The sequence below is a fragment of the Mesorhizobium sp. M0139 genome (assembly GCF_040322455.1).
Classification (GTDB): Bacteria; Pseudomonadota; Alphaproteobacteria; order Rhizobiales; family Rhizobiaceae; genus Mesorhizobium.
This window is the reverse complement of the sequence record NZ_JAMYTN010000011.1, coordinates 1-111499: the sequence shown is the minus strand read 5'-3', so window position 1 is coordinate 111499 and position 111499 is coordinate 1. Positions and strand designations below refer to the sequence as shown.

The window sequence follows — 111499 nt, the reverse complement described above, 5'->3', positions numbered from 1 at the left end:
CAAGGAGCTCGAAGTCGGTTTCGCCAAGGACCGCCCGGCGCTCGCCGGCAGCCGCGCCCGTCTGCCCGAACTGCCGAAGAAAGCGTCCAAGACAGACATCGCGATTACTCGTGGCCTGGGCGATTCCATGGCGCTGAAGCGCGCCTGCCACGATCAGCGCATCCACACCAAACTGGCGCCGGAAGGCAAGCTGGCGCGCTCGATCTATGACGCCGTGGAACAGGCCCGCGTCGAGGCGATCGGCAGCCGCGCCATGCAGGGCGTCGCCGACAATATCGGCTCGATGCTGGAGGACAAATACGCCAAGGCCAACCTTGTCGACGTCAAGGACAAGGCCGACGCGCCGATCGAGGAGGCGCTGGCGCTTATGGTGCGCGAAAAGCTGACCGGACGGCCGATCCCGAAGAGCGGCGAACGGCTGGTCGAACTCTGGCGGCCCTGGGTCGAGGAGAAGGCCAAGGCCGATCTCGACGGACTGTCGGCCAAGCTCGGCGACCAGCAGGCCTTCGCCCGCATCGTGCGTGAGATGCTGGCGTCCATGGAGATGGCCGAGGAACTCGGCGACGATCAGGAGACCGAAGACTCCGAGGACAATGACGAGGACCAGCCGCAAGGCGAGGAGCAGAGCGAGGAGGGCGGCGAAGAGGATTCCGGCTCCGAGCAGTCGCAATCCGAGGACGCCGAGGCCTCGGCCGACGACGAACAGTCGTCCGAGACTGAGGCCTCCGACGCCACTGCCGACGATCTTTCCGACGATGACGATGCGGACGCCGAAACGCCGGGCGAGGCGCGCCGTAACGACAACCCGTTCGCCAACCTGCCGAAAGAGATCGACTACAAGGTTTTCACCACCGCCTTCGACGAGACCGTCGGTGCGGAAGAGCTGTGCGAGGAAGAAGAACTCGACCGGCTGCGCGCCTTCCTCGACAAGCAACTGGCCAATCTCTCCGGCGTCGTCGGACGGCTCGCCAACCGGCTGCAGCGCCGCCTGATGGCGCAGCAGAACCGTTCCTGGGATTTCGACCTCGAAGAGGGTTATCTCGATCCGGCACGCCTGGTTCGTGTCGTCATCGACCCGATGCAGCCCTTGTCGTTCAAGCAGGAGCGCGACACCAAATTCCGCGACACGGTGGTGACGCTGGTGCTCGACAATTCGGGCTCGATGCGCGGTCGGCCGATCACGGTTGCCGCCACCTGTGCCGACATTCTGGCGCGCACGCTGGAGCGCTGCGGCGTCTCGGTCGAGATCCTCGGCTTCACCACGCGGGCGTGGAAGGGCGGACAGGCTCGCGAGAAGTGGCTGAAGGACGGCAAGCCGCCGAACCCCGGCCGGCTCAACGATCTGCGCCACATCATCTACAAATCCGCCGATCATCCGTGGCGTCGCGCCCGGCGCAATCTCGGCCTGATGATGCGCGAGGGCCTGCTCAAGGAAAACATCGACGGCGAGGCGTTGTTATGGGCGCACAACCGGCTGATCGCCCGGCCCGAACAGCGCAAGATCCTGATGATGATCTCGGACGGCGCGCCGGTGGACGATTCGACGCTGTCGGTCAATCCTGGCAACTATCTCGAGCGGCATCTGCGCGCCGTCATCGAGCTGATCGAGACGCGCTCGCCGGTCGAGCTGCTGGCCATCGGCATCGGCCACGACGTTACCCGCTATTACAGGCGCGCCGTCACCATCGTCGATGCCGAGGAACTGGCCGGCGCCATGACCGAGCAGCTGGCCTCGCTGTTTGCCGAGGAAAACGTGCGCGATACACGCCGCGGCGGCTACCGGCGCGCTGGATGATTTTTTTGCGCGGCGGGTTTCGGCAGATGCTCTTCGCGGTCACTGCCTTGTTCGGCATGGCGTTTGCGCCGGCCATCGCCGCCGGCCCAAGCGCGGTCGAGCCGGTCGAAGTCTCGGCGCGGCCGATCACCACCTTCAATATCGGCAGCGCCGACAAGCAGTTTGGGCTGCTGGAATTCGTCGGCGGTCTTGAGATGAACTCGACGACGCGCGATTTCGGCGCGCTGTCGGCATTTCGGTTCGTCAAACCTGGCAGCGATTTCATCGGCGTCGCCGATACGGGCTTCTGGTTCTTCGGCTCGATCACCCATGATGCCGACAAGCGGCCGTCCGGCATCCAGAATTTCCGCATGCAGCAGATGGTCGATGAAAAGGGCCGGCCGATCGACAGGAAATGGGAAGTCGATGCCGAGGGCCTTGCAGTCAAGGACGGCATCGCCACCGTCGGCTTCGAGCGCGATCACCGCGTCGCCCAGTTCAAGATCGACCCCAGCAACATGACGGCGCCGTTCAAGCAACTGAACTTTCTGGTTCCAGCCCGCGAACTGCGACAGAACCGCGGTTTCGAGACCGTCACCCACGCCAATCCCAACGGCCAGCACGAGGGCGGCCTCGTCGTGGTCTCGGAAAAGAGCTTGGACAAGGCTGGCAACATCTATGCCGCCATCATCGAAGGGCCGCACAAGGGCGTCTTCACGGTCAAGCGCAACGGCGATTTCGACATCACCGACGGCGCTTTCCTGCCGGATGGCGATCTCTTGCTGCTGGAGCGCAGTTTCTCGATGGCCGGCGGTGTCAGGATGCGGCTGCGACGCATCTATGGCGAAAGCGTCGAGAAGGGCGCGGTTGCCGACGGGCCGGTGCTGATGGAAGCCGACATGGGCTACCAGATCGACAATATGGAAGGGCTCGACGTCTGGACCCGCGATGACGGAGCGCTGATGGTGTCGCTGATCTCGGACGACAACCATTCGATCCTGCAGCGCAACCTCTATCTGGAATTCATCCTGCACCAGGATTGAGAGCCCTAAGGCTTGGTGGCGATCCAGATGACGTGGCGCGCGCCGCGCTTGCCATTGGCGCGCGTCTTCACCTCGTCCACGACAAAGCCCGCCTGCTTGAGCCTAAGTGTGAAGCCGGCATCGGGGCCTTGCGACCAAACAGCCAGCACGCCCCCGGGCCTGAGCGCTGCACGCGCCGCGCCGAGGCCGGCAGCGCCATAGAGGGCGTCGTTGCCCCTGTAGACGATGCCTTCGGGGCCATTGTCGACATCGAGCAGGATGGCGTCCCAGGCTGCCTTGTCGGATCTTATGATGTGCCCGACGTCGGCTTCGCGAACCGTCACACGGGGATCGTCGAGACAGCCGGCGAAGACCGCCTCCATGGGGCCGCGCGCCCAGGCGATGACGGCGGGGACAAGCTCGGCAACGGTGATGCCTGCATCGGCGCCCATTTGGGCAAGCGCAGCGCGCAGCGTAAAACCCATGCCGAGGCCGCCGATCAGGATTTTCGGTTGGGCGCGGCCGCCGATCTTTTCACAGGAGAGCTTGGCCAGCGCTTCCTCGGAGCCGCTGAGGCGGCTGTTCATCAGCTCATTGGTGCCGAGCATGATCGAGAATTCGCTGCCGCGCTGCTTGAGGCGCAGTTCCTGTCCGCCGTCAGGCGTTTTGGCCGAGCCGAGCTGGACCCAGGGAATCACGGCCTAGACAGCCACGGCCGGCTGGCTCCAGTGGGCGGCGAGCAGCCGGTAGGGGATCAGGGCCACAACAGCGATGATCAGCTTCACCGAGAGGTCGCCCAGCGCCCAGGAGACCCAGCGCATGGTCTCGAACGGCAGCACGCCCATCAGCGGCGCCGTCTCCAGCGCAAAGCTGTCGTTCGGGCCGGCAAAAGCGAAGGCGGCCGACAAGGCGATGCTGAAGAACACCAGGGTGTCGAACACCGAGCCGACCAGCGTGCCGACGATCGGCGCGCGCCACCAGCTCTGCCGGCGCAACCGGTTGAACACGGTGACGTCGAGCAATTGCGCGCAAAGGAAGGCCGCGCCGGAAGCTGTGGCGATGCGCACCAGCCGGTCGGCTGATGTCTCGAACTCGATCAGGCCGTGGCGAAACAGGAAGGGCGGGACGAGGATCGAGCAGACCACAGCGGTCATGAAGCCGACAAGGACGATGCGGCGCGCCACGGTCGGCCCGTAGCGGCGGTTGGCAAGGTCGGTGACCAGGAAGGAGAAGGGATAGGTGAAGGCGCCCCAGGTCAGGATGTCGCCCAGCGACAGACCGCCGGCCTGGCCCTGCATCGGGAACTGCACGAGGATGTTCGATGCCACGACGACAAGCGCCATGGCGGCCACAAAGGGCAGATATCGCGAGAAGGAAGTCATTTTTTTATCCTGGGTAATGGAACCAGCCAGGCGCTAGCCGAAGTTCGGGTCGCGCTGCCTTGCAAGTTTTGAGCATCGGATTGCTCCGATGCTGCTGCCTTAGAAGTTTTGAGCATCGGATTGCTCCGATGCTCAGGGCGGTCGTCCCCCGCCTTGATATCGTTAAGCGGCGGGCTGGTCGGCCAGCTTCTTGGCGATCTGCTTCTTCAACAGGCGCGCGCGCTGCGACAATTCCTTGGCGTCGGCCTTGGCCAGGAAGGCGTCGAGGCCGCCGCGATGCTCGACCGAACGCAGCGCGTTGGCCGAAATGCGCAGGCGCACATTCTGGTTCAGCGCTTCCGAAATCAGCGTCACATTGACGAGGTTCGGCAGGAAGCGGCGCTTGGTCTTGTTGTTGGCGTGGCTCACATTGTTGCCGGTCTGGACTGCCTTGGCAGTGAGTTCGCAGGTGCGGGACATGGTTCTAACCTTCAGTTCTGTCTAGCCTGCCAAACCTTGTTCGCCCGCGCCGGGTGGCGCGCGGTTTCAGTCAGGCGGCCTTATGGAAAAGTTGGCGTTCCTTAGTTGCATTTCGCCAATGCGTCAAGCTCCGGCTTGCCCACGACTGTGACGGGCGTTTCACATAAAGGCCGGAATTCAGCCTATAAGCGGTCGGACAGGGACATTTCAAGCCGGAGTCGCCCGCCTCCGGTTAAAAAAATCAAGGACCGAGCCCGCCATGCTTCGCCCGTCACATGCCGTTGTCGCCATACTTGTCGCCGCCTTGCCAACATCAACCCTTGCCGCCGCGCCCGCAGCCACCGCACAGTCCTTCAAGGGCGAATACACGGTGTCGTTCCTGGGCCTTTCCGTGGCCAAGGCGACATTTTCCAGCCACTACGAAGGCGATAGCTATTCCATAGACGGCACCGTCTCCAGCGCGGGTCTCGCCACCTTGTTCGACGACACGAGCGGCACGATCTCGTCAAAGGGCAAGATCCTGGGCAAGCAGATGCAGCCGCAGGTATTTCGCGCCGATTATAAGTCCGGCAAGAAGGCTTCCATGGTCGATATCCGCTTTGCCAATGGCGCGGTGACCGCCACCCAGGTCATTCCCGAGCCGAAAAAGCGCAATGCCAAAAACTGGATACCGCTGGGCAGCAACGATCTGGCATCGGTGCTCGATCCGATGGCGGCTACCGTCATCCATGCTGACAGCCTCGACCAGGTCTGTGGGCGCAAGGTGAAATTCTATGACGGCGAGATGCGCGCCGACCTGACGCTGACCTACGCCTCGAAAGGATCGATCTCGGTCAAGGGCTACAAGGGCGACACCGTTACCTGCAAGATGAGCTTCGAGCCGGTGGCAGGCTACCGCAAGGGCCGCAAGGCGCTGAATTACCTGAAGAAGAAGAGCCAGATGATGGTGACGTTTGCACCGCTCGGCCAAACCGGCATATATGCGCCGATCCACGCCACGGTCGGGACGCAGATCGGCACCTTGACTGTCAGCGCGGGGCGGTTCGAAGCTACTGAATAGACGCGCCCACCCGAATAGAAATGGGGCGAGTCGCCGGAGACGGGCATGGGGCGCGCAACACTGATCGGTTTCTCGGCGGTCGCCATGTGGGCGCTGCTGGCGTTGCTCACCGATGCGTCGGGCGCCGTGCCGCCATTCTTGCTCTCGGCCATCACCTTCACCATCGGCACCGCGGTCGGGCTGGTTGCCCGGCTGTTCATGCCGGCGACCGATAAAAGCCTGAAGATCCCACGCCAGGTCTGGGTGATCGGCATTGCCGGACTGTTCGGCTACCATTTCTTCTATTTCACCGCGCTGCGCAACGCGCCGGCGGTGGAGGCAAGCCTGATCGCCTATCTGTGGCCGCTGCTGATCGTGCTGGGATCAGCGCTGATGCCGGGCGAGAAGCTGGCCTGGAACCATGTCGTCGGCGCGCTGCTCGGGCTCGCCGGGACCGTGCTGATCGTCACCAAGGGTGGCGGCCTCGCCTTCGATGCTCGCTACACCTTCGGCTATGCGATGGCGGCCGTCTGTGCGCTGCTGTGGTCGTCCTATTCGCTGCTGTCGCGGCGCTTTCCGGCGGTGCCGACCTCAATCGTCACCTGGTTCTGCGCCGCCACGGCAGCCCTGTCCCTCATCTGCCATGTTCTGCTGGAAAAGACGGTGCTGCCCGATGGCCCCGGCCAGTGGCTGGCGGTGGTTGGTTTGGGGTTGATGCCGGTGGGTGCCGCCTTCTACGCCTGGGATATCGGCGTCAAACGAGGCAACATCCAGGTGCTCGGCGCGGCAAGCTATGCGGCGCCACTGCTGTCGACATTGGTGCTGATCGCGGCGGGCGTTGCCGAGCCGTCGCTGCGTATCCTGGCGGCCTGCGTACTGATCACCGGCGGCGCGGCGCTGGCGGCGAAATCGTTGTTCCTGCGCAAGGCGGCAACTGGCGGGGCAAGCGCATGACGATGCCGTTTGCCGGCGGCATCGACGCCAACGCAAATGCAACATTGATTTTTTCGCTGGTGGCGGCGGTGATCTACGCCTTCACCCTGGATATGCGGCCGACGCTGGCCCGCTCGGCGGCAAAGACGCTGGCCGTGGCCATGCTTGCGGCGCTGGCCTTCATGCAAGGTGGGCCGCTGTTGCTCGTCTCTGCGCTGGCGCTCAGCGCCGTCGGCGATGCCTTCCTGTCGCGTGACGGCGAAAAGGCCTTCCTCGGCGGGCTGGCCAGCTTCCTTGCGGCGCATGTCCTCTATGTGCCGCTCTTCCTGCTCGGCGGCGGCGGGCTGGATGTGCTCAGCACCGAGACATGGCGCGGCGCCATCGCGCTTGCCATGGCGGCCTTCGCAGTCGTCATGCTGGCGGCGCTCTGGCGCCGTGTCAGTCCCGGCCTGCGGGTGCCGATCGCCATCTATATCGCGGCCATTCTGGCGATGGGCATCTCGGCGTTGACGCTCGCCAATCCGTGGGTCATCGGCGGCGCTGTTATGTTCATGGCATCGGACGGGCTGCTTGCCGCGGAGAAATTCCTGGTTCCGGCAATAGCACCCTATCGCGCCGGCATCCGTTATGCGGTCTGGGTGCTCTACTATGCCGCCCAGCTCTGCATAACTCTTGGTTTTCTTCTGGCCTAAGGCTGCCAGCCCGGATCGGCCATTTCAAACGCGGCGAAGTCGAAGCCCGGCGCCACGGTGCAGCCGACCAACGTCCATTCGCCGAGGCTGCGCGCCGATTGCCACCAGCCGGCCGGCACGACGATCTGCGGCCGCTCGCCCGCCGCAAGCTCAATGCCGAGCACCTGCTCGATCACCTGGTTAAGCATTGGACTACCTTCCTCGCACATCGACAGCGCCAGCGGCGCTCCGGCATGGAAGTGCCAGACCTCGGCCGCGTCCTTGACCCGGTGCCAGGCCGAAATCTGGTCCTGTTCAAGGAGGAAATAGATCGCCGTCGAATGGCCGCGCCCGGCGCCGTCGCGAAAGGTCTCGGCATACCAGCCGCCTTCCGGATGCGGCTTGAGGCCGAGCGTGGCGATGATTTCAGCGGCGCTGGTCATGGCTGATCCCGGAATGATGCTCAGAAATTGTCCTTGCGCTTGCGGATTTCCGCGAACACTTCGGCGTCGGAGGCCGCCTCCATACCGAGATGCTTGCGGATCGCCGGGTCGTGCCAGCGCAGGAACGGATTGGTCGACAATTCCTCGCCGATCGTGGTCGGCAGCGTCGCCTTGTTGTCGGCGCGCAGGGTCTCGATCTTGGCGGCGCGTTCTTTCAGCGCCGAATTGGTCGGGTCGACGGTCAACGCAAAGCGGGCGTTCGAAAGCGTATACTCATGGCCGCAATAGATGACCGTGTCGGCCGGGAGTGCGGCGAGCTTCTTCAGCGACTCATACATCACCGGCGGCTTGCATTCGAACAGCCGGCCGCAGCCGAGCGCGAACAAAGTGTCGGCGGTGAACGCCACTTTCGAGGCCGGAAAATGATAGGAGACATGGCCCGCAGTGTGGCCGGGCGTGGCGATGACATCGATCCGCTCACCGCCGAGATGGACGACCGAGCCTTGCCCGACGGTCTCGTCGATGCCGGGGATCTTTTCCTTTTCCGCCTCCGGTCCGACGATGCGCAGCTTGAAGCGCTCCTTCAGCGCCAGATTGGCCTCGACATGGTCGACATGGTGGTGGGTGGTCAGGATCATCGTCGGCTTCCAGCCGGTACGCTCGATAGCGGCAATGATCGGCGCTTCTTCGGGTGCGTCGATAATGGCGGTCTCGCCGCTTTTCGGGTCATGCACCAGCACGCCGAAATTGTCGCTGCGGCACATGAACTGTTCGATTTCGACGGGCATTGGCATCTCTCCATCTGTTGGCGCAGACATAGGGCGCTTGGCCGCCGATGTCACTCTAGCTTTGCAGAACGTGCCGGCTTTGTTGAACTTGGGCGGCATCGCAGCTACCGTCCCGCGCATGCATTCCGATATCGTCGATCTCCGCTCCTTCTATTCGACCACGCTCGGCCGCCTGGCTGAACGCTCGATCACCATGGCGCTGTCCTCAATATGGGCAACAGTGACCAATGAGCGGCTGGTCGGGCTCGGCTATACCTTGCCGTGGCTGGAGCGGTTCGGCACCGATGCCGAGCGGGTGTTTGCCTTCATGCCTGCTACGCAAGGCGCCGTCGTCTGGCCGGCGAACGGGCCGACGGCTACGGCGCTGGTCTTCGACGAGGAATTGCCGCTGGTCGATTCCTGCATCGACCGCATGCTGCTCGTGCATTCGCTCGAACATGTCGAAAACCCGCGCGAGACGCTGAACGAGATCTGGCGGGTGCTGTCGCCGGCAGGGCGCGTCGTCATCGTCGTGCCCAACCGGCGCGGTGTCTGGGCGCGGTTCGAGCACACGCCGTTCGGCAATGGCCGGCCGTTCTCGCGCGGCCAGCTGACAGAATTGCTGCGCGAGGCGAATTTCACACCGGCTTCCTGGTCCGACGCGCTGTTCTTCCCGCCATCGCCGCGGCGCTTCATGATGCGGTTCCACAATGTGCTGGAGCGCGCCGGCCGGCGGTTCTGGCCGATCTTTTCCGGCGTCATCGTGGTCGAGGCGCAGAAGCGGCTCTATCAGGGCGTGCCGGTCGCGCAGCGCGCCTCGCGCCGTGTCTTCGTGCCGGTACTGTCACCGCACGGTGCGACGCGGCTTGGCCGCCGGGCGGAAGGGGTGACATCGACGACGCGTCAGGTGACACCTTCGTGATCATCATGAAAACTGGTGTTGCGTGGGTTTTTCCCACCTATCTGTCGCAGATGCATTCGCGGTCCGTTTGAGCGGCGGATGCCTTCAAGTCTCTCCATCTGGTTCAGCAACGCTTCTGAACGCAAGGACCTCGTGCATGGCTGATCAACCGGACAAGTCCGCCACCGTTCAGCCGGTAACCGTCGAAGCCAGCAGCCTGCGCGATCAGGTAGCGACGATCAAACGGGCGCTGATAGGCTCACCGGTGCGCAAGTGGCTGGTCTGGACGTCGGTCGGCATTATGGCGGTCATCGTCGCGACGTCGATTGGCCAGGTTCTGCTCAACCGCTGGAACCAGCCTTTCTACGATGCGCTGGCGCGTCGCGACATGGCGGCCTTCCTGCATCAGCTGATGATCTTTGCCGTGATTGCCGGCACGCTGCTGCTGCTCAACATCGCTCAGACCTGGCTCAACCAGATGATCCGGCTGAAGCTGCGCGAGGCGCTGACGCTCGACCTGATCGACCAATGGATGCGGCCGGCGCGGGCCTTCCGGCTCGCCAATGCCGGCGCCATCGGCGTCAATCCCGACCAGCGCATGCAGCAGGATGCCGCGCATCTGTCCGATCTGTCGACGGACCTCGGCGTCGGCCTGCTGCAATCCTTCATCCTGCTGGTGTCGTTCGTCGGCGTGCTTTGGCAACTCTCGTCGGGCTTCGTCTTCCACATCAACGGCTGGTCGCTGGCGATACCGGGCTACATGGTCTGGGCCGCGTTCCTCTATGCCGGCATCGCCTCCTGGCTGAGCTGGCTGGTCGGGCGGCCGCTGATCCGCCTCAACAGCGACCGCTACACCCGCGAGGCCGAGCTGCGTTCCGGGATGGTGCGCGTCAACGAGAATGTCGACGCCATCGCGCTCTATCACGGCGAAGCCGATGCCAAGAGACGGCTCGAAATCGACCTTGGCACGGTGCTGGGCGCGATGCGAAACATCTACAAAGCGCAGATCAACCTTTCCTGGGTGACCGATACCTATGGCTGGATCACCGTGGTGGCGCCGATCCTGGTTGCATCGCCGGTCTATTTTTCAGGCGACATCAGCTTTGGCGGGTTGATGATGGCGGTCGGCGCCTTCAACCAGGTGCACTCGTCGCTGCGCTGGTTCATCAACAATATCGGCGGCATCGCCGACTGGCGCGCCACGCTGATGCGCGTTGCCGACTTCCGCATTGCGCTCGATGAAACCGATGTGTTGCACGACAAGGAAAAGCGCATCGAATTCGGCGATAACGCCAATGGCAGCCTGACCTTCGAGAAGCTCCAAGTGGCCTCGCCGGAGGGCTGCACCAAACTTTCAGACAGCCATGTCGAGATCCATCCCGGTGAGCGCGTCATGATCACCGGCGACCCAGGCGCCGGCAAGACATTGTTCTTCCGCGCCATTGCCGGCCTTTGGCCCTGGGGCAGCGGGCGGATCGGCTTGCCGGCCGGAGAAACGCCGATTTTCGTGCCGCGTGTTCCGTATTTTCCTGCCGGCACGTTACGCGAAGTGCTGCATCCAAATGGCTCGGCGCCGGCTGGCGATGCTGATTTTGGGGCGGTGCTGGCCGAGGTCGGCCTCGAGCGGCTGTCATCCTCGCTCGACCGTTCCGCACGCTGGGAGCGTGAACTCAACGATGACGAACAGCGGTCGCTGGCCTTCGCCAGGCTGGCCTTGCGGCAGCCGAAATGGGTGATCATCGACGAAGCGATGGACGCGTTCGATGGTCCTTCGCTGCGAAGGGTACTGTCCATGCTGGAGAAACGCCTGCCGGAAACCGCGATCCTCAACATCGGGCGCGGACTGCACAATGGTCATTTCTTTCCACGCGCATTGAACATCGTGAAGGATACGGGTGCTGCGCCACTGAAACCCGCCCGAGTCAGGACCGGCGCCATCGACCCGCCGCCGAAAGCGGCCGTGCGGCGAAAGAAGTAGAAGGGGCTTTATTTCGCCGCGATCGCGGCGAAGAATCACGGGTCGAAACGTCCGTGGTGCGGCCATGCTCGATGCGCTCAGCCTGCTTGCCTGCCTTGCCTGCACCACGCCCGTGGCTGCCCCGGCCGTTGCCGTGGATGTCGAACTGGTGCTGGCGGTCGACATCTCACAGTCGATGGACGAGAGGGAGTTCGCGCTGCAGCGCGCGGGCTATGTCGAGGCGCTCAGGCATCCCGATTTCATCAAGGCCGTGCGCTCGGGAACCACCGGGCGCATCGCGCTTGCCTATTTCGAATGGGCGGGCGTCGTGCGCGAGGATGGCGTCATCGCCTGGCAGGTGATCGACAGCGCAGAGAGCGCCAACGCCTTCGCCGACAGAATAGAAGCGCGGCCGTTCCGCAGCTTTCGCGGCACCTCGATTTCGGGCGCGCTTGCCTTCGGCGCCGGGCTGTTCGAGGGCACGGGGTTCGATGCGCCACGCAGCGTCATCGACATTTCCGGCGACGGTCCCAACAACACCGGGCTGCCCGTCGCCACGACACGCGATGCGGCGGTGGCCAAGGGCATCGTCATCAACGGCCTGCCGATCCTGATCAGCCCGTCGCCGACCTTCAGCCATCTCGACCAGTATTATGACGACTGCGTCACCGGTGGGCCCGGCTCCTTCGTGTTGCCGATCTATGCGGCCTCGGAATTCGCCACCGCCATACGCCGCAAGTTGATCCTGGAGGTGAGCGGCATCGCCGATGCGACCGTGGTCCCGATCGATGCCGCCGCACCCATGGACTGCCTGCAGGGCGAACGCGACCGGCGGCTATATTCCGACCCATATCTGCCGGAACTCGACAAATGAGGTTTGAGGCAGTTCGGAGGGGAAAGCCGCTGCGCGGCTTGTCGGCAAACTTCAGGCCGGCCGTGCACCGTATTTGTCGCGAAATTCGGCATAGAGATCGCGGCGCCAGCGCCGGCCGCCGACATAGCCACGCAACAGCTGCGGCAGCGAATAGCCAAGCGCCTTCGACGACCGGTTGGCCATATAGCCGGAGAACGCCTGCGAAACCCTGCCCTTGAGTGCATCGGCGATGAGCTGCCGGGCGATCATGTAAGGCGGAATGTAGGGGTAGCGGTCGGCGATATAGGGGTGCTTGTCGATCAAGCTCGCATAGGCTTCGACATAGCCGTCCCGGCGACCGGAGATCGAATTCTCCGAGTTGTACTTTTTCCAGTCGATCACTTCGGACAGCTGCGCGCCGCCGCGACGGGCAAAGCGCAGCAACAATTCGCGATCCTGCATGCGCGTGACGTCACTGTCGTAGCCGCCGATGGCCAGCAGCGACTCGCGCCGGGCGGTGATTGCCGACCCGGCAATGAAGATGGTCTGCGCGACAAGGGCCCGCTCCAGCGAGTCGCGGCTCAGCAGCGCCTCGCGGTTGACGCAGTTGGTGCGGCGATTGCCCTTCAGCGACACGAAGGAACTGATCAGCACTTCGAGCGAGGGATTGTTGTCGAACTGCTCCAGCGTCCGCGCCAGGCGATCCGGCAAATAGACGTCGTCGGAATCGAGGAATGTCACCACCGGCGCCTGCGCCCGCTCGATGCCGGCATTGCGGGCGGCATTGGCGCCGCGCCATTTCGAGCCAACATAGATCAGCCGTGGATCGCGGATTTCGGCAAGTGCGGCTGCCGTACCGTCGGTCGAGCCGTCATCGACGACAATGTGTTCGAACCGGGGAAAATTCTGCGCCAGCACGCTCTCCACGGCGCGCACCACCTTGCTGCGGCGATTGTGCGTCGGTGTGATCACCGAGATCAGCGGAGCGAGGTCGGTTGCCTTGGACATGTTGCTTCGATTGTGCCCCGAAATGCCTGGAGGCCGGAGGTTTTGATGGTCGCCGTCCAAGCCTACCCCGGGATGGCATTCGATTCGACGCTACAAAAAACCAGCGGCAATGTCATCACAAACTGTTGAGCCAGGACGCCGGTAAGCCGGCCGATTACCCCAGACGTAATCGACCGATGGCCATCATGTCTGCAGATTGCGCCAACGAAGCCGGTCGTCGGGCTTCGATCTCACAGGGAGTTCAGCCATGGCCGCCTACGCCGTCGCCCATATGCGTCAAGTCATAATGGGCCCGCAGATTGTCGTGTATCTGCAGAGGATCGACGCCACATTGGAGCCGTTCGGCGGCCGCTTCCTTGTCCACGGCGGCGACATGGACGTGGTCGAAAACGAATGGCCCGGGCATCTGATCGTCATCGAGTTTCCGGACAGGGCGCATGCGTGGGGCTGGTACGATTCATCAGCCTATCGCGAGATTCTGGCCTTGCGCACCGACAACTCCCACGCCGATGTGATTATCGCCGATGGCGTTCAGCACCCGCACAAGGCGACGGACATGCTGGCATAGGGGCAAACTACCGCTTCAACAAGAACACCGCTTGCTGGCCGAAGAAATTCCAGAACCACCATGGCATCGACAGGCCGATCTTCTGGCCGTTGCCGTCGAGCGCGGTGGCTTTCTCGACCGAGGCGCCGAGTTCCTCGACCAGATTGACGAAGTCGCGGATGGTGCAGAAATGGATGTTGGGCGTGTCGTACCAGGAATAGGGCAGGTCCGCTGTCACCGGCATCCGGCCCTTGACGAACAGCGACAGCCGCACCCGCCAGTGGCCGAAATTGGGGAAGGAGACGATGGCGCGGTTGCCGATTCGGAGCAGCTCGTCGAGCACCAGCTTCGGGTTGCGGGTCGCCTGCAGCGTCTGTGACAGGACGACGAAGTCAAAACCCTTGTCCGGATAGAATTCGAGGTCGGTGTCGGCATCGCCCTGGATGACCGAGAGGCCGCGCGCAACGCATTCATTGACGCCGCGCTGTGACAGCTCCAGCCCGCGGCCGTCGACCTGCTTGGTCTCCTGCAGGAGTTCGAGCAGCAGGCCGTCGCCGGAGCCGACATCGAGCACCCGCGACTGCGGCGGTATCAGGTTGGCCACGACTTCGAGGTCGACGCGCTGGCTGCCATTGACGCTCATGAGGCGAGCCCCCTTGCGCGGGCCGCCGAGCCGATGAAGCCCTTGATGGCGGCAAACAGTTCGGGTTCATCGAGCAGGAAGGCATCATGGCCGCGGTCGGTGTCGATCTCGACGAAGGAGACGGAGGCGCCGGCGGCGTTGAGCGCATGCACGATCGAGCGGCTCTCCTCGGTCGGGAACAGCCAGTCCGAGGTGAAGGACACCAGGCAGAAGCGGGTCTTGGTCCCGGCAAAGGCATCTGCCAACCGGCCGCCATGGTCGGCGGCGAGGTCGAAATAATCCATCGAACGGGTCATGTAGAGGTAGGAGTTGGCGTCGAAGCGGTCGACGAATGTCATGCCCTGGTGGCGCAGATAGCTTTCGATCTGGAAATCTGCGTCGAAACCGAAGGTCAGCGCTTCGCGGTCCTGCAGATTGCGGCCGAATTTCCGATGCAGGGCGGCTTCCGACAGATAGGTGATGTGGGCGGCCATGCGCGCCACGGCGAGCCCCTTTTCCGGGCGCTTGCCGTGCTCGAAATATTTGCCGCCATGCCAGTCCGGATCAGCCATGACAGCCTGGCGGCCGACCTCGTGGAAGGCGATGTTCTGCGAGGAATGGCGTGCGCCTGTGGCGATCGGCAGGGCCGAGAAGACGCGCTCGGAATAGCATGACGCCCATTCCAGCACCTGCATGCCGCCCATCGAGCCGCCGAGCACGCAAAACAGCTTTTCGATGCCGAAATGGTCGACCAGCATCAATTGCGCCCGCACCATGTCGCGGATGGTGATGATTGGCAGGTCGAGGCCGTAGGGCTTGCCGGTGGCGGGATTGGTCGAGGCCGGACCGGTGGAGCCGAGGCAGCCGCCGATGACGTTGGAGCAAATGACGAAGAAGCGGTTGGTGTCGATGATCTTGCCGGGACCGATCAGCACTTCCCACCAGCCGGGCTTGCCGGTCACCGGATTGGTGCTGGCGACATGCTGGTCGCCGGTCAGCGCGTGGCAGACCAGGATGGCGTTGGTGCGGGCATCGTTGAGGGCGCCATAGGTCTGGTAGGCGATCTGGAACGGCGACAAAAGCGTGCCGGCGTCAAGCTTCAGCGGCTTGTCAGGGCCAAAACGCAACACCGGGCTCGACGGGCTGTCGGCCTCGTTGTTGGTTTTTGTAGCGCGGAGCGCAGCCATGTGACTCTCCTTGCCCGCCGTCAGGCAATAAAAAACCGGCAATGCGATCGCAAAGCCGGTTACGTCACGCAAACGGCCCTTTAGCGAGTTGTTTAACGTGGCTGCAAGCCGACCGGCCAAATCACCACGGAACTGTTGCGTTCTTCTAGAACTCGTGCGGCCCGGCGTCAACGGCCAGCTATTGCCCGGCCTCTCGACATTCGCGGCTACGGCTTGTATTTCCGCTGCGGCCTCCGGACGGAGGCGTTCTCAACGGGTTTGCGACATGGACAAGACAGCGGACAAGGCACGGCCGACGCCCCGCGCGGGCATCATGGACATCGACGCCTATGTACCGGGCAAGAGCGCGGCACCTGCCGGCGTCGCCAAGGTCCATAAATTGTCGTCGAACGAGAACCCGCTCGGCCCGTCGCCGAAGGCGATCGAGGCCGCGCGCGAAGTGGCCAGCAAGCTCGATGTCTATCCCGACGGCACCGCCCGCCGGCTGCGCGAGGCGATCGCCGAGGTGCATGGCCTCAACCCGGCAAACATCATCTGCTCCAACGGTTCCGACGAGATTTTGGGCCTGCTGGCGCAGACCTATCTGGCGGCCGGCGATGAGGCCATCATCACCGAACACGCCTTCATGATCTACAAGATCTACATCCAGTCGGCCGGCGGGACACCGGTGACGATCAAGGAAACCGAGGAACGCGCCGACGTCGACGCGATCCTGGCCGCGGTGACGCCGCGGACCAAAATCATCTTCCTCGCCAATCCCAACAATCCGACCGGAACCTATCTGCCGTTCCAGGAGGTCCGCCGCCTGCATTCCGCTCTCCCGGGCAACGTGCTTCTGGTGCTCGACGCGGCCTATGCCGAATATGTCAGGCGCAATGACTATGAGGCCGGCATCGAGCTGGCGGGCAGCGCACAGAATGTGGTCATGACCCGCACTTTCTCCAAGCTCGGCCTTGGCGGCGCGCGCATCGGCTGGATGTATGGCCCACTGCACATCGTCGATGCCATCAACCGCATCCGCGGCCCTTTCAACGTTAACGCAACAGCGATCGAGGCCGGCATTGCCGCCATCCGCGACCGCGCCCATGTCGAGCGCAGTTCGTTGCACAACGAGACCTGGCTTACCTGGCTGAATGAAGAACTGACGAAGCTTGGGCTGCGCGTGACGCCCAGCGTCGGCAATTTCGTGCTCATCCACTTTCCCGACGACAAGAGGCATTCGGCTGAGGCGGCGGACGATTACCTCACCCAGCGCGGCTATATATTGCGGCGCGTTACCGGCTATGGCTTTCCCAATGCGCTGCGCATGAGCGTCGGCACCGAAGAAGCAAATCGCGGCGTCATCGATGCCCTCACGACATTCCTGAAAAGCTGAAACAATGACAGCACCGATGTTTGAAAAGATCGCGCTGGTCGGCATCGGCCTGATCGGCTCGTCGCTGGCCCGCATCATCCGCCGCGAGGGCCTGGCCCGCCATGTCGCCATCGCGACGCGCAGCCCGGCCACGCTGGCGCGGGCGAAGGAGCTCGGTCTTGGCGAGAGCTACACCACCGACGCCAGGGAAGCGGTCCGCGACGCCGACCTGATCATCGTCTCGGTGCCAGTGGGGTCGTCGGGCGAGGTGGCGCAAGAGATCGCAGCGGCGCTGAAAAAAGGCGCTATCCTCACCGATGTCGGTTCGACCAAGGCCTCCGTCATTGCGCAAATGCAGCCCTATGTGCCGGACGGCGTGCACTTCATTCCGGGACACCCGCTGGCGGGTACGGAGAAATCGGGCCCGGATGCGGGTTTCGCCGAGCTGTTCGAAAACCGCTGGTGCATCTTCACGCCGCTGCCGGGAACCGATCCGGCCGCGCTGGAAAAGCTGTCGGAATTCTGGCGGCGCTGCGGCTCCAACATCGACACGATGGACCCGCAGCATCATGACATGACGCTGGCCATCGTTTCGCATCTTCCGCACATCATTGCCTACAACATCGTCGGCACGGCCGACGATCTGGAATCGGTGACCAAGTCGGAAGTGATCAAATATTCGGCTTCCGGTTTCCGCGACTTCACCCGTCTGGCCGCCTCCGACCCGACCATGTGGCGCGACGTGTGCCTGCACAACAAGGATGCCATCCTGGAAATGCTGGCGCGCTTTTCGGAGGACCTCGCCTCGCTGCAGCGGGCGATCCGCTGGGGCGACGGCGACAAGCTGTTCGACCTGTTCACCCGCACCCGGGCCGTTCGCCGTTCGATCATCGAGGCCGGCCAGGATATCGACGTGCCGGATTTCGGCCGGCAGGCGGTCGAGCACCCGGTGAAAAGTTAAATCTGTTTCAGACGGGCCAGGTCGCCGCGACCATGGCCATTGTCTCGGCCCGGTCCGGCGCGCCCAGCCGGCCGCCGAAGCGCTGGCATTTGAGCGCGGCCGCCGCGCTGGCAAAGCGCAACGCGTGCTCGACCGACATGGCCTCAGCAAGTCCAACGGCAAAGGCGCCGTGGAAAACGTCGCCGGCGGCCAGCGTGTCGACCGCCTTGACCTTCGGCGCCGCGATGTGGCGCACGCATCCGGCGGACCGGTCATGCCACCAGCTTCCCGAGGCGCCGCCGGTCACCGCCACGAAGGCGTCTGTGCGGCTGGCGAGGTCGGCGCAGGCGGTTTCGGGATCCAGCGCGTGGCCGCAGACAATGCGTGCAGCCGTCTCCGAAGCGACGATGTGCGACGCCAGCGGCAACAGATGCTCCAGCACCTCCAGCGGCGCCGTGTCGGCGTCGAGGATTGCCGGGCAACCGGCGTCGCGCGCGGCGGTCAAGGCAAGAGCGGCGGCGCCCGGCCAGCGCACATCGACCAGCACGGCATCGAAGCCGGAAAGATCGGCGACAGGCACCGCCTCGGGGTCGGCCTGCGCCTTTGGGTCGTAGAAGGGCACGATGATGCGCTCGCCATGAGCGTCGACCAGGATCGCGGCCAGCGCCGAGCGGGCGCCTTCGACGCGGCGGACAAAGCCGCAATCGACGCCCTCGGCCTCGATGCCGGCCAGCAATTGGTCGCCGACGGCATCGTCACCTGCACTTGCCCACAGGAACACCTCGGCGCCGAGACGGCGGGCGGCGCAGGCAGCACTTGTCGCCATGCCCGAGGCGATCTGGATGCCGTCCGAGGCGATGAACTTGCCCTGATGCGTGGGCAGGGTTTCGACGCGCAGGATGGTATCCAGCGTCAGCGCGCCAACGCTCAGCAGTTTCACCGGTCGGTTCATGCGTCGGCTTGCTCGAGCATGATCTCTCCCCAAAAGCCGTTCCCGCTCTTTGCGATCATGCTCTATCTCTTTGTTTTAACGGAATTCCGGACGGAAAACCGCTCACACTTTTCTTGGAATTGCTCTAATCGAGCGGCTTGATCTTGCCCAGCGGAATGAAGCCGAGCGAGACCTTGCCCTTCACCACCTTGAGCGGCATCGACGGTTCGTTGCCGAGCAGCGCCAGACCGGCAAAGCCTTGCTCGATCTGGCTCTTCTGCTCGGGGATTGCGGTGGCGAGGATTGCCGCCACGGCTTTGGGATCCTGCAGCTTGATCGTCAGGTCGGCATTGACCAGGCCGTTGGCGTCGACCGACACCGGGCCGGAGACGGTGATGCGCGCGGTTCCCGACGACAGATCGAGCTTGTGGATGTCGGCCGCCTGGCCGCGCAGGCTCCTGGCCTGCGTCTTCATCAGCGCGACGCCGTTCTTCAGCGTCGCGTCGCCGCTGCCGTCGAGCGGCGGCAGCACGCGCCCGCCGATCGCGTCGGCGTCGATCTCAAGATCGGTGAAGCTGCCGACGTAGCCGATGTCCTGGCCGTCGGGCCGCAACTCGCCCGCCGCGGTTCCGGCGCTGAACAGTGAAACCGGATCAGTGTCGTCGGCCGGATCCGTCTGGCCGGACAAGCTCTCCGCCTGCAGCGAAATGCTCCGGGGCAGGGGCCAGAAGAGCTTGGCATTGGCCTGCAGATTGTCCCAGTCGATCCATAGCGGCGCCATCCCCGGCACCGAGGTGCGCAGCGGCCCACGCAACTCGGCGGCAGGCGACAAAGGCCGGATGAGCTCTGCAACGAAGTTGAAGCTGCCTGCCGAGGCGGCAACGTTCCTGGCGTCGTCCTCGTAAGCCAGATTGTCACAGGAGATGGCAAAACTCAGGGGGTAGCCGCTGACGGTGAGGTTGGCGCAGCCGGCCTCGATGCCTTTGTCCTTGAGCGAGGCCACCGCCTTGTCGGCTTCGCTGCTGACGCGACCGGCGACATAGAACCAGACTGCGCTGTAGACGCCGAACAGCATAACGAGCAAGGCAGCGAGCCACATCAGCCGGCGGCGAAACTTCGACGGACGCTCGTCACTTGACGTCATGCTGCGGCTTTCATTAACGCGGGCGTGTTGCGGGTGGACTGTGGCTTACGCAAAAGCAAAAAGAACAGAAGAGCACCGATTCCGATGCGGCGGCGTCACTCTCGTACAATCAGGCTTGGCGATATGGGCGATTTTTGGGTTTTTGGCTACGGCTCGCTGATCTGGCGACCGGGATTCGCCCATGTCGAGACACGGCGCGCGCGGCTTTACGGCTACCGCCGGTCGCTCTGCGTCTATTCCTTCGTGCATCGCGGCACGCGCCAGCGGCCGGGCCTGGTGCTAGGCCTCGACCGTGGCGGCTCCTGCATCGGGCTGGCCTTTCGCGTGCCCGGCGAGCTGCGCGATGAGGTGCTGACCTATCTGCGCGAGCGCGAATTGGTGACCAGCGTCTACCTCGAGCGTGTGCTCGATATCAGCCTCGACGGGAATGGGGCGGCCGCGGGAGAGAGAGTGAAAGCGGTTGCCTATATCGTCGACCGCCAGCATGAGCAGTATGCCGGCGGGCTCGACCCCGCGCATGCGGCAGGTGTTATCCGTGGCGCCGTCGGCCAGTCCGGAAACAACGAGGACTATGTGCTCAACACGCTGCAGCATCTCGCGGCGCTGGGTATCAGCGACCACTGGCTGGAAGAGGTGGCGAAGCGGATCGCCTCGTGAGCCAGTGGACCACGGCGAGCCTGCAGGCGAAGCGCTCGCGCCTTTGTGAAGCGCTGGCCCGCTGGAAAATTGGCTGAGGCCTTTGACCTCGGCGCGGCGAGACCTAGCTTAGCTGCGGCCCGAAGCATTCGGGTCGCCCGCCGCCAGCCCACGGAGCCCCGTCTTGCAAAAACGCCGTCTCGGTCAAACCGACCTTTCCATCGCGCCGCTGGTCCTGGGCGGCAATGTCTTCGGCTGGACCGCGGACGAGAAGACCTCCTTCGACCTGCTCGACCGGTTCGGCGGCGCCGGCCTCAACGCTATCGATACGGCCGATGCCTATTCGCGCTGGGTGCCCGGCCACGCGGGCGGCGAGTCCGAGACCATCATCGGCAAATGGATGAAAAGCCGCGGCAACCGTGACAAGATCATCGTCATCACCAAAGTCGGCTCGGATATGGGACAAGGCAAGAAGGATCTGTCCGCTGCCCATATCGAAAGGGCAGTCGAGGCGTCGCTCAAGCGACTGCAGACCGATGTCATCGACCTCTATTTGTCGCACTGGCCGGACCCGACCACGCCTTATGAAGAGACGCTCGGCGCCTACCAGAAGCTGCTCGCTGCCGGCAAGGTCCGCCATATCGGCGCCTCGAATCTCGACGCCGGCCAGCTGCGCGCCGCGCTCGATGTTGCCAGCCTGCGCGGGCTGCCGCGCTACAGCGTGCTGCAGCCGGAATACAATCTCTACGATCGCTCATCCTTCGACGGGCCGCTGCATGATGTGTGCGTGGCCGAGGATATCGGCGTCATCACCTATTTCAGTCTCGCCAAGGGGTTTTTGAGCGGCAAATACCGTAGCGAGGCCGATCTCGGCAAAAGTGAACGCGGCGGCGGCGTGAAGGCTTATCTCAATGCGCGCGGCATGCGCATTCTGGCCGCACTCGACACTGTGGCGGCGCGCCATTCGGCCAAGCAGGCGGAAGTAGCACTCGCATGGGTGATGGCGCAGCCCGGCATCACTGCGCCGATCGCCAGCGCCACGACGCTGGACCAGGTCGACAGCCTGGTGCGCGCCGCATCGCTGAAGCTCAGCGCGGAGGATCTCGTGGCGCTGGACAAGGCCAGCGCCTAGCCGCGCAGGTTCGGCACGATCGTTCAAGACGACGGCTGTCCGCCTTGCCACACTGTTCTCCATTATTGTGGAGAAGAGGCAGCATGGCCGCAGACATTCTTTCGCAGGCGCAGCCCTGGCAGCAATTGCTGGCGCTGGTGCTGGCGGCAACCGTCGTCATGGGCAGTCCTGGCCCGGCGACGATCAGCGTCACGGCGATAGGGGCCGCCTTCGGCCTGCGCAATTCGCTTCACTACACATCGGGGATCATTTTAGGCACGGTCGCGGTGCTGCTGGTCGTGGCCACCGGCATCAAGGCTATCCTCACCTCGATGCCGGGCGTAGCGCCAGTGCTGGCGGTCGCTTCAGCCGCCTATATTCTCTACCTCGCCTACAGAATAGCGACAGCGCCGCCGCTGGCCGCGCGTGACAGCAGCGCGGTTCTGCCGACCTTCCTCGGCGGCTTCCTGCTCGCCGTTGCCAACCCGAAAGCCTATCTGGCGATTGCTGCGGTCCTTGCTGGCTCCGCGACCGCAGCTCTCGGCATCCCGGCCAGGCTGGCGGTTCTCACCCTGATGATCGTAGCCATCCATGTGCTGTGGCTGCTGGCCGGCGCGGCCTTCGCCCGCACCCTGCGCCAGCCGCTGACGTCGCGGATCATCAATCTGGCCTTCGCGGCGACGCTGGTGCTGACCACGGCGCTGGCGGCGTGGCCTTGAGCCGGCCCGCAGAAGAGATCAAGCTTTGGTCTTTTTTGTTTTGGCGCGATTCAGGACGGAAAAAACCGCTCACACTTTTCCTGGAATTGCTTTGGCGGCCGCGGCGAGTTCGGCCAGCCGCTTGACCGCCGTCGGCGGCATTTGCGGCGGGTTAGGAGCCTGCGATGCCTCGATCAGCAGCTGGTCGCAGGCGGCTTCCGTATCGCCGATCAGCCGGTCCATGAATTCGTCCTTGCCGAGCCCGGGCGGGATCGGCGGCAGGAAGCGGGCCTTGATGGTGCCGGGAAAGCGCAAAAATTTGCGGCGAGGCCAATAGAGGCCGGCGACATGGGCGACCGGTACCACCGGGACGCCAAGCTGCGTATAGAGCTCGACAATGCCGTATTTGTAAGCCGGCTCGTCGCCTGGCGCTCGGCGCGTGCCTTCGGGGTAGATAATCAGCTGGCGCGGATTGCGCCCCATCTCCTGCTTTGTCGATGCAACGACCTGCTTCAACGCCTTGGAGCGGCTGCCGCGGTGAACCGGGATCATCCGCATCTTCAGGATGTACCAGCCGAAGAAGGGGATCCAGGTCAGCTCGCGCTTCAGGATATAAAGCGGATCGTGGAGGAAGGGAAAGAAAGCGATCGCGTCCCAAAACGACTGGTGTTTCGGCGCCAGGATGAAAGAGCCCTCCGGCAGGTTCTCGACGCCGGTGATGTCGCTCCTGGTGCCGGCGATCTTGTCGTAGAGCCACAGGCTGGTGCGCGACCAGAATTTCGGCACGAACCAGGCGCGATGGCGTGGCGAGAGGAAGTAGTAAGGGGTCCAGAGGACCATCTGGACGATCAGATTGACATAGAAGACGAAGTTGAACGCCAGCGAGCGGATATAGAGCATGCGGGGAAGGGCCCGTTGAGGAGGTGTGCGTTGGTTACACCAAGCGCGGGCAAAAAGGAAACGCCGCAATGGCCTGACATAGGCCGGCTCGCCACTGACTCAAGCCAGTCTCAACTCACCACGTCGCCTGCAATAACCGCTGCTTCAGCCGCGGAGCGGCGAAATCGAGGAACGCCCTTAGTTTCACCGCCAGCAGGCCTTGGCCGGCATGGACGAGGCTCACCGGCCACGGCTGCGGCTCGAAGGGTCGCAAGACCGGGACGAGCACGCCGGAACGTACTGCGTCCGCGATCTGGTAGGAGAGCACCCGCGTCATCCCGGCGCCTGCAATCGCGGCATCGATTGCAGCTTCCGCCGTGTTGACGCGCAGCCGTGAGTGGATCGGCACGATCAGTTCGCCCTTGTCGCCGGCAAAGCTCCAGCTGGCGAGCGCTGCAGGCCCTTCGAAACTGATGCATTCATGCGCGGCCAGATCGTCCGGCGTCCGCGGCATGCCATGCGCGGCGATATAGGCGGGGCTGGCGCACACGACGCGACGGATCGCGCCGACGCGGATGGCAATGAGGCTCGAAGGCGCAAGCTCGCCGATGCGGATGGCAAGGTCGAGATGTTCCTCCGCCAGTTGGGTTATCCGGTCAGCCAGCGCCAGGCGAATGTTGACTTGAGGATAAGCCGCCAGGAATTCGGTGACGACAGGCAGCACGTGTAGGCGACCAAAGACGACCGGCGCGGTGATGAACAGGTCGCCGGTCGGCGTGCTGTATTCGCCGGCAGCGGTGCGTTCGGCTTCGCCGACCTCGCCGAGGATGCGGCGGCAGGCGGCGAGATAGGCCTGGCCGGCATCGGTCAGCGTGAGCTGCCGGGTCGAACGGTTCAGCAGGCGCGCCTGAAGGTGCTTTTCGAGGTCGGAAACCTTGCGGCTGACCGTTGCCAGTGGAATGCCGAAATGGCGGCCGGCAGCGGAAAGGCTGCCCGCTTCCACCGCGGCGACGAACAGCGACATGGCTTCGAGACGATCCATACTTTCTTCCGGAAATTGGAAGGATAGCTTGCAACTATGCCATCTACATCCAAAACATGGAAGGATCTACCTCTTCGCGTACAATGGCCCTGTTTCGGCCTCGCGGAGGCTTCCATGAATGCTCATACTTTCACCAGCGATGTCGCCTTCACGCCGACGGTCAAGGCGATCCAGACCCGCAAAGGTTCGCGCAAGGGCTATGTCAGCGCCGAGGAGCGCGGCGGATGGCGCGCCCATATGACGCCCGACCTCGCCGACTTCATCGCGGCGCAGACCAGCGTCTTCCTGTCGACGGCAAATGGCGAGGGTCAGCCCTACATCCAGCATCGCGGCGGGCCAGCCGGCTTCCTCAAGGTGCTGGACGAGAAGACCATCGGCTTTGCCGATTTCTCCGGGAACAGGCAGTTCATCACGCAGGGGAATCTCGCCGACAACAACCAGGCATTCCTGTTCCTGATCGACTATGCGCATCGCCAGCGCGTCAAGATCTGGGGCACGGCGCGCGTCGTCGAGGACGATGCCGAGCTTCTGGCAAGGCTGATGCCGCAGGACTACAAGGCGCGCCCCGAGCAGGTCATCTTGTTCACCGTCTCGGCCTGGGATGCCAATTGCCCGCAACACATTCCGCAGCGATTCGAGGCCGCCGATGTCGCGGCCGCACTCGCCGAACGCGACAAGCGGATTGAAAGCCTCGAACAGGAGATTGCGCGGCTGCGTGGCGCGGAAGACGGCACGGCCAAGGGGTAATCGAGCGCCGTCAGAGTCGTCTGTCCAATTCCCAAGGGAAAGCGTACGTGCTTTTCCCGGGAAAACCGCTACACACTTTTCCTGGAATTGCTTTAGTCCTTGGCGGTCGAAACCTCGGCCAGTGCGACGCTGTCGGCAGTCTGGCGGACCGGGACGACGCCGCGCGCAAGCGCCAGCAGGTATTTGCTGTATTCGGTCAGAAGCACGCGTAGCGCTTCCGGCTTGGTCAGCCAGTCGCCATTGTCCAGATTGGTGTTGACCACCGGATAGGGTTCAAGCCTGGCGCCATGCAGCAGGCGGCCCATCTCGAGCAGGCTGCGCGGCATGTGGTAATTGTTGGTGACGAGGATGATGCTGCCATAGGCGTGGCTCTCCACCCATTTAGCGCTTTCCTCGGCATTGCCGATCGTGTCGAGCGCGGCGCGGTCGATGTCGACACAGCAGGAAAACAGCGCCTTGTCGCCGCCGGTAGCAGCCTGCAATTGGCGGCGGCTGGCAGAGGGATGCACGCCTGAGATCAGCAGCCGCTCGCCCTTGCCGGAGGCAAGCAGATCGAGTGCTGCGTCGAGGCGGGCCTGACCGCCGGTCAAGACGATGATCGCATCGGCCTTGGCCGGGTTGGTCGGGGTCGTCATGTGGCTGACCTTGCTGGCGAACCAGCCGAAGCCACCGGCAAACAGGGCCACCAGCAGCAGTAGACAGAGGGAGGCGAGACGCAGGGCGGTGCGCAAACGGCCCAGCCCGGTACGCACACGCAAACGCACCACTGGCATCTGTCCAGCCGTTCCGGTCGACTCCCGCGCGTTCATCATCCTATGGTTAATCCTGAAATGCCTTTTTGGTAAGGAAAAAAGCGCACATTGCGTTACGTCGGTTTTCGATCCGTGATCGTCCCTTCCATTCCTGTCCTTGCCCCCGAACTGTTTTCGCTTCTGCCCTCACGGGTCACCCCGCATCCGGCTGGCGGACATCGATGTCGCTGAGATAGGCGACGACGGTGGCGTGCGAGGTCGCCGCCGTCAGTCCGCCGATCACCAGCACCATCAGGCCGACGCCGAGATAGCCTGCCGATCCGATGGCGAAATTGCCGAACAAAGCGGTGGCCTGGTCGGCCTGCGGCGTTGCCATGTTGCGCGACGACCACCAGGAAAAGACGATGAAAACCAGGATCGCGGCTGCGCCGCCGGCGGCCGCACCCTTCATCCCGGTGACCAGGAAATGCCAGCGGAATTCGCGCGCGATGAAGCGCGCCTCGGCGCCGACGAAATGCAGCACTTCGATGATATGGCCGTTACCCGCCATGGCGCCGCGCGTCGCAAACACTACGGTCAGCACCGTCGCCGACAGCATCAGGACCAGCACGGCGATGCCGATGGTGACCGTGGTGCGGGCCATGGCGACCAGCCGGTCGACCCATGTACGGTGATCGTCGAGCGAAGCACTCGGCAGCTTGGGCGTGAGCGCCGCACGGATGGCGCTGAAGTCGGGCGGGCTGGTCTCGTCGATGGTGACGATGATCAGGCGCGGCACCGGCAATTCGTCGATATTCAGGCCCGAGCCCAGCCATGGCTCCAAAAGGCGCGCGGTGGCGTCGCGATCGATGATCCGGGTTTCCTTCACGCCGGGGAATTCGCCGACGATCTGCGAGGCCTGGGCAAGGGCTGCCTCCATGTCGAGGCCGTCGACCGGCTTGATCTGAATCGTGGCCTCGCGCGAGATCTGGTTTTCCCAGACCGAGGCAGTGTCGCGCACCAGCGTGACGGCGCCGAAAGTTAGGCAGGACAGGAAGGTCATGATGGCGATGACCAGCACCAAGGCGCGGCCGGCGATATTCTGCGCCGGCACGATCGGCGCCATGCGGCGCTGGACGCGCTGCGTCGTCGTCGCGAGATCGGCGGCGTCTCCATGCAACTGTTCGGCCGATAGTTCAGTCATAAATATCCAGCCTTCCGCCGGCCAGGATCATGCGGCGCGCGTCGACCTGCTCCATCAGGCCGAGATCGTGAGTGGCGATCACCACAGCGGTGCCGAGCCGGTTGAGCTCGATGAACAGCCTGAGCAACCGGCGCGCCAGCGGCGGGTCGACATTGCCGGTCGGCTCGTCGGCAAGCAGGATTTCGGGCTGTTCGATCAAGGCCCGGGCGATTGCCGCGCGCTGCTTTTCGCCGCCCGAAAGGACGGGCGGCAGCACATGCATGCGCTCGCCCAGGCCAACCCATTTCAAAAGTTCGGTGACGTCGGTGCGGTAGCTCGCTTCCTCGCGGCCGCGCACGCGCAGCGGCAGAGCGACATTCTCATAAGTGGTCATGTGGTCGAGCAAACGGAAATCCTGGAACACCACGCCGATGCGGCGCCTGAGATGCGGCAGTTCAGCGCGCGAGATGCGCGAGCGGTCCTTGCCGAAGATGGTGATCAGCCCGCGCGTCGGCTTCAGCGACATGAACAAAAGGCGCAGCAGCGTCGTCTTGCCGGCGCCGGAGGGCCCGCTCAGGAACTGGAAGGAGCTCTCCGGAATGTGCAGGGAGATGTCGCGGAGGATTTCCGGACCCATGCCATAGCGGAGGCCGACATTTTCGAAGCGGATCACGTGCGACGACCTGAGGTGTGTGGCGGCGGCGTGCCAGCCCTTTCTGTCCAACGACCATCGGCCGCCATGGTTAACCGTCGGTTAATTTTCGCTGGTTTTGAGTGCGTCACAAGGGTTCCGGTGGGGAAGCGTTAACCATTTCCATTTACGCAAAAGAAACGAAGAGGCAACAGCGGGGCCATGATGGCTGAGCAACGAACCGCGCGCCCGGTTTCCGGCGAAATCATGACCGGGACAAGTGTCGCACCGGAATCGCGTCCTGTGGCGACCGACATCGTCGATGCGGATTATGAGGTGCTGCCGCAGCTGATCCCACTGATAGAAGCCATGCCGACGCCGGCGCGCGACGTCGCGACGCCGTCGATGGAAGGCATGGAGATGCTGCGCAAATCAGATGCGTCAGCCGGGCGGCCGGCATCGCGTGGCGGGCCGATCTTCTGGATTGCCGGCATCGGTGCGGCGCTTGCCGCCTTCTGGGTCTCGGGTGGCCATGCGCTGGTGCGCCAGACGCCGTTCTGGTCAGTCGAACAGCCGGAGGGCGCCGTACTCAGCATTGCCGGCGTCACGTCGCGTGTCGACGCCTCAGGACCCGCCCCGGTGCTGTTCGTGGATGGCGAGGCCGTCAATGACGGTTTGAAGGCGGGACAATTGCCGCCGCTGGAGATACGTGTCACCGGCAATGACAGCCGCATCACCCGTTATACTCTGGGGACATCCAACCGTTCTCTGGCGCCCGGCGAAAGATTCGGCTTTTCCAGCCGCCTCGATGTGCCTAGAAACGGCGTCAAGGCCGTGGCGGTCACCTTCGCCGGCTAGTCGGTTCTCTGGAAAGGTTGTTGATGCCAGTTGTGCGCGGCAAGGACATCGAGGTCCTGTTTTCGGCGTCCGCGATCGCGCGGCGCAATCTCGAACTCGCCAAGGAGATCGCCGAGCACGACTATCACGACCTGCTGGTGATTTCGGTGCTGAAGGGCTCGTTCATCTTCGCCGCCGATTTGATCCGCGCCATGCACGATGTCGGGCTGTCGCCCGAGGTCGAGTTCATCTTCATTTCCAGCTATGGCGCCGGCACCACCAGCGGCGAGGTGAGGGTGCTGCGCGACATCGACAATGAGGTCGCCGGCCGCGACGTGCTGCTGATCGACGATATCCTGGAGTCGGGCAAGACGCTCTCCTTCACCCGCAACCTGATGCTGTCGCGCGGCGCCAAAAGCTGCGCCATCGCGGTGCTGTTGGACAAGCGCATGCGCCGCCAGACGGAGCTGAACGCCGACTATGTCGGCTTCGACTGTCCCGATTACTTCGTCGTCGGCTACGGCATGGACGTCGCTCACGCTTTTCGCGAACTGCCGTTTGTCGGTGTCGTCAAAGGCGATGCCTGAGAAAAGGCCCCCGACGCTTCAAATTTTCAGAAAAAGTCAACTTTTGCCCGCCAAATTCCGGCCCATGGCAAAGCTTCTGATCGTCGAGGACGATGAGTCCGTCCGCACCCTCGCCGCCCGCGCGCTCGAACGCGCCGGGCACTCGATCGATATCGCCGCCGACGGCGCGCAGGGGCTGGCGATGGTCAGTGCTGCAGGCGGCGGTTACGACCTCGTCGTCTCCGATATCCGCATGCCGGAAATGGATGGCATCGAGATGGCGATCGCCGCAGCCAGGCTTTTCCCTGACATGAAGATCCTGCTGATGACCGGCTATGCCGACCAGCGCGAGCGCGCCGAGGAATTGAACGGCATCATTATCGACGTCGTGCAAAAGCCTTTCACGCTGGCCGAAATCCGCTCGCGGGTCGACCAGGCGCTCGCCTGCTTCGCCTGACACGCTTCAGGCGGCATCCTGAGACGCGGCGAGGACAGGCGCAGCGCTCCGGCGCCGTTCGGTGTTGAGCGCCAGCAGACCGGCGCCGATGATCAGCGCCGCACCGATGGCGGTGGTCGAGCGCGGCACCTCGTCGAAGAACAGGAAGCCCCACAGCGGCGACCAGATAATCCCGGTGTATTCGAAGGTGGCGACGCGGTTGGCTGGCGCCAGCCGATAGGCCTGCGACAGAAGGATCATGCCCGCGGAAGCGACGAAGCCGCAGGCGGCCATCTTGAGGAAATCCGGTGTCGTCGGCCAGACCCACGGCCGCACCAGGAATTCGAGGCTCGGATGGACCGCGTGGGTTATGCCGGCAAGCCAGAACGTGCCGGCAACCATAGCGGCCCCGACCAGATAGGCGCCGTTCTGGTAGAAGGCCATGACGGTGGAGGATTCTGTGTCGCCGATCTTGCGCGCCATCAGCTGCGAAAAGCCGTAGAGCAGCGCCGAGCCCAGCGACAACAGGGCCGCCCAGTCGAACAGGCCTGCGCCCGGGCGCAGCATCACGACCACGCCCAGCATGCCGATCAGCACGGTGGCCAGCGCCTGCCATGACACACGCTCGCCGAGATAGGGCCCGGCCATCGCCATGATGAACAGCGGCGCCATGAAGTAGAGCGCCACCGCGTCGGCGAGCGGCAAGGCAGCGATCGCCAGATAGTAGACCGTATAGGAGGAGAACTGGATGAAGGCGCGTATCGTCAGCAGGCCGAACCGCTTCGAGACAATGGCCCGCAGGCCGACATCGGCGCGAACGAGAACGACCAGGATCGGCAAAGCGACGATCGAGCGGATCCACATCACCTCGGTCACGGGATAGCCGGCCGACACCGCCTTGACCAGCGGGTCCTGGAGCGAGAACACCAGCACGCCAAGGCACAGGCTGATGATGCCGAGAACGATCCGGTTGCGCATGTTGTTCTGCCGGCCCTTGCCTTAACTGCCCGCAGCCGCCCGGCCATGGGGTAAAAAGAACCCGCCACCGTTTCGGGCAGCGGGTATGAGTGAGGACTCTTTGATTGGTCCGCAGCCGGTTTCGCGGCGGCATATCCAATGGGTGAGCGGACTATGCTGCGGCGTTTGACATGTTGCAAACGAATTGGAATGATACCAGCGATCAAATTTGCTTATGACGGATTCGATGCGGCCAGCCCTCGACAGCGATCTCCTGCGCACCTTTGTCGCCATTGCCGAAGCGGGCAATTTCACCCGGGCGGCGGAGCAGGCCGGGCGCACCCAGTCGGCGGTGTCGATGCAGATGAAGAAGCTCGAGGAGCTGGTCGGCGACAGCCTGTTCGAACGCGGCTCGCGCGGCGTGGCGCTGACGCGCCGTGGCGGCGAGCTGATCGTCAATGCCCGCCGCATCGTCTCGCTGCTCGACGAGACGGCGGCATCGATGGCGGCGGCACCGCTTGGCGGGCCGGTGCGCATCGGCATTCCCGAGGAATATGGTCACGCCATCCTGTCGCGCGCGCTCGGCGCCTTCTCGAAGCGTCACACCAAGGTCGAGGTCACCGTGCGCTATGCACATTCCGGCGCCCAGCTGGCGGCGCTAGCCGCCGGTGAACTCGACCTCGCCGTGGTGTTCGAATGGCAGGATCCTTCCGGCGGCGAGGTGCTGATGCACGATCCGACAGTGTGGGTGACATCGAGCCTGCATCACATGCATGAGGAGCGGCCGGTGCCGATCGCGCTCTACAACCGGGCCGGCTGGTGCAAGGACTTCGCCATCAAATCGCTGGAGCAGCGTGGGCTGGCCTACCGTGTCGCCTATACCAGCGACACCACCGGCGGCCTGAAGCTCGCCGTCACCTCTGGCCTGGCGATCGCGCCGATCTCGCACAGCAATATTCCGGATGGCTGTCGTGAACTCACCGCCGCTGACGGGTTTGGCCATATCGATTCCTCGAATGTGGTGATGCACCGCAGCCCAAATGCCTCAGGCGAAGCTATCGACGGCATGCAGGAGGCGATCCGCGAGGCGTTCGTCAACCGGCCGGCTTAGCCTGCCGCATCCTCGTAGAAATGCAGGCGATTGCCGAAGGGGTCGCCGACCGACACTTCACGGGTCTGCCACGACGTGGTTTCGAGGCCCGGCCGGGCGTAGCGGTATCTCTTGCCGATCAGTTCGCGGTGCAATGCCGCGATGTCCTCGACCTTGATGCGCATGGCTATACCCGGCGCGCCGTCGCCATGATGTTCGCTCAGATGCAGGACACAGCCGTCGCGGATTACACTCATGTAGAGCGGCGCATTGTCGTCGAAGCGGTGCTCGAACTCGACCTTGAAGCCGAGAAAGTCGACATAGAATTCGCGTGCCTTGGCGATGTCGAAGATGCGCAGGATGGGCGTGACGGCACCGAGTTTCGGCATGGCGCTGATACCATTCAGTTCGACGGATGTTGCCTTGGAGGCTACTTCAGCTCCAGCAGCCGCTCGAGGTAGCTGCGCTCGATGTCGGGGCTGAGCGCGTTGCCGAGCCGCTTGCGAATCGCTTCGAGAATCTGGCGGGCGCGCTGCACGTCGATCTCGTCGGGTACCTTCACCGAATCGCCGAAATCGGGTCCGCGGCTGGCGCGCGGCCGGCCCAGCGGATCGCGGCCGGCGTCCTGTTGGCGGCCGCCTTCCTGGCTGCCGCCCTGGTCCCCCTGCATCGCCTGCAGCTGCTTCATCATCTCCTTGGCGCCCTTGCGCAGCGCTTCCAGCGCGCGACCCTGGTGGCCGACTGCCTGGTCGCCTTCGCCTTCGCCAAGCGACTTTTCGGCATTGCCCATGGATTTGCCAGCGTCGCCAAACCCCTCATTGGGTTGCATGCCCATGCCTTCCAGGCCCTTCTTCAGCTTGTCGAGTTCGCTCTGCAACTGGCCCTGGCCTTCCTGCAGCTGCTTCATCGCATCGGCGAATTCCTGCGGTGTCATCGACTTCGGCCGGGCGAGAGGATCGCGATCCTTGCCGACGCCCGGCTGGTCCGGGTCGTCGCCATTGCCTTCGCCGGGCTGCTGATTATCTCCGCGCTGCATCTGGTCCATGCGGTAGGTGTCGTTCATCATCTCCTGCTGGCGGCGCATGATCTCGCCCAGCTTGTCCATCTGCTGGCGCATCTCGCTGTCCTGCTCGCCGCCCTGCTGCTGACGGCCGGCCTGCAGGTTGTTCATCATGTTTTCCAGCTGCGACAGCAGCTCCTGCGCCTTGTCGCGGTCGCCCGACTTCGCCAGGTTCTCGATCTGGTCCATCATGCGGTCGATATCACTCTGACGCAGCTCGCGACCATTCTGTTGCATCTGCGGCGCGTTCGGGTTCTGCTTGGCGCGCTCGGCGAATTCCTGCAGGAATTCGTTCATCGCCTCGCGCAGTTCCTTCATCGCCTTTTCGATCTCTTCGTCGCTGGCGCCGCGCTTGATGGCGTCCTGCAGCGCCTGCTGGGCCTGGCGGAGCCGCTTTTCGGCGGACGAGAGATTGCCTTCCTCGATGCCGAGCGCGATTTCCCAGAGATAGGCAACCTCGTTGCGCAACTGATCGTCGCTGTCCGACATCTTCAGCCGGCTGCGGGCGCTCATGATGGCGAGGTAATGCGACATGTTGTCGAACGTGTCCTCGGGCCGCAGCGTGATGGCGTCCATCAGGTCGAGCACGCGCGGCTTGGCATTGGCGTCGAGCGCCAGCAGGCGGCGCTGCTCGACCACCGCCCGCGCCAGCGGGTTGGCGAAGGGCCGCTCCGGCATCACAATAGTCTTGGTCTCGCTGGTCGCGGTGTGTCCGGCATCGTCGGTGGCGACAAGCGACAGCTTGATGCTGGCGCCGGCCCAGACGTGCTCGGTGAGGTCCTTGGTGGTCTTGGCGGCGTTCGCCTTGCCGCCGCGGCGCGGCAGCGCCAGCGGCAGGTCAGGCGGACCGTAGAGCGGATGCGCATCGGGCGCCGCCGGATCGGCCAGCGCGAAAACCGCCTTTGCGGTGGCCGCGCCATAGTCGTCGTCGATCTGGTAGTTGAGCTCGAAGGCGCCGTTGACGGCGCGCTTGGGCTCGCCGACGAAGCGGATCGTCGGCGGCTTGTCGGGGATCACCGCGAAGGCCCAGCGACCGAGATCGGCTTCGCCCGACTTCAGCGTCAGCGTGCCGTCGGCGGTCAGCTTGCCGGTGAACTGGCGCAGCTTGGGGGTCGCCGGGTTGACCGCCGCTGCCTTGACGGCCGCCACCTGTGGTCCCGACGGGTCGATGGCGCGAGCATTGCCGCCCTTGTCGGCAAAGGTTAGCGTTTCCTCGCCGGAGCCGCCGGTCACGCGCAGCGAGACGTCGCTGCCTTGCGGCACGGTGAAGGTGGCAACCGCCTGCTTGGCGTTGCCATCGATGACTGGCGCGGTCAAGAAGATGGGCGGCTTGCCGGTATAGGCCGGCGGGGTCACCCAGGCATCGATGCGCGGCGGTACGATGTCGCGCGCCGCATGGGCACTGAAACCATCGGACATCCTGCCGCCGGACGGTCCGAAGGAGAAGGCAAAAGCGGTGACCAACAGCAGCGCCGCCACGGCACGCAATGCCCACGGATCGCGCTCCGGCACGCGGGTACGCGGCAGGTCGGCGCCAAGGCTGCCGAGCTTGTCGGCCATGCGCTTTTGGTGTTCGCGCCACAACGCCTGGGAAAAAATGCTTTCCTTGCCGCTGGGACGGTCGGTCTGCACCAGCACCGGGCTGTGCTGCAACTGGTTGGCGGCCTCGATACGGCGGTCGATTTCAGCGGCGGATGGAAGCTTGAAGAAACGCAGCGGATAGAGCGCCGCCAGCGTGGCAATACCGAACGCCGTGACCAGGATAATGCGCGCAATGTCAGGCAGCCGGGGGAAAAGGCCGAGCCAGGAGAGGCTGAGAAACAGGCTGGCGACGATGAGCAGCGGCAGAAGCAGCGGCCAGCCGCGCTCGACCGTCATCGAGACCCGTGTCGCCAGCCGGCTCAGGGCAAGCCGCCCGGCCAGGCTGCGATCGCCACTGGAAATGGGGCGTTCCGTCATCGGCCCTTCCTGCCCGGGCGGGATAGCCCGGACTCAACAAGCAGAAGTTTACCAGCAAACACGGCAAAGGCGAGGCGGTTCCGGAAAACTTGAAAAGCTTTGACGGGTTTGCGTCCCACTTCAGTCGAAGCAAGGTTTAGAATTTCGCCGGATCGGTATTCGAGCCGCAGACAAGGACGGCGATCCGCTCGCCCGGCGCCGGCGTGTAGCGGCCGGACAGCAGCGCTGCGAAGGCCGCTGCGCCGCCCGGCTCGGCGATGATCCGCACCCGCTCCCACAGCGCCTTTTGCGCGGCGATGATGGCGTCGTCGGTGACCAGGATGGAGCGTTCGACAAAGGCCTCGGCGATCGGGAACATCATCTCGCCGACGCGTTTGGGCGCCAGCGAATCGGCGGCGACGCCTTCGGCCGGCGTATCGACGGGGTGGCCGGCTTCGAAGGCGCGATGCAGCGTCGGCGCGCCTTCGGGCTCGATGGCGATGATCCTGATGCGGCCGGCAAACCAGGCGGCGATGCCGCCGATCAGGCCGCCGCCGCCGACAGCGACCAGCAGCGTGTCGATGTCGGGCAGATCGTTTTCGATTTCGAGGCCGAGCGTGCCTTGGCCGACCAATGTTTCTTCCTGGTTGAAGGCATGGATCTGCAGCGCGCCGGTCTTTTCGGCAAAAGCCTCGCTGGCGGCCAGAGCCTCGGCATAGCGGGCGCCGCCGACGATCAGTTCGGCGCCGTAGCCGCGGATGCGCTGCAGCTTGGCCGCCGGGCTGACTTCGGGAACGAAGATCGTCGCCTTGTGGCCAAGCCGCATGGCGGCATAGGCGACCGCGGCGCCATGATTGCCGCCCGAAGCCGCAACCACGCCGGCCGCAGGCACCGGCCGTTCGAGCAGATTGGTGAAGGCGCCGCGCGCCTTGAACGAGCCGGAATGCTGCAGGCATTCGAGCTTGAGGTCGACCGCCAGCGGCGGCCGGTCGAAATCGGCCATGTCGACGCGCAGCACCGGCGTGTGCCTGATATAGCGGCGGATGCGCGGTTCCATCGCGGCAATGCGTTCGCGCGTGACGGTGTTGCCGTTCGTCATGACCATCTCCTTGGGATTGACAGCAATTAGTAACTTGGCAAAATGGCTAAATGCAAGAGGTTGATGTCTTCAAGGCGATCGCCAACGAACGCAGGCTGCAGATCCTCGACTGGCTGAAGGATCCGCAGGCCCATTTCCCGGCCCAGGCAGATGGCGATCTGGTCGAGGACGGCGTTTGCGCGCTGCTGATCGCGGAGAAGCTCGGCATTACGCAGGCGACGCTCTCCGAACATATGCGCGTGCTTACCCAGGCCGGCCTGCTGCGTCCCAAGCGCATCAAGCAATGGACGTTCTACCGCCGCGACGAGGACAGGATCGCCGACACAAGGATGCTCGTCCAGAACCGGCTGTAGCGCAGCCGGCGTGGCAGCTCCTATGCAAGCCAGTCGGGCACCGAATCCAGGCCGATCAGCTCGTCATAGGTCTGGCGCCGGCGTACGACATGGAAACGGTCGCCGTCGACCAGAACCTCGGGCACCAGAAGGCGGGTGTTGTAGGTGCCGGATTGCACCGCGCCATAGGCGCCGGCGGTGGTGACGGCAATGAGGTCGCCAGACTTGAGCCGGGGCAGGTCACGGTCGAGGCCGAGATAGTCGCCGGTCTCGCAGACCGGGCCGACGACGTCGACCGCCATGCGCGGCGTGTCGGCCGGCGGCTGCACCACCGGCTTGATGTCGTGGAAGGCATCGTAGAGCGTCGGCCGGATCAGATCGTTCATGGCGGCGTCGACGACGAGGAAGTTCTTGGCGTCGCCTTCCTTCACGAATATCACTTCCGAGACCAGGATGCCGGCATTGCCGACGATCAGCCGGCCCGGCTCGAACATCACCTTCACCCCAAGCTTTGCCAGATGCTTCCTGACGATATCGGCATAGGCATCGGGCAGAGGCGGCGGGCTGTTGTCGTTGCGGTAGGGGATGCCGAGGCCGCCGCCGAGATCGACATGCTCGACGGCGTGGCCATCGGCGCGCAGCGCGCCGACCAGTTCCGCCAGAAGCGCGAAAGCATCGTCAAAGGGCTGCAACTCGGTGATCTGGCTGCCGATATGGGTATCGATGCCGATGGGCTTGGTGCCCGGCAAACCGGCCGCGCGGGCATAGACCTGGCGCGCCCTTTGCCATGGAATGCCGAACTTGTTCTCGGCCTTGCCGGTGGAGATCTTCCTGTGCGTCCTGGCGTCGACATCCGGGTTGATGCGCAGCGAGACCGGCGCCACCTTGCCGAGCGCGGTGGCGCGGGCCGACAGCAACTCCAGCTCCGGCTCGGATTCGACATTGAAGCAGAGAATGCGGGCCTCGAGCGCAAAATCCATTTCGCGCGCGGTCTTGCCGACGCCCGAGAATACGATCTTGCTGGCCGGGATGCCGGCGGCGAGCGCGCGGCGCATTTCGCCTTCCGAGACGGTATCGGCGCCGGCGCCGAGCTTTGCCAGCGTCCGCAGCACCGCCTGGTTGGAATTCGCCTTCAAGGCGTAACAGACCAGCGTGTCGAGACCGGCAAAAGCCCCGGCGAACACCCGGTAGTGCCTCGTCAAGGTTGCCGTCGAATAACAATAGAACGGCGTGCCGACGCTTGCGGCGATGTCTGGTATCGCCACGTCCTCGGCATGGAGCACGCCGTCGCGGTAGTCGAAATGGTTCACGAGAGTGTTTCCGGAAGTTGGAGCACGAGACCTGGTTAGCACGAGACCTGGCCAGAAAGACCAAGCCGGTCTCATCGGCTCTAGATCAGCGGGTCCAGGATGAACTTCTTGTCCACGACCGGTTTTTCCGGCTCTGGCGGCACCGGCTGTTTGGCGCGCTCGGCGTCCTTGCGGGCCTGGACGGCCGCTTCATAGGGCGTGTCGAGACCAGCCTTACGGCCGCAAGCGGTCACGGCAGCCATCGCCGTCAGCAGCGTCAGCGTCACCAAAATCCTGCTCGCGGTCATCGATCCATCCGTCCGAAACTTTATGTGCTGCGCTTTTAACCGAGTTTTAGGCGCATTGCACCCCGGCATCATGCCTTGGCGATGCGCTTTTTCCAGCTGCGGATCTGCTTCCTGACCTCCGATGGCGCGGTGCCGCCGAAACTGGTGCGGCTCTTGACCGAATTCTGCACCGCCAGAACCGAGAAGATGTCTGCCGTGATGCCGGGGTTGATCGACTGCAGATCCTCCAGCGACAGCTTTTCAAGGCTCACCTTCTTCTCTTCGGCCAACGCCACCGCGCCGCCGGTGACATGGTGTGCCTCACGGAAGGGCAGGCCCAGCGCGCGCACCAGCCAGTCGGCGAGGTCGGTCGCGGTCGCGTGGCCCGAGCCGGCGGCTTTTTTCATGGCGGCGGCATTGACCGTCATGTCGCGCACCATGCCCGTCATCGCAGCCAGCATCAAATCGAGTGTTTCGGCAGCGTCGAAGACCGATTCCTTGTCTTCCTGCATGTCCTTGCCGTAGGTCAGCGGCATGCCCTTCATCACGGTCAGCAGCCCGACGAGATGGCCGGTGACGCGGCCGGTCTTGCCGCGCACCAGTTCGGCGGCGTCCGGGTTCTTCTTCTGCGGCATGATCGAGGAGCCGGTGGAGAAACTGTCCGACAGCCTAACGAAGCCGAATTGAGGCGTCGACCAGATGATGATTTCTTCGGCGAGCCGCGACAGATGCGTGGCGCAGATCGCCGCCAGGCTCAAAAACTCCAGCGCGAAATCGCGGTCGGAGACGCTGTCCAGGGAATTGCGCATCGGCTCGCGGAAGCCGAGCGCCTTGGCGGTCTTGTGGCGATCGATCGGAAAACTGGTGCCGGCAAGCGCTGCCGCGCCGAGCGGGCTTTCATCCAGCCGCTCGATGGCGTCGCGGACGCGCGACAGGTCGCGCGAAAACATCTCGACATAGGCCATGCAATGGTGGCCGAAGGTCACCGGCTGCGCCGCCTGCATGTGGGTGAAGCCGGGCATCACGGTCGCCGCATGCTCCTCGGCGCGGTCGAGCAAGGCTGAGATCAGCCCCTTCAGCGCCTCGGCGACGCGAAAGCACTCGTCCTTGACCCAGAGCCGGAGATCCACCGCCACCTGGTCGTTGCGTGACCGCGCCGTGTGCAGGCGGCCGGCGGCCGGGCCGATCAGATCGGCAAGGCGGGCCTCGATGTTCATGTGAATGTCTTCCAGCCGGGTCGAGAACTCGAACGTGCCGGCCTCGATCTCTTTCAGGATCGTGTTCAGCCCGTGAGCGATTTTTTCTTGATCGGCCGCCGAAATAATGCCCGTTTCAGCCAACATCTCGCTGTGGGCGACCGAACCTCTTATGTCTTGGGCATAGAGTTTGCGGTCGAACGAAATCGACGCGTTGATCGCTTCCATGATCGCGGCCGGACCCGAGGCAAAACGTCCGCCCCACATCTGGTTGCTGGCCTTCTTGTCGCTCATCGCTATAACCCGTGCTCCGGAGCAGTCTTAGAAAATGGCAGACGGTAGCAGATACTTCCCGGCCCCGCGCCTGATCCTCGCCGCTTTGCTGGCGGGCGTGCTGGCCAGCGCGGTCGCGGTATATGTCAGCGAGAGCGGGTCTGGCAACAACGCAGCCACCGGCAGCGCACCTGCGGCCGGCGCGGGCAACAGCAAGGACGACGTCGCCTGCGCCGCCAAGAGCGACCGCGCCAAAAAAGTTGCCGCCGCGGCCACCGGCCAGGTTGCGGCATTGCTGCCCGCCGATCCGCCGCAATCGCTGGAAAGTCTCGCCTTCAACGGTCCCGACGGCAAGCCGATGACGCTCGCCGATCATGCCGGCAAGACCGTGCTGCTCAATCTGTGGGCAACGTGGTGCGCGCCCTGCCGCGCCGAAATGCCGGCGCTCGACGCCTTGCAGAAGGAAAAGGGCAGCGATGCCTTCGAAGTGGTCGCGGTCAATGTCGATGCCGGCGACGATGTGAAGCCCAAGAAGTTCCTCGCCGATATCGGCATCGGGTCGCTCGGCTACTACCGCGATTCGACGCTGGCGCTGTTCAACGACGTCAAGACGCGTGGCTTGGCGCTAGGCCTCCCCGTCACCATGCTGATCGATGGCGAAGGCTGCCTGATCGCGCATATGAACGGACCGGCCGAATGGTCAGGACCGGATGCCAAGCGCCTGGTCGAGGCCGCACTCGCCCCTTAGAGCGGTTCACCGTTTCGTCGAAACGGCCCGCGCTAACTTTTTTGTTTCGACGCAATTTCGGACGGAAAACCGTTTCACACTTTTCCTGAAATTGCTCTAGGCTGAGCGCAGGGCCGCCGCCGGCGGCAGCATCAAGATGCTGCCGCCGCGTTGTTTGACGCCGGCGTCGTCTTGTGCCGCCGGTGCCGCTACGCCGGTCAATTCGCTGAACGCCTCGATCGGGCTGGGCCGGCCTAGATAGTAGCCCTGGCCGATCTCGCAGGCCTCGGCGTCGAGGAATTTCAGCTCGCCCAGCGTCTCGACGCCCTCGGCCAGAACCGGCAGGCCGAGACCGCGGCCAAGCCCCAGAACGGCGCGCACGATGGCTGCCACCTGGCCGTTGCTGTCGACTGATTTGATGAATGAGCCGTCGATCTTGATCTTGTCGAAGGGGAAGGCGCGGAGATTGGACAGCGAGGAGTAGCCGGTGCCGAAATCGTCCATCGCCACACGCACGCCAAGCGCCTTCACCTGGCGCAAGGTCGCCAGCGCGCGCGGCATGTCCTTGACCAGCGCCGTTTCGGTGATCTCGAGTTCGAGCCTGCCGGGCGTCAGGCCGGAGCCGAGCAGGACTTCATGCACCTTGCGGCTGAAATTCGGATTGTGGAGCTGCACCGCCGAGACATTGACCGCGACGGTGAGAGGGTTCTTCCAGCGCGCAGCCTCGGCGCAGGCCGTCGCCAGCACCCATTCGCCGATCTGGATGATGACGCCGCTGTCTTCGGCCACCGGGATGAAGGTCGCCGGCGACACGTCGCCGCGCTGCGGATGGCGCCAGCGGATCAGCGCTTCGAACCCGACCATCCGCCCGCTGCTGATCTCCTTTTGTGGCTGGTAGACGAGGCGAAACTCATCGCGCGCCATCGCCTGGCGCAGTTCGTGCTCCATCACGCGCCGGTCTCGCGCCTCGGCGCCCATCGAGGCCTCGAAGTAACGGTAAGTGTCCTTGCCCTCGGCCTTGGCGCGGTAGAGCGCGGTGTCGGCGTGGCTGACCAGGAGTGTCGGCTCATCGGCGTCGAGCGGATAAAGTGCAATGCCGATGCTGGCCGACACCAGCCCGCCACCGACCGACAGCCGGTTTTCCTCGCGCATGGCCGCCAGCACCGCCTCGGCGATGCGGCCGGCCGCCTGCGGATCGGGAAGGTTCGGAGCGATGATGGCGAACTCGTCGCCGCCGAGACGCGCCAGCATCTGTCCGTGGCGGAGCACGGCGGAGGCGCATAGCGCCACCTTCTGCAGCATGGCATCGCCGGCGCCATGCCCGAACAGGTCGTTCACTTCCTTGAAGCGGTCGAGGTCGAGCAGCAGCAGCGCAAGATGCCCACCCTTGCCGCCGCGGTCCATTGCGGCAATTTCGGCCTCGAGCCGGCCGGAGAAACTGCGGCGGTTGGGGAGCCCGGTCAGCGGGTCGAAATGGGCGAGGCGCAGGATCTCCTGCTCGGCCTTCCTGCGTTCGCGGATGTCGCGCACGGCGACAACGCTGTGCCGCTTGCCGCAATAGTCGATGCTCCTTGCGATAAGTTCGACGGGGATGGTGGCGCCGTCATGGGCTCTGAGTTCGGCTTCCTGTGCCTGTCCGCTGCAGTCGGACATGCCGGCCGCGGTGCGTTCGCCGAAGAGGTCGCCAAGCAGCATCGCGTTCAGCACTTCCGGCGCAATGCCGGTTAGCGCGGCGATGCTGTCATTGGCGCTGACGATGCGGGCGCCGTCGCATACGATCAGGCCCTCGACGGCGGCGTTGGCGAGGCCGTGCATGCGCTCGGCCTCGATCTTGTGACGACGGAAGCGCAGGTCGATCCACAATGCTGCGGCTGAAAGCACCAGGATAGCCATGCTGACTGCAGCGGCGGCGAAGGCCTGCGACATCGGTTCGACCGTGAACTGCGATATCTCGATGGAGGAGTCCGGGAAGATCGACACCGCGCCCATCGCGATGAAGTGCAGGCTGCAGATCGCCAGCGTCAACAGGATGGCGGCGGCGATTGTGGCCTGCATGGACGGCCGTCGCAACACGACCAGCAGCGCCAGCGCGGCGAGGGTGACGCCTGTCAGCACCGAGACGCCGACCAGCAGCGGGTTCCAGACGATGCGCCCTTCGACCTCGAAGGCGGCCATGCCGATATAGTGCATGGCGGCGATACCGGCGCCGAGGACCGCGCCGCCGACCAGAGGGTAGTCGATGCCCCGGCGCAAGGTGGCGATCCACATGCCCGCGGCGGTCAGGGCGACGGAACCGGCGAGCGAAAGCGCCGACATTTCCGTATTGTAGGCGTTGGGGATTCCGGGAGAAAATGCAAGCATTGCGATGAAATGCGTCGCCCAGATACCGAAGCCGGTGGAAGTGGCTGCTATCATCAGCCAGGTATAGCGGTTGCGCTCGCTCGAGCGGTCGACATGGCGAAGCAGGTTGACCGCCGAGAAGGAAGAAATACCGCAAATGAGCGCTGCCAGTGCGACCAGTCTCAGATCGTGCTCATGCACGATACAATTATAGACCGTCAGCATCTCGCCCCACCTGCTCTCCCACAGCAATCAAGCCGTCCACTTGATTAGTATGCCACGCTTGACGAAGAATCGGTTATGGGAACTACAACTACAGCGGGTTTTTCGGGTTGTATGTTGCGGCGATCCTGTCTCATTCCAGACGCACGGTTACAGCAGCGCCTGGCGCGATGCCGCTCGGCCGATCTCGATCTGGCCGAGCGCCGGTTTGGCGGCCGCACGGTGCAGGTGCGTGGCGCTGTCACGCGGGCCCTTCACGCATCGCTGGGCGGTCGGCGATCCTTGCAGGCCCACCATGCCCCATTCTATCGCTGAGCCGGCTTGGCATTTCTCTCTGTCCTCGTTGCAAGGCGAGGGGGCGCGAAGTTAGCCGGGTATGAAATTCACGAAACAGCAACAAATCCGTTGTCCGATTGTCATCAGCGACACATATTGCGTTCGCGGGAGCGCCCCTTTCGCCAATGACAAACGGGAGATGAAACATGAAGTTGTTCGGCTTTGCGGCCGGTGTTGCCGCCACCTTGACCCTGCTTTCCACCACCTCCGCCTTCGCCGCCACCCAGATCAGTTGGTGGCATGCCATGACCGGCGCGAATGCCGAGGTGGTCGACAACATCGCCAAGGATTTCAATGCCAGCCAGAGCGACTATGAAATTCTCCCTGTTTTCAAGGGCACCTATCCCGAAACGCTGAATGCCGGCATCGCTGCCTTTCGTGCGGGGCAAGCGCCCGACATCATCCAGGTGTTCGACGTGGGTACCGGCGTCATGATGGCAGCCGAAGGTGCGATCAAACCGGTGGCCGATGTGCTGACCAGCGCCGGCGTGACCTTCGACAAGAGCCAGTATTTGCCCGGCATCGTCGGTTACTATTCGAAGCCGGACGGGACCATGCTGTCCTTCCCCTATAATTCCTCGTCGCCCATCCTCTACTACAACAAGGATATTTTCCAGAAGGCCGGGCTTGATGTGAACAACCCGCCAAAGACCTGGAACGAGGTGTGGGAAGCCGCCAAGAAGATCAAGGCGAGCGGCGCCGCTTCCTGCGGCTATACCTCGACGTGGTTGACCTGGATCCACCTTGAGGCCTTCGCGGCCTGGAACGACGTTTCCTATGGCACCAACCAGAACGGACTTGCCGGAACCGACGTCGAGCTCAAGATCAATGCGCCGATCTTCGTCAATCATTTCCAGGCGCTCGCCGACCTGGCCAAGGACGGCACCTTCAAATATGGCGGCCGTACATCCGAAGCCAAGCAGATCTTTCTTGCCGGAGAATGCGGCATCTTCACCGAATCGTCGGGGGGTCTCGGTGACATCGTCAAGTCGGGCATGAACTACGGCATCGGCCAGCTTCCCTATGATAGTGACGCCAAGGGCGCGCCCCAGAACACCACGCCGGGCGGCGCCAGCCTGTGGGTGTTCGGCAACAAATCGGACGAGGAATACAAGGGCGTCGCGGCGTTCTTCTCCTACCTGTCCAAGACCGAAGTGCAGGAGTATCTGCACCAGAAGTCGGGTTATCTGCCGGTGACGCTCGCTGCCTATGAGGCGACCAAGAAGTCCGGCTTCTATGACAAGAACCCGGGCCGTGAGACGCCGATCCTGCAGATGCTGGGCAAGGCGCCGACCGAGAACTCGAAGGGCGTGCGCCTCGTCAACCTGCCGCAGGTGCGCGACATCGAGAATGAGGAGTTCGAGAAGATGCTGGCCGGCCAGCAGACTGCGCAGCAGGCGCTCGACAACGCGGTCGCACGCGGCAACAAGGCGATTCAGGAAGCGATCGGAAACTGAAGCGATTTGTCAGTTGAACCTCGTCCACGCGGACCCGCGTGGACGATTTCCTGAATAGCGAGGGAATCACCCTGTCTCCACGCGTCGTCTTCCCCAACAAGACCCTGCCTTACCTGCTGGTGGCGCCGCAACTCGCCATTACGCTGATCTTTTTCTACTGGCCGACCGGGCAGGCGCTCTACCAGTCGATGCTTAGGGAAGACCCGTTCGGGCTGAAGAGCAAGTTCGTCGGGCTCGCCAACTTTCGCAAGGTGCTGGCCGACCCGGCCTACCTCAACTCGATCAAAGTCACGCTGGTGTTCTCTCTGGCGACCGCGATCGTCGCCATGGGTGTGGCCCTGTTGCTTGCCGTCATGGCCGAGAAGGTGGTGCGCGGCAGAGGCCTTTATCGCACGCTGCTGATCTGGCCGTATGCGGTGGCGCCGGCGATTGCCGGCATGTTGTGGCTGTTTCTGTTCAACCCCTCGATCGGTTCGCTGGCCTACGCCTTGAGAGGTCTCGGCATCGCCTGGGATCCCTTGCTTAACGGAAACCAAGCCATGATCCTGCTGGTATCTGCGGCTGCCTGGAAGCAGATCAGCTACAATTTCCTGTTCTTCGTCGCCGGGCTGCAGGCGGTGCCGAAGACGTTGATAGAGGCGGCGGCCATGGACGGCGCCGGGGAGACGAAGCGCTTCTGGACCATCGTCTTCCCGCTGCTCGCACCGACGACCTTCTTCCTGCTGGTCGTCAACACTGTCTATGCGCTGTTCGACACTTTCGGTATCGTTCATGCCGTCACCGGCGGCGGGCCAGGCAAGGCCACCGAGACGCTGGTCTACAAGGTCTACAATGACGGTTTCGTCAATTTGATCCTCGGCGATTCGGCCGCGCAGTCGGTCATCCTGATGGTCATCGTCATCTCACTCACGGCCATCCAGTTCCGCTATGTGGAACGCAAAGTCCACTACGGTTGAGCGCGAGCGATGATTGGTCAGTCCCCGCTTCGCGCCCTCATCGCCCACGCCGTGCTCATCCTGGGCATCCTGATCGTCGCTTTCCCGATCTACTACACCTTCGTTGCCTCCACGCAGACGCTGCAGACCATCCTCAAGCCGCCATTGCCTCTTTTGCCCGGCGACCAGGTCTGGAACAATTACAGCGAGGCGCTGTTCGGCGGTGTCGGCCGCATCGGCGGCGTCAGTGTCGGCCGATTGCTGCTCAACACCACGATCATGGCGCTCGGCATCGCGGTGGGGAAGATTTTCATCTCGATCCTTTCGGCCTATGCGATCGTGTTCTTCCGTTTTCCGCTTCGGATGGTCTTCTTCTGGCTGATCTTCATCACACTGATGCTTCCCGTCGAGGTGCGCATCCTGCCGACCTACAAGGTGATGGTCGATCTCGGCATGATCGACACCTATGCCGGCCTGATCATTCCGCTGATCGCCTCGGCCACCGCCACGCTTCTGTTTCGCCAGTTCTTCATGACCATCCCAGGTGAGTTGGTGGAAGCGGCGCGTGTCGACGGCGCCGGACCATGGCGCTTCTTTTTCGACATCCTGCTGCCGCTGTCGCGCACCAACATCGCAGCACTGTTCGTCATCCTCTTCATCTATGGCTGGACGCAGTACCTGTGGCCGCTGCTCGTCACCAACAGAAACGACATGAACACCATCGTCATCGCACTTAGAAAGATGGTCTCCTTCGCCGATGCCGATACCCAATGGCATCTGGTCATGGTCACCGCAATGCTGGCCATACTGCCGCCGATCCTGATCGTGGTGCTGATGCAACGCTGGTTCGTGCGCGGACTTGTCGATTCCGAAAAGTGAGAAGCCGATGGCGACCGTCGATCTGAAGGATGTGAAGAAAGTCTATCCCGGCGGCGTCGAGGCGGTGAGGGGTGTCTCCATCGCCATTCCCGACAAGGAGCTTTGCGTGCTGGTTGGGCCGTCCGGCTGCGGCAAGTCCACGCTGCTGCGGATGATCGCCGGGCTTGAGACCATTTCTTCCGGCACCGTCGCCATCGACGGCAAGATCGTCAACACGATCGGTCCGACCGAGCGCGACATCGCCATGGTGTTCCAGAACTATGCGCTCTATCCACATATGAAGGTCTACGACAACATGGCCTACGGGTTGCGCAACCGGGGTACTCCCAAGGACGAGATCGACAGCAGGGTTCGCTCGACCGCCAAGGTGCTGGAGCTCACGGCGCTGCTCGACCGGCGCCCGCGCGAGCTTTCCGGCGGCCAGCGCCAGCGCGTGGCCATGGGTCGCGCAATCGTGCGCAATCCAAAAGTCTTCCTGTTCGACGAACCGCTTTCCAACCTCGACGCCAAACTGCGCGGCCAGATGCGGGTCGAAATCAAGAATTTGCAGCGCTCGCTCGGTGTCACCTCGGTCTACGTCACCCACGACCAGCTTGAGGCGATGACGCTGGCCGATATTCTCGTCGTCATGAATGGCGGGTTGGTCGAGCAGACGGGCGCGCCGCTCGACATCTACGAGAAGCCGGCATCGACCTTCGTCGCCTCCTTCATCGGAGCGCCGCCGATGAACCTTCTGCCTCTTTCGCAAGGACCGGCTGGTCCGGCGCTGACCGACGGCAAGACGGTTGACTTCGCGCCTACGAACGCCGCCACGCTTGGCTTCCGCCCTGAGGATGCCGACGTCACCTTCAGTGCCGAGGCATCATCCGGCGCGCTTATTCTGCCTGCGGCGGTCGAGGCGGTCGAACCTGTGGGAGCCGAAAGCTTTCTTCACTGTGCCGCCGGCGGCAACCGCATCGTCGTGCGTGTGGCCGGCCGCGCCACGGCCAAACCCGGCGATCAACTGCGCGTCGTGGCCAGGGCCGAGAAGCTGCATTGGTTCGACAATGCTGGGAAACGAGTCGATTGACGCAGCCGCTCGCGCCAATCCGACGCATCGGCAGTTCAGGCGAAGACATGCGCCTTGCCGGAAACTGTCAGGCGCACGATCTCGCCGACGGAAGGCGCGTCGATTCCCGGCTTGCGTAAGGTCAGCGGTGTGCTGCCGATCGCCGCGGCGTCCGGCGGATCGGGGTTGTTCAACAGCCGCACGGCAATGGTGCACATCGAGCCTGCGAATTCCGAGTCCGTCACCTCGGCGAATATCGTGCCCGCAGGACCCGACATGCCTTCGCGCGACGTGCGCTTTACCTGCACCTGCTCCGGTCGCAGCATGATGCGGGCGATGTCGCGCCGCTCCTTCGAGTCGACGGCTATGCGACCAAGCGAGGAGGTGGCGAAGCCGCCTGAAATCTTTGCCGGCAAGATGATGGCGTCGCCAAGAAACTCGGCAACCATGCGGTCTTTCGGCTGCAGATAGAGTTCTCGCGGTGTGCCGATCTGAGAGAACTTTCCGTCGCGCATGACCGCCACCTGGCTGGCGAAGGACAGCGCCTCGGCCTGGTCGTGGGTGACCAGGATGGTGGTGATGCCGGCGGCTTCGAGTAGTTCGGCGACCGCCTTGCGCATCGAGGCGCGCAGACCGGTGTCGAGCGCCGAGAACGGTTCGTCGAGAAGCATCAGCCTGGGCTTCATCGCCATAGCGCGGGCCAGCGCCACGCGCTGCTGCTGGCCGCCGGAGAGCTGGTGCGGGCGGCGCTTGAGGATCGCCTTGTCCAGCCCGACGGTATAGGCGAGCTCGGCGATGCGCTCGGCGCGCTGGTCCTCGCCGCGGGCCATGCCAAAGCCGATATTGTCGCCGATGCTGAGATGCGGGAACAGGGCGCCGTCCTGCGCCACCAGGCCGATGCCGCGGCGGTGCGCCGGCACCGCTTGGCCGCCATTGGCCAGCACCTCGCCGTCGAGCACGACGCGGCCCTGGTCGGGCGCCTCGAAGCCGGCGATCAGCCGCAGCAACGTCGTCTTGCCGCAGCCGGACGGGCCGACGATCGCGGTGCGACTGCCGCTTGCGGCGCTGAGCTCGATGCCGGCAAGGGCTGCGACCGGGCCGTAGTGCTTGGTGAGGCCACTGATTTCGAGAAAGCTCATCGCCCGGCCATCCGTTTCGACTGGACATAGAGCAGCCAGGTCAGCGGCAGCGACATCGTCACCATGATGAAGGCGTAAGGGGCGGCCGACGCATAGTCGATCTCGCCGCTATAGGACCAGAACGCCATGGCCAGCGTGCGTGTGCCGTTGGGCGCCAGCATCTGGGTGGCGGTCAGCTCGTTCATGATGCCGAGCGCGACCAGCGCCATGCCGGCCGCCGCGCCCGGCGCCGACAGGCGGATCGTTGTCGACCACAGCGCTTTCAGCGGAGGCCGGCCAAGGCTGGCGGCGGCACGTTCGAGCTCGACCGGCGCCTGTGCGATCGAGGCCCTGAGGCTGATCAAGGCGCGCGGCAGGAACATCAGGGCATAGGCGACCAGGATTGTGAACAGCGTCTGGTAGAACGGCATGGCGATGCGCACGGTAATGGTGACCAAAGCCAGCGCGATGACCACGCCGGGCAGCGAACCGACAATGTAGTTGCAGCCTTCGAGCAGCCGCTGCAGCGGCCCCGGCGCGCGGATCGAGATCCAGGCCATCGGCATGGCGGCGATGGTTGCAAGCAGGGCGCCGGCCAGCGCCAGGAACAGCGTCTGGCCCAGCGCCAGGCCGATCTCGTCCAAACGCCAGACATCGGCGCCGCCGGCGACCAGCCAGCGGCCGATGGTGACGAAGGGCACGCCGATGGCGAGCAGCGTGGTGACGGCAGGCAGAGCCAGGCAAGCCAGCGTGGCGCGCCCGAGCCTCGAGCGCTGCCGGTGGCGCGCCGCGCCTGAGCCGACGCGGGCATAGCGCTCTTCGCCGCGCACCAGCACCTCCAGAGCGAGCAGCACGAAGCAGCATGTCACCAGGACGCCGGCCAGCATGTTGGCGGCGGGGCCGTTGAAGGTCGACTGGAACTGGTCGACGATCGCCGTGGTGAAAGTGTCGAAACGGATGAAGACGTAGAGGCCGTATTCGGCCAGCAGATGCAGGCCGACCAGCAGCGCGCCGCCGCAAATGGCCAGTCTCAGCTGCGGCAGCACGACACGCCAAAACACCCGCCATGGTCCAAGGCCGAGTGCTGCGGCTGCGTCCTCCAAAGCAGGATCGAGCCGGCGCAGAGCCGCCGCCAGCGGCAGATAGAGGAACGGGAAATAGGCGAGAACCGAGACCAGCACGCCGGCCCACAGGCCGTGCAAGGTCGGCACCATGGTGATCCAGGCGTAGGAATGCACGAAGGCGGGGATGGCGAGCGGCGCCACCGACAGCCAAGCCCACAGCCGGGCGCCGGGCAGGTCGCTGCGCTCGGTCAGCCATGCCAGCGTCACCGACAGCACGGTGGCGATCGGCACGGTGAGCGCCACCAGAAGCACGGTGTTGACCAGAAGTTCGCCGACGCGCGGCCGGAAGACCAGGGCCGAAGCAGTGTCCCAGCCGATCTGCACACCGATCCAGATGATGAACGCCAGCGGCAGCAGCGACAGCAGCGAGACAATTATGGCGGCAAGCGCGATCCAGGACATGGGCTTCCGGCGGGACCGCCCGACTGTCTGGCCTGAACGTGCGAGATCGACCGCAGTTTGCATCAGCTCGACCGCGCCACTGCCGCCGGGGCGGGGGCGCCGCAGGCGCGGCCGGAAACGCAATGTGTTGTCATGGACAATGCCATCTCGAAAACAGAGCGCTCCTGCGGAAAGTCCGGCAGGAGCGCAATCGTTGCCCTTTTAGGACGAACCCAGCCTAAAGCAAGCCGGCTGCCGTCATCAGGTCCGTCACCTTTTTGGAGTTCAGTGTCGCCGGATCGACCTTCGGCGCCTGCAGGTCGGCCAGCGGCACCAGCCTGGGATTGGACTGCGCGTCCTTGCCGATAGCGTATTCGAAGGACGTGCCGGTCTTCAGCACGTCCTGGCCGCCTTTCCCGGTCACCCATTTGAGGAACGCCTGGGCTTCCTTCGGGTGTTTGCTCGAGGCGAGCACGCCGCCGCCGGAGATCGAGACGAAAGCGCCGGGATCCTGGTTCTTGAAATAATGCAGTTCGACGTTCTTGCTGTTTTCGCCGGTCTTTGCCTGATCGCCGAAATAGTAATAGTGGTAGATGATTCCGCCTTCGATCTCGCCGGCATTGACCGCCTTCATCACCGTGCCGTTGCCCTTGTAGGCGGTGAAATTCTCCTTCATGGCCTTCAGCCAGTCGGCGGTTGCGGCTTCGCCCTTGAGCTCGAGCAACGCGCTGACGATGGCCTGAAAATCGGCGCCGGAAGGCGAGGCTGCCCAGCGGCCTTTCCAGCTCGGATCGGCGAGATCGAGCATCGATTTGGGCAGCTTTTCGGCCGTGAGCTTGGTTTTGTTGTAGGCAAAGACGGTGCTGCGCGCCGCGACACCCACCCATCTGCCGCTGCTCGGCTGGAATTCGGCCGGGACTTGCGCCAGCGTGTCGGCGTCGACCGGCGCGAAAAGGCCCGCCGCTTCGACCAGGGTCATCGCCGGCGAGTTTTCGGTCAGGAACACGTCGGCCGGCGAAGAAGCGCCCTCGGCGACGATCTGGTTGGAGAAATCGCTGTCGCCGCCATTGCGCAGCGTGACCTTGATGCCGGTTTCCTTGGTGAAACCTTCGACCCATTCCTTGGCCAGGCTCTCATGCTGGGCGTTGTAGACGATGATGCCGGCATCCGCGGCCATCGCCGGCCCGGCGATCATGCTCACGGCCAGCGCTGTGGCCCCCGCTAGGGTGGAGAGCGTGTATCTCATGGCGTCATCCTCAATCTCGGTGGTTCTGGTTTCGCAGGCTGCACCTATCGATACCTGACAGCAGTAGTCAACATTGCTCGGCTGCTTCAATCGGTCGCCGCTCCCGCAAACTTTCGTGATTTTGCGGCACTTTGGCTTGGACATCATTTCGCCGGACACGTAACAAATCGGTGCCGAGGCGCGAAGATCGGGGAGTGAACTCTTGTGAGCGGCAAGGATGAGGCCGAGCTTTCCCGGCTGATGCGGGCCGCGATCGCGGGAGATGAAAGGGCCTACGCCGACTTTTTGCACCGGATCGCCGCGCTGGTTCGCGGCTTTGCGAGGCGCAAGATCGTACAGGGCGGGGTCGATCCCGAGGATGTCGTGCAGGAAACCTTGCTGGCCATTCATGTGAAACGGCATACCTGGCGCCAGGACGCGCCGGTGTTGCCATGGATCTATGCGATAGCCCGCTTCAAGCTGATCGATGCTTTCCGGCGGCGCGGACGGCGCATCGAAATCGAGATCGACGAGATCGCCGAGACCTTTGCCGAGCCGGAAACCGAGACCGTCAGCGAACGCGACATCAACCGGGCGCTGGACGGACTGCCGGCTGCGCAGCGTTCCGTCGTTTCTTCGATCTCGGTCGACGGCCGCTCCATCGGCGAGACGGCGGCCACGCTCGGCGTCAGCGAGACGGCGGTGCGGGTGTCGCTGCATCGCGGGCTTGCCGCGATCGCCAAGCGATTTGGCCAGGGGCGCTTCGGGCGGCAGTGACATGAGGACGGAGGATCTCATCAAGGCACTCGACGCCGACACAAGCAGCAAGGCGATGCCGCTGCGCTCGGCCTGGTTGATGGCGGCGGCAGCCGCGGCGGTGATCGCGGCTCTGGTCTTCTTTCTCACCATCGGCCCGCGTCCCGACATCATGACCGCCATGCACACGATGCGGTTCCTGGCGAAGTTCGTGTTCACCATCGTGCTCGCCGTCACCGCCTTTGGCCTGGTCCGGGCGTTGTCGACGCCGGGCGCTTCGACGGCAAGAGCCGCGGCCTGGATGCTGGCGGCGCCGCTGCTGGTGGCCGTGGCGGTGGCTCTCGAACTGTTCATGGTGCCGGAGCCGATGTGGAGCACGCGCATGGTCGGCTCCAACATGATGATCTGCATGGGCTTCATCCCGCTGATCGGCATCGGCCCGCTTGCCGTCTTCCTGTGGATGCTGCGCTATGGCGCGCCGACGCGGCCGGTGTTGGCCGGGGCGGTCGCGGGACTGCTCGCCGGCGGCCTGGCGGCGACCTTCTACGCCGCGCACTGCTTCGACGATTCGCCGCTTTTCGTCGCCACCTGGTACACGCTCGCCATCGCCGTCCTCGCCGGTCTGGGCGCGCTCGGGGGACGGTTCTTCGTGCGCTGGTGACCGGGCCGTTCAAGATCGCCCAATAATCACCGATCCTTAATCATGCCGGCAATTGTTTGCGGGTTCACCGTGTTGCCGGTGGCTCCGGCGCAACCTTTCCTTAAAATCGATCATCCAGTGTTTTTTGCAGAAATGTGTTGCGCATGGGGTGGCATGCACAGTGATGCGACGAGAGCGAAAAAGCCTGCGGGCTGACAGTCACGTGGCTTTGGTGCTTGCGGCCGGAGGGCTTTGCGCTGCCGTGGTCGCGCTCCTGCTGTCGCGGCTCGATGTCAGCGCCGAAGTGCTGAAACTCTGCCTGCAGATATCGGTGCCGGTCGCCGCCGTTGCGCTGATTCTCGCCGCCCTGTTCATTTACCGGATACTGGACGACCGCCGGCAGATCGCCGAAAGCGAGCAGCGTTTCCGCCGCGCCATGGAGGATTCGGCGATCGGCATCGCCATTGTCGGCCTCGACGGCCGCATCCATGAAACCAACCCGGCCTTCGCCGCCATGCTCGGCTATAGCAAGCAGGAGATCGAGGCGCTGACCTTCTTTCAGATCACCCATCCCGACGATGTGCAGATCGGCCGTGAGACGATGGACGGCATGCGGGCGGGCACCGTCAACGCCTTCCACTTCGAAAAGCGCTACCTCAGGAAGGACGGCACGCCGGTATGGGCCCATCTTGCCGGTTCCGTCATTCGCGACGAGAAGAGCGGGAGCCCGCTCTACCTGGTCTCCCAGATCGAGGATATCGATGCGCGCAAGCAATCCGAGGCGCGCATAGCCGAAGCCGAAACGCGCTGGAATTTTGCCCTGGCCAGCGCCGGACAAGGCGTCTGGGATCTTGATATGCGGAAGGGCGGCACCACCTACTCCGCCACCTGGGTGAAGATGCTGGGCTATGCCGATGGCGAACTGGACGGCGACCCCGACCGCTGGCTGGCGATGATCCACCCCGACGATCGCGAAAACGTCGCCGAAGCCGATCGTGCCCATCTGGAGGGCAGGACACCGTTCTTCGAAGCCGAGTTCCGGATGCGCCACAAGGATGGCCACTGGGTCTGGATCCTCGACCGCGGCAAGACGCTCGAACGCGACAAGGACGGACGGCTGGTCAGGGCCATCGGCAGCCTGACCGATATCACCCAGCGCAAGCAAACCGAGGAAAGCCTCATCGTATCGGCGGCAATGCTGGCCGACGAGAAGGAGCGGCTGAGGGTGACGCTGCAGTCGATCGGCGACGCCGTCATCTGCACCGATGCCGCCAACCGCATCACCTTCATGAACCCGGTCGCCGAAAAGCTCACCGGCGTTGTTGGCGCGGAGGCGCTCGGCAAGACGCTTGGCCATGTCTACTGGGCGGTGGACGAAGAAACCGGGCAAAGGATCGGCATGACGCGGCCGGCGCTCGGCAGCGCCAGCCCTGCCGACCAGAACAGTCGCGCCGTCCTCATCCGTCGCGACGACACACGCTGCAGCATCCGCCAGGTGGTGTCGCCGATCATGAACGACCGCCAGGAGTTCTGCGGTCTTGTCATCGTCTTCCAGGACTTCACCGATGCGCGCGCCTTGCAGCGCCAGCTCGCCTATGCCGCCGCGCATGATGCGCTGACCGGCCTTGCCAACCGTTCGAGCTTTATCCGCACCATGGAGGAACTGGTCGACCGGAGCCGCAAGGCCGGCACAGCCAGGCCGGCGGGCGAACATCATTTCATGTTCATCGATCTGGACCATTTCAAGCTGGTCAACGACACTGGCGGCCACGCCGCCGGCGACGCCTTGCTGAAGCGGGTTGCCGAGGCCATTCGCGGTGCGCTTGGGCCGGAGGATATCGTGGCCCGCCTCGGCGGCGACGAATTCGCGGTCATCCTGAAAGCCGGGCCGAGCGCCGGCGCCAGGATTGCCGCACGCTCTGTCATCGACGCCATCCGCGGCCTGCAGTTCAGCTGGGACGGCCGGCCGCATGCGATCGATGCCAGCATCGGGCTGGCGCCAATCCACAGCAACAGCGGTGAAGTCGACGAGATCATCGCCCGGGCCGATGCTGCCTGCTATGCGGCCAAGGCCGCCGGCCGCGGCTGTGTTTCCGTGGCGCCTGACGATACCGGGTCAAGAGGCCAAGCAGAGCCGCCGCTTGCAGCGGCGTCCTGAGGGAGCACGGAACTTTCGTTCTGGTGGTTAGCGCGTCGGAACCGGATGCTCGCCGCGATAGTCGTAGAAGCCGCGCCCGGTCTTGCGGCCGAGCCAGCCGGCCTCGACATATTTCACCAGCAGCGGGCAGGGGCGATATTTCGAATCCGACAGGCCGTCATGCAGCACCTGCATAATCGACAGGCAGGTGTCGAGGCCGATGAAATCGGCGAGCTGCAGCGGTCCCATCGGATGGTTGGCGCCGAGCCGCATGGCGGTGTCGATGGCATCGACCGAGCCGACCCCCTCATAGAGCGTGTAGATCGCCTCGTTGATCATCGGCAACAGAATGCGGTTGACGATGAAGGCCGGAAAATCTTCAGAGACGGTGATGGTCTTGTCGAGCTGTTTCACATAGGCCTTGGCCGCCTCGAAGGTCTGATCCTCGGTAGCGATGCCGCGCACCAGTTCGACCAGCTTCATCAGCGGCACGGGGTTCATGAAATGTATGCCGATGAAACGCTCAGGACGGTCGGTCTGCGCGGCAAGCCGGGTGATCGAAATTGACGAGGTGTTGGTCGCCAGAATGGCTTCCGGGTTGAGCTGGGGACAGAGCTGCGCGTAAATCTTGCGCTTGACCGTCTCGTCCTCGGTCGCCGCCTCGATAACCAGATCGGCACCGGCGAGATCAGCCATGGTGGGGGCTGCGGAAATGCGCGCCATCGCTTCGTTACGCAGCTTTTCCTCAAGCTTGCCGGAGCCGACCTGGCGGGCCATGTTGCCGCTGACCGTGGCAATGCCCTTCTCGATACGGTCGGGCGAGACGTCGTAGATCAGCACCTTGAAACCCGAAAGTGCTGATACATGCGCGATGCCGCCGCCCATCTGGCCGGCGCCGATGATGCCGATCGTCTCGATCTTGGCCATTTGCAGCGATCCCGTCGAAAAGGCCTTTGCGGCCTGCTTTTTGTGCAGTGCAAACTAAAAGGGTGGGGCAGCTTCGTCTACCCCACCCTTTCACAATTTAATACGCTTTGGCAGAAAGCGTCAAAGCGCCTTTTGCAGTTCCGGCAGGATGACGAACAGGTCGCCGACCAGGCCGTAATCGGCAACCTGGAAGATCGGCGCCTCTTCGTCCTTGTTGATGGCGACGATGACCTTCGAATCCTTCATGCCGGCAAGGTGCTGGATGGCGCCGGAAATGCCGACGGCAATATAGAGGTCAGGCGCCACGACCTTGCCCGTCTGGCCGACCTGCCAGTCGTTCGGGGCGTAGCCGGCGTCGACGGCAGCGCGCGAGGCGCCGACGGCTGCACCGAGCTTGTCGGCGACCGGCAGGATGACTTCCTGGAACTTTTCCGAGGAACCGAGCGCGCGGCCGCCCGAAATGATGATCTTGGCCGAGGTCAGCTCCGGACGGTCGGTTTCCGAGAGTTTGTTCTCGACGAAAGTGGAGAGGCCGGGATTGGCCGCGGCCTTGACCGTCTCGACAGCTGCCGAGCCGCCCTCCGGGGCAGCCTGGAAGGAGGCGGTGCGCACAGTGATGACCTTCTTGGCGTCGCTCGACTGCACCGTCTGGATGGCGTTGCCGGCATAGATCGGCCGTTTGAACGTGTCTGGTGAAACCACTTCGATGATCTCGGAGACTTGCGCGACATCGAGCAGGGCCGCCACGCGCGGCGCGACATTCTTGCCCGACGAGGTCGCCGGCGCGATTATGGTGTCGTAGGCGCCGGCCAGCGAGACAACGAGTGCGGCGAGCGGTTCGGCGAGGCGCTCGGCCAGTTCGTCGGCCTCGGCCAGCAGCACCTTGCTCACGCCCTCGAGCTTGGCAGCGGCGTCGGCCGCGCCCTTGGCGCCTTTGCCGGCGACCAGCACATGCACGTCCGAACCGATCTGCAGCGCCGCCGAGAGCGCCTTCGCGGTCTGGTCGGAAAGGCTGGCGTTGTCGTGTTCTGCGATGAGGAGAATGGTCATTTTATCTGTTCCTTCCAGTCTCAGAGCACGCCGGCTTCGTTCTTGAGCTTGTCGACCAGTTCGGCGACACTGTTGACCTTCACGCCCGCCTTGCGGCCGCTGGGCTCCTCGGTCTTGAGCACCTTCAGGCGCGGCTTGACGTCGGCGCCGTAATCGGCCGGGCTCTTTTCGTCGAGCGGCTTCTTCTTGGCCTTCATGATGTTGGGCAGCGAGGCATAGCGCGGCTGGTTGAGGCGAAGATCGGCGGTGATGATCGCCGGCATCTTCAGTTCCACCGTCTGCAGGCCGCCGTCGACTTCGCGCGTCACCTTGGCCTTGTCGCCGTCGATCACGACCTTGGAGGCGAAAGTGCCCTGTGCCCAGCCGAGCAGGGCGGCCAGCATCTGGCCGGTCTGGTTCGAGTCATCATCGATCGCCTGCTTGCCGAGGATCACGAGACCGGGCTGTTCGGCGTCAACGACGCCCTTCAGCACCTTGGCGACGCCGAGCGGCTCGGTCTGCTCGTCGGTCTTGACCAGGATGGCGCGGTCGGCGCCCATGGCGAGCGCGGTGCGGAGCGTTTCCTGCGCCTGCTGCGGGCCGACCGAAACGACGATGATCTCTTCGGCCTTGCCGGCTTCCTTCAGCCGGAGCGCCTCTTCCACCGCGATCTCGTCGAACGGGTTCATCGCCATCTTGACGTTGGCGAGTTCCACCGCCGAACCATCGGCCTTGACGCGAACCTTGACGTTCGCATCCACAACCCGCTTCACGGGCACAAGGATCTTCATTGTCTGTCACCTCTCCTGAGATATCCGGGCGCGCTATAGCAGCGTGCGCCTCCGCAGAGTTGTCGAAAGCCGACATTCCTGACTGAATTCCGGCCAAACGGAATCCTGGCCGGACGAATTCTGGTCTTCTGCCGCCTAGCGGTGGCGCTCTCCGTAGTTGTGGCGACGCAACACGTCAATATGCCACGGCAGCGGCCAAACCACCCAAATCGGTTCACTTGTGACCGGAAGCGCCACCCCGGCCCCAACGCGTCTCAGGTTGCACGGGAGCGGGACCGGCTGGCGCCGGCCCAGTAGAAGCGGCTGGCTGATCGGCGGGTTGCGGCTCGCCGTCGCCACCGGCGAGCAGCGGCACGCCGCGGCTGCGCATAATGAGCACCAGCACGCCACCGGCAATGATGCCGCCAGTATGGCAGGCCCAGGATATCTGGTTTTCGCCGCCGGCGGCAAACATCACCACCTGGAAGCCGATCCACAGGATCAGCGGGATGAAGGCCGGGATACGCAGCGGAATCCGGGCAAAGACCAGCACCCACACTTTCACCCGGGGGTAGAGGACCAGATAGGCGGCGACGACGCCGGCAATGGCGCCGGAGGCACCGATCAGCGGAACCTCCGAACTCCAGGCGACGAGCCCCTGGAAGAAGGCGCCGGCGATGGCGCAAAGCAGGTAGAAGATGAGGTAGCGGATGTGGCCGAGTGCGTCCTCGACATTATCGCCGAACACCCACAGGAACAGCATGTTGCCGCCGAGATGAAAGATATCGGCATGCAGGAAGGCATAGGTAAGGTAACTCAGGCTCTCGGGAATGACGACGAATTGGGGCGAGAGTTCTGCCGTGTCGTGGACAACCGAAGGAATGAAGCCGAAGCCGAGCACGGCTGCGTTGTTGAAATTTTCGCCGCCGATCGTGGTGATGAGAAACACAAGCGCGTTGACCGCGATCAGGCCGATCGTCACATATTGCAGCCGGATGTGGCGCAACCTGTTGGAGTCGTAAAGCGGGATGAACATGCCCCAAGCCCTTTCCCGCCTTCGAAAATTCAGCGGTTCTTGCCGGGCACCCATAACACGTCGGCATTTCCGTTGTCATTGACCGCACGAGCGGCGACGAACAGAAAGTCCGAGACGCGGTTTATGTATTTCAGCCCCTCGCGATTGACATGTTCGGCCGGGTCCTGCGCCAGCGCCACCATGATCCGCTCGGCCCGTCGCGCCACGGTGCGGGCAAGATGAAGTGCTGCCGCCGCCGGCGTGCCGCCATTGAGCACGAAGGATTTGAGCGGCTGCAGATCCTTGTTGAGAAGGTCGATATCCTTTTCGACGCGGTCGGTCTGCGAGGCGATGATGCGCAGCGGCTCGTAGCCCAGCGGCTTGCCGTCGTCGGGCACGGCGAGATCGGCGCCGAGGTCGAACAAATCGTTCTGGATGCGGGACAGCATGGCGTCGATGGCGGGATAACTTGCCGCTGTGTGCAGGCGGGCGATACCGATGCAGGCATTGGCTTCATCGACGGTGCCGTAGGCATCGACGCGCAGGTCGGATTTCAGCCTGCGTTCACCGGTGCCGAGGCCAGTGGTGCCGTCATCGCCGGTGCGGGTGTAGATCTTGTTGAGCTTGACCACGTCGCCTCCCGAACGGCCGTCACTTGCGGGTGAAATACACCACCAGCAGGATCAGTGCCAACGCCAGCGCCTGCAGCAGCACGCGTGCCTGCATCAGCTTGTTCGAGCTCACACCGGAGCCGCCGCGCATCATGTTGATGAGGCCGCGGACAAGCACGATCACCACGGCGACCATGATGAGGACGAGGAGGACTTTGATGACGGTTGCCATGATCTGTTCCCAGTTCTGTTGCGATCAGGCGCGTCCGGCCAGAACGCGGTAGAGCATCGATGCCGGCAGGATGCGCTTGAGCATCACGCCAATCCTGGCCGGCACTGTTACCACATAGTGCGGGCGCGGGCGCCGCGACAGAAGTGCATGGCGCAAGGCCGCATAGACCACCTCCGGCCCCTTTTTCAGCCGTGATGAGCTGCCGCCGGCCCGAAGCCGCGCCAGCTGCGCGGCATAGGCGACGTGGTGGACGGAATTCTCGTGGTCGATGTTTTTCAGGAACCAGAACAGCCCGTTGCTGGCGATTTTCGAGGTCACCGGCCCCGGTTCGATCAGCGAGACATGGATGCCGCTGCCCCTGAGTTCCTGCTGCATGCACAGCATCAGGCCTTCGAGCGCGTGCTTGGAGGCTGAGTAGGCGCCGCGAAAAGGCACCGGCGCTAGCCCAAGGATCGAGGAACAATGAACGAGGCGGCCATGTCCCTGGCGACGCATTACCGGTACGATGCGTCGGGTGAGGTCGTGCCAGCCGAAGAAATTGGCCTCGAACTGCTCGCGCAATGCCGCAACCGGCAGGTCTTCCACGGCGCCGGGCTGTGCATGGGCGCCGTTGTTGAACAGGGCGTCGAGGCGTCCGCCTGTCCGCTCCAGCACCGATGCCGCAAGTGCTGCGATGGAATCCGGCTCACGGTAGTCGAGATAAAAGGCCTCGATGCCGTCGGCTTCAAGTGCGGCTATGTCATCCGGCTTGCGCGCCGTTGCAAACACGCGCCAGCCATCCGCCTTCAGCGCACGGGCGCAGTGGGCGCCTATCCCGGACGAGGCGCCGGTGACGATGATGGTGCGCAACTCTTTGGCAGGCGGCATCGTGGTTTGAGCAAGGGTTGCCATTTGCCACAATCCCTTCCCATATTCGCGGCGTCGAGACAATCGAAGGGAACGCGGCTCTTGATGCGGAATATCGTCGTGCTGCGCCGCGTGCTCTATGACGCGCTTGGCCATTTCAACACCGATGACGGCTGGGCCATGGCCAGCCATCTGGCGATCACTTCGCTCATGGCGCTGTTCCCGTTCCTGATCTTCGCCACCACGCTGGCGAGCTTCCTCGGTGCGCAGGCGTTCGCCGATACTGCCGTGCACCTGGTCTTCGACACCTGGCCCGAACAGATCGCCAAGCCTATCGCGCGCGAGGTGCTCAACGTGCTGACCGTGCGGCGCACCGATCTTTTGACCTACGGCGTGCTTCTGGCGGCCTATTTCGCCTCCAACGGCATCGAGGCGCTGCGCACCTCGCTCAACCGCGCCTACCGCGTCGCCGAAACGCGCGGCATCATCTACCGCCGGGTGCAGAGCATTTTCTTCGTGCTGATCGCGACGGCCGGTTTCCTGGCGATCAGCGTGCTCCTGGTCTTTGCGCCTTTGCTGGCGCGGCTGGCGGAAGCTCATTTCGAGTGGATCAAACCCTATACGGGCACGATCACGCTGTGGCGCTACGTCATCGCCTCAACCGTCATCATTGGTGGCTTGTTTGCCGTCCACTACTGGCTGCCGGCGGGCAAGCGCCGCTTTGTCTCGCTGGTGCCTGGCATCATCTTCACTCTGGCTGCGTGGCTTGTCGGCTCGACCATGTTCGCGACCTATCTCGATCACTTCTCGTCCTATGTGACGACCTATGCGGGGCTTGCCTCGATCATGATCGCCGTGGTTTTCCTCTATATGCTGTCGGCGATCTTCATCCTCGGCGGCGAACTCAACGCGGCGATCAGCCGCTTTCTCGAAGCGCGCGCACGTGTCGGCAGCTAGGTTTTGGCTGGCCGAGCCGTGGCCAGCCCGACGCCGAGCGTCGCGATTGCCATGCCGACGATCTGCACGAGGCTGAGCTGTTCGCCGAACAGCGCCCAGGCGATGACAGCGGTGACGGCCGGCACCAGGTAGAACAGCGACGCGACCTTCGACATCTCGCCGTCGCGGATCATCACCATCAGCAAGAAGATGGCGCCGATCGACAGCACCAGGACCAGCCAGGCCATGGCGAAGATCAGTTCGCCGTTGATGATCACCGTGTGGGTCTCAAGGGCCAGCGAGGCCAGGATCATCAGCGAGCCGCCGCCGATATATTGCCACATCGTCGCCGCCACCAGGTCGCCACCCGAGGCATAGCGCTTCTGCCAGATGGTCCCGGCGCTCATGCCCAGCACCGAGACCAGCGACGCCGTCAGGGTTTCGGGCGTAACGCCGCCGCCGAGAGCGCCGAGCTTCGGCCACAGCACGATGATCACTCCCACAAGGCCGACGGCAAGGCCGGCCCAGTGGCGCGGCAGGATGGCCTCGCCGAGGAATCGGCCGGCAAGCACGGCGGTGATCAGTGGCTGCAGGCCGACGATCAGCGCCGAAAGCCCGGCGGGCATGCCCCTGTGGATCGCCCAGAACACCGCGCCGAGATAAATGCCATGCATGAGGATGCCGGCGACCGTGGCGTGAAGCGCTTCTGCCCTTGTGGCTCGCTTCGAGCCAAGCACGAGCATCAGGCCGGCGAGCAGCAAGGCGGCGATGACAAAGCGGGCCGCCAGAAAGGTGAAGGGCTCCGCCCAGGGCATGGCGTAGCGCGCGCCGATGAAACCTGTCGCCCACAGGACGACAAACGAGGCGGGGATGAACCGCTTGAGACTGTGCATTTTCGGGGAAGCCGTTTCCGGTGGAGAGGTCCGATTGGGTGAAGAGACAAATACGGCAATTGCTCTAATGCGGTTCAATCCGGCAAGCAAAGCGAAACAATTGGTACATAAGCTCATCCTGATGTAGGAGGTGGCCGAATCCAAAGGGCGGCGTCAGGGCAATCGACTTCTGTCGATCGATCCGGCGACATGGCGTTTTGGCTTCGACAGGGAGCGCGCATGCTGTTGCATCTCGATACAAGCTGGCTGTTGATGACGGTGGCCAGTGTGGCCGTGTTCGGCTTCTTCTTCGGCTCAGCGCTCGACGCCATCATGCAGGAGGACGGTTTTGGGTCGACCGGCAACACATTGCTGTTCACGCTCGGCTTTTTCGCCGCGGTCATGGCCGCGAACGAACATGGCATCGTCCTGAGAGATCTGAAGCTGGCGGTTGCCTGGGGACTGGGCGGCGCCTTCGCGTTTATCGGCGCGTTGGCGCTGCTCAAGGCGGGGCTGGCCCGGCTTTAGTCATAGCCCGACCAGCCGCCTGACATCGTCCGGCGACATGCCTGCCTGCCTCAGCGCGGCAAGGCCGGTATCAGCAAAACTCTTCGACAGTTTGCGCCCATCCGGACCGAGTATGAGACGGTGGTGGAAATACTGCGGCTGGCCGAGGCCAAGCAATTCCTGCAGCAGGCGCTGGATGCCGGTCGCGGAATAGAGGTCGCGGCCACGCACGACATGGCTCACACCTTGCAGAGCGTCGTCGACGACGACGGCCAGGTGATAGCTGGTCGGGATGTCGCGGCGCGCCAGAATGACGTCGCCCCAGTCCTGCGGACGCGCCTCGACGCGCTGCGTCGCCGAAAGCGTCTCGTTGGTGAATTCGCGCCAGGACAAATCCGTGCCGACGCGCGCCAGCGCCGCCTTAACGTCGAGGCGCCAGGCGAAGGGCGCATTTTCGGCGATGCGGCGGTTGCGTTCGCTGATCGGCAGCGCCTTGTCGGCGCCGGGATAAAGCGGCACGCCGTCCGGGTCGCGCGGCCAGTCGCGGCCGCGCTTTTCGCTGTTGGCGATGAAGGCCCTGATCTCGCCACGGCTCATGAAGGCAGGGTAGACGAGTTCTTCGCGGACCAGCCGGTCGAGCACGGCCTGATAGTCGGTGAAATGCTCGGCCTGGCGCCGCACCGGCTGTTCCCATTCGAGACCTAACCATTCGAGGTCGCGAAAGATGCCGGCCTCGAATTCAGGCGTGCAGCGGATCGTGTCGATGTCCTCGATGCGCAGCAGCAGGCGGCCGCCGGCCGCACGCGCCAGTTGCTGGTTGAGCAGTGCCGAATAGGCATGGCCGAGATGCAGTTCGCCATTCGGGCTCGGCGCGAAGCGGAATGTCAGGAGCATCATCTCACAAGCGGCAATCGGGTTGTGCAGCGGTTTTGCCAATTGCTACCGTGCGGTCGGTTCAGGAACAAGAAACATGCAACGCATCGCGACACTGGACGATATTGCGCGCGGGCTGGATGCGCTTTGCGCAATCGATCCGCGCCTGGAAAAGGTGCGCGGCATGGCCGGAGAGGTGCCGCTGCGGCTGTCGGAGCCCGGCTTTCGAAGCCTGGCCTCCATTATCGTTTCGCAACAAGTATCCCGTGCGAGCGCCGATGCGATTTTCGGCCGGCTGGTGAAACTGGTCGATCCGCTGACGCCGCAGGCGATCCTTGCCGCCGGCGAGGACATGTTTCGCGAGGCCGGGCTGTCGCGGCCGAAGCAGCGCGGTCTGATCGCGGTTGCGCAGGCCGTGGTTGAGGGGCTCGACCTGCATCACCTCTGTTCGCTCGACGCCGAAGAGGCGATCGCGGCTATGATCGCGGTGCCGGGCATCGGCCCGTGGACGGCGGAAGTCTATCTCCTGTTTGCCGCCGGCCACCCCGATATTTTCCCCGCGCGCGACGTCGCGCTGCAGAGCGCGGTTGGCCACGCGCTCGGCATAGAGCCGCGTCCGCCGGAGAAAACGCTGATCGCCCTGGCCGAATCATGGAGCCCGTGGCGAGGCGTCGCATCGCGGCTTTTCTGGTCCTATTATCGCGAAACCAGGGGCCGGGACGCAGCACCTCCGGCCTGAAACCGTAAAAAAGCATGAAAATCCTGCATTTTTGCCGCTTTTGGCTGATGACAATCCGCTTCACATCCCTGTCATGTCGGGCTTACAGTATCCGCGCCGATCGGTTCTAGAACGAGGAGGTCAACAAGGTGACGGTTGCCGTATCTCCGGATGGGCTTCCTGCGCTGGTGCTGAATGCGGATTACCGTCCGCTCAGCTATTACCCCTTGTCGCTCTGGTCCTGGCAGGACGCCATCAAGGCGGTGTTCCTCGACCGGGTCAACATCGTCGCCGAATACGAGCATGCGGTGTCTTCGCCGACCTTTTCGATGAAGCTGCCCAGCGTCGTCAGCCTGAAGGCCTATGTGAAGCCGTCGAGGCACCCGGCATTCACCCGCTTCAACGTGTTCCTGCGCGACCGCTTCCAGTGCCAGTATTGCGGCACGCCCGAGGATCTGACCTTCGACCACGTCATCCCGCGCCATCGCGGCGGGGCCACGACGTGGGAGAATGTCGTGGCCGCCTGTTCACCCTGCAATCTGAGGAAGGGCGGCATGATGCCGGCGCACGCCAAGATGTGGCCGCTGCAGAAGCCATACCAGCCGACCGTGCACGACCTGCACAACAATGGCCGGCTGTTCCCGCCCAACCATCTGCATGAAAGCTGGATGGATTATCTCTACTGGGATGTGGAGTTGGAGCCGTAGGGATTGGCGCGATCGGCCTTGCCAGGGCAATCGCCGATGTCAGGTGCTGCCCCTCATCCGGCTGCCGCCACCTTCTCCCCCTATAGTGACGGGGAAAAGGGAATTGGCTGCAACCTCGGCGCTCGTTCTGCAACGTTGAAAATTGGCGAAAGCATGGATGAAAGTGTCTTTCTCCCAGTCGCTATACGGGGAGAAATGCCCGGCAGGGCAATGAGGGGCGGCGCAACCGTTCAAGCCCAGCCGCAGAATGGGCGGTGCGAGTTCTGTTTCTCGCGTCGCTAGATCAGTCGCGCGCCAGCGCGCCGCGGAAGGCGACGGCGGCGAGGATGAAGCTGGCTATGGCGTTCCAGCCGGCCAGCGACAGGCCGAGGATACGAAGGGCTGCCTTGTCGCAGGATGGCGGCACGAATTTGTCGAGCGCGTCGAGCACGCCCTTGCCGCCGGTGTCGACCGGGCCGGCGCCGGCCGTGCAATCGGCCGGGCCCTGCCACCAGGCCCATTCGACGCCCGAATGATAGACGCCGAGATAGAGCCCGTAGAGCATCAGCAGGCCGCCGACGGCAAGCAGGCCGCGCGTCAGCCATGCGGGTGCGCTGAACATCGAGGCGATCACCGCCAGCAGCATCAGCGGGGCGCCGATATAATAGGGCGTGCGCTGCTCCAGGCACAGATGGCAGGGGATGTAGCCGCCTATGTGCTGGAAGGCGAGCGCGGAGCCGACCGTGGCGGCCATGGCGACGGCGAGAAACAAAGCGGTGCGCGTCCGCTGGCGTCCGGTATCGGCTGTCATCGTGGCTGTCATGTTTCGTCCGTTGAATTCGCCGTCCGCCGGCATAGTCCTGACCCACCGCCCGCCTTGGGCGGTCAGAAGGCGTATTTGACGACGATATAGAGCAAAATCAGGGCGGCGGCGCCGGCGCCGACGATCAATCCCAAACGCTTCTCGATGAATTCCTTGATCTCTTCGCCATAGCGGCGCAGCAGCCAGGCAAGAAGCAGGAAACGAGCGCCACGCGCCAGGATGGCGGAGACGATGAAGACGAAAAGATTGACGTGGAGGGCGCCTGCCAGAATGGTGACCACCTTGATCGGCGGCAGGTGGGCGGCACCCGATGTGACGAGCAGCACCAGCATCAGCCCGGTGCCGGCCGACTGCCACCTCTCGAACGCGTCAAGGCCGCCAAAGTGCTCCAGCATCGGCCGTGCTATCGTGTCGTAGGCATAGTAACCGATCAGCCAGCCGGCAATGCCGCCCAGCACGGACGCAACGGTGGCGGTCAGCGCGTACCGATAGGCGCGTTCGGGCCGCGCCAACGCCATGGGCAGGTACAAGACGTCGGCAGGTATGAAAAACACCGAGCTTTCGACGAAAGCGATGAAGGCCAGCCACCATTCGGCGGATTTGCGGGCCGCCAGCGACAAGGTCCAGTCGTAAAGTCCGCGAAGCATCGGCTCTCCTGGATGCAGGTTGCCACACGCAACGCGCTTTGATGCGCGTCTGTCTAGAAAGATTTCCCGCGCCGCACAATGGCAGGAGCTTCATGAAACAGAAAGGCGGGCTTTTGCCGCAAGCAGGGCACGGCGGCGCATTTGGCCAGTTGACGAACAGGCCTCCAACCGTATAGTCCGCGCCCATCCAGGCCTTTGGGCCTGAGCCCCTATGGCGGAATTGGTAGACGCGCTCGACTCAAAATCGAGTTCCGCAAGGAGTGCTGGTTCGATTCCGGCTAGGGGCACCATTTTTTATCTCACGCCAGTTCGCTTCGCTCACGGGCTCCGATGGGGCGGCCTGACCGGCCGACGGGCGGTCGCCCTTGCGAACCCTCCGGGTTCGAACAGTGCCTCGACAAAGACCCAGCGGCGGCTGCTGCGAATGACAGCGATAGCGCCAATCAGCGGCGGCCGGTAGCCCCGCTCTACGTGCTCTCAGGCCGCCGCACGGTGTTCTTCACGGGCAGCTTCCCACACTTCGCGGGCCGCGTCGGCGTTCATGACCGCGATCCCCAATCCCACCGCCAAATCGGGCCACGCGGAATGCCAGAGCAAGGCCGTGACGAACCCTGCGGCAATAATGGCGATGTTGGCCAAGGCGTCGTTGCGGGCCGACAGGAAGGCCGCCTTTGTGAGGCTGCCGCCACGATGCCGGTGCGCGGCCAGCATGTAGGCACAGGACAGGTTGACGGCGAGGGCGCCAAGTCCCGCCAAGGTCAAGGCGATGGGCTGCGGCGGCACCGGCACGTTGAACTTCTCCCAAGCCGTCCAGAGCGTTGCCAGACCCGGCATGAGAAGGATGAGCGCCAATGCCATCCCCACCCGCGCACGGGAGCGCACAGACCACCCAAGTGCGAGCAGGATAAGGAGGTTCACGGAAGCATCTTCAAGAAAGTCGATGCTGTCGGCGAACAGGGACACTGATCCAATGGCGAGCGCCACAGCGAACTCGATCCCGAAATAGGCAAGATTGAGAAGCGCGACGATGAGGACGATGCGGCGAAGGTTCATCTTCTGGCAGTATCCGAAACCAGTGTGTGGAGCTACAGCTTCGCGGTTTCCAAGGAAAGCCCCTGCTCGTTCCGGGTCCCGGCCGATGGGCGGTTGCCCTTGCGACCTTTTGCGTTCGAGCCGCGCCTCGAACACGGACTTAGCGCATATTCCCCGTATGGCCTTGGGAATACCGTCCCGGTTGCGGCCACACCGTCAGGCCGTGCGGCTCTGAGCCAACCCGAAACTTGGTCACCGCGCCCGATGTCGTGTCGATCATGTAGGCGGCACTGTCGAAGCGGCCGGACAGCCATAGTTGTTTGCCGTCGGCGCTGACATTGCCCATGTCGGGGCTGCCGCCGCCGGGGATCGGCCATTGCGTGACGACCGCGCGGGTGGCGAAGTCGATCACCGTCACGCTGCCCGGTCCCTTTGCCTGGCCCTGCTCCATCTTGTGCGAGCCCCGGTTCGAGACATAGAGCCGCTTGCCGTCGCGGCTGACGACGAAGCCATGGGCGCCGATGCCGGTCGGGATGAAGCCGATCTCCTTGAAACTGTCGCCATCGACGAGGAACACGCCGTCATTCATCATGTCGGCGACGTAAAAAACCTTGCCGTCGGGCGAGAGGCGGATGTCCTGCGGCATGCCCATTTTCGAGAAGTCGAGATGGCCAAGCACCTTCTGGTTCTTCAGGTCGATCTTTGCCAATCCGCCATTGCCGTATTCGCAGGTGAAGATCGCGTAGGCCCCGTCGACCGAGAATTCGGCGTGGTTGATGCCGGGGCAAGTGGGCGTCGGCAGGCTCGACATTAGCGCCATGGTGTGAGGATCGCGGAAATCGAGCCGCTCCAGGGCTTCGTCGACGACGATGGCCGCGCCCGGCATGAAATACAAATTGTAGGGATCGTCCACGGCGATCTGCGGGCCGGGCTTGCCGGTCATCGGGTCGATCGGCGTCAGGCTGCCGTTCTTGCCGGTGCCATTGTTGGCGACCCAGAGCGTCTTCAGGTCCCAGGACGGCACGACGTGCTGCGGTTTGCTGCCGACCGGGAACCTGTCGACTTCCTTGAGTGTCATGGTGTCGATCACCGTGACGCTGTTGGAGGAGCGGTTCGGCACATAGACGCGCGGCAGTGCACCCAGCGTGGCCGGGCCGAGATGGCTGGCGGCGGTGTGGCTGTAGATGTTGATGGACGGCGCGGGCTCGCTGCAATCCTCGGGACAGCTATCGGCCCAGGCGCGGACAGGCAGCAGCGCAAGCAGCAAAAAGGCCGCACGGGGACCGGCGTGACGCAAAAAGGTTCTGATCATCAGGATGGCTTGTCGTGAAGGCCGGCCGAAATTGCCGCGCCGACCCATAGCTGGTGTCTTGCCGTTGATCCAGGGGCTTTTCTCAGGCTCCCCGCGCGGTTGGCGCAGTCATTGGTGACCTGTATCGCGAGCACAAGCGGCTCGATAGCAACCAAGATCAAAATCCGTTTCGGTCAATATCAGCCTGCTTTGGCGCGTCGGATGCCTTGACCGCGCTACAGCGCCGCCATCGAAGCGGCCGGACAGTCAAAGCTGTCTGCCGTCTGCACTGAGATTGCCCACGTCCGGACTGCCGCCGAAGCGCTCAATTTCGCTCGCAATATTGCATGGCTTCCATCATTACCTCACGTTGCGAACGTCCTCGGATCTCCTCGTCCACCTTGCACACAGGTTGACACACTGCCTGCTAATGACCGCATAAGTTGTTGCTCAGGAGCAACATCGAGAACGCCATGTCGCCGAGCTGGGCCTGGATTCGGGAGGAAAACCGCTATTGACGATTGACTCAACCTTGGGCCGCCGATCACCTTTACGCAGGGAAATGGTGGTGGAGGGCGTGATGGACTCAACTTGCAAAGCTTCTCACGAGAGCCGATTTGGCTGCGTAGTGGCCTCGCTGTCAGTGTTTTTTCTCATTCTCATGCTTTCTTCGGTAGCGCCAGCTTCGGCACAGGTCGTCTTCGGTGGTGACGCGGGAGATCCAGAGAACACGATCTGCAGCTTTGCCGGCGTGATCGGCACCACAATAAACGACGATTGTTCGGACTCCGACGATTATTTTGTGCCCGCACCGGGTATCACTATTGGCCCCAACGGCAGCCAAATTAATTTCGACGCGGCGACGGGTGCGGCGACCTTCGGTGGAGCGGTTGATATGGGTGGCAACATCGTAACGAACGTCGGCACCCCGACGGCAGGAACGGATGCGGCCAACAAGGATTATGTTGACGGCGTCGTCGGCGACGCTTCAGCAAAGAACATTGAGCAGGATGGCCGACTAGACGATGTCGAAGCCAAGAACACGCAGCAAGATACTCGGCTCACCGGCGTCGAGACCAAAAACGTCCAGCAGGACACCACCCTCGCCAATCACGAGACGCGGATCACGCAGACGGAAGCGAAGGATACGGAGCAAGACGGCCGGCTTGCCGGACACGACACCATGCTCGCGTCGCTCGATACGCGTGTGACGACAAACACCAGCGATATCGCATCGCTCGACGGACGAGTCGGCGCGCTGGAGAGCGGCTTCTCTGAACTAGGGACGGAGATTTCCGAGAATCGCACCGAGGCCCGTCAGGGCATCGCAGCGGCAATAGCAATGACAACTGCCCCAATGCCGTCCGTTCCGGGCCGCACGAGCTGGGCCGGCAATGTCGGTTATTTCAAGGGTGAAACGGCGTTCGGTGGCTCGCTCGCTCATCGCCTCGACTTCGATGAACCTTTCGCGTTCACCGCGGGTTATGCCTATGGCGGTGGAACCAGCCATGGTTTCCGCCTCGGTCTAGCCGGCGAGTTTTAGCGCCTGCCTGCAAGCGCCGAGGATGGAGCAAGAGCCGGCGGCCTTGGCCGGAGGGTGTGAAAAATGCGCCGATTGACGTGGCTGGCCTTGGTCATGGCCGTCTGCTGCCTGCAAGTGCTTCCCGCCCACGCACAGGCTAAGAAGGATGGTCGTTCGGCGTCCAAGGTGTCCGACGCCCCAAAACCGGCGGACATCGACCACAATGGCGTCCTGATCTTGGTCAGGTCCACATTGCTGGCACTCGACCATGCAAACAGGACCGGAAATTATTCCGTGCTGCGTGAGCTTGGCGCCCCGGACTTTCAAGCCAACAACCCTGCTCGGCTGGGTGAGATTTTCGCGAAGCAGCGCAACGAAGGGCTTGATCTCAGCGGTGTAGCCGTGCTCGAGCCGCAATTGACGTTGATGCCGCAAATCGAATCCAACGGCATGCTGCATATGGCAGGGTTTTTTCCCTCTGCCGCGATGCAGCTAAACTTCGAACTTGTTTTCGCTCCTATCGACCGGCAGTGGAAGATTTCTGCCATGTTGGTCAAAGTCGGCACCAGCGCTCCCAAGGCGCCCGATAGCCCCCCAATTCCAGCCCCCCTCCCGCCGGTCCAAAAACCGGAACCGCCAGCTGCCGCGATTACTACAAAGTCTCAGATCAAGAAGCCCGGTCGCGCTCCGCCACTATAACAACGCGCAGGCCATCGGCTCTATCGCCGTCCCAGCAAACTCTTCACGCGATTGCGCAGCAGGCGGGCCATGTTGCGGGTTTCGCGGTAGAGATGCAGCTGCGAGGCGGCCTGGCGGGCGAGGCGGTCGGCATCCGGCGTCAGCCCGATCACCAGCGAGCCCATCGGCTTGCGCTCGCTCCACAGCCGGCTCATCACCGGATGGTCGGGCACGGCGCAGGAATCGGTCATCATAATGTTGGGGTCGTCGAGATGCTGCCTGGTCACCTTGATCATCAACAGCGTGCCCGGCGAATAGGTCGCCAGCGTCTCGTCATAGGCGGTCTTCCAGGTGTAGGCGACGCCGGCCTCGACGAAGACGACCAGGCAGGCGATCGTGCGGCCGTCCAGCGTCAGCGAATGGATGCGGCACATGTCGTGCTCGGCCAGCCGGTGCACGGCTTCGCGGGCAAAGGCGGCGCGGTAGCGGTCGATGGCCATGGCGGTGCGCTCGCGGCCCTTCCAGCCGGCGGCTTCCAGCGTCAAAAAACTTTCGATGGCGTGGCGGATTTCGTCCGGTCCCCGCGCCACGACATGTTCCAGCCTGCCGAGATCCCCCAGGCGCCGCTTTAGGCGGCGGAATTCGCGGTAGTGGTGCGCGCGCAGCGATGCCTTCAGATACGCCTCGCCGTCGAGCGTACTTTCGAGCACCGGCCGGTCCGCCTTGCCGGTGGTGACCATCGTCAGGCCGCGCGTCTCGGCAACGGTGGCCAGCACGCTGGCCAATGGGCCGTCGAGGCGCATGTCGGGCAGCACGAAGACCTTCGGCAGCTTGAGATGCGGCCGCGACAGCATGCCGAAGAAATCCTCGACGACGCCGATCGGGTCGTCGTGGTCGACCAGCGGTGTGCCGATCGGGCCGAACGGGCTCGACCAGGTGCGCATCACCGGAACGCCGAGCGGCACGGCCGGCCTTTCGACCGAGAACGGCACCAGCAGGCGCAGCCGGTTGCGGTATTCGTCGCCGTCGCGGATCACCGCCAGCTTGACCTCGCGATCTTCCAGCCGGGGCATGGCCGGCGCAAGAAAGCGCGGGTTGAAGAAGACGTTGGGCTCGATCGTGCGGGTGCACAGAAAGTCGAGTTCCTCGACCAGCTCGAAGCCGGCCGAAGCCGGATAGATCGCCAGCTTGCGCAGCGGCCGGTTGCTGGCGAGGATCTCGAGATGCGCCGGATCGGCGTCGCGCGCCAGGCCGGCAAGGCCGGACACCATGGCGCCGGCCGGACCGCCGCTGGTTTCCTCGATCAGCGGGATGGCGGCCATCAGGCATCTCCCTTGGCGGCGGGCACGAAGATCAGCATGACGATGCCGAGCTTGCGCCAGACGGTGAAGGACAGGGCGCTGGCCTCGAAGACCATGGCGAGGCTGGTGGCGATCGCCGCCCCCCACAGGCCGAAGAACGGGATCAGCACCACGTTGAGACCGATGTTGAAGGCCAGCGTCATGGCATAGACGGCGGCGCAGATGTTCTGGTTGCCGCTCATCGTCAGAAGGCTTTCGCACGGGCCGACGGCGGCGCGCGCCACGACGCCGAACACCAGCAGGAACAACAGCGGATAGCCGGCGGTGAATTCCGGGCCGAACAGAACCAGCATCGGTTCGCCGAGCGCCAGCACCAGCAGCGCCATCAACAGCGACGGCCAGAACGTCCACGACACGGTCTCGCGGGCGAAGGCGGCGAGCTTTTCCGGTTCGCCATGGGTGAACTGCGCATAACGCTGGGCAACGCCGGCCTTGACGGAGAAATAGACGAAATGCACCAGCGCCAGCGTTTTGACGGTGGCGAAATAGACGGCGACGTCATTGGGCTGGAGATAGGCGCCGACCATCAGCACGTCGGCGTTGGTGAGCAGGAAGAAGAAGCTTTCGACCAGGAAGATCGGCAGCGAGACGATGAACCACTCGGCGAAATGCACCTTCATCGGCCCGGACGGGATATTCCTGCCCATGCGCGTGGTCACGCCGATGAGCTGGCCGAGCGTGGTGGCGTAGGTGGCGGCGATCGAGGCGAAGATCGCTGTCCTGGCGTCGGGCGCATAGCCCATTGCCAGCATCAGCGCCATCAGCGCCAGGATCAGCACCGGCCGCACCAGATAGGTCGGCGACAACGCAAACAACGCCCAGGAATTGGCGCGTGACTGGCCTTGCAGCAGATCGCCCATGGCGATCATCGGCAGGCAGAACAGGCCGAGGATGAAGGGCATTACATAGTAGCTCTCGATCCAGTTCGCGCACAGCCAGACGCCCAGTGCGCCAAGCCCGGCGATAGCGGTCGAGGCAATCAGCACGAACAGGCGGCTGGCGACCACGATGCCGCGCAGTTCGGCGAGCATGTTGCGTTCGCGGTATTCGGGGATGAAGCGGATCACCGAAGTGTGGAAGCCGAGGCAGGCGAGGTTGCCGACGATGACCATCGTCACCCAGACGAGGACGAAGATTCCGTATTCGAACGAGCCCATCCAGCGCGCCATCAGCACCTGGCTGATGAAGGCGATGACGGCGCTGACGATGCGGATGGCAAAGGCAATCAGCGACATGCGCCCGGCTTCGCCGCGCTCGTCGGCGGTGAACAGCACCGCATCGATCCGGCCAAGCAGCGGCCCCATGCGCAACGCCAAGCGCTGCGGCAAGAACCGCCCGGCCGTCGTCGCCGCGGAAAAGCGCACCCCGATGTCTCTCCGTTTTCCGCCTGTTTCCAAGCTTTCGATGTATCCGAAACACCTTAAGAAAGGGTGGGCAGGTGCGGGTGCGCCGAGGGGCCAAGGACGGCCGCGTGTGCAAGGTGCGTCATCGTATGCCGGGGCATAATAAAAGGCGAGCGAACGCCGGGGAAGACTGGGGAGCCGGTCGGCGTTTCGCTCGCCCCTCCCCCGCCAAGGGGGATGGCCAGGCACCGCATGTCCGGTGCCCGAGGTGTCACATGTGAGGCGTTACATCCCCTTCATGGCGTCGCACGACACGTTCGGGTTCATGTCGGCAAAGGCGCCCGTCGGGTTCTGTTTCCATGCCCAGACGTGCAGTTCGTAGAACGGGCCGAGGCCGTAGCGATTGGGGGCGCTGTTGAAGTTGAACAGCTGGCCTTCGAGCGAGGCCGGGCCCTTCGAGGTGATGTATTCGACCGCTATCAGCTTCAGGCCGCCGTCGGCCATCGGCTCGTACATCACCGCCTCGGGCTTGGCGACATCGACGGCATCGTCCTTGAGATAGGCGCCGTTGACATAGTGGATGCCCATGGCGCCGCCGGTGATGCCGCTGGCGCAAGGGATGGGGGCATAGCCTTCGGCGGTGGCGGCTGCCACATTCTCGAAGCGGCTGTTGGCTGCGCGCACCTTTTCGGCCAACGGGTTGGCGTCGTGCGCCTGGGCGGCCGCACCCGCCGCGATCGAGATGGCGGCGAAAGCCGCGAAGCGTGTCGTCCAAAGAGTTATGGTCATGGTCTTCCGTCCGTTTGTTGACGCTCGAGGCGACGGCGGCCGATCAGGCTGCCCGAAACGCTGCGGCGTTGGTTTAGGATTTGGTTTGTCCGTCCCGGTTCATGCGATGCGGCTTCCGTTGCCGGGCTTTGGCCGCAGCCATTAAAAACCGTGCAAAATCAACGATCCCAAAAGTAATATTGCCAATATTCCTGCGGGACGTCCCGCTCCGATAGCCCGATGTCGCGCCTCAGATAGCCGCCTTCCGGGGGCAAGCGCCGCCTTTCAGACAGATACGCAGGCAGCTTCGACGCGAACCGCCATAGACGGCCGAGCACGGAGGTTGGCCGGCCGGTCTTTCCCAGGACAGGCCCGATTCCACCGAGCGGCAGGCCATCAGGCAGTTCGCCACGGCCGCGAAGGACAGTTTGATGCTCATCATCGTGGCGACCGAACGCAGGATCAGAGGTAAAAGTAAGGGTCAAGAACCCGCACCTCCGTGATCTTGTCGACCGGCAGCGAGTTTTTCTGAGCGGTGCTGCGGATAGCTTCGGGCGTCGGCGCGTCGTAGATGCAGAAGCTGTGCTTCTTGTCGGGCGTGACGAAGGACTGGATCCAGGTGACGCCCTTTTCGGCATTGCGCATGACGACCCCGCCGACCGCAGTGGCGCCGATGTCGGTCATCGGAATGTTGAGGCCGTCCGGAAATGTGCGTTCAATCAGATAGCGAGGCATGGAAGACTTCCTTTTCCATTGGTTCACGCTCGATCGGAGCGCGGCTGGACGTTGACCACGCCGGCCCGGCCCGCGCATCGGAACGATTCCCCATATTGGACGGGACGATTCCCTATATTGGCGTCGTTCTTTGTGGAAAGAGGCACGGCAATGTGTGCAAAGTCACATTGCGTCGCTTTCTTCACGGGCTAATCGTGAGCGGCCCGCCATGGTGGGAAAACTCCGATCCTGTGAGACGATGACAATGATGCTTCTGGAACGGCAGACGCAGCTGCAGCAGCTCGAGACACTGCTTGGCGATGCAATAGGCGGCCATGGCCGAGTCGCGGTGCTGGCGGGGGAGGCCGGCGCCGGCAAGACGGCGATTGTCGAGGCGTTCGCGGCCCGTGTCGGGCAGAGCGCGGCAATGTTGCGCAGCGCTTGCGAGGATCTGTCGATCCCCGATCCGCTGGGGCCGCTTTACGATCTGGCCCGTGAGGCGCAATGGGCGCTGCCGCGCGCAATCGACGCCCGGCATGGGCAGAGACTGCCGCTGTTTTCCGATGCGCTCGACGCCTTTGCGGCCAAGGGACCGAGCCTGCTGGTGATCGAAGACCTGCACTGGGCCGATGATGCCACGCTCGATTTCGTGCGCTTCCTCGGCCGGCGTATCGTCAACACCCACATCCTGCTGTTGCTGACGGCCCGCACCGACCGCAGCGAAGGACAGATGCGGGTGCGCCGCGCCCTGGGCGAAATCCCGGCCGGCAGCGTGGCGCGCATCGACGTGCCGCTGCTCAGCGAGGCGGCCGTGCTGTCGCTCGCCGATGCGGCCGGCCGCGATGGCGACGCCATCTACCGGGCGACCGCAGGCAATGCCTTCTTCGTCACCGAATTGTTGTGCGCCGAAAACGAAATGGCGCTGCCGGCAAGCGTGCGCGACGCGGTGCTGGCGCGGGCCGAGCGGCTGTCGGTTGGCGCCCGGGCCATGCTCGACGCGGTGTCGGTGTTTCCGCGCCGCGCCGACGCCTGGGCCTTGCAAGGCCTGTGCGGCGTCGCCAGCGCCGGCCAGTTGGCCGAGTGTGTCGCCAACGGCCTGCTTGACGATCTGGGCGACGGCTACGCCTTCCGCCACGACATCGCGCGACGCGCCATCGAAATGATGCTGACGACGTCGCACAGGCGGCAGTTCAACCAGCGTGCGCTGGCGGCACTGCTCGAAAATGGCGACGTCTCCACAGGCCGCCTGGTGCATCATGCGGTCGAGGCGCACAATCTGGCGGCGGTGCGCGAACTTGCGCCAATCGCCGCGCGCGAGGCGTCGCGCGTCGGCGCCCATCGCGATGCCGCCGGCTATTACGAGATCGCCTTGCAGCAGGCCGACAGCCTGCCGGTGATCGAGCGCGCCGCGCTCTACGAAAGTCATGCCTTCGAGTGCCATCTCATCGGCAAGATCGATGATGCGCTTGCAGCGCAGGGACAGGCGCGCCGGTTGCATCAGGCAGACGGCAACAGGCTGAAGGAGGGCGACAGCCTGAGATGGCTCTCCCGGCTGAGCGAAATGGGCGATGACCGCGAGGCGGCGGCCGCCTTCGGCGCCGAGGCTGTGGCGATGCTGGAAGCGGCTCCCGCCGGTCCCGAACTCGCCATGGCCTATTCGAACCTCTCACATCTGGCGATGCTGTCGGAGAGGGTGGAAGACACGCTGTTCTATGGCGAGAAGGCAGCGGCGCTGGCTGCGCGCATGAACCGTCCCGACATCGCCTCGCATGCCCTCAACAATGTCGGCTGCGTCGAGCAGTGGCTCAATCCGGATGCGGGACGCCTGCGCCTCGACCAAAGCCTTGAAATTGCGCTCCAGGGCAATTTCCAGGAGCATGCCGCGCGCGCCTTCACCAACCGCGCCTGTTTCGAGATCACCCAGATGAGCTACGACGCGGCACGTCCGGTGCTCGAGAGCGGCATCCACTATTGCACCGAGAACGACCTCGGCACCTGGCGCGACTATCTCAGGGGCATGCTGGCCGATGTGCAGCTGCGTCAGGGCCAATGGGATGAGGCCGCCGCGACGGCAAGCGATGTCATCGACAATGAGCGGACAACCACCGTGGGCCGGTTTCCGGCGCTGCTGGCACTGGCGAAACTGCGCCTGAGGCGCGGCGATCCCTCGGCCGAGCCGCTGTTCGCCGAAATGGCGCGTCTGGTCGGAAGCGGCGGCGACCTGCAGATGCTGAGCTCTTACGCGGCGCTGATGGCGGAGCAGGCATGGCTGGGCCTGGCCGACAGGCAAGAGGCGCTGGCGCTGATCACCCGCGCCGAAACGCCGGTGCGCTCGCGTGCCCATGTCGGTGAGCTGGCTCTGTGGCGAACATTGCTCTCTCCCGATATGCCGGCCGGCGACACCGCCGAGATGGCGACACCATACCGGCTGCTCCTGACCGGCGACTGGCGTTCGGCTTCGGCACTCTGGTCCGAATTGAATGCGCCATACGAGCGCGGACTGGCGCTCATCCTCGGCGACGACGAGGGGCAGCGGCTGGCATTGGATATTTTCGACGGCCTGGGGGCAAGGCCGGCAGCCCAGCGCCTGCGCGATATCATGCGCAAGAACGGCGTTGGCGGCATCGCCCGCGGCCCGCGCCGCTCGACGCGCGCCAACCTCGCCGGCCTCACCTTGCGCCAGATGCAGGTGCTGCAGCTGATCGAACGCGGCCTCTCCAACAAGCGGATCGCCGAGCAATTGACGATTTCGCCAAAGACGGTCGATCACCATGTCTCGGCGGTGCTGGGCAAGCTGGATGCGGTGTCGCGCGGCGAGGCGACAGCGACCGCGCGCGATTCGGGGTTGTTGTGAGGTTTTGACGAGGGTTGGACCGAGAGGTCGCGATCCTTCGCACCCCCCTCTGTCCTGCCGGACATCTCCCCCTGAAGGGGGGAGATTGGCTGTCACTGTGGCTTTCGCCAATTGTCGAAATTGAAAGAAGTTACGGCGCCGAAGCTGCTGATCTCCCCCCTTGAGGGGGAGATGGCCGGCAGGCCAGAGGGGGGTGCTGTCCCGCCGACCTAGCCTTCGAAATCAGGCAAACGCGCCGTGGCAGTGCTTGTATTTCTTGCCGGAGCCGCAGGGGCAGGCTTCGTTGCGGCCGATCTTGCCCCAGGTCGCCTGGTTGTTCGGATCGCGGTCTTCGGGAGCGACGATGGCGTTGCTCTCCTGGCGGACCAGAAGTGCGGTCTCGCCGCCCTCGAAATCGTCCTCGCCCGTGGTGCCGTCAATGTGGCTGCCGAACATTTCAGGCGCTTCGGGCGGCGGTGCTTCGGCGGCCTGGCGGACCAGTTCGACGCGCATCAATTGCGCGGTGACGGCCTGGCGCAGATTGCCGAGCAGCGCCTGGAACAGCTCGAACGCCTCGCTCTTGTATTCCTGCAGCGGATCGCGCTGGGCGTAGCCGCGGAAGCCGACGACCGAACGCAGATGGTCGAGGTTGACGATGTGCTCGCGCCACAGATGATCGAGCGTCTGCAGCACCACCGAGCGTTCGACATAGCTCATCACGTCTGGGCCGAAGCGCTCGGCGCGCTCCTTGGCGGCGGCGTCGGCGGCCTTGGTCAGGCGCTCGCGGATGTCGTCCTCGGCAATGCCTTCTTCCTTGACCCAGTCCTCGACCGGCAGGTCGAGATTGAGGAATTCGGCGACCTCGGCCTTGAGGCCGGCGACGTTCCACTGCTCGGCATAGGCGTTTTCGGGGATGTTCTTGGTGACGATCTCCTCGATGACGCCTTCGCGCATCTCGGCGATCGTCTCGGACAGGCCTTCGCCGTCCATCAATTCGATGCGCTGCTCGAACACCACCTTGCGCTGGTCGTTCGAGACGTCGTCGTATTTCAACAGGTTCTTGCGGATGTCGAAGTTGCGCGCTTCGACCTTCTTCTGCGCCTTTTCCAGCGCCTTGTTGATCCACGGATGGATGATGGCCTCGTCTTCCTTGAGGCCAAGCTTCTGCAGCATGCCGTCCATGCGCTCGGAGCCGAAGATGCGCATCAGATCGTCCTGCAGCGACAGGAAGAATTTCGAACGGCCGGGGTCGCCCTGGCGGCCGGAGCGGCCGCGGAGCTGGTTGTCGATGCGGCGCGATTCATGGCGCTCGGTAGCGAGCACGTAGAGGCCGCCGGCGGCTAGCGCCTTTTCCTTCAGGCGCTCGACATCGGCAATGATTTCCTTTTCGCGCGCCTCTCGCTCGGGACCAGCAGGCATGTCGCCCAGTTCGTCCTCGATGCGCATCTCGGCGTTGCCGCCGAGCTTGATGTCGGTGCCGCGTCCCGCCATGTTGGTGGCGATGGTGATGGCGCCGGGTTTGCCGGCCTGGGCGACGATGGCGGCCTCGCGCTCGTGGTGGCGGGCGTTCAACACCTCGAAATCCTTGAACCCTTCCTTGCGCAGGCGCTCGGCCAGCTGCTCGGATTTTTCAATGGAGGTGGTGCCGACCAGCGTCGGCTGGCCCTTGGCGCGCGCTTCCTTGATCTCCTTGACGATCGCCTTGTACTTCTCCTCGACCGTCCGGTAGACCTCGTCGTCCTCGTCCTTGCGGATGACCGGCAGATTGGTCGGGATCTCGGTGACTTCGAGGCCGTAAATGTTGCCGAACTCCTCGGCCTCGGTCAGCGCCGTGCCGGTCATGCCGGACAGCTTCTTGTAGAGGCGGAAATAGTTCTGGAAGGTGACGGATGCCAGCGTCTGGTTTTCCGGCTGGATCGCCACATGCTCCTTGGCTTCGAGCGCCTGGTGCAGGCCTTCCGAATAGCGGCGCCCCGGCATCATGCGGCCGGTGAATTCGTCGATGATGACGATCTCGTCGTTGCGGACGATGTAGTCCTTGTCCTTCTGGAACAGCCGGTGCGCCTTCAGCGCGTTGTTGACGTGGTGGACGATGGCGACGTTCTCGACGTCATAGAGCGACTCGCCCTTGAGCAGGCCGGCCGCGCGCAGCAGGTTTTCCAGCTTCTCGGTGCCTTCTTCGGTGAAGATCGAGGTCTTCTGCTTCTCGTCGATCTCGTAGTCGGCCGGGCCGAGCTGCAGCATGAAGGCATCGATGGTGTTGTACATTTCCGAACGGTCCTCGAGCGGACCAGAAATGATCAGCGGCGTGCGCGCCTCGTCGACCAGGATGGAATCGACTTCGTCGACGATCGCGTAATTGTGGCCGCGCTGCACCATCTGCGCGCGCTCATACTTCATGTTGTCGCGCAGATAGTCGAAGCCGAGCTCGTTGTTGGTGGCATAGGTAACATCGGACGCGTAGGCGACGCGGCGTTCCTCGTCGGACAGGCCATGGACGATGACGCCGACCGAGAGGCCGAGGAATTTGTAGACGCGGCCCATCCATTCGGAGTCGCGGGTGGCGAGATAGTCGTTGACGGTGACGACATGGACGCCCTTGCCGGCAAGCGCGTTGAGATAAACGGGCAGGGTGGCGACCAGGGTCTTGCCCTCGCCGGTACGCATTTCGGCGATGCCGCCATTGTGCAGCACCATGCCGCCGATCAGCTGCACGTCGAAAGGGCGCATGCCGAGCACGCGGCGGGATGCCTCGCGGACGGTGGCGAAGGCCGGCACCAGCAGGTCATCGAGCGTAGCGCCGTTCGCGATATCCTGGCGGAATTTTTCCGTGCGGGCCTGAAGCTCGGCGTCGGACAGCGCCCGCATCTCGTTTTCCATGGCGTTGATCGCCTCGACACGCGGCCGGGTCGATTTTACGCGACGATCGTTGGAGGAACCGAAAACCTTACGGGCGAGACCGCCGAGACTGACCATCCGATGGTCCTTTCGATAGAATTCTCAATTTTGAGATGAGCGCCGGCCGGCCCCATCAATTCCGCGTGAAACGCGGACAAACACAAAAAGCGCCCGGAAAACGGTTCTGGACGCAAAGTCGTTGGACAGATAAGAGGGGGCTCAACTGATGTCAACGCCGCGTTAGCCCTATGGGCAGCGCCAAATTCCGCCACAATCCGGCTGATCTGCAAGCCCTACAATCCCCCTTGGAGTTAATCTTGATGTCCTTACTGTTTCGCCGTGCGTCGCTCGCCAGCCTTGGCCTGGCCTTCGGCCTGTCGGCCCTGTCGCTGTCTCCGCTGATGGCCCAGGAAGCCGCTCCCGCCCCGGCCGATGCCGCAGCAGCGCCGGCGGCAGCCCCCGTCGATCCGAACGCCGTTATCGCTACCGTCAATGGCCAGAAGCTGACCGAGGCGGACCTTGGGCTTGCCGAGGGCGAGCTGTCGCAGCAGTTCTCGCAGTTGCCACCCGAGCAGCGCCGCGCCGCCGCCCTTTCGGCAGCCATCGAAATCCGCGTCATGGCCGCCCAGGCGGTCGCTACCGGGCTCGACAAGGATCCCGAATTCCAGCGCCGCATGGCGTTCCTGCAGCAGCGCGCGCTGCATGGCGAGATGGTCGAGAAGGGCGTCGTCGACAAGGTTACCGATGCCGAGGTGCGCGCCCGCTACGACCAGGAAATCGCCAGCACGCCGCCGGTCAATGAGATTCATGCCCGTCACATCCTCGTGAAGACGAAGGAAGAGGCCGAGGCGATCATCAAGCAGCTCGATGGCGGTGCAGACTTCCAGAAGCTCGCCAACGAGCATACCAGCGATCCCTCGGGCAAGACCAATGGCGGTGATCTCGGCTGGTTCGGCCCGGGGCAGATGGTGCCGGAATTCGACAAGGCGGCAGTTGCGCTCGAAATCGGCAAATACACCAAGGAGCCGGTGCAAACGCAATTCGGCTGGCATGTCATCAAGCTCGAGGACAAGCGCACCAAACAGCCGCCGGCCTTCGACGACGTCAAGGACCAGGCCAAGCAGGCGGTGATCCGCGACAAGTATTTCGCACTGGTCAAGCAGCTGCGCGGCGCCGCAAAGGTTGAAATCCCCGACGCCAATCTGAAGAAGGCCGTCGACACGATGGAAGCCGGCAAGTAAGGCCGGCACCGAAAAAACATGCAAAGGGCGCCGTTCGGCGCCCTTTTCAATTGCGGGAGATGCCGGACATCACATAGCGGACAGTGGCACGGATTGTCGCCTCATCTTCGTCCAGCCGGTTGGTCAAAAGGTGTTTCCAGGCATAGGAAGCGATGAGGTCGGCGACCAGCGCTGCGTCGATATCGGCCGCAACCTCGCCGCGCGCCTTGGCGCGCTCGATGATCCGAGCGATGTGGGACACGCGCCCATCGGCATAGCCAGTCAGGGCCGCGGCCGCCGCTTCGTCCGACTGGGCCTCGGCGATCAGCGAGCGGAATACGCTGCCCGAGGATGTGTCGCGCCAATGCGCGAAGAGGTTCCTCAGGAAACCGACGAGGTCGTCTTCGAGACTGCCGGTATCGGGGACGTCGACACGCTTTTGCCGCTTGTAAACCTCCAGCAGCAGGGCCGCCTTGCTCGGCCACCAGCGATAGATCGTGGGTTTGCCGGCGCGCGCCCGCCGCGCCACGGCCTCTATGGAGAAGCCGGCATAGCCGGCCTCGACCAGCACCGCCTCCGCGGCCTCGAGAATGGCCTCGGCGCTGTCTGGGTTGCGCCGCGCCCCGATCGATCTGCGGGCCGGATCCTCGCCCATGTCTGTCCTCGCCAACAATGTCTGCCCTCGCCAACAATCTCGCCGGCAATATAGGTGAGCTGGCAGGCAAACGAAACGGCCCGTTTCCAGCGCTTGTAGAAGCAGGTCTCACATTCGCTTCGCGGGGATTTCAGTTCATCGCTTGCGAGGTTTCCGAGGCGATACGCCACTGGCCGTCGCTCTTCACCAGCCCAAGCGTGACTCGTGCCTTGCCGGTCATGCGCGCCGCCGATTTGTCTTTCGACATATAGTCGTAGCTCATCGCGAACACGGCTTCGGCGCGGTTCTCGCCCTGCGGCGTCACCTCGAGGCTGCCGGGCTCGAGACTGAACGACCAGGATGCAAATTGCGCGAACCAGTCCGTCTTGAGCTTGACGACGGCGTCGCTGTCATAGCGCGTGCCGAAGATGGTGGCGGAAGGCGCATAGAGCCGCTTGACGGTCTCGCCGATCGCCGCGGCATCGGGCGCAAGATAGTCGTCGCGCAGGAATTTCTCGATTGCGGTCTTGTCGTCGCCTACAGACCGTTCGAGTGCCGCAACCTTTGTTTCGGGCGCCGGGGGGACGGCGGGCTTCGGCTGTGCGACCGTTTCGCCGCCGGGCACAAACTCAAACCGTTCGAGCAGCGAACCCTGTTCCCATGGGCGCTGTCCCTCGCGGGTTTCGGAGACCACGTCGCGGCGCACCGCGATCATCATGTCGTTGATGCTCTGGCCGGGCTCGGCCATGTGCCGCAGCAGGGCGGCGGCGAACGGCGAATTGCGTCCGGTGCCGTCCATGGCGACAGCGCCTGGCGCCGTCGAGAAGGCGATGAAGGAGCCGCGCGTCGAATCGAACTGCGCCAGACCGGCAAGCGCCGTTGCCGAGCGCGTGGTGGCGGTGCGGCTCAGGCTGCGGGCAAAGGGATTGTTGCGGCAGGCATCGAGAAAGACCAGGCTGACCTTGGTCTGCTGCTCCATGATGTCGAGGACTTCGTCGATCGGCACGGCTTCGAGCTGCAGCTTGACCGGCATGTCGAGCCGGGCGTCGACCGGCACGATGTAGTTGCGCCCTTCCACCTGCAGGCCGTGGCCGGCGTAATAGAAAAGCCCGACGCCCGCACCTTCCAGCGCATCGGAAAATTCGCCGATCTTGCGCTCGAGTTCGCGCTTGCCGAGATCGTTGCCCTCGATGACTTCGAAGCCGATCGAGCGCAGCTTGCCGGCAATATCGAGCGCATCGTTGACCGGATTGGTGAGCGTGCCGGCTTCGGCATAGGTGCCATTGCCGATGACCAGCGCCACGCGCCGTTCCGGCTGCGCATCGGCGCTCAGGAGCAAAAGCCCCATAAACGCCACCGCCAAGATCACCAGCCTGCCCATGGCCGATATCATAACGCCAGAGGCCCCGGTGACGCCAACGGATTTGAAATGCAAGCTTAATCCCTGGTGGCTTGCCGACAGCGGCGGCCAAGAAAACGCCCTTGCGCCGGGCCGTGCTATCGGGCAAACCGGCCTTCGCCCAGCGTTTTTCCCTCGCCCGAGGTCTCCAATGTCCGCAACGATTTCGCCGCTCGCGCCGAAGAAATATCCCAAAATGCCTGCCATTGAGGGCGTGCGCATCGCCACCGCAGAGGCCGGGATCAAGTACAAGAACCGTACCGACCTCTTGGCCATGGTCTTCGATGCCGGCACAGCGGTTGCCGGCGTGTTCACGAAGTCGAAATGCCCCTCGGCGCCGGTCGACTTCTGCCGCGAGAACCTTGGCGCCGGCAAGGCGCGGGTGCTGGTCGTCAATTCCGGCAACGCCAACGCCTTCACCGGCAAGAAGGGCCGCGCCTCCACCCAACTGACCGGCGAGGCCGCGGCCAAGGCCGCAGGCTGCACGCCAGGCGAAGTGTTCCTCGCTTCTACCGGGGTAATCGGCGAGCCGCTCGACACCACCAAATTCAGCCATTTGCTCGCCGGACTGGTCAAGGACGGCAAGCCGGATCTGTGGACCGAGGCCGCAAAGGCCATCATGACCACCGACACCTATCCGAAAGTGGCGACAGCGACGGTCAAGCTCGGCGACACCGACGTCATCATCAATGGCATCTCCAAGGGCGCCGGCATGATCGCGCCCGATATGGCGACTATGCTGTCCTTCATCGCCACCGATGCGCCGATCGCCGCCCCCGTGCTGCAGGACTTGTTGTCGCGCGGCACGGCCAAGACCTTCAACGCCGTCACCGTCGACAGCGACACCTCGACCAGCGACACGCTGCTGTTGTTCGCCACCGGAGCCGCTGCCAAGCGCGGCGCGCCCGCCATCAGCGATCCCAAGGATGCGCGTCTCGGCGCGTTCCGCCGGGCGCTGGGCAAGGTGCTCAAATCGCTGGCGCTGCAAGTGGTGCGCGACGGCGAGGGCGCCCGCAAGCAGGTCGAAGTCACCGTTACCGGCGCCAAATCGGCGCGCTCGGCCAAGCGCATCGCGCTGTCCATCGCCAATTCGCCGCTGGTCAAGACGGCGGTTGCCGGCGAGGACGCCAATTGGGGCCGCGTCGTCATGGCCGTCGGCAAGGCCGGCGAGCCGGCCGATCGCGACCGGCTGTCGATCTGGTTCGGCGACAACCGTCTGGCGCATGAGGGCGAACGCGACCCGGGCTACTCCGAGGAAGCGACCTCGGCCTATATGAAGCGCGACGACATTCGCATCCGCGCCGATATCGGTATCGGCCGCGGCAAGGCGACGGTGTGGACCTGCGACCTCACCAAGGAATATGTCGCCATCAATGGCGATTACCGGAGCTGATGGAGTTGGCTTCCAGGCATCCGGCAAGCATGCTCGCCATCGTGCGCCGCTACGAGGCTGCGGGGTTTCGCGCCTGGCCGGCGGCGGCCGTGCATTATGACGGCACCTGGGTGGTGCGGCTGACAGCCGGCCATCCGGCCAAGCGGCTGAACTCGGTCAACCCGCTCGATCCCGGCGACACCCAGCACATTGCCGAGCGCATCGGCCGCGCCAGCCGGCGCTTCGACGCCTATGGCAGGCCGCTGACCTTCCGCATCTCGCCGCTGTCGGGGCCGGACCTAGCCAAGCATCTCGACAATGAGGGCTGGAGCACATTCGACGAATCCCTGGTGATGCGGCTGCCGCTGGCGGACGCGCAACTGGCGCCGGCCATGGACCAGATTCCGCTGAAGGATATCAGCCGCTTTCTCGGCGCGTCGCTCAAGGTCAGCGGCTCGGATGCATCGCTGCGGCCCGGTCTTTCGGAAATCATCGGCGCTATCCAACCCGAAGTCGGGCTGTTTGCGCTGGAGGAAGGGGCCGACCCTCTGGCGGTGCTGATCTGCGTCCATGACGGCGATCTTGCCGGTCTGTTCGAGATCGCCACCGCCAAGTCGGCGCGCAATCAGGGCCATGGCCGCAACCTGATCCTGTCGGCGCTGAAGTGGGCGAGGCTGCGTGGCGCTCGCGAAGCCTGGCTGCAGGTCGAGGCCGGCAATGCGCCGGCGCTGGCGCTCTATCGCTCGCTGGGCTTCGACGAAGTCTATCGCTACCACTATCGCCGGCCGCCGGGCGCATGAGCGAGATCACCGGCAAACGCCTGCTGCTGGTCGCCGCGTGCGCGCTGGTCGATACCGATGGGCGGGTGCTTCTGGCGCAGCGGCCCGAGGGCAAACAGCTTGCCGGCCTGTGGGAATTTCCCGGCGGCAAGGTAGAGCCAGGCGAGACGCCGGAACAATGCCTGATCCGCGAACTGCAGGAAGAAATCGGCATCGAGACTGACATTCCTTGCCTGGCGCCGCTCACCTTCGCCAGCCATTCCTATGATGATTTCCATCTCCTGATGCCCCTGTTCGTCTGCCGCCGCTTCCGCGGCATCGCGCAGCCCAGGGAAGGGCAGGCGTTGAAATGGGTGCGGCCAAAGCAGATGCGCGACTATCCCATGCCGCCGGCCGACGCGCCGCTAATCCAGTTCCTCATCGACCTGTTGTGATACAAAGCCATTTCGCGGTCTGATCTAGCCAGCGTTAATGGAAGATTTATCTCGTCGTGAAAAATTGCGGCAAAGCGGGTTCGCGGGGAGCGATTGCATGAGCCTCGACAGGGAATGGGACTCGATCCGGCCAGATCGCAGCTTTCGCGCCGCCGGCGTCGGCTTATTGCGCGTCACGCTGTTGTTCGGCTCGGCCGCAGTGGCGCTGGCGCTGATCGCGGTCCCCGTGCTGGACAACCAGACGCGATCATCCAGCCGCGATGCTCTTGCAGGCGGTCTCGACCCGATGAGCACGGGTTCGATCGGCTCGCGGGCCACCTATACGCTGCGCAGAAGCGTGCTGCAGCCCTCACCGCGCTCAGTCTGCATCATCCGCGCCGACGGCCAACGCAGCGGCGACTGCTGACCAACAAGGTCGACACCACCTTGAGAACTTCCTCAACGCAGGCCCATTTCACAGCCTGTTAAGCTTGTGCCGTTAACCTTTCTTAACAGGTCGGCGATATGGTCGGGGATGAGAGGGATCGACGATCATGAAGCCATTGCTGCGCCGATTTTTGCAGGACGAAACAGGCGCCACGGCCATTGAATATGGCCTGATCGTTGCGGTGCTGTCGCTTGCCATCGTCGGGGGTGTCGGCAAGGCCAGCAATGCGATCCAGTTTCTGTTCAGCGACAACAACAGCAGGCTCGCAAACGCCTTCGCCAAGCATTGATCCGGAGCGCCGTCACCGCCCGCCGGGGTTTTCCAGTATCGTCTTCAGCGAGACCTTCGCCGAACCCGGTTTCAAGGGCTTTTGCTGCGAGGCATCGGGCGCCCAGCCCGACATCCAGACGATGGAAAAGCTTGCCCTGATGCGGCCATCAGCGTCCGAAAAGCGTTCGGCATAGATTTCGGCGGCACGGGTAAAAAGCTTTCGCGCTCCCGGTCGCCGGCTGCGATCAGTCAGCGCGCTGGTTTCGCCCATCGCCCTGAGATCGGCAATGAGGTCGAAGAGGGTATCGTAGCGGACGGTCACCGTTTCGACGTCGGCCACCGGCAGCGCCAGTCCGGCGCGCTGCAGCAGTGCGCCGGCGTCGCGAACATCGGTGAAGGGGATGACACGCGGGCTGGCGCCGCCACAGAGTTCGGTCTCGGCGGCGAGCAGGCTTTCGCGCAATTCGGAAAGCGTGCCGGCGCCGGCAAAGGCGCCGAGGAAAAGCCCGTCGGGCCGCAGAGCGCGGCGGATCTGCACCAGCATGCCGGGAATGTCGTTCATCGCCTGCAACGACAGAAGTGAAACGACGAGGTCGAGGCTTTCCGGCTGGAACGGCACTGTTTCCAGCGGTGCTATCAGCCCTGGCCGGCCGTCCAGAAACGCTGGATCTGCCTCGACGCGCACGATCTCCGCTGCCTTGCCGCTTGCAGCGACCACGTCCGTTGCGTCCGGCGTCTGGCAAAACAGCACCGCGGCCTTGCCGAATTTCCGCTCGACCGCGCCGAGCCGGTCGGCAAGGTCTTCCGCCGCCCGCCGCATCAGAAAATCCGCGCCGGCTACGGGGTGGGCCAGCGCCCTGCGCTTGCGCACCAGCCAAAGTTCAGTATCGATGATCGGCTGCAACGGTAGACATCCCTGTTTGTCCGTCTAGTGATATCCTGGCGCGGACGTCAAAACCACGTGGCCGATCCGGTGATGGAGATCAAGAGCCTCGCTCAAACCATGTTGAAACTGGCCATGTTGGACTGGCCGGCGCGGATGCTGTTCCCGCCGGTCTGTGCCGGCTGTCGCAGGCACGTCTCGCAACCCGGCGTTTTGTGCGGTGCCTGCTGGCCGAAACTCAGGCTGCTGGAGCGGCCATGGTGCGCGGTGATGGGCACGCCATTCACGCACGATATGGGCGAGGGATTCCTGTCGGCCGAGGCGATCGCCGATCCGCCGCCGTTCGAGCGGGCGCGGGCGGCCGTGGCCTATTCAGGTGTCGCCCGCCAGATGGTGCAAGGTCTGAAATACCAGGATCGCACCGATCTGGCGCCGTGGATGGCGCGCTGGATGCTGCGCGCCGGCGCTGAGCTAATTGCAGACGCCGATGTCGTCGTACCGGTGCCGCTGCACTGGCGGCGCTTCTTTCGCCGGCAGTTCAACCAGTCGGCGGAGTTGGCAAGGGCGGTTGCGCAGCTTAGCGGGCTGCCTTTCTCGCCCTCGGCGGTCCGGCGCGTCAAGCTCACGCGCCAGCAGGTCGGGCTGGAGCGGCAGGAGCGCGAGGCCAATGTCCGCGCCGCCTTCCGTGTGCCTGCGGAAGCCGAAATCGAGATCACTGGGCGCCGCGTGCTTCTGGTCGACGATGTCTACACCACCGGCGCCACCGTACGCTCGGTCGCCAGGGCGCTGAAGAAGGGCGGCGCCGGAGCGGTCGATGTGCTGACCTTCGCGCGTGTCCTGCCGGGGGACTTTCGGGCCGACGAGTCCGCGACTATATAAGGTCGAGGAAAGGCACGGACCGATGCTCGATGTGACGATTTACACCCGTATGATGTGCGGCTATTGCGCGGCGGCCAAGCGGCTGCTCGAACGCAAGGGCGTCGCTTACACCGAGCATGACGCTTCGTTTTCGCCGGAATTGCGCCAGGAAATGATTTCGCGGGCGCATGGCCGCTCGACCTTTCCGCAGATTTTCATCGGCGACACGCATGTCGGCGGCTCCGACGACCTCCACGAATTGGAGGCGCGGGGCCAGCTGGACAGGCTGCTTGCCAACGGCTCGACGACAAAGAGCGGTTCGTAGGGCCGCTCTATGTCTTTGTTTTTATGCAATTTCGGACGGAAAACCGGTACACACTTTTCCTGGAATTGCTCAAAGAGGACGTGACGATGGGTGTTTTCAAGGCGGCGGCGATCCAGATGCGTTCGGGCGAGAGCCCCGAGCGCAACGCGGTCGATCTCGAACGGCTGGTTCGCGAGGCGGCAGGCCTCGGTGCAACCTACATCCAGACCCCGGAAATGACCGGAGCGCTGATTCGCGACAAGGAAGCCAGGGCTGCTTCCTTCACCTCGGAAGACAAGGACATCGTCGTGGCGACCGCGCGCAAGCTCGCCAGCGAACTCGGCGTCTTCTTGCATATTGGCTCTACCGCCATCCTGCGCGCCGACGGCAAGCTCGCCAACCGGGCGCTGCTGTTTGGGCCGGATGGCGCGACGCTCGCCACCTATGACAAGATCCACATGTTCGACGTCGATCTCGACAATGGCGAAAGCTGGCGCGAATCCGCCGCCTATGAGCCGGGCACCGAAGCGGTCGTCACCGAGATCGACGGCGCCAGGCTGGGCTTTGCCGTCTGCTACGATCTACGCTTTCCGCAGCTGTTCCGCGCCGAGGCGATGGCCGGCGCCGACCTCTTGTCGGTGCCTGCCGCCTTCACCCGCCAGACCGGCGAAGCGCACTGGCATGTGCTGCTGCGAGCCCGCGCCATCGAGAACGGCGCCTATGTGGTTGCTGCAGCACAAGGTGGCCTGCATGAGGACGGCCGCGAGACCTATGGCCATTCGCTGATCGTCGACCCGTGGGGTCGCATCATCGCCGAGGCCGTCCATGCCGAGCCGGGCGTGATTATCGGCGAGATCGATACCGCACAGTCGTCGGCCGCGCGCAAAAAAATCCCCAACCTTAGGAATGCGCGCGATTTTGCCGTCAATGCCGGCACGGCTGAAGTGCCGCGGCTCAGGGGCGCGGCTTCGTGATCCGCTTTGCCCTGATCTGCGAGCACGAGCACGAATTCGAGGGCTGGTTTCGCAGCAATGACGATTTCGACACGCAGAGGAAGCGCGGCTTCGTCGATTGCCCGAGCTGCGGCTCGCACAAGGTGCAAAAGGCGCTGATGGCGCCAGCCGTCTCCACCGCGCGGAAGCAGGAAACAATTGCGCTGGCCATGGGCGAAACCCAGAAGCAGGCTTTGGCGCAACTGAAGGCGATGGCCGAGAAGGTGCGCGAGAATGCCGACTATGTCGGCGACAAGTTTGCCGAAGAAGCGCGCAAGATCCATTTCGGCGAGAGCGATGCGCGCGGCATCTATGGCGAGGCGACGTTGGACGAAGCCAAGAGCTTGGCCGAGGATGGCATCGATTTCATGCCGATCCCGAGTTTTCCCGAGGAGCGCAATTGAGCGATCAGCTGGCGCTATCGATCAATTTGCCAAGCAACTGAGCCAGTGCCCCCCGCTCCGTGCCGGTGAGCCCGGCGAGGATTTCATGCTCGTTGGCGACGTGGGCGGTCAGGGCTTCGTCGATCAAGGCCAGACCTTTTTCGGTCAGTTGCACGACAATGCCACGCCGGTCGTTGGGGTGCGGGCCGCGCAGGATCAGTCCGGCCTTCTCAAGCCGGTCGAGCCGGTTGGTCATGGCGCCGGAGGTCACCATCGTCGCCTCGTATAGAGCGGTCGGTGTCAGCGCGTAGGGCTGGCCGGAGCGGCGCAGCGTCGCCAGCACATCGAATTCGCCGGCCTGCAGTCCGAAACGGGCAAACAGCGGGGCGAGGCGCTCGCGGGCGATTAGCGACGAGGCTTCGTTCAGCCGCCCAAGCACCAGCATTGGCGACACCTCCAGGTCCGGCCGTTCCCGCTTCCATTGCTCCACCGCCTTTGCCGCGCGATCCATCTGTCTCACCGCTAAGTATCTTGACGTTAAGAATCTTTGTGGTATGCTACCTCAAGATACAGTTTCGACCCAGTGCCGCAAGTGAGTGACGGGACCATCCGATGAAATTTCTCTGGGAATCGGCGCTTGGCCTGCTGGTCGTCACCGGCGGCCTGCTCGGCCTGACCCTGCCGTTCGGCAAGCTGGCGACGGCTGCCGGCGTTCCGGCCATGGTCTGGGCCTTCGTCATCTCGTTCGGCGCCGGGGGCGTGCTGCTGTGCGCGTTGCTCGCGAACGGCGAGCGCATGCGGCTGACCCCGCACAGACTGCGCTATTTCTTCATCACCGCCGCCGTGTCCTACGCCGTGCCCAATCTGCTGATGTTTTCGGCTATCCCGCATCTCGGCGCCGGCTATACCGGCATCATGTTCACGCTGTCGCCGGTCATCACACTGGTGTTTTCGATCCTGCTTGGCGTTCGACGGCCAAATATACTCGGCAGTATCGGTATCGCCGTCGGCTTCATCGGCGCCGTCATGGTGGCGGTGACGCGCGGCGAGGCCGGCCAGCCGGCCGATTTCTTCTGGGTACTGGTCGGACTTTTGATCCCGGTCAGCCTTGCCGCCGGCAATATCTATCGCACCGTCGACTGGCCCGAAGGCACCGGTCCGATCGAACTGGCCGTCGGCAGCCACCTGGCCTCGGCGACGCTGCTGCTGATCGGCATTCTCGCGCTGTTCGGCCTCAGTGCCTTCGCCCCGCTTGGCGCCGTGCCGCTGGTTGTCGTGGCGCAGGTCGCTTCGGCCTCGGCGATGTTTGCCTTCTTCTTCCGGCTGCAGGCCGTGGGCGGTCCGGTCTATCTCAGCCAGATCGGCTATGTGGCGGCGGCCGTCGGCCTGTTTGCCGGAACCATCTTCCTCGGCGAGCACTACCAGTTGCTGACCTGGGCCGGCGCGGTGATCATCACCATCGGCGTGATCATCACCACCAAGGCGCAGAGCCAGAAGGCATAGGGTCTTTGGTTTACGCAATTCCCTAGGCAAAGCGCTATGCGCTTTTCCCGGGAAAACCGCTTCACACTTTGCTCGAACTGCTCAAGCTTAAATTTGGCTCGCGTCGAGGCGCTTCCGTAGCGCCGGCGGGGCGACGTTTCGCCAGGCCGTCCGAACGGCGCTGCGGAATGTCTGTTCGTCGCAGGCTTCGAGCATGATCGACGTCCATCCCTTTTGGCCCCAGCCGCCTGTCACGGGCCTGAAAACCGATGGCTCAGCCGCGGCCATCATCTCTTGCTGGTCGCGGTCGAGCTTGACGACAGCACGGTCGGCTTCGGGCAGCGAGACGAAGATACGGTTGCGGACGCGGAAGTCAGCCTTGCCGAAATGCGATTGCTCGACCGTTTCGGGAAGATCGAGCGCCAGCTCTCGGGCCCTCATAGTGTCCACGGCCGCCCCCTTTCGTTCAGACCGATCGTTTTTCCGCCAGCACCATATAGTTGACGTCCATGTCCTTGGAGCGTGCCCAGCGGTCGGCGAGAGGATTGTAGGTCACGCCGGTGCGGTCGATGATGGTCATGGCGGCGCTGCCGAGCGCCTTTTCAAGCTCTTCGGGCCGCACCAGCTTGCCGAACTGGTGGGTGCCGCGCGGCAGCCAGCGCAGCACATATTCGGCGCCGATGATGGCCAGGCCCAGTGCCTTCAGCGTGCGGTTGATGGTAGCCACGAACATGATGCCGCCGGGCTTGACCATCTCGCCGCACTTGCCGATGAACAGGTCGACATCGGCAACATGCTCGACAACTTCCATGTTGAGGACGACGTCGAATTTCTCGCCGGAATCGGCCAAATCCTCAGCGGTCGTAGCGCGATAATCCACCGTCACGCCGCCTTCGGCCGCGTGCAGCTTCGCCACCTCGATGTTGGTTGCCGAGGCGTCGGCGCCGACCACTTCGGCGCCAAGCCTTGCCATCGGCTCGCACAATAACCCACCGCCGCAGCCGATATCGAGGAAACGCAGGCCTTCGAACGGCCGCGCCGCCCGCGGATCGCGGCCAAAGCGCGCCGCCACCTGGTCCCGGATATAGGCAAGCCGGACCGGGTTGAATTTGTGCAGCGGACGGAATTTGCCGTTCGGGTTCCACCATTCGGCGGCAAGCGCGGAAAAGCGTTCCACTTCTCCGGCATCGATTGTCGATCGTCGGGCCTCTGGCATGGGGCGGGTCTCCTCGGACGCTAGGAAGTCGGGTGCCGGGGCAAGAAAGTCAAGGACGGTTTTTGCGACTGCTGGCTAGTCGACCTATGGCCTCGAGATCACAATTGCCGAATGTTCCATCGCAACACTTGCGGGATCGATGGCCCGCATCGCTTCGCAATCGCCGATCTCGGCCATGATGCGGCCCGCGGCGGCGAGAGCCTGCTCGCGACTTCGCCAGCGCACCACATCGACCCATCCGCCATCGTCCCGCCGCGCCAGGCAGCGGTTTACGAAACCAGGTTGCCGCGCCAGCCAGTCGGCGACCAGGTTGTTGGCGGCGGCAAAGGCCGCTTCCGCTCCAGGCTTGAGGCGAAAGGTGACGATTTCCAGGGTCTCGGTCATCTTGCGTCCAGCACGTCGCGCAATTTCGCCGCCAGCTGCTCGATGGTGAAGGGCTTGGCCAGGAAATGCACGTCATGGTCGAGCACGCCATTGTGGACGACGGCGTTCCTGGTGAAGCCGGTGGTGAAGATCACCTTCAGCTTCGGCATGCGCGCCAGCGCCTCCTCGGCGAGCTTGCGCCCATTCATCACCGGCATGACGATATCGGTGAACATGAGCGCCACACCAGGGTTGTCGCCCAGCTTTTCCAGCGCTTCCTGGCCGCTTGCGGCATGAATGACGGTGTAGCCGAGTTCGCGCATGGCATCGGTGGTGGAAGCCCGCACGCGTGGATCGTCCTCCACGACAAGGATGGTTTCGGTGACCGGCACGGCAGGATTTCCGGCTCGTTCCGAAGATATCGCGTCCTCTTCCGGGCCGAAGAAGCGCGGCAGGTAGATCCTGATCGTGGTGCCTTGGCCGGGTTCCGAGTAGATCTTGACGTGTCCGCCGGACTGTTTGACGAAGCCGAACACTTGGCTCAGCCCGAGGCCGGTGCCCTTGTCGACCGGCTTGGTGGTGAAAAATGGCTCGAAAGCCCGCTCCATGACGTCCGCCGGCATGCCGGCGCCGGTGTCGCTGACCGCAATCATTACATACTGGCCGGCTTTGACCTCGGCATGGGTGGCGGCGTAGCCCTCGTCGAGGTGGCTGTTGGCGGTCTCGATGGTCATCTTGCCGTCCTCGCCCATGGCGTCGCGCGCATTGACCGCCAGATTGAGAATGGCATTTTCGAGCTGGCTCGAATCGGCATGGGTCTTCCACAGGCCGCCAGCCAGCACGGTTTCGATGCGGATGGTTTCGCCGAGCGCCCGCCGAAGCAGGTCCGACATGCCGGCGACCAGACGATTGGCGTCTACAACCTGAGGCGCGAGCGGCTGCTGGCGCGAGAAGGCAAGCAGCCGTGACGTCAAGTTTGCGGCCCGGGTCGCCGCATCGGTCGCCGCTTCGATGAATTTCATGATGTCGTGCTCGCCCCGCGCCAGCTTGCGCTGGGCGAGGTTCATGGCGCTGATGATCACCGCCAGCATGTTGTTGAAATCGTGGGCGATACCGCCGGTCAGCTGGCCCACAGCCTCCATCTTCTGCATCTGGCGGATCTGCGATTCGGCCTTTTCACGCGTCTGAATTTCGTTGCCGAGCTCGATGTTCTTGCGCATCAGCTCTTCCTGGGCGATGGCCACTGCGCGGAACCGGCGGCGCGAAAGGCGAACCGTGTAGGCGCCAAGCAGGAAGATCGCCAGCAGCGCCGCTATCGAGCCGATTCGCAGCCAGTTTTCGACCCGGTCGGTATGAGCGTCGCGCGCGGCGATGGCTGCGCCGCCAATGCGCCGGATCGTGTCCATGCTGGCCCGGATCTGGTCCATGGCGGCCTTGCCCTGGCCGCTGCGGACCAGTTCCAGAGCTTTTGCCGCATCGCCGCGATCGTAGAGTGCAATCGTCTCAGCCAATTCGGCCTGGTTTTGTGAAAGCGCGTCCTTGACGTGGTTGATCTGCTGCACGAGTTCGTCGTCCGGCGCGGTCATGCCGTCGATGCGGGCAAGCTGGCCCGGAATGGCGTCGACCGCCTGCCGATAAGGCTGGAGGTAGGATTTCTCGCCGGTCAGGAGATAGCCGCGCTGGCTGGTCTCGGCCTCCTGAGCCATCGCAAGCAAACCGGAAAGCAATTCCTGATACTCGACCGCCTCGCGCGCGGCCTCACGATTGGCTCTCTGGGTCTCGACCAGCACGGCGCGTGTGCCGACGATCAACGCCAGCACGGCGAAGCCGATGAACAGCGGCAGCGATTGCCACCGCATGGCGCGTCGAAGGCGAACAATCATTCGATATGCCGGACCAAAAGGAGTTTCCCGCGGGCAGCATTTGGTAAGCGGCGGCGGGGCCGAACGCAATATGCCGCGATCCTGAAGCCGGCATCCGCCGCCAGCCTTGCGAAACCGTGATCATTTGGCTAAGGAGGCGCGCATTCAGCGGCCGGCTTCTGTCGAGCGCTTACTTCCCCTTTCGGTCCTGGGCCGGCTTCAGTCAAAGGCATTTCGCTTCCATGGCGCGCATCGTGATGAAATTCGGCGGAACCTCCGTCGCCGACATCGCCCGCATCCGCAATGTGGCGCGTCACGTCAAACGCGAGGTCGATGCCGGCCATGAGGTCGCTGTCGTGGTTTCGGCGATGGCGGGCAAGACCAATGAACTGGTTGGCTGGACGCGCGAAGCCTCGCCCATGCACGACGCGCGCGAGTATGACGCCGTGGTCGCCTCGGGCGAGCAGGTGACTGCCGGCCTGCTGGCGATCACACTGCAGAATATGGGCGTCCATGCCCGCTCCTGGCAGGGCTGGCAGATCCCGATCAAGACCGACAACGCGCATGGCGCGGCGCGCATCCTCGAAATTGACGGCGCGTTCCTGATCAAGCGCTTCGGCGAGGGCCAGGTGGCTGTCGTCGCCGGCTTCCAGGGCATCGGCCCGGACAACCGCATCGCCACGCTCGGCCGCGGCGGCTCCGACACAAGCGCGGTGGCCATTGCCGCGGCGGTCAAGGCCGACCGCTGCGACATCTACACCGATGTCGACGGCGTCTACACCACCGATCCGCGCATCGAGCCGAAGGCGCGGCGGCTCAACAAGATTTCGTTCGAGGAAATGCTCGAAATGGCCTCGCTCGGCGCCAAGGTCTTGCAGGTGCGCTCGGTCGAGCTTGCCATGGTGCACAGGGTGCGTACGTTCGTGCGGTCGTCCTTCGACGATCCCGATGCGCCCGGAATGGGGGATTTGCTCAATCCTCCGGGAACGCTCATTTGCGACGAGGAAGAGATCGTGGAACAGCAGGTCGTCACCGGAATTGCCTACGCCAAGGACGAAGCGCAGATTTCTCTGCGCCGCGTCGGCGACCGCCCGGGCGTTGCCGCCGGCATTTTCGGCCCGCTGGCCGAGGCCAACATCAACGTCGACATGATCGTCCAGAACATCTCAGAGGACGGCAAGTTCACCGACATGACCTTCACCGTGCCGTCCGGCGACGTGGACAAGGCGCTGGCCGTGCTGGAGCGTCTCAAGGCTTCGATCGGCTATGACGTGGTGCAGTCGGAAGCCGGCATGTCGAAGGTTTCGGTCATCGGCATCGGCATGCGCAGCCATGCCGGTGTGGCCGCCACCGCTTTCAAGGCGCTGGCCGACAAGGCGATCAACATCCGCGCCATCACCACCTCCGAGATCAAGATTTCGATACTGATCGACGGTCCCTACACGGAACTCGCGGTTCGCACTTTGCATTCCGTGTACGGTCTGGATAAGCAGTAGCGAGAGCGATTTGAGTTGTTGCGTGTGCGCCGGTGGCAGTGGAAACTGCGGCGGGCAAAATGCCCATTGGAGAAGAAGCCGCGATGCGTGATACGGCCAGTGGCCCGCGCGTTCTGCTGAAACGGCTCCGCGAGCTCATGCAGGAGCCGCTGGAGCCGCAGGAGCGGCTCGACCGGATCGTGCGCGACATCGCCTCCAACATGGTCGCCGAGGTCTGCTCGCTCTATGTGCTGCGCGCCGATTCGGTGCTCGAACTCTATGCCACCGAAGGTCTGAACCCGAACGCCGTCCATTTGGCGCAGCTGCGGCTGGGGCAGGGCCTCGTCGGCACCATTGCCGCCAGCGCGCGGCCGCTCAACCTCTCCAATGCGCAGGAACATCCGGCCTTCGCCTACCTGCCGGAGACCGGCGAAGAGATCTACAATTCCTTCCTAGGCGTGCCGGTACTAAGGGCAGGGCGCACGCTCGGCGTGCTGGTGGTGCAGAACAAGACCATGCGCCACTACCGCGACGACGAGGTCGAGGCGCTGGAAACGACCGCCATGGTGATCGCCGAGATGATCGCCACCGGCGATCTCGCGCGCCTGACCCGGCCCGGCCTCGAACTCGACCTGCGCCGTCCCGTCAGCTTTACCGGCCTGTCCTTCAACGAGGGTGTCGGCCTCGGCCATGTCGTGCTGCATGAGCCACGCATCGTCGTCACCAATCTGTTCAACGAGGACAGTGAGGAAGAGGTGCGCCGGCTGGAGACGTCGCTCGGTTCGCTCAGGCTTTCCATCGACGACATGCTGGAGCGGCGCGATGTCGCCTTCGAGGGAGAACATCGCGAGGTGCTCGAGGCGTATCGCATGTTTGCCAACGACCGCGGCTGGGTGCGCCGGCTGGAAGAGGCGATCCGCAACGGCCTGACGGCGGAAGCGGCGGTGGAAAAGGTGCAGAGCGACATGCGCGCCCGCATGCTGCACATGACCGATCCCTATTTGCGCGAGAGGATGAGCGACTTCGACGATCTCGCCAACCGGCTGCTGCGCCAGCTGATGGGGCGCGGGCCTGACGACGTCGCGGCGTCACTGCCGAAGGATGCCATCCTGGTCGCGCGCTCGATGGGCGCGGCCGAACTGCTTGATTATCCCAGGGACAAGCTGCGCGGCGTGGTGCTGGAAGACGGCGCTGCCACCAGCCATGTCGTCATCGTAGCGCGCGCCATGGGCATTCCGGTCGCCGGCCAGATGAAGGGCGCCGTTTCCATGGCGGAAAACGGCGATGCCATCATCGTCGACGGCGAGGAAGGCACCATCCATCTGCGGCCGCAGCCCGACCTCGAAGCTGCCTATGCCGAAAAAGTGCGCTTCCGGGCGCGCCGGCAGGAAGTCTACCGGGAACTGCGCAAGAAGCCGTCGGTGACCAAGGACGGCGTCCAGGTCGACCTGCTGATGAATGCGGGCCTGGCCGTCGACCTGCCGCAGCTGGCCGAGGCGGGTGCGGCCGGCATCGGCCTGTTCCGCACCGAATTGCAGTTCATGGTCGCCTCGACCTTCCCGCGCGCCGAGGCGCAGGAGCGGCTCTACCGCGACGTGCTGGACGCGGCGCGTGGCAAGCCGGTCACCTTCCGCACCATCGACATCGGCGGCGACAAGGTGCTGCCCTACTTCAAGGGCGCTGTCCAGGAAGAAAACCCTGCGCTCGGCTGGCGCGCGATCCGGCTGACGCTCGACCGGCCGGGTCTGCTCAGGACCCAGATCCGCGCTCTGCTGAAGGCCTGCGGCGGGCGCGAACTGAAGCTGATGCTGCCGATGGTGACCGAGCTCGGCGAAATCGCCCAGGCGCGCGAGATCATCGACCGCGAAGTGCGGCATCTCTCCCGCTTTGCCCACCATCTGCCGACCAGCCTCAAGGTGGGCGCCATGCTGGAAGTGCCGTCGCTGCTGTTCCAGCTCGACGAGTTGATGAAGGCGGTCGATTTCGTCTCGGTCGGCTCCAACGACCTGTTCCAGTTCGTCATGGCGGTCGATCGGGGGAACACGCAGCTCTCCGACCGCTTCGACACGCTGTCGACGCCGTTCCTGCGGGTTCTGAAGCAGATCGCCGACGCCGGGGTTCGCAACCACACGCCGGTGACGCTGTGCGGCGAGCTTGCCGGAAAACCCATTTCCGCCATGGCGCTGATCGGCCTCGGCTACCGCTCGATCTCGATGTCTCCAGCCTCGATCGGCCCGGTCAAGGCGATGTTGACCGAACTGCCACTGGAGGAATTGGAGGCTTTCTTTGCCGACAATCTGATGGCGCCAGCTCAAGGGCTGCCGATGCGGGCGCTGCTGCAGGCCTTCGCCGACGACCGCTCCATCCCGCTATAGCATTAGCCATGGTCAATCTTCCCCGCGAGCGTATGGATCAGGTCGTCAAGCGTTTCGAGATGCTCGAAGCGCAGATGTCGGCCGGCCCGGCAGCCGATGCCTATGTGAAGATGGCTTCCGAATATGCCGAGCTGCAGGACATGGTGGCCAAGGTCAGGGAACTGCGCTCAGTCGAGCGCGAGCAAGCCGACCTCGAGGCGATGCTTGCCGACAAGGGCACCGACGCAGAGATGCGGGCCCTGGCGGAGGCAGATTTGCCGGGCGTCGAAGCGCGAATCGAAGAGCTGCAGAAGGACATCCAGATCCTGCTGTTGCCCAAGGACGCGGCCGACGACAAGAACGCCATCCTTGAAATCCGCGCCGGCACCGGCGGCGATGAGGCGGCATTGTTCGCCGGCGACCTGTTTCGCATGTATGAGCGCTATGCCGCCGAACGCGGCTGGCGCTTCGAGACGGTGTCGGCCAGCGACGGCGATGCCGGCGGCTTCAAGGAAATCATCGCCACCATTTCCGGTAGGGGCGTCTTTGCCCATCTGAAATTCGAATCCGGCGTGCACCGCGTGCAGCGCGTGCCGGCGACCGAGGCCAGCGGGCGCATCCACACTTCGGCGGCGACGGTGGCCGTTCTGCCGGAAGCCGAAGAGGTCGACATCGACATCCGCGCCGAAGACATCCGCATCGACACGATGCGCGCCTCGGGTTCGGGTGGCCAGCACGTCAACACCACCGATTCGGCCGTGCGCATCACCCATTTGCCGACCGGTATCATGGTGGTGCAGGCGGAGAAGTCGCAGCATCAGAACCGGGCGAAAGCCATGCAGATTCTGCGTGCGCGGCTTTACGACCTCGAGCGCAGCAAGGCGGACGAGGAGCGCTCGGAGTCACGCAAATCGCAGGTTGGTTCGGGCGACCGTTCGGAGCGCATCCGTACCTACAATTTCCCGCAGGGCCGCCTTACCGACCATCGTATCAACCTGACGCTCTACAAGCTCGACCGGGTGATGATGGGCGAGCTCGATGAGGTCATCAATGCGCTGATTGCCGACCATCAGTCGAAGCTGCTCGCCGATATTGGCCTCGATGGCTGACATGTTGCCCGGCGCGCTCGGGCCGTTGTTGCGGGTGGCGCGGGAGCGGCTTGCCGCGGCCGGCCTTTCCGACTCGGCGCTGGATGCCAGGCTGATCGTCGAACATTTTTCCGGCACGGACCGGACGCAGGCGATCGCCGACCCGCAACGGACGGTCCATGCGGGTGCGGTTGCCGCAATCGGCGCTGCTCTGCAGCGCCGCATGGCCGGCGAACCGGTGCACCGCATCCTCGGGTTTCGCGAGTTTTACGGCCTGCGGCTGTCGCTGTCGCCGGAAACGCTGGAGCCGCGGCCGGACACCGAAACGCTGGTCGAGGCGATCCTGCCTTTTGCCGGCGCGACGGCCGAAAGGCTGGGGGAATGCCGTATCCTCGATCTCGGCACCGGTACCGGCGCGATAGCGCTGGCGCTGCTCAGCGCGGTTCCGGCCGCGACCGCCACCGGGGTCGATATTTCGCACGACGCGCTGGCAACCGCGATACGCAATGCCGAGCAACTTGGACTCGCCGGCCGGTTCGTGGGGCTGCAGTCCGACTGGTTCGAAAAAGTTTCGGGCCGATACCATGTAATTGCCGCAAACCCTCCCTATATACCGTCTGGAGACATTGGAAATCTGCAGGACGAGGTCCGCGATTTCGATCCGCACAGAGCCCTTGATGGCGGTGTGGACGGTCTTGACCCCTACAGGATCATCGCCGCCGAGGCGGCAAAGTTTCTGGAAGCACAAGGCAAGATAGCGGTCGAGATCGGCCACACGCAGCGCAATGAGGTCAAAGACATATTCGCGGCAGCCGGCTACAGGCTGGCCGGGGCATTTGTCGACCTTGGCGGAAACGACAGGGTTCTTATGTTTGAACAGGGAAAGCCTTGACGCAGTGCAAAAAAGCGCTTGGCAATGCCGGGGAATGCGGCTAGGGTCCGCCCTAACCGGATGAGACGAAGCAGGCAGTGCTCTTAGCGATTCGGTTTTCCTCGGAAATAGCTGCCTTCTTGCGCAAACGACGCCCAAGCTTCGTGCGGGAATCGTCCGGCAAGTGATGTAACCGGAACAGGATGACACGTGGCGCCAACGCAATTGATGCGGGCGAACGCCGGTGAAGAAACGAAACGGCTGGCTGCATGAGCGCCTCCGTTCGTGAAACGTTTTTCGAAAATTTCAAAATGAAGAGAGTCTTATGAGGCCACAACAGCAGAACAGGCGCATGCGCGGTCGCAACAACAATGGCGGCGGCGGTGGCAACAACAATAACAACAACAACAACCGCAAGGGCCCAAATCCCCTGACGCGCAATTACGAGAGCAACGGCCCGGACGTGAAAATCCGTGGATCGGCTCAGCAGATCGCCGAAAAATACGCCACTCTGGCCCGTGATGCGCAAAGCTCCGGCGACCGGGTTATGGCGGAAAATTACCTCCAGCACGCCGAGCACTACAACCGCATCATTGCCGCCGCACAGGCGCAGATGCCGATCCAGAATGCCCCGCAGAACCGCGACGAATTCGACGACGATGAAGATCGCGACGATTTTGACAATGCCGGCAGCGGCAATGGCGGCGAGACGCAAGCGCCGATGGCGAACCACGGCAACGGTCCGCAGCCGACGATTGAGGGCACGCCGGCCGAACTCGCATACGGCCAGGAAAACGGCCGCGAGAACAACAGTGGCCGTGACAATAATGGCCGTGACAATAATGGCCGCAACAACAACGGCCGCGACAACAATGGCCGCAACCGTGACCGCCGCCCCAATGGCGGCTATGGCCAGAACGACCAGCGTGGCGACTTTGCCCAGCGTGGCGAGCAGAACGGCCAGCGCGGCGACCAGCAGCGCTTCACCGAAACCCCGGCACAGGCGGAAACCGTTTCCGCGGTTGAGCCCGAAGCCGAGAGCGGTTTCTCCGAGTCGGCGCCGCTGTACGAAAACCTGTCGCCGGCGGCTCTTGCCGCCCGGGCCGAACTCAATGAGGCAGCCGCCGAGAGCGGCGCTGCCCGTCGCCCGCGGCGTCCGCGCCGCCCGCGCAACAATGCCGATCAGGTCGGTGACGAACAGTCTGGTGGTGGCCAGGTGGTGGATGGCGCCGGCGAGAGCGCTGCCGCTGTTGACGTGGTTGATGCGGCGCCGGCCGAAAGCCCTGCCGGCGACCCGTTCGCCGTCGACGCCAACAACTGACCCACAAGACATAAGTCGATGAAACGGCGGAGAGAAATCTCCGCCGTTTTCGTTTGCTCGGCCATGCAATATCATCAGCCGGACGTCTTGAGCGGCAATGGCTTGCGCCCCATATCTGGCGTGAACTGGACCCGGCTCGGATGAGCGGGTCCGTCACCGCAATCTGATCCGGTGCCGCAAAGCGGGCCGGTGATGGAAGGAGACAGATATGAACCTCGAGAAATACTCCGAGCGCGTCCGCGGATTCATTCAGTCCGCCCAGACCATGGCGCTCTCGCGCAATCACCAGCAATTCACTCCCGAACATATGCTGAAGGTCCTCGTCGATGACGATGAGGGGCTGGCCGCCTCGCTGATCGAGCGCGCCGGCGGCAACGTGCGCGACGTCAAGCTTGGCGTCGAGACCGCCCTTGAGGCCATGCCGAAGGTGGAAGGCGGCAACGGCCAGCTTTATCTGGCGCAGCCGCTGGCCAAGGTGTTTTCGACCGCCGAGGAATTGGCCAAGAAAGCCGGCGACAGTTTTGTCACGGTCGAGCGGCTGCTGCAGGCGCTGGCGATGGAGAAGTCGGCCAAGACGGCCGATATCCTGTCCAAGGCCGGCGTCACAGCGCAGGCGCTGAACCAGGTGATCAACGACGTCCGCAAGGGCCGTACCGCCGATTCGGCGAGCGCCGAGCAGGGCTATGACGCGCTGAAGAAATACGCGCGCGACCTCACCGCCGATGCCCGCGCCGGCAAGCTCGACCCTGTGATTGGCCGTGACGACGAGATCCGCCGCACCATCCAGGTGCTGTCGCGGCGTACCAAGAACAACCCGGTGCTGATCGGCGAGCCGGGCGTCGGCAAAACGGCGATCGCCGAAGGTCTGGCGCTGCGCATCGTCAATGGCGACGTGCCCGAATCGCTGAAGGACAAGCAGTTGATGGCGCTCGACATGGGCGCGCTGATTGCCGGCGCCAAATATCGCGGCGAGTTCGAGGAGCGGCTGAAGGCCGTGCTCAACGAAGTCACCTCGGCGGCCGGCGGCATCATCCTGTTCATCGACGAGATGCACACGCTGGTCGGCGCCGGCAAGGCCGATGGCGCCATGGACGCTTCGAACCTGTTGAAGCCGGCGCTGGCGCGCGGCGAACTGCACTGCGTCGGCGCGACCACGCTCGATGAATACAGGAAGCATGTCGAGAAGGACGCGGCCCTTGCCCGCCGGTTCCAGCCGGTCTTCGTCAACGAGCCATCGGTGGAAGACACCGTGTCGATCCTGCGTGGCCTGAAGGAGAAGTACGAGCAGCACCACAAGGTGCGCATCTCGGATTCGGCGCTGGTCGCGGCGGCGACCTTGTCCAACCGCTACATCGCCGACCGTTTCCTGCCGGACAAGGCGATCGACCTTGTCGACGAAGCCGCGTCGCGGCTGAGGATGCAGGTCGATTCCAAGCCCGAGGCGCTGGACGAAATCGATCGCCGCATCATGCAGCTCAAGATCGAGCGCGAGGCACTGAAGGTCGAGAAGGACGAGGCGTCAAAGGACCGGCTCGCGCGTCTCGAAAAGGAACTCGTCGGCCTCGAGGAGGAATCGACCGAGATCACCGCCAAATGGCAGTCGGAGAAGCAGAAGCTTGGCCTCGCCGCTGACCTCAAGAAGCAGCTCGACGCGGCCCGCAACGACCTCGCCATTGCCCAGCGCAAGGGTGAATTCCAGCGCGCCGGCGAGCTTGCCTATGGCAAGATCCCGGAACTGGAAAAGAAGCTGAAGGAAGCCGAAGCCCAGGACGGCAAGGCCGGCATGGTCGAAGAGGTGGTCACGCCCGACCACGTCGCCCATATCGTGTCGCGCTGGACCGGCATTCCGGTCGACAAGATGCTGCAGGGCGAGCGCGACAAGCTGCTGCGCATGGAAGACGAGATCGGCAAGCGAGTCGTCGGCCAGGGCGAAGCGGTGCAGGCGGTGTCCAAGGCCGTGCGTCGTGCCCGGGCCGGGCTGCAGGATCCGAACCGGCCGATCGGCTCGTTCATGTTCCTCGGACCGACCGGCGTCGGCAAGACCGAACTGACCAAGGCGCTGGCCAATTTCCTGTTCGACGACGAGAGCGCCATGGTGCGCATCGACATGTCGGAATACATGGAGAAGCACTCGGTCGCCCGGCTGATCGGAGCGCCTCCCGGTTATGTCGGCTATGAGGAAGGCGGTGCGCTGACCGAAGCGGTGCGGCGCCGGCCCTATCAGGTCGTGCTGTTCGACGAGATCGAGAAGGCGCATCCGGATGTCTTCAACGTCCTGTTGCAGGTGCTCGACGACGGGCGGCTGACCGACGGGCAGGGCCGCACGGTCGACTTTCGCAACACGCTGATCGTCATGACGTCGAACCTCGGCGCCGAATATCTGGTCAATCTCGGCGAAGAGCAGGATGTCGATGCCGTGCGCGACGAGGTTATGAGCGTGGTGAGAGCCTCGTTCAGGCCGGAGTTCCTCAACCGCGTCGACGAGGTGATCCTGTTCCACCGGCTGCGCCGGCAGGATATGGGCCGCATCGTCGAGATCCAGCTCAAGCGGCTGGAAAGCCTGCTCGTCGACCGCAAGATCACACTGTCGCTCGACCAGGAATCGATCGACTGGCTGGCGGCGAAGGGCTACGACCCGGCCTATGGCGCGCGGCCGCTGAAGCGGGTGATGCAGAAGGACCTGCAAGATCCGCTGGCGGAAAAAATCCTGCTTGGCGAGATACTCGACGGCTCGACCGTCAAGGTCACCGCCGGCTCCGACCGGTTGAATTTCCGGTCCAGGCCCACTGTGGTGCCGACCGACGCGGCAGCCTGATCCAACGCCGCGCGTCCGACCGGACGCGCGGCATTTTCTTATGAAACAACAATCCTTTGACGGGGGTGCAGATGACGCTGGACGACTACAACAGCTTCTGCGCCTCGCTGCCGCAGACGACGCACGTCGTGCAGTGGGGCGGGGCCGATGTCTGGAAAGTCGGTGGCAAGGTCTTCACCATCGCCGGCCATGACCGGGAGGGTGGCGTCTTCGTCACCTTCAAATGCTCTGAGATGGCATATGACGTGCTGAAGGATCAGCCCGGCTGCCGGCCGGCGCCCTATCTCGCCTCGCGCGGCATGAAATGGATCCAGCGTCAGACAAGCCAGAGCATGGATGATGATGCGCTGAAGGACTATCTCGGCGAAAGCCACCGCCTCGTCGTCCTCAAGCTGACGAAGCAGACGCGCAAGGAATTGGGCCTGTAGCAACCAGTAATCCGCCATCTTCATGCCCGGTTCATGTTGGAAAGCTTATGTTGTGGTTTGCTGGCGAAGGGGTTTGCCTGCAGGCTTTTGACGATCAGGGCGTTCCTTGCGCATCCAAACGGTGGCGAGAACGTTCTGGTGGGAACACTGCCGGGCGGCGGCAATTACGCATGACCCCGAAAATCGAAATTCGATTTTCGGAAAGGATCATGCGCAGACATGAAGTGTTACAACGTCCTTTGCGCGTCCAAACGGACGCGCGGCGCTGTAAGTACCGGAGAGTTTGACCACCATGTTCCGCACGATCCTTGCCTTTTCGGTGCTCGCCGCCGGGCTGCTCACGTCCAGCGCCATGGCATCGCCGACTGTGGACAACGCACTGCCGGCCGTCCGCGCCGCCGATAGCGGCGGCATTGTGCTTGCCCAGGACGGCAATCTCGACATCTATTACGACGCCAGGGGCAACCGCGTCATCGTCGATGCCGAGACCGGCAAGGTCATTGCCATCCAGCCGCCGCAGACCAGGCTCGACCGCCGCGCGCTGCGCCGGGAAATGCGGGCACGTGAGCTTGGACGCGCACCGGTCGAAGACGACGACCGCTACTATCTCGACGATCCCGAAGACATGGCGCGTTTCCGCCGCAGGCAACTGGACGATCAGGGACGAATCCCCGGCCCGCCGGTTGATGAATACGATCCTGAAAGCGACAGATTCCTGGGGGCCGCTCCGCAGGATGATGCCAATGACAGCGACACCTATCCGGAAGCGCCGAAATCCGCTGAACCGCGGCCCCTCAAGCGCCAGCCGCTGAACGAAGCCTCTATCGATCCCGCCGAACCGGCGGCGCCCGCCGACCAGGCCGCGCTGCCGCCGAAAGCCGGTGGCAAGACCGTGGTCGATCCCTCGCTTTCACTCGGCGCACGCCAGGATGTAGCCGCCTTGCAGGTGCTGCTCGACCGCGCCGGCGCTTCACCCGGCGTCGTCGACGGGCGCTTCGGCTCCAATGTCGACAAGGCGCTTGCCGCCTATAACCAGATCACCGGCAGCAATCTGCGCTCGACCGACGCGGTCGGCATCCAGGCTGCGCTGGCGCAAACCGGTGGCGATGCTTTCGCCAATTATACGATCACGCCCGAGGACGCGGCCGGGCCTTATGTCGCCTCGATACCGGAGGATTACAGCCAGAAGGCGCAGCTCGACCGCATGGCTTACACCTCCGTCACCGAAGCCTTGGCCGAACGGTTCCACATGGACGAGAACTACCTGAAGGGGCTCAATCCCGAGGCCGACTTCAGCCGTCCCGGCACCATCATCAAGGTCGCCAATTTCGGCAGGCTGGTGGCGACGCCGGTTGCCCGCATCGTCGCCGACAAGGACAAGAAGCAGGTGTTCGCCTATGACGCCGGTGGCAAGCTGGTCGCGGCCTATCCGGCCACCATCGGTTCAGCCGACACGCCCTCGCCGACCGGCACCCATACGGTGTCGCGCGTCGCGCTCGATCCGAACTACACCTACAACCCCAGCATCAATTTCAAGCAGGGCCAGAACGACAAGATCCTGACCATCCCGCCGGGTCCGAACGGCCCGGTCGGCTCGGTGTGGATTGCGCTGGACAAGCCGACCTATGGCATTCACGGCACGCCCGATCCCTCCAAGATCGGCAAGACCGAAAGCCATGGCTGCGTGCGCCTGACCAACTGGGATGCGCGTGAACTGGCCAAGCTGGTGTCGCCGGGCGTCACCGTCGAGTTCGTCGGCGGTCCCTCGGCCGATGATGTTGCGGAGCAAGTGAGCGCTCCAGCGCAGTGATGTCGGCCAGCCCATAAGGCAGGCCGACATCTAAGCTGGATTCATGAGCGCAGGGCGCTGGCTGGTTGTTGCCGGCCCGCAACAAGTCTAAGCAGGCGCTGATGAAGTCTCCGAGTGAAGCCGCAGCCGTTCCCCTGACCAGGTCGCTTTCCAACGGTACATTTTGCCCGCAGTCGCAGCGCAAGTTCGTGCTGGTAGCGGCGATCCTGGCGTCAGCGCTCGGCTTCATCGACGGGTCGATCCTGGCCATTGCCATGCCGGCAATGCGCGTGGACCTCGGCGCCAGCCTGGCCGAGGTCCAGTGGATTTCCAACGCCTATGCGCTGACGCTGTCGGCGCTGATTCTGGCCGGCGGCGCCGCCGGCGACCGGTTTGGCCTCAGGCGCGCCTTCGTTGCCGGCATTGCGCTGTTCATCGTCGCTTCGCTGGCCTGCGCGGTGGCGCCGAATGCGCTGGTGCTCATCGCCTTTCGCGCCATTCAGGGCCTTGGTGCGGCGATCATGGTGCCGGGCAGCCTCGCCATCATCGCCAAGGCCTATCCGAAGAAGGAGCGCGGCCGGGCGATCGGCATCTGGGCCGCCGCCTCGGCGCTGACGACGGCGCTCGGTCCAGTGCTGGGTGGCTTCGTCCTGTCGGCCTTTGGCGGCGGTATCTGGCGGGCGATCTTCGCCGTCAACCTGCCGCTCGGGCTGATCTCGATCTATCTCCTGCTGGCCAAGATTCCCGCCGACGCGCCGACGGAGAAGCGAAGCCTCGATCTCGGCGGCGCCGCTCTCGCCACGCTTGCCTTCGGGGCGCTTGCCTACGGACTGACCTCGATGAGCGCCGAAGGCAGCGGGCTGATGTCGGGGCCGAGCATCGCCGCAGGCGCCGTGCTGCTTATCATCTTCATCGTCTTCGAGCTTCGGCAGCGCGAGCCGATGATCGATCTCAAGCTGTTTCGGATCGGCGCCTTCGCCGGCGCCAACCTCGCCACCTTCTTCCTGTATTTCGCGCTGTCGGCCAATCTGTTCTACCTGCCGATGCTGTTGATCGCCGGATGGGGGCTGAGCACCAAAGAGGTCGGTTTCATCTTCCTGCCGCTGTCGGCGTTGATCGCGCTGCTGTCGGGTCTCGTCGGCCAGTGGTCGGATCGCATCGGTCCGCGTTTTCCGATCGCCAGCGGCTGCCTGGTGGTCGCCATCGCCTTTGCCGGGCTGGCTTTGCTCACTCATGCCGGCATGCACAATTTCTGGACCGGTATCTTTCCGCTGATGGCGGTGATGGGGCTCGGCATGGCGCTGGTGGTGTCGCCGCTGTCGACGGCGGTCATGACCGCGGTCGAGGACAAGGATACCGGCGCCGCTTCCGGCATCAACAATGCGGTTTCGCGCATTGGCGGGCTGATTGCTGTGGCGGCGATGGGCTCGCTCGCGGCCTGGGTCTATTCGACGATGCTCGATACCAGCGTCAGGCCGGGCATTCCGGGGTTCGGAGAACCGGCATTGGCCGGCCTGGCGTCAGACCTTGATGCAACACGGCTCGCCGCCAGCGATGCGGCGTTCGCGGCCGTGTCGACAGTGACGGCCGTGCTTTGCCTCCTTGCCGCTATTATCGCCTGGGCCACCGTTTCGGGGCAAAAGCTGCCTTGGTCACGAGCCGAAGAGGAGCAGTCGACCTGATTCGGAGCCGACCCGATTCGGAATGCTCTGATGGGGCGATTATGATTCGCCGGCGTCGAGTGTGACGGCTTAAAGCGCGTCGCGCTGAAACGGATTCATACGACGCGCTTTAAGTCTTTGTTTTGACACATGTCCTTGTCCCAGAGCCGCGGCACACTTCTGGGCGACATGCATTAGCCTTCGATCTTGGCGCTCGCGACCTTCAGCGGATTGCTGTCTTCCTGCTTGAGCAGTTCATCGATGCGCTCGCGCTCGCGCTTGAAAGCGACCAGGTCGTCGCCCTTCAGCACCTTGCCGACCGGCAGACGCACGCGCATCGGGTCGACCTTGGTGCCGTTGACGATCAGCTCGTAGTGAAGATGCGGACCGGTGGAGAGGCCGGTCTGACCGAGGAAGCCGATGGTCTGGCCCTGGCGGACATGAACGCCCGGTTCGATGCCTTTGGCAAAGGCGCTCTGGTGATTGTAGGAGGTCTCGTAGCCATTGGCATGGCGGATGATGATCTGTTTGCCGTAGCCGCCGGCCCAGCCGGCCTTTTCGATGGTGCCGTTGCCGGCGGCGATGATCGGCGTTCCGATCGGCGCCGCCCAGTCGACGCCGGTATGCATGCGGACATAACCGAGGATCGGATGTCGGCGGGCGCCGAAGCCGGAGCGGAATTTCCCGGCCGGCAGGGGATTGCGCAGCAGGAACTGCTCGGCGCTCGATCCATCCTCGTCGAAATAGTCGGTCGAGCCGTCCTGCATCTGGAAGCGGTAGAAATTGCGTGTCTGGCCGCCGAAGGTCGACGAGACATAGAGCAGTTCCGATTCGTCGGAGGCCTGGTCGTCGCCGTCAGGCTGCGAGAACAGCACGTCGATGCGGTCCGATGGATTGAGCCTGGACTGGAAGTCGACGCCGGAGGCCAGGAGCTTGACCAATTGCTGGGTCAGCTTCTTCGACATGCCATAGGAATAGGCGGCGCGGTAGATGCCGTCATAGACGTTCGGCAGATTGCCGCGCACCACCACCGGTGCCGACGAATCGTCGAACGCGGTCAGCAATTCGGGGTTCGGCTCCGGTTCCTGCGCCGGCACATACTGGCCGCGGTCGTCGAGCGCGATGGTGACGATGTGCATTGTCTTGTCATAGACGCTGGTGCGAACGACCTTGGCGGCGTCGCCATGTACCTCGAGCCCGACCCGCAGCACGGTTCCGGCCTTCAGCGCCGGTGCGTTGAGCAGCTTGCCGATCGCCTCCGCCATGCCGGTGGCGTCATCGCCCGTATAGCCCGAATCAGCGAAAGCCTCGGCAATGTCGCGGTCCCTGGTGAAGGGAATGATTTCCTCGGCGAAAGCCGGGGTCTGGTCGTCGAGCGCGACGCGCGGCGCCACCGAGACGTTTTCCGGCACGATCTTGACGTCGTAGGAGCCGGCCATCGATTCGGCGAAGGCATCGCCGAATCGCTGCGGGTCGACATAATGCAGCGAGGCGACCTGCACGGCGCCGTCGCTGAGGTCGGTGCCGGCTTCGCGCACCACTTTTTCCACCTCGTCGGCGGACAGGTCGCTTTTCTCGTCGAAGGAGGCCGTCTCGACCGGGAAATCGACCGTCTTCAGGCTCATCTCGCTTTCGACCTTGGCGCCGTAGATCTGGCCCCCAACTGCGGAAGCCGTCGCCGGCTGCGCCGGCGTCGAGTCGCCATCGTCGCCGAACACCTGCATCGGGTCGAAAGGCGGATAGGCGCGGTTGGTGGTGTGGCCGGCGGCCAGCGCCATCTTGATCTGCACGAACGGCATGGTGTGGATAACGTCGCGGTCACCGACCTTGGTCACCATCGACACTTCCATGCGCCGGCGGTCCTTGGCCTTGGCGATCTGGCGCGGCGCCACCAGCCTGGTGGTCTTGGCGACCTCGCCGGAATCGCCGCCGCTTTCGAGCTGGGCCAATTCGGCGATTTCGGGCGGGGTTGCCAGCTGCTGGCGGCCGTCAAGGGCGGCAAACAACGCCACGCCCATCAGCACACTCGAGGTCACGCCGGTAAGAAAGGTGCCCGACAGCCAGCGCGCCGAAACCTCGCGCCGGTCGGGCGGGCCGCTGCGGCCATCCGCGATCAGCGGCGGCTCATTGCCGAGTTCGGCTATGACATCTTCCGTGTCTGGCATCCAGAAAGGCTGCTTCTTCCCCGGGCGGAACGGCTTTTCGCTTCTGTTGGGCCATGACATTTGCCTGTCACGGCGAGTGAAGTCAACGAAGCGGCGAAATCCCCACGCACACGCTCTGTTTTACAGCCCCTTGTAGAGAGGCGTCTTTATCCTCTTGTAGGAGGCTCCGAACCGTGATGCGCAGACCCCGCTTTGGCTCTTATAGGAAGGCACCTCGCGGGCCGCGCCGAGCCCTTCTTTGTTGGCCTTGGTGTCGAACGGCAATGCGGCGGCAATAGGGCTCCTTTTTGGCAATGCCAATGTTCCCTTGGGGCAGTCCGCGTCGCCAAAACTTCTGTCGTAAAAAGTTCAAAAACATCGTCGATGACTGTTGACAGTTCTGGTTGGTGGCGACTATATACGCCTCACGAACGAGGGCGGTGCGCCGCTGGCGGCGAAGCAGTTT

General features: G+C 63.9%; 109 protein-coding genes, 1 tRNA gene and 1 riboswitch (1 of these 111 cut by a window edge). Of the genes, 56 read left to right on the top strand and 54 right to left on the bottom strand.

The genetic code is table 11. The features are described 5' to 3' along the window. Both cobT and NKJ58_RS19895 read left to right on the top strand, forming a co-directional pair. Positions 1 to 1795, top strand: the 3' portion of a protein-coding gene (gene cobT, locus NKJ58_RS19900; RefSeq protein ID WP_023735203.1) for a cobaltochelatase subunit CobT. 104 nt of this gene lie to the left of the window's left edge; only the last 1795 of its 1899 coding nucleotides appear in the window; the start codon falls outside the window, past its left edge; the stop codon is at positions 1793 to 1795. Further along, positions 1792 to 2817, top strand: a complete 1026-nt coding sequence (locus NKJ58_RS19895) for an esterase-like activity of phytase family protein (protein ID WP_023731083.1) — start codon at positions 1792 to 1794, stop codon at positions 2815 to 2817. Before cobT ends, NKJ58_RS19895 begins: the two co-directional genes overlap by 4 nt. 5 nt (positions 2818 to 2822) lie before the next feature. Here NKJ58_RS19895 and NKJ58_RS19890 read toward each other — a convergent pair whose 3' ends face one another. The 3 genes from NKJ58_RS19890 to rpmB form a co-directional block, all read right to left on the bottom strand. Beyond that, the gene (locus NKJ58_RS19890; protein WP_352853669.1) at positions 2823 to 3494 is read right to left on the bottom strand and encodes a polyamine aminopropyltransferase; all 672 of its coding nucleotides are present in this window, start codon (positions 3492 to 3494) and stop codon (positions 2823 to 2825) included. 3 nt (positions 3495 to 3497) lie between these two features. After that, positions 3498 to 4178: a queuosine precursor transporter gene (locus NKJ58_RS19885; RefSeq protein WP_352853667.1), complete on the bottom strand. Its 681-nt coding sequence runs from the start codon at positions 4176 to 4178 to the stop codon at positions 3498 to 3500. A gap of 162 nt (positions 4179 to 4340) precedes the next feature. Next, on the bottom strand, positions 4341 to 4637 hold the full coding sequence (gene rpmB / locus NKJ58_RS19880; RefSeq protein WP_023670682.1) for a 50S ribosomal protein L28: 297 nt from the start codon (positions 4635 to 4637) through the stop codon (positions 4341 to 4343). Positions 4638 to 4896: 259 nt separating this feature from the next. Between rpmB and NKJ58_RS19875 the strand changes: the two genes are divergently transcribed. From NKJ58_RS19875 to NKJ58_RS19865, 3 genes are read left to right on the top strand one after another with little or no spacing between them, the layout of a single operon-like run. Then, a complete protein-coding gene (locus NKJ58_RS19875) occupies positions 4897 to 5697 on the top strand; it encodes a DUF3108 domain-containing protein (protein WP_352853665.1) in 801 nt (266 codons plus the stop codon). A gap of 45 nt (positions 5698 to 5742) precedes the next feature. Beyond that, complete coding sequence (yddG, locus tag NKJ58_RS19870; protein ID WP_023748518.1) at positions 5743 to 6630, top strand: aromatic amino acid exporter YddG; 888 nt, start codon at positions 5743 to 5745, stop codon at positions 6628 to 6630. Continuing rightward, a complete protein-coding gene (locus tag NKJ58_RS19865) occupies positions 6627 to 7301 on the top strand; it encodes a lysoplasmalogenase family protein (RefSeq protein WP_023742898.1) in 675 nt (224 codons plus the stop codon). Before yddG ends, NKJ58_RS19865 begins: the two co-directional genes overlap by 4 nt. Here NKJ58_RS19865 and NKJ58_RS19860 read toward each other — a convergent pair. Both NKJ58_RS19860 and gloB read right to left on the bottom strand, forming a co-directional pair. Beyond that, a complete protein-coding gene (locus NKJ58_RS19860; RefSeq protein ID WP_352853663.1) occupies positions 7298 to 7723 on the bottom strand; it encodes a cupin domain-containing protein in 426 nt (141 codons plus the stop codon). The genes NKJ58_RS19865 and NKJ58_RS19860 overlap by 4 nt on opposite strands. Positions 7724 to 7743: 20 nt before the next feature. Next, a complete protein-coding gene (gloB, locus tag NKJ58_RS19855; protein ID WP_023706326.1) occupies positions 7744 to 8511 on the bottom strand; it encodes a hydroxyacylglutathione hydrolase in 768 nt (255 codons plus the stop codon). A 118-nt stretch (positions 8512 to 8629) separates the two neighbouring features. Between gloB and NKJ58_RS19850 the strand changes: the two genes are divergently transcribed. The 3 genes from NKJ58_RS19850 to NKJ58_RS19840 all read left to right on the top strand — a co-directional run bounded on the left by NKJ58_RS19850 (position 8630) and on the right by NKJ58_RS19840 (position 12222). Continuing rightward, entirely contained in the window at positions 8630 to 9412 is a 783-nt protein-coding gene (locus NKJ58_RS19850) for a class I SAM-dependent methyltransferase (protein WP_352561267.1), read from the top strand. 136 nt (positions 9413 to 9548) lie between these two features. Then, positions 9549 to 11369, top strand: coding sequence for an ABC transporter ATP-binding protein/permease (locus NKJ58_RS19845; protein WP_027050739.1), 1821 nt, complete (start codon positions 9549 to 9551; stop codon positions 11367 to 11369). 64 nt (positions 11370 to 11433) lie between these two features. After that, positions 11434 to 12222 carry a DUF1194 domain-containing protein gene (locus NKJ58_RS19840; RefSeq protein ID WP_023714977.1) on the top strand — a complete coding sequence of 263 codons (789 nt, stop codon included), beginning with the start codon at positions 11434 to 11436 and terminating at the stop codon, positions 12220 to 12222. Positions 12223 to 12273: 51 nt separating this feature from the next. On the opposite strand, the gene NKJ58_RS19835 is transcribed toward NKJ58_RS19840, so the two are convergent. Further along, positions 12274 to 13209, bottom strand: a complete 936-nt coding sequence (locus NKJ58_RS19835) for a glycosyltransferase family 2 protein (RefSeq protein ID WP_352561248.1) — start codon at positions 13207 to 13209, stop codon at positions 12274 to 12276. Positions 13210 to 13456: 247 nt separating this feature from the next. On the opposite strand from NKJ58_RS19835, the gene NKJ58_RS19830 reads away from it, so the two are divergent. Beyond that, positions 13457 to 13777 (top strand): DUF1330 domain-containing protein, encoded by a 321-nt coding sequence (locus NKJ58_RS19830; RefSeq protein ID WP_352561250.1) that lies wholly within the window; start codon positions 13457 to 13459, stop codon positions 13775 to 13777. Between the two features lie 7 nt (positions 13778 to 13784). Here NKJ58_RS19830 and metW read toward each other — a convergent pair whose 3' ends face one another. Both metW and metX read right to left on the bottom strand, forming a co-directional pair. Beyond that, on the bottom strand, positions 13785 to 14399 hold the full coding sequence (gene metW, locus NKJ58_RS19825; RefSeq protein ID WP_023685353.1) for a methionine biosynthesis protein MetW: 615 nt from the start codon (positions 14397 to 14399) through the stop codon (positions 13785 to 13787). Next, positions 14396 to 15565 carry a homoserine O-acetyltransferase MetX gene (gene metX, locus NKJ58_RS19820; RefSeq protein ID WP_023694040.1) on the bottom strand — a complete coding sequence of 390 codons (1170 nt, stop codon included), beginning with the start codon at positions 15563 to 15565 and terminating at the stop codon, positions 14396 to 14398. Before metX ends, metW begins: the two co-directional genes overlap by 4 nt. A 60-nt stretch (positions 15566 to 15625) precedes the next feature. Beyond that, positions 15626 to 15703, bottom strand: a riboswitch (SAM riboswitch). Between the two features lie 127 nt (positions 15704 to 15830). Between metX and hisC the strand changes: the two genes are divergently transcribed. Continuing rightward, positions 15831 to 16940 carry a histidinol-phosphate transaminase gene (gene hisC / locus NKJ58_RS19815; RefSeq protein ID WP_352518507.1) on the top strand — a complete coding sequence of 370 codons (1110 nt, stop codon included), beginning with the start codon at positions 15831 to 15833 and terminating at the stop codon, positions 16938 to 16940. 4 nt (positions 16941 to 16944) lie between these two features. Next, on the top strand, positions 16945 to 17880 hold the full coding sequence (locus NKJ58_RS19810; protein WP_023833383.1) for a prephenate/arogenate dehydrogenase family protein: 936 nt from the start codon (positions 16945 to 16947) through the stop codon (positions 17878 to 17880). A 7-nt stretch (positions 17881 to 17887) separates the two neighbouring features. Here the strand turns inward: NKJ58_RS19810 and NKJ58_RS19805 are convergent, their stop codons facing one another. Beyond that, entirely contained in the window at positions 17888 to 18811 is a 924-nt protein-coding gene (locus NKJ58_RS19805; RefSeq protein WP_023685349.1) for a sugar kinase, read from the bottom strand. 124 nt (positions 18812 to 18935) lie between these two features. Then, a complete protein-coding gene (locus NKJ58_RS19800) occupies positions 18936 to 19934 on the bottom strand; it encodes a DUF2125 domain-containing protein (RefSeq protein WP_023685348.1) in 999 nt (332 codons plus the stop codon). 123 nt (positions 19935 to 20057) lie between these two features. Here NKJ58_RS19800 and NKJ58_RS19795 point away from each other — a divergent pair, with 123 nt between their 5' ends. The 3 genes from NKJ58_RS19795 (at position 20058) to NKJ58_RS19785 (ending at position 22400) form a co-directional block, all read left to right on the top strand. Continuing rightward, the gene (locus NKJ58_RS19795) at positions 20058 to 20591 is read left to right on the top strand and encodes a gamma-glutamylcyclotransferase (RefSeq protein WP_023673305.1); all 534 of its coding nucleotides are present in this window, start codon (positions 20058 to 20060) and stop codon (positions 20589 to 20591) included. A 163-nt stretch (positions 20592 to 20754) separates the two neighbouring features. Continuing rightward, entirely contained in the window at positions 20755 to 21702 is a 948-nt protein-coding gene (locus tag NKJ58_RS19790; protein WP_023685347.1) for an aldo/keto reductase, read from the top strand. 83 nt (positions 21703 to 21785) lie between these two features. Next, positions 21786 to 22400 carry a LysE family translocator gene (locus NKJ58_RS19785; RefSeq protein WP_023685346.1) on the top strand — a complete coding sequence of 205 codons (615 nt, stop codon included), beginning with the start codon at positions 21786 to 21788 and terminating at the stop codon, positions 22398 to 22400. A gap of 69 nt (positions 22401 to 22469) precedes the next feature. Here NKJ58_RS19785 and NKJ58_RS19780 read toward each other — a convergent pair whose 3' ends face one another. Together NKJ58_RS19780 and NKJ58_RS19775 are read right to left on the bottom strand one after the other, a co-directional pair. Next, positions 22470 to 23279, bottom strand: a complete 810-nt coding sequence (locus NKJ58_RS19780; RefSeq protein ID WP_023673308.1) for a lysophospholipid acyltransferase family protein — start codon at positions 23277 to 23279, stop codon at positions 22470 to 22472. Between the two features lie 115 nt (positions 23280 to 23394). Next, positions 23395 to 24300, bottom strand: coding sequence for a LysR family transcriptional regulator (locus tag NKJ58_RS19775; RefSeq protein WP_023673309.1), 906 nt, complete (start codon positions 24298 to 24300; stop codon positions 23395 to 23397). Between the two features lie 114 nt (positions 24301 to 24414). Here NKJ58_RS19775 and NKJ58_RS19770 point away from each other — a divergent pair, with 114 nt between their 5' ends. Continuing rightward, positions 24415 to 25047 (top strand): pyridoxamine 5'-phosphate oxidase family protein, encoded by a 633-nt coding sequence (locus tag NKJ58_RS19770; protein WP_023824704.1) that lies wholly within the window; start codon positions 24415 to 24417, stop codon positions 25045 to 25047. A 92-nt stretch (positions 25048 to 25139) separates the two neighbouring features. Here NKJ58_RS19770 and NKJ58_RS19765 read toward each other — a convergent pair whose 3' ends face one another. The 3 genes from NKJ58_RS19765 to ftsE all read right to left on the bottom strand — a co-directional run bounded on the left by NKJ58_RS19765 (position 25140) and on the right by ftsE (position 27634). Continuing rightward, complete coding sequence (locus NKJ58_RS19765) at positions 25140 to 25859, bottom strand: YdcF family protein (protein ID WP_023824703.1); 720 nt, start codon at positions 25857 to 25859, stop codon at positions 25140 to 25142. Positions 25860 to 25992: 133 nt separating this feature from the next. Continuing rightward, entirely contained in the window at positions 25993 to 26982 is a 990-nt protein-coding gene (locus tag NKJ58_RS19760; protein ID WP_023824702.1) for a cell division protein FtsX, read from the bottom strand. Then, positions 26975 to 27634 (bottom strand): cell division ATP-binding protein FtsE, encoded by a 660-nt coding sequence (gene ftsE / locus NKJ58_RS19755; protein ID WP_023685344.1) that lies wholly within the window; start codon positions 27632 to 27634, stop codon positions 26975 to 26977. The genes NKJ58_RS19760 and ftsE overlap by 8 nt, the downstream gene beginning before the upstream one ends. A 180-nt stretch (positions 27635 to 27814) precedes the next feature. Between ftsE and NKJ58_RS19750 the strand changes: the two genes are divergently transcribed. The 3 genes from NKJ58_RS19750 to NKJ58_RS19740 all read left to right on the top strand — a co-directional run bounded on the left by NKJ58_RS19750 (position 27815) and on the right by NKJ58_RS19740 (position 29452). After that, a complete protein-coding gene (locus NKJ58_RS19750; protein WP_352853659.1) occupies positions 27815 to 28450 on the top strand; it encodes a hypothetical protein in 636 nt (211 codons plus the stop codon). 23 nt (positions 28451 to 28473) lie between these two features. Beyond that, positions 28474 to 29016, top strand: coding sequence for a hypoxanthine phosphoribosyltransferase (hpt, locus tag NKJ58_RS19745; RefSeq protein ID WP_023673315.1), 543 nt, complete (start codon positions 28474 to 28476; stop codon positions 29014 to 29016). A 64-nt stretch (positions 29017 to 29080) separates the two neighbouring features. Then, complete coding sequence (locus NKJ58_RS19740; RefSeq protein WP_023673316.1) at positions 29081 to 29452, top strand: response regulator; 372 nt, start codon at positions 29081 to 29083, stop codon at positions 29450 to 29452. A gap of 6 nt (positions 29453 to 29458) precedes the next feature. On the opposite strand, the gene NKJ58_RS19735 is transcribed toward NKJ58_RS19740, so the two are convergent. Continuing rightward, positions 29459 to 30409 carry a DMT family transporter gene (locus tag NKJ58_RS19735; protein ID WP_352853657.1) on the bottom strand — a complete coding sequence of 317 codons (951 nt, stop codon included), beginning with the start codon at positions 30407 to 30409 and terminating at the stop codon, positions 29459 to 29461. Between the two features lie 226 nt (positions 30410 to 30635). Here NKJ58_RS19735 and NKJ58_RS19730 point away from each other — a divergent pair, with 226 nt between their 5' ends. Then, a complete protein-coding gene (locus tag NKJ58_RS19730) occupies positions 30636 to 31499 on the top strand; it encodes a LysR family transcriptional regulator (protein WP_023726969.1) in 864 nt (287 codons plus the stop codon). Here NKJ58_RS19730 and NKJ58_RS19725 read toward each other — a convergent pair. From NKJ58_RS19725 to NKJ58_RS19715, 3 genes are all read right to left on the bottom strand, one after another. Further along, positions 31496 to 31867 (bottom strand): glyoxalase superfamily protein, encoded by a 372-nt coding sequence (locus NKJ58_RS19725; RefSeq protein ID WP_352760063.1) that lies wholly within the window; start codon positions 31865 to 31867, stop codon positions 31496 to 31498. The genes NKJ58_RS19730 and NKJ58_RS19725 overlap by 4 nt on opposite strands. A 41-nt stretch (positions 31868 to 31908) precedes the next feature. Further along, on the bottom strand, positions 31909 to 34497 hold the full coding sequence (locus tag NKJ58_RS19720; protein ID WP_352853655.1) for a TIGR02302 family protein: 2589 nt from the start codon (positions 34495 to 34497) through the stop codon (positions 31909 to 31911). 136 nt (positions 34498 to 34633) lie between these two features. After that, positions 34634 to 35575 carry a threonine/serine dehydratase gene (locus NKJ58_RS19715; RefSeq protein ID WP_352853653.1) on the bottom strand — a complete coding sequence of 314 codons (942 nt, stop codon included), beginning with the start codon at positions 35573 to 35575 and terminating at the stop codon, positions 34634 to 34636. Positions 35576 to 35625: 50 nt separating this feature from the next. Between NKJ58_RS19715 and NKJ58_RS19710 the strand changes: the two genes are divergently transcribed. Next, entirely contained in the window at positions 35626 to 35928 is a 303-nt protein-coding gene (locus NKJ58_RS19710) for an ArsR/SmtB family transcription factor (protein WP_023815687.1), read from the top strand. A gap of 20 nt (positions 35929 to 35948) precedes the next feature. Here NKJ58_RS19710 and lysA read toward each other — a convergent pair whose 3' ends face one another. From lysA to argH, 3 genes are all read right to left on the bottom strand, one after another. Further along, complete coding sequence (gene lysA / locus NKJ58_RS19705) at positions 35949 to 37217, bottom strand: diaminopimelate decarboxylase (RefSeq protein WP_352853651.1); 1269 nt, start codon at positions 37215 to 37217, stop codon at positions 35949 to 35951. Positions 37218 to 37297: 80 nt separating this feature from the next. After that, positions 37298 to 37504 (bottom strand): hypothetical protein, encoded by a 207-nt coding sequence (locus tag NKJ58_RS19700; protein ID WP_023673325.1) that lies wholly within the window; start codon positions 37502 to 37504, stop codon positions 37298 to 37300. 68 nt (positions 37505 to 37572) lie between these two features. After that, a complete protein-coding gene (gene argH, locus NKJ58_RS19695; protein ID WP_023704313.1) occupies positions 37573 to 38973 on the bottom strand; it encodes an argininosuccinate lyase in 1401 nt (466 codons plus the stop codon). A 34-nt stretch (positions 38974 to 39007) separates the two neighbouring features. Between argH and tlpA the strand changes: the two genes are divergently transcribed. Next, entirely contained in the window at positions 39008 to 39700 is a 693-nt protein-coding gene (gene tlpA, locus NKJ58_RS19690) for a thiol:disulfide interchange protein TlpA (RefSeq protein WP_352518502.1), read from the top strand. A gap of 96 nt (positions 39701 to 39796) precedes the next feature. Here the strand turns inward: tlpA and NKJ58_RS19685 are convergent, their stop codons facing one another. Further along, entirely contained in the window at positions 39797 to 42244 is a 2448-nt protein-coding gene (locus tag NKJ58_RS19685) for a bifunctional diguanylate cyclase/phosphodiesterase (RefSeq protein ID WP_352518501.1), read from the bottom strand. Positions 42245 to 42391: 147 nt separating this feature from the next. Next, positions 42392 to 42538, bottom strand: a complete 147-nt coding sequence (locus NKJ58_RS19680) for a hypothetical protein (RefSeq protein WP_023685332.1) — start codon at positions 42536 to 42538, stop codon at positions 42392 to 42394. A gap of 185 nt (positions 42539 to 42723) precedes the next feature. On the opposite strand from NKJ58_RS19680, the gene ugpB reads away from it, so the two are divergent. The 4 genes from ugpB (at position 42724) to NKJ58_RS19660 (ending at position 46917) form a co-directional block, all read left to right on the top strand. After that, positions 42724 to 44034 (top strand): sn-glycerol-3-phosphate ABC transporter substrate-binding protein UgpB, encoded by a 1311-nt coding sequence (gene ugpB, locus NKJ58_RS19675; protein ID WP_352853648.1) that lies wholly within the window; start codon positions 42724 to 42726, stop codon positions 44032 to 44034. A 71-nt stretch (positions 44035 to 44105) separates the two neighbouring features. Beyond that, positions 44106 to 44990, top strand: a complete 885-nt coding sequence (gene ugpA, locus NKJ58_RS19670; RefSeq protein WP_023686696.1) for a sn-glycerol-3-phosphate ABC transporter permease UgpA — start codon at positions 44106 to 44108, stop codon at positions 44988 to 44990. 9 nt (positions 44991 to 44999) lie between these two features. Next, on the top strand, positions 45000 to 45848 hold the full coding sequence (ugpE, locus tag NKJ58_RS19665; RefSeq protein ID WP_352518500.1) for a sn-glycerol-3-phosphate ABC transporter permease UgpE: 849 nt from the start codon (positions 45000 to 45002) through the stop codon (positions 45846 to 45848). 7 nt (positions 45849 to 45855) lie between these two features. Continuing rightward, a complete protein-coding gene (locus NKJ58_RS19660) occupies positions 45856 to 46917 on the top strand; it encodes a sn-glycerol-3-phosphate import ATP-binding protein UgpC (protein WP_023742882.1) in 1062 nt (353 codons plus the stop codon). Between the two features lie 35 nt (positions 46918 to 46952). Here the strand turns inward: NKJ58_RS19660 and NKJ58_RS19655 are convergent, their stop codons facing one another. The 3 genes from NKJ58_RS19655 to NKJ58_RS19645 form a co-directional block, all read right to left on the bottom strand. Next, positions 46953 to 48035, bottom strand: a complete 1083-nt coding sequence (locus NKJ58_RS19655) for an ABC transporter ATP-binding protein (RefSeq protein WP_023826261.1) — start codon at positions 48033 to 48035, stop codon at positions 46953 to 46955. After that, the gene (locus NKJ58_RS19650) at positions 48032 to 49603 is read right to left on the bottom strand and encodes an ABC transporter permease (protein WP_352518499.1); all 1572 of its coding nucleotides are present in this window, start codon (positions 49601 to 49603) and stop codon (positions 48032 to 48034) included. Before NKJ58_RS19650 ends, NKJ58_RS19655 begins: the two co-directional genes overlap by 4 nt. 154 nt (positions 49604 to 49757) lie before the next feature. Beyond that, positions 49758 to 50765, bottom strand: a complete 1008-nt coding sequence (locus tag NKJ58_RS19645; RefSeq protein ID WP_023711730.1) for an iron ABC transporter substrate-binding protein — start codon at positions 50763 to 50765, stop codon at positions 49758 to 49760. A 204-nt stretch (positions 50766 to 50969) separates the two neighbouring features. Here NKJ58_RS19645 and NKJ58_RS19640 point away from each other — a divergent pair, with 204 nt between their 5' ends. The 3 genes from NKJ58_RS19640 (at position 50970) to NKJ58_RS19630 (ending at position 54298) form a co-directional block, all read left to right on the top strand. Continuing rightward, positions 50970 to 51521 (top strand): sigma-70 family RNA polymerase sigma factor, encoded by a 552-nt coding sequence (locus NKJ58_RS19640; protein WP_023685326.1) that lies wholly within the window; start codon positions 50970 to 50972, stop codon positions 51519 to 51521. A 1-nt stretch (position 51522) separates the two neighbouring features. After that, positions 51523 to 52161 carry an NrsF family protein gene (locus tag NKJ58_RS19635; RefSeq protein WP_023671666.1) on the top strand — a complete coding sequence of 213 codons (639 nt, stop codon included), beginning with the start codon at positions 51523 to 51525 and terminating at the stop codon, positions 52159 to 52161. A 202-nt stretch (positions 52162 to 52363) separates the two neighbouring features. Beyond that, complete coding sequence (locus NKJ58_RS19630; RefSeq protein WP_352518498.1) at positions 52364 to 54298, top strand: PAS domain S-box protein; 1935 nt, start codon at positions 52364 to 52366, stop codon at positions 54296 to 54298. Between the two features lie 27 nt (positions 54299 to 54325). On the opposite strand, the gene NKJ58_RS19625 is transcribed toward NKJ58_RS19630, so the two are convergent. The 7 genes from NKJ58_RS19625 to NKJ58_RS19595 all read right to left on the bottom strand — a co-directional run bounded on the left by NKJ58_RS19625 (position 54326) and on the right by NKJ58_RS19595 (position 59752). Beyond that, complete coding sequence (locus tag NKJ58_RS19625; RefSeq protein WP_023671668.1) at positions 54326 to 55204, bottom strand: 3-hydroxybutyryl-CoA dehydrogenase; 879 nt, start codon at positions 55202 to 55204, stop codon at positions 54326 to 54328. A gap of 120 nt (positions 55205 to 55324) precedes the next feature. Further along, positions 55325 to 56254 carry an electron transfer flavoprotein subunit alpha/FixB family protein gene (locus tag NKJ58_RS19620; RefSeq protein ID WP_023685323.1) on the bottom strand — a complete coding sequence of 310 codons (930 nt, stop codon included), beginning with the start codon at positions 56252 to 56254 and terminating at the stop codon, positions 55325 to 55327. A 20-nt stretch (positions 56255 to 56274) separates the two neighbouring features. Continuing rightward, on the bottom strand, positions 56275 to 57024 hold the full coding sequence (locus NKJ58_RS19615; RefSeq protein ID WP_023685322.1) for an electron transfer flavoprotein subunit beta/FixA family protein: 750 nt from the start codon (positions 57022 to 57024) through the stop codon (positions 56275 to 56277). 214 nt (positions 57025 to 57238) lie between these two features. After that, positions 57239 to 58039 carry a rhomboid family intramembrane serine protease gene (locus NKJ58_RS19610; RefSeq protein ID WP_352853645.1) on the bottom strand — a complete coding sequence of 267 codons (801 nt, stop codon included), beginning with the start codon at positions 58037 to 58039 and terminating at the stop codon, positions 57239 to 57241. 29 nt (positions 58040 to 58068) lie between these two features. Next, a complete protein-coding gene (locus tag NKJ58_RS19605; protein ID WP_023671672.1) occupies positions 58069 to 58650 on the bottom strand; it encodes a cob(I)yrinic acid a,c-diamide adenosyltransferase in 582 nt (193 codons plus the stop codon). A 19-nt stretch (positions 58651 to 58669) separates the two neighbouring features. Then, positions 58670 to 58861, bottom strand: a complete 192-nt coding sequence (locus tag NKJ58_RS19600; RefSeq protein ID WP_023818493.1) for a twin transmembrane helix small protein — start codon at positions 58859 to 58861, stop codon at positions 58670 to 58672. Positions 58862 to 58885: 24 nt separating this feature from the next. Next, on the bottom strand, positions 58886 to 59752 hold the full coding sequence (locus tag NKJ58_RS19595) for an SDR family oxidoreductase (RefSeq protein ID WP_081732471.1): 867 nt from the start codon (positions 59750 to 59752) through the stop codon (positions 58886 to 58888). A gap of 60 nt (positions 59753 to 59812) precedes the next feature. On the opposite strand from NKJ58_RS19595, the gene NKJ58_RS19590 reads away from it, so the two are divergent. Continuing rightward, positions 59813 to 60664 carry a YihY/virulence factor BrkB family protein gene (locus tag NKJ58_RS19590; protein WP_023671675.1) on the top strand — a complete coding sequence of 284 codons (852 nt, stop codon included), beginning with the start codon at positions 59813 to 59815 and terminating at the stop codon, positions 60662 to 60664. Here NKJ58_RS19590 and NKJ58_RS19585 read toward each other — a convergent pair. After that, complete coding sequence (locus tag NKJ58_RS19585) at positions 60661 to 61536, bottom strand: DMT family transporter (RefSeq protein WP_352518497.1); 876 nt, start codon at positions 61534 to 61536, stop codon at positions 60661 to 60663. The two genes, NKJ58_RS19590 and NKJ58_RS19585, sit on opposite strands and share 4 nt — an antisense overlap. A gap of 219 nt (positions 61537 to 61755) precedes the next feature. On the opposite strand from NKJ58_RS19585, the gene NKJ58_RS19580 reads away from it, so the two are divergent. Further along, positions 61756 to 62043 carry a hypothetical protein gene (locus tag NKJ58_RS19580; protein WP_023671677.1) on the top strand — a complete coding sequence of 96 codons (288 nt, stop codon included), beginning with the start codon at positions 61756 to 61758 and terminating at the stop codon, positions 62041 to 62043. Here NKJ58_RS19580 and gluQRS read toward each other — a convergent pair whose 3' ends face one another. Continuing rightward, complete coding sequence (gene gluQRS / locus NKJ58_RS19575; RefSeq protein WP_352518496.1) at positions 62044 to 62919, bottom strand: tRNA glutamyl-Q(34) synthetase GluQRS; 876 nt, start codon at positions 62917 to 62919, stop codon at positions 62044 to 62046. It abuts the gene before it with no gap. Between the two features lie 73 nt (positions 62920 to 62992). Here gluQRS and NKJ58_RS19570 point away from each other — a divergent pair, with 73 nt between their 5' ends. Beyond that, entirely contained in the window at positions 62993 to 63634 is a 642-nt protein-coding gene (locus tag NKJ58_RS19570) for a DNA-3-methyladenine glycosylase family protein (RefSeq protein ID WP_023685318.1), read from the top strand. Positions 63635 to 63762: 128 nt separating this feature from the next. Continuing rightward, entirely contained in the window at positions 63763 to 64320 is a 558-nt protein-coding gene (locus NKJ58_RS19565; protein ID WP_008874122.1) for an HNH endonuclease, read from the top strand. A gap of 283 nt (positions 64321 to 64603) precedes the next feature. On the opposite strand, the gene NKJ58_RS19560 is transcribed toward NKJ58_RS19565, so the two are convergent. After that, entirely contained in the window at positions 64604 to 65122 is a 519-nt protein-coding gene (locus tag NKJ58_RS19560) for a disulfide bond formation protein B (protein WP_023686688.1), read from the bottom strand. Between the two features lie 62 nt (positions 65123 to 65184). Further along, on the bottom strand, positions 65185 to 65769 hold the full coding sequence (locus tag NKJ58_RS19555) for a YqaA family protein (protein WP_023673756.1): 585 nt from the start codon (positions 65767 to 65769) through the stop codon (positions 65185 to 65187). Positions 65770 to 65974: 205 nt separating this feature from the next. Between NKJ58_RS19555 and NKJ58_RS19550 the strand changes: the two genes are divergently transcribed. After that, positions 65975 to 66059, top strand: a tRNA-Leu gene (locus NKJ58_RS19550). Between the two features lie 187 nt (positions 66060 to 66246). On the opposite strand, the gene NKJ58_RS19545 is transcribed toward NKJ58_RS19550, so the two are convergent. Further along, positions 66247 to 66822 (bottom strand): cation efflux transmembrane domain-containing protein, encoded by a 576-nt coding sequence (locus tag NKJ58_RS19545; protein ID WP_023704303.1) that lies wholly within the window; start codon positions 66820 to 66822, stop codon positions 66247 to 66249. Between the two features lie 139 nt (positions 66823 to 66961). Beyond that, positions 66962 to 68113 carry a YncE family protein gene (locus tag NKJ58_RS19540; protein ID WP_023686687.1) on the bottom strand — a complete coding sequence of 384 codons (1152 nt, stop codon included), beginning with the start codon at positions 68111 to 68113 and terminating at the stop codon, positions 66962 to 66964. A gap of 493 nt (positions 68114 to 68606) precedes the next feature. On the opposite strand from NKJ58_RS19540, the gene NKJ58_RS19535 reads away from it, so the two are divergent. Continuing rightward, on the top strand, positions 68607 to 69635 hold the full coding sequence (locus NKJ58_RS19535; protein ID WP_352518495.1) for a hypothetical protein: 1029 nt from the start codon (positions 68607 to 68609) through the stop codon (positions 69633 to 69635). 63 nt (positions 69636 to 69698) lie between these two features. Continuing rightward, positions 69699 to 70313 (top strand): hypothetical protein, encoded by a 615-nt coding sequence (locus NKJ58_RS19530; protein ID WP_050589749.1) that lies wholly within the window; start codon positions 69699 to 69701, stop codon positions 70311 to 70313. Between the two features lie 20 nt (positions 70314 to 70333). On the opposite strand, the gene NKJ58_RS19525 is transcribed toward NKJ58_RS19530, so the two are convergent. The 4 genes from NKJ58_RS19525 to NKJ58_RS19510 all read right to left on the bottom strand — a co-directional run bounded on the left by NKJ58_RS19525 (position 70334) and on the right by NKJ58_RS19510 (position 74499). Next, the gene (locus tag NKJ58_RS19525; protein ID WP_023731050.1) at positions 70334 to 71614 is read right to left on the bottom strand and encodes a GNAT family N-acetyltransferase; all 1281 of its coding nucleotides are present in this window, start codon (positions 71612 to 71614) and stop codon (positions 70334 to 70336) included. Beyond that, the gene (locus NKJ58_RS19520; protein WP_023818495.1) at positions 71614 to 73017 is read right to left on the bottom strand and encodes a lipopolysaccharide biosynthesis protein; all 1404 of its coding nucleotides are present in this window, start codon (positions 73015 to 73017) and stop codon (positions 71614 to 71616) included. Before NKJ58_RS19520 ends, NKJ58_RS19525 begins: the two co-directional genes overlap by 1 nt. A 264-nt stretch (positions 73018 to 73281) precedes the next feature. Then, a complete protein-coding gene (locus tag NKJ58_RS19515) occupies positions 73282 to 73785 on the bottom strand; it encodes a hypothetical protein (RefSeq protein ID WP_023815701.1) in 504 nt (167 codons plus the stop codon). Between the two features lie 441 nt (positions 73786 to 74226). Next, entirely contained in the window at positions 74227 to 74499 is a 273-nt protein-coding gene (locus tag NKJ58_RS19510) for a DUF4242 domain-containing protein (RefSeq protein WP_023685308.1), read from the bottom strand. A 244-nt stretch (positions 74500 to 74743) separates the two neighbouring features. Here NKJ58_RS19510 and NKJ58_RS19505 point away from each other — a divergent pair, with 244 nt between their 5' ends. Then, on the top strand, positions 74744 to 77332 hold the full coding sequence (locus NKJ58_RS19505; protein WP_352463214.1) for a helix-turn-helix transcriptional regulator: 2589 nt from the start codon (positions 74744 to 74746) through the stop codon (positions 77330 to 77332). Between the two features lie 222 nt (positions 77333 to 77554). Here NKJ58_RS19505 and secA read toward each other — a convergent pair whose 3' ends face one another. Continuing rightward, complete coding sequence (gene secA, locus NKJ58_RS19500; RefSeq protein WP_023672992.1) at positions 77555 to 80287, bottom strand: preprotein translocase subunit SecA; 2733 nt, start codon at positions 80285 to 80287, stop codon at positions 77555 to 77557. 242 nt (positions 80288 to 80529) lie between these two features. On the opposite strand from secA, the gene NKJ58_RS19495 reads away from it, so the two are divergent. Next, positions 80530 to 81450 (top strand): peptidylprolyl isomerase, encoded by a 921-nt coding sequence (locus NKJ58_RS19495; RefSeq protein ID WP_023686683.1) that lies wholly within the window; start codon positions 80530 to 80532, stop codon positions 81448 to 81450. 46 nt (positions 81451 to 81496) lie between these two features. Here NKJ58_RS19495 and NKJ58_RS19490 read toward each other — a convergent pair whose 3' ends face one another. Together NKJ58_RS19490 and NKJ58_RS19485 are read right to left on the bottom strand one after the other, a co-directional pair. After that, positions 81497 to 82084: a TetR/AcrR family transcriptional regulator gene (locus tag NKJ58_RS19490; RefSeq protein ID WP_352463222.1), complete on the bottom strand. Its 588-nt coding sequence runs from the start codon at positions 82082 to 82084 to the stop codon at positions 81497 to 81499. 130 nt (positions 82085 to 82214) lie between these two features. Next, entirely contained in the window at positions 82215 to 83444 is a 1230-nt protein-coding gene (locus tag NKJ58_RS19485) for a caspase family protein (RefSeq protein ID WP_023731046.1), read from the bottom strand. A gap of 169 nt (positions 83445 to 83613) precedes the next feature. On the opposite strand from NKJ58_RS19485, the gene argJ reads away from it, so the two are divergent. The 5 genes from argJ to NKJ58_RS19460 all read left to right on the top strand — a co-directional run bounded on the left by argJ (position 83614) and on the right by NKJ58_RS19460 (position 86763). Continuing rightward, on the top strand, positions 83614 to 84855 hold the full coding sequence (argJ, locus tag NKJ58_RS19480; protein WP_023672988.1) for a bifunctional glutamate N-acetyltransferase/amino-acid acetyltransferase ArgJ: 1242 nt from the start codon (positions 83614 to 83616) through the stop codon (positions 84853 to 84855). 29 nt (positions 84856 to 84884) lie between these two features. After that, positions 84885 to 85634, top strand: a complete 750-nt coding sequence (locus NKJ58_RS19475) for a GNAT family N-acetyltransferase (protein WP_023713717.1) — start codon at positions 84885 to 84887, stop codon at positions 85632 to 85634. Further along, a complete protein-coding gene (mutT, locus tag NKJ58_RS19470; RefSeq protein ID WP_023685791.1) occupies positions 85631 to 86047 on the top strand; it encodes an 8-oxo-dGTP diphosphatase MutT in 417 nt (138 codons plus the stop codon). Before NKJ58_RS19475 ends, mutT begins: the two co-directional genes overlap by 4 nt. Positions 86048 to 86144: 97 nt before the next feature. Further along, positions 86145 to 86453, top strand: coding sequence for a hypothetical protein (locus NKJ58_RS19465; RefSeq protein ID WP_023714957.1), 309 nt, complete (start codon positions 86145 to 86147; stop codon positions 86451 to 86453). Between the two features lie 127 nt (positions 86454 to 86580). Further along, on the top strand, positions 86581 to 86763 hold the full coding sequence (locus tag NKJ58_RS19460) for a Flp family type IVb pilin (RefSeq protein WP_023686678.1): 183 nt from the start codon (positions 86581 to 86583) through the stop codon (positions 86761 to 86763). Positions 86764 to 86775: 12 nt separating this feature from the next. On the opposite strand, the gene NKJ58_RS19455 is transcribed toward NKJ58_RS19460, so the two are convergent. Further along, positions 86776 to 87648, bottom strand: a complete 873-nt coding sequence (locus NKJ58_RS19455; protein WP_286454826.1) for a methyltransferase domain-containing protein — start codon at positions 87646 to 87648, stop codon at positions 86776 to 86778. 72 nt (positions 87649 to 87720) lie between these two features. On the opposite strand from NKJ58_RS19455, the gene NKJ58_RS19450 reads away from it, so the two are divergent. The 4 genes from NKJ58_RS19450 to NKJ58_RS19435 all read left to right on the top strand — a co-directional run bounded on the left by NKJ58_RS19450 (position 87721) and on the right by NKJ58_RS19435 (position 90185). After that, a complete protein-coding gene (locus NKJ58_RS19450) occupies positions 87721 to 88506 on the top strand; it encodes a ComF family protein (protein ID WP_196814971.1) in 786 nt (261 codons plus the stop codon). A 22-nt stretch (positions 88507 to 88528) separates the two neighbouring features. Next, positions 88529 to 88810 (top strand): glutaredoxin 3, encoded by a 282-nt coding sequence (gene grxC / locus NKJ58_RS19445; protein ID WP_023804564.1) that lies wholly within the window; start codon positions 88529 to 88531, stop codon positions 88808 to 88810. A gap of 86 nt (positions 88811 to 88896) precedes the next feature. Beyond that, on the top strand, positions 88897 to 89763 hold the full coding sequence (locus tag NKJ58_RS19440) for a carbon-nitrogen hydrolase family protein (RefSeq protein WP_023804565.1): 867 nt from the start codon (positions 88897 to 88899) through the stop codon (positions 89761 to 89763). Next, positions 89760 to 90185, top strand: a complete 426-nt coding sequence (locus NKJ58_RS19435; protein ID WP_023685783.1) for a DUF1178 family protein — start codon at positions 89760 to 89762, stop codon at positions 90183 to 90185. Before NKJ58_RS19440 ends, NKJ58_RS19435 begins: the two co-directional genes overlap by 4 nt. Positions 90186 to 90189: 4 nt before the next feature. Here NKJ58_RS19435 and NKJ58_RS19430 read toward each other — a convergent pair whose 3' ends face one another. Further along, positions 90190 to 90675 carry a MarR family winged helix-turn-helix transcriptional regulator gene (locus tag NKJ58_RS19430; protein WP_023672979.1) on the bottom strand — a complete coding sequence of 162 codons (486 nt, stop codon included), beginning with the start codon at positions 90673 to 90675 and terminating at the stop codon, positions 90190 to 90192. Positions 90676 to 90776: 101 nt separating this feature from the next. Here NKJ58_RS19430 and NKJ58_RS19425 point away from each other — a divergent pair, with 101 nt between their 5' ends. Then, complete coding sequence (locus NKJ58_RS19425) at positions 90777 to 91667, top strand: DMT family transporter (RefSeq protein WP_352853640.1); 891 nt, start codon at positions 90777 to 90779, stop codon at positions 91665 to 91667. 87 nt (positions 91668 to 91754) lie between these two features. Here NKJ58_RS19425 and NKJ58_RS19420 read toward each other — a convergent pair whose 3' ends face one another. The 4 genes from NKJ58_RS19420 to NKJ58_RS19405 form a co-directional block, all read right to left on the bottom strand. Continuing rightward, positions 91755 to 92087, bottom strand: a complete 333-nt coding sequence (locus NKJ58_RS19420) for an MmcQ/YjbR family DNA-binding protein (protein ID WP_023685781.1) — start codon at positions 92085 to 92087, stop codon at positions 91755 to 91757. Positions 92088 to 92112: 25 nt separating this feature from the next. Further along, positions 92113 to 92862, bottom strand: a complete 750-nt coding sequence (gene ubiG, locus NKJ58_RS19415) for a bifunctional 2-polyprenyl-6-hydroxyphenol methylase/3-demethylubiquinol 3-O-methyltransferase UbiG (protein ID WP_023672976.1) — start codon at positions 92860 to 92862, stop codon at positions 92113 to 92115. An 84-nt stretch (positions 92863 to 92946) separates the two neighbouring features. After that, positions 92947 to 93246 carry an antibiotic biosynthesis monooxygenase gene (locus tag NKJ58_RS19410; RefSeq protein WP_023685779.1) on the bottom strand — a complete coding sequence of 100 codons (300 nt, stop codon included), beginning with the start codon at positions 93244 to 93246 and terminating at the stop codon, positions 92947 to 92949. After that, positions 93243 to 95084, bottom strand: a complete 1842-nt coding sequence (locus NKJ58_RS19405; protein ID WP_352853638.1) for a CHASE3 domain-containing protein — start codon at positions 95082 to 95084, stop codon at positions 93243 to 93245. The genes NKJ58_RS19410 and NKJ58_RS19405 overlap by 4 nt, the downstream gene beginning before the upstream one ends. 245 nt (positions 95085 to 95329) lie before the next feature. On the opposite strand from NKJ58_RS19405, the gene NKJ58_RS19400 reads away from it, so the two are divergent. From NKJ58_RS19400 to NKJ58_RS19360, 9 genes are all read left to right on the top strand, one after another. Then, on the top strand, positions 95330 to 96583 hold the full coding sequence (locus NKJ58_RS19400) for an aspartate kinase (protein ID WP_023672973.1): 1254 nt from the start codon (positions 95330 to 95332) through the stop codon (positions 96581 to 96583). A gap of 83 nt (positions 96584 to 96666) precedes the next feature. Next, on the top strand, positions 96667 to 98937 hold the full coding sequence (ptsP, locus tag NKJ58_RS19395) for a phosphoenolpyruvate--protein phosphotransferase (protein ID WP_023672972.1): 2271 nt from the start codon (positions 96667 to 96669) through the stop codon (positions 98935 to 98937). Between the two features lie 8 nt (positions 98938 to 98945). Next, positions 98946 to 100025, top strand: coding sequence for a peptide chain release factor 1 (gene prfA, locus NKJ58_RS19390; RefSeq protein WP_023672971.1), 1080 nt, complete (start codon positions 98946 to 98948; stop codon positions 100023 to 100025). Continuing rightward, positions 100018 to 100896, top strand: coding sequence for a peptide chain release factor N(5)-glutamine methyltransferase (gene prmC / locus NKJ58_RS19385; RefSeq protein ID WP_352853636.1), 879 nt, complete (start codon positions 100018 to 100020; stop codon positions 100894 to 100896). The genes prfA and prmC overlap by 8 nt, the downstream gene beginning before the upstream one ends. Positions 100897 to 101200: 304 nt before the next feature. Then, positions 101201 to 102196: a DUF4167 domain-containing protein gene (locus tag NKJ58_RS19380; protein WP_352518485.1), complete on the top strand. Its 996-nt coding sequence runs from the start codon at positions 101201 to 101203 to the stop codon at positions 102194 to 102196. Positions 102197 to 102404: 208 nt separating this feature from the next. Continuing rightward, positions 102405 to 105011 carry an ATP-dependent chaperone ClpB gene (gene clpB, locus NKJ58_RS19375; RefSeq protein WP_023685772.1) on the top strand — a complete coding sequence of 869 codons (2607 nt, stop codon included), beginning with the start codon at positions 102405 to 102407 and terminating at the stop codon, positions 105009 to 105011. Between the two features lie 71 nt (positions 105012 to 105082). Next, positions 105083 to 105439, top strand: coding sequence for an MmcQ/YjbR family DNA-binding protein (locus NKJ58_RS19370; protein ID WP_023685771.1), 357 nt, complete (start codon positions 105083 to 105085; stop codon positions 105437 to 105439). Positions 105440 to 105731: 292 nt separating this feature from the next. After that, entirely contained in the window at positions 105732 to 107249 is a 1518-nt protein-coding gene (locus NKJ58_RS19365; RefSeq protein ID WP_023743066.1) for a L,D-transpeptidase family protein, read from the top strand. A 101-nt stretch (positions 107250 to 107350) separates the two neighbouring features. Beyond that, complete coding sequence (locus tag NKJ58_RS19360) at positions 107351 to 108910, top strand: MFS transporter (RefSeq protein ID WP_023686665.1); 1560 nt, start codon at positions 107351 to 107353, stop codon at positions 108908 to 108910. Between the two features lie 173 nt (positions 108911 to 109083). Here the strand turns inward: NKJ58_RS19360 and NKJ58_RS19355 are convergent, their stop codons facing one another. Continuing rightward, positions 109084 to 111054 (bottom strand): M23 family metallopeptidase, encoded by a 1971-nt coding sequence (locus NKJ58_RS19355; protein WP_352853633.1) that lies wholly within the window; start codon positions 111052 to 111054, stop codon positions 109084 to 109086. Positions 111055 to 111499 lie beyond the last annotated feature (445 nt).

Bases quoted from the DNA above. Each gene is read 5' to 3' on its own strand.
- grxC (WP_023804564.1), top strand. From the start codon at position 88,529: ATGCTCGATGTGACGATTTACACCCGTATGATGTGCGGCTATTGCGCG.
- NKJ58_RS19510 (WP_023685308.1), bottom strand. From the start codon at position 74,499: ATGCCTCGCTATCTGATTGAACGCACATTTCCGGACGGCCTCAACATT.
- NKJ58_RS19725 (WP_352760063.1), bottom strand. From the start codon at position 31,867: ATGCCGAAACTCGGTGCCGTCACGCCCATCCTGCGCATCTTCGACATC.
- NKJ58_RS19600 (WP_023818493.1), bottom strand. From the start codon at position 58,861: ATGGCAACCGTCATCAAAGTCCTCCTCGTCCTCATCATGGTCGCCGTG.
- NKJ58_RS19660 (WP_023742882.1), top strand. From the start codon at position 45,856: ATGGCGACCGTCGATCTGAAGGATGTGAAGAAAGTCTATCCCGGCGGC.
- NKJ58_RS19380 (WP_352518485.1), top strand. From the start codon at position 101,201: ATGAGGCCACAACAGCAGAACAGGCGCATGCGCGGTCGCAACAACAAT.
- NKJ58_RS19865 (WP_023742898.1), top strand. From the start codon at position 6,627: ATGACGATGCCGTTTGCCGGCGGCATCGACGCCAACGCAAATGCAACA.
- NKJ58_RS19400 (WP_023672973.1), top strand. From the start codon at position 95,330: ATGGCGCGCATCGTGATGAAATTCGGCGGAACCTCCGTCGCCGACATC.
- NKJ58_RS19545 (WP_023704303.1), bottom strand. From the start codon at position 66,822: ATGAACCTTCGCCGCATCGTCCTCATCGTCGCGCTTCTCAATCTTGCC.
- NKJ58_RS19645 (WP_023711730.1), bottom strand. From the start codon at position 50,765: ATGAGATACACGCTCTCCACCCTAGCGGGGGCCACAGCGCTGGCCGTG.
- NKJ58_RS19750 (WP_352853659.1), top strand. From the start codon at position 27,815: ATGATGGCTGAGCAACGAACCGCGCGCCCGGTTTCCGGCGAAATCATG.
- clpB (WP_023685772.1), top strand. From the start codon at position 102,405: ATGAACCTCGAGAAATACTCCGAGCGCGTCCGCGGATTCATTCAGTCC.
- NKJ58_RS19430 (WP_023672979.1), bottom strand. From the start codon at position 90,675: ATGGATCGCGCGGCAAAGGCGGTGGAGCAATGGAAGCGGGAACGGCCG.
- metX (WP_023694040.1), bottom strand. From the start codon at position 15,565: ATGGCTGCGCTCCGCGCTACAAAAACCAACAACGAGGCCGACAGCCCG.
- NKJ58_RS19570 (WP_023685318.1), top strand. From the start codon at position 62,993: ATGCAACGCATCGCGACACTGGACGATATTGCGCGCGGGCTGGATGCG.
- hpt (WP_023673315.1), top strand. From the start codon at position 28,474: ATGCCAGTTGTGCGCGGCAAGGACATCGAGGTCCTGTTTTCGGCGTCC.
- NKJ58_RS19405 (WP_352853638.1), bottom strand. From the start codon at position 95,084: ATGCGGTGGCAATCGCTGCCGCTGTTCATCGGCTTCGCCGTGCTGGCG.
- prfA (WP_023672971.1), top strand. From the start codon at position 98,946: ATGGTCAATCTTCCCCGCGAGCGTATGGATCAGGTCGTCAAGCGTTTC.
- NKJ58_RS19720 (WP_352853655.1), bottom strand. From the start codon at position 34,497: ATGACGGAACGCCCCATTTCCAGTGGCGATCGCAGCCTGGCCGGGCGG.
- NKJ58_RS19620 (WP_023685323.1), bottom strand. From the start codon at position 56,254: ATGACCATTCTCCTCATCGCAGAACACGACAACGCCAGCCTTTCCGAC.
- NKJ58_RS19465 (WP_023714957.1), top strand. From the start codon at position 86,145: ATGAGCCTCGACAGGGAATGGGACTCGATCCGGCCAGATCGCAGCTTT.
- NKJ58_RS19625 (WP_023671668.1), bottom strand. From the start codon at position 55,204: ATGGCCAAGATCGAGACGATCGGCATCATCGGCGCCGGCCAGATGGGC.
- NKJ58_RS19760 (WP_023824702.1), bottom strand. From the start codon at position 26,982: ATGACTGAACTATCGGCCGAACAGTTGCATGGAGACGCCGCCGATCTC.
- NKJ58_RS19410 (WP_023685779.1), bottom strand. From the start codon at position 93,246: ATGACCGAGACCCTGGAAATCGTCACCTTTCGCCTCAAGCCTGGAGCG.
- NKJ58_RS19525 (WP_023731050.1), bottom strand. From the start codon at position 71,614: ATGGCCGCCATCCCGCTGATCGAGGAAACCAGCGGCGGTCCGGCCGGC.
- NKJ58_RS19655 (WP_023826261.1), bottom strand. From the start codon at position 48,035: ATGAGCTTTCTCGAAATCAGTGGCCTCACCAAGCACTACGGCCCGGTC.
- NKJ58_RS19765 (WP_023824703.1), bottom strand. From the start codon at position 25,859: ATGATGAACGCGCGGGAGTCGACCGGAACGGCTGGACAGATGCCAGTG.
- NKJ58_RS19885 (WP_352853667.1), bottom strand. From the start codon at position 4,178: ATGACTTCCTTCTCGCGATATCTGCCCTTTGTGGCCGCCATGGCGCTT.
- mutT (WP_023685791.1), top strand. From the start codon at position 85,631: ATGAGCGAGATCACCGGCAAACGCCTGCTGCTGGTCGCCGCGTGCGCG.
- gloB (WP_023706326.1), bottom strand. From the start codon at position 8,511: ATGCCCGTCGAAATCGAACAGTTCATGTGCCGCAGCGACAATTTCGGC.
- NKJ58_RS19475 (WP_023713717.1), top strand. From the start codon at position 84,885: ATGCTCGCCATCGTGCGCCGCTACGAGGCTGCGGGGTTTCGCGCCTGG.
- NKJ58_RS19495 (WP_023686683.1), top strand. From the start codon at position 80,530: ATGTCCTTACTGTTTCGCCGTGCGTCGCTCGCCAGCCTTGGCCTGGCC.
- ptsP (WP_023672972.1), top strand. From the start codon at position 96,667: ATGCGTGATACGGCCAGTGGCCCGCGCGTTCTGCTGAAACGGCTCCGC.
- NKJ58_RS19555 (WP_023673756.1), bottom strand. From the start codon at position 65,769: ATGCTTCGCGGACTTTACGACTGGACCTTGTCGCTGGCGGCCCGCAAA.
- NKJ58_RS19370 (WP_023685771.1), top strand. From the start codon at position 105,083: ATGACGCTGGACGACTACAACAGCTTCTGCGCCTCGCTGCCGCAGACG.
- NKJ58_RS19780 (WP_023673308.1), bottom strand. From the start codon at position 23,279: ATGCTCTATATCCGCTCGCTGGCGTTCAACTTCGTCTTCTATGTCAAT.
- NKJ58_RS19845 (WP_027050739.1), top strand. From the start codon at position 9,549: ATGGCTGATCAACCGGACAAGTCCGCCACCGTTCAGCCGGTAACCGTC.
- metW (WP_023685353.1), bottom strand. From the start codon at position 14,399: ATGAGCGTCAATGGCAGCCAGCGCGTCGACCTCGAAGTCGTGGCCAAC.
- NKJ58_RS19585 (WP_352518497.1), bottom strand. From the start codon at position 61,536: ATGCACAGTCTCAAGCGGTTCATCCCCGCCTCGTTTGTCGTCCTGTGG.
- NKJ58_RS19360 (WP_023686665.1), top strand. From the start codon at position 107,351: ATGAAGTCTCCGAGTGAAGCCGCAGCCGTTCCCCTGACCAGGTCGCTT.
- NKJ58_RS19730 (WP_023726969.1), top strand. From the start codon at position 30,636: ATGCGGCCAGCCCTCGACAGCGATCTCCTGCGCACCTTTGTCGCCATT.
- NKJ58_RS19850 (WP_352561267.1), top strand. From the start codon at position 8,630: ATGCATTCCGATATCGTCGATCTCCGCTCCTTCTATTCGACCACGCTC.
- NKJ58_RS19450 (WP_196814971.1), top strand. From the start codon at position 87,721: ATGGAGATCAAGAGCCTCGCTCAAACCATGTTGAAACTGGCCATGTTG.
- NKJ58_RS19715 (WP_352853653.1), bottom strand. From the start codon at position 35,575: ATGACGAACGGCAACACCGTCACGCGCGAACGCATTGCCGCGATGGAA.
- NKJ58_RS19440 (WP_023804565.1), top strand. From the start codon at position 88,897: ATGGGTGTTTTCAAGGCGGCGGCGATCCAGATGCGTTCGGGCGAGAGC.
- NKJ58_RS19840 (WP_023714977.1), top strand. From the start codon at position 11,434: ATGCTCGATGCGCTCAGCCTGCTTGCCTGCCTTGCCTGCACCACGCCC.
- NKJ58_RS19355 (WP_352853633.1), bottom strand. From the start codon at position 111,054: ATGCCAGACACGGAAGATGTCATAGCCGAACTCGGCAATGAGCCGCCG.
- NKJ58_RS19710 (WP_023815687.1), top strand. From the start codon at position 35,626: ATGCAAGAGGTTGATGTCTTCAAGGCGATCGCCAACGAACGCAGGCTG.
- NKJ58_RS19740 (WP_023673316.1), top strand. From the start codon at position 29,081: ATGGCAAAGCTTCTGATCGTCGAGGACGATGAGTCCGTCCGCACCCTC.
- NKJ58_RS19810 (WP_023833383.1), top strand. From the start codon at position 16,945: ATGACAGCACCGATGTTTGAAAAGATCGCGCTGGTCGGCATCGGCCTG.
- NKJ58_RS19590 (WP_023671675.1), top strand. From the start codon at position 59,813: ATGCGGAATATCGTCGTGCTGCGCCGCGTGCTCTATGACGCGCTTGGC.
- NKJ58_RS19615 (WP_023685322.1), bottom strand. From the start codon at position 57,024: ATGAAGATCCTTGTGCCCGTGAAGCGGGTTGTGGATGCGAACGTCAAG.
- NKJ58_RS19700 (WP_023673325.1), bottom strand. From the start codon at position 37,504: ATGACCGCGAGCAGGATTTTGGTGACGCTGACGCTGCTGACGGCGATG.
- NKJ58_RS19595 (WP_081732471.1), bottom strand. From the start codon at position 59,752: ATGGCAACCCTTGCTCAAACCACGATGCCGCCTGCCAAAGAGTTGCGC.
- NKJ58_RS19895 (WP_023731083.1), top strand. From the start codon at position 1,792: ATGATTTTTTTGCGCGGCGGGTTTCGGCAGATGCTCTTCGCGGTCACT.
- NKJ58_RS19485 (WP_023731046.1), bottom strand. From the start codon at position 83,444: ATGGGCAGGCTGGTGATCTTGGCGGTGGCGTTTATGGGGCTTTTGCTC.
- yddG (WP_023748518.1), top strand. From the start codon at position 5,743: ATGGGGCGCGCAACACTGATCGGTTTCTCGGCGGTCGCCATGTGGGCG.
- NKJ58_RS19460 (WP_023686678.1), top strand. From the start codon at position 86,581: ATGAAGCCATTGCTGCGCCGATTTTTGCAGGACGAAACAGGCGCCACG.
- NKJ58_RS19685 (WP_352518501.1), bottom strand. From the start codon at position 42,244: ATGCTGACGGTCTATAATTGTATCGTGCATGAGCACGATCTGAGACTG.
- NKJ58_RS19650 (WP_352518499.1), bottom strand. From the start codon at position 49,603: ATGCAAACTGCGGTCGATCTCGCACGTTCAGGCCAGACAGTCGGGCGG.
- NKJ58_RS19770 (WP_023824704.1), top strand. From the start codon at position 24,415: ATGAATGCTCATACTTTCACCAGCGATGTCGCCTTCACGCCGACGGTC.
- NKJ58_RS19775 (WP_023673309.1), bottom strand. From the start codon at position 24,300: ATGGATCGTCTCGAAGCCATGTCGCTGTTCGTCGCCGCGGTGGAAGCG.
- NKJ58_RS19680 (WP_023685332.1), bottom strand. From the start codon at position 42,538: ATGGTGGGCCTGCAAGGATCGCCGACCGCCCAGCGATGCGTGAAGGGC.
- NKJ58_RS19490 (WP_352463222.1), bottom strand. From the start codon at position 82,084: ATGGGCGAGGATCCGGCCCGCAGATCGATCGGGGCGCGGCGCAACCCA.
- hisC (WP_352518507.1), top strand. From the start codon at position 15,831: ATGGACAAGACAGCGGACAAGGCACGGCCGACGCCCCGCGCGGGCATC.
- NKJ58_RS19580 (WP_023671677.1), top strand. From the start codon at position 61,756: ATGCTGTTGCATCTCGATACAAGCTGGCTGTTGATGACGGTGGCCAGT.
- NKJ58_RS19875 (WP_352853665.1), top strand. From the start codon at position 4,897: ATGCTTCGCCCGTCACATGCCGTTGTCGCCATACTTGTCGCCGCCTTG.
- ugpE (WP_352518500.1), top strand. From the start codon at position 45,000: ATGATTGGTCAGTCCCCGCTTCGCGCCCTCATCGCCCACGCCGTGCTC.
- ugpB (WP_352853648.1), top strand. From the start codon at position 42,724: ATGAAGTTGTTCGGCTTTGCGGCCGGTGTTGCCGCCACCTTGACCCTG.
- tlpA (WP_352518502.1), top strand. From the start codon at position 39,008: ATGGCAGACGGTAGCAGATACTTCCCGGCCCCGCGCCTGATCCTCGCC.
- NKJ58_RS19505 (WP_352463214.1), top strand. From the start codon at position 74,744: ATGATGCTTCTGGAACGGCAGACGCAGCTGCAGCAGCTCGAGACACTG.
- secA (WP_023672992.1), bottom strand. From the start codon at position 80,287: ATGGTCAGTCTCGGCGGTCTCGCCCGTAAGGTTTTCGGTTCCTCCAAC.
- NKJ58_RS19560 (WP_023686688.1), bottom strand. From the start codon at position 65,122: ATGACAGCCACGATGACAGCCGATACCGGACGCCAGCGGACGCGCACC.
- gluQRS (WP_352518496.1), bottom strand. From the start codon at position 62,919: ATGATGCTCCTGACATTCCGCTTCGCGCCGAGCCCGAATGGCGAACTG.
- NKJ58_RS19610 (WP_352853645.1), bottom strand. From the start codon at position 58,039: ATGTTCATCCCGCTTTACGACTCCAACAGGTTGCGCCACATCCGGCTG.
- NKJ58_RS19365 (WP_023743066.1), top strand. From the start codon at position 105,732: ATGTTCCGCACGATCCTTGCCTTTTCGGTGCTCGCCGCCGGGCTGCTC.
- NKJ58_RS19540 (WP_023686687.1), bottom strand. From the start codon at position 68,113: ATGATCAGAACCTTTTTGCGTCACGCCGGTCCCCGTGCGGCCTTTTTG.
- rpmB (WP_023670682.1), bottom strand. From the start codon at position 4,637: ATGTCCCGCACCTGCGAACTCACTGCCAAGGCAGTCCAGACCGGCAAC.
- NKJ58_RS19420 (WP_023685781.1), bottom strand. From the start codon at position 92,087: ATGAGGGCCCGAGAGCTGGCGCTCGATCTTCCCGAAACGGTCGAGCAA.
- argJ (WP_023672988.1), top strand. From the start codon at position 83,614: ATGTCCGCAACGATTTCGCCGCTCGCGCCGAAGAAATATCCCAAAATG.
- NKJ58_RS19515 (WP_023815701.1), bottom strand. From the start codon at position 73,785: ATGACCATAACTCTTTGGACGACACGCTTCGCGGCTTTCGCCGCCATC.
- NKJ58_RS19635 (WP_023671666.1), top strand. From the start codon at position 51,523: ATGAGGACGGAGGATCTCATCAAGGCACTCGACGCCGACACAAGCAGC.
- NKJ58_RS19795 (WP_023673305.1), top strand. From the start codon at position 20,058: ATGGGCGATTTTTGGGTTTTTGGCTACGGCTCGCTGATCTGGCGACCG.
- NKJ58_RS19425 (WP_352853640.1), top strand. From the start codon at position 90,777: ATGAAATTTCTCTGGGAATCGGCGCTTGGCCTGCTGGTCGTCACCGGC.
- prmC (WP_352853636.1), top strand. From the start codon at position 100,018: ATGGCTGACATGTTGCCCGGCGCGCTCGGGCCGTTGTTGCGGGTGGCG.
- NKJ58_RS19830 (WP_352561250.1), top strand. From the start codon at position 13,457: ATGGCCGCCTACGCCGTCGCCCATATGCGTCAAGTCATAATGGGCCCG.
- argH (WP_023704313.1), bottom strand. From the start codon at position 38,973: ATGAGCGACAAGAAGGCCAGCAACCAGATGTGGGGCGGACGTTTTGCC.
- NKJ58_RS19735 (WP_352853657.1), bottom strand. From the start codon at position 30,409: ATGCGCAACCGGATCGTTCTCGGCATCATCAGCCTGTGCCTTGGCGTG.
- NKJ58_RS19800 (WP_023685348.1), bottom strand. From the start codon at position 19,934: ATGACGTCAAGTGACGAGCGTCCGTCGAAGTTTCGCCGCCGGCTGATG.
- NKJ58_RS19785 (WP_023685346.1), top strand. From the start codon at position 21,786: ATGGCCGCAGACATTCTTTCGCAGGCGCAGCCCTGGCAGCAATTGCTG.
- NKJ58_RS19860 (WP_352853663.1), bottom strand. From the start codon at position 7,723: ATGACCAGCGCCGCTGAAATCATCGCCACGCTCGGCCTCAAGCCGCAT.
- NKJ58_RS19805 (WP_023685349.1), bottom strand. From the start codon at position 18,811: ATGAACCGACCGGTGAAACTGCTGAGCGTTGGCGCGCTGACGCTGGAT.
- NKJ58_RS19530 (WP_050589749.1), top strand. From the start codon at position 69,699: ATGCGCCGATTGACGTGGCTGGCCTTGGTCATGGCCGTCTGCTGCCTG.
- ubiG (WP_023672976.1), bottom strand. From the start codon at position 92,862: ATGCCAGAGGCCCGACGATCGACAATCGATGCCGGAGAAGTGGAACGC.
- NKJ58_RS19835 (WP_352561248.1), bottom strand. From the start codon at position 13,209: ATGTCCAAGGCAACCGACCTCGCTCCGCTGATCTCGGTGATCACACCG.